This is a genomic window from Microbulbifer mixtoriginis (SeqCode), assembly GCF_052466865.1.
Genome location: NZ_CP174293.1, coordinates 7,501 through 122,843 on the forward strand (window position 1 = coordinate 7,501; position 115,343 = coordinate 122,843).

Here is a 115,343-nt window from a genome sequence, read left to right on the forward strand (position 1 = left end):
GGTAACGCTCGCCATAAACCCAACCATATCTCCTGGAGCAGATCCTCATGTTCTGCAGTAGTGCGCACATAGCTGCGCGCTATTCGGGAGATACCCTCGGCATACTCGCTTATCGCCTGCTGAAATAATTGATCCCGTAAATCCACCGGCTACTCCATTTTTTTGTAATGAGTACTGTACCGGCGACGCCAAGAACCTTACAAAAAATTTCGTCTACATCTTCAATCGGTGTCGATATCTTTGTTTGATCCGATAACTCAGATTTACCTCAGGCTTTACATACCGACACAAGCCAATACAACTACACTTGGTCTGCAGAATTTCTGAGGACACACTTATGAAGGCTCTCTATACGGCAGTCGCCACGGCGACAGGTGGACGTGATGGACAGGCGGCTTCGTCGGATGGCGCCCTAGACGTAAAGCTCAGTATTCCCAAAGAGCTGGGCGGGGATGGCGGAAGTGGTACCAACCCTGAGCAATTATTTGCGGCAGGCTATTCGGCCTGTTTTATCGGCGCAATGAAATTTGTTGCGGACAAGGAAAAGGTCGCTACACCGAACGATACCAGTGTGCGAGCTGAAGTTGGCATAGGACCCAGCGGGAAAGGCTTTGGGCTGGAAGTTGATCTCTATATAGAGCTACCGGGCATGGATCAGGTGGTAGCTGAACGCGTGGCCTTAAAAGCTCACGAGGAAGTTTGCCCCTACTCCAATGCAACCCGCAATAATATTACCGTGAGGCTGCATATTACGGTTTAGAAGCATAAGGCTGCCAACCCCTGGCAGCCTTACAGGCCACTTTACCCTCTTACTCTTGGCGAGTTGAGCGCGCGGCCCCATTGGTTATTTGGAAAACCAACCTTGCTGCAGTACGCGCACCATGATCCTCAATATCGAAATAGGGATTAAACTCGGCCATATCCGCCAAGCAAACCTTGTTTGAGTCCAGAACGGTATCCAATAGCTCTTCGAGTAATTCCAGCGGGACTCCGCGCGCAGAGGGGGCACTGACCGCAGGCATTACTGCTGCTGGTAATACGTCCAGGCATACTGTGAGGTACACAAAGTCCACCTTAACGGTAAAGTCCCGGATCTGCTGTTTTATTTTATCCAGATTCCAGCTGCTAATTTCTCGATCGCGAATGACTTCTGCACCCAGTTCATCGGCACGATTGTAAAGCGCCGGCGTATTGGCATTATCGGCAGCACCGACACACAGATAATTGAAAGGGCGACCATTGATCTGGCACTGTTCCGCAATTTGATAGAAAGGTGTACCCGAGGAACCCTTGGGTGAAGGGATGCGCAAATCCAGATGGGCATCAAAATTGATAATACCCAGGGTCTTTTCCCGATGTAGCTCGCGCATCCATCGCGCTATGCCCTGATAACTACCAAACGCGATTTCATGTCCACCCCCCAAAACCAGGGGAAAGTGTCCGTTAGCCAGCAACTCATTGATACGCGCACCGAGTAGTGCCTGTGCGGATTCCAAATCCTCACGATCGACGCGCACATTGCCGGCATCATAAAGAGGTAAATCAAAGGTGGCGGGCAGATTGGCAGTCGCCAAGCGCAGGATTCGCGGCCCTTTCGCAGCGCCAATACGCCCTTTATTGCGGCGCACACCTTCATCCGAGGCGAAACCGAGGATGGCAATTCCAGGGGGGTTATCCAGCTGCAGCGGCGAAACACGTTGGTGCCAACGCTCCCCGGCGCGACCATCCTCGCTGTCTGTGCGGCCACTCCACAAGCGCATATCAGCCAGCTGTAACATCTTTACCTCCCAGGAAAATCTGTGCGGGTTTCAGCGCGCCAAATTCATAGGCCAGCTGATCTGGGGTATCCATCGGCCATAACACCATATCTGCGCGCAATCCGGGCCGCAGTACTCCGCGGGAACAGCAGAGCCCCAAGGCGCGCGCGGCTGCGCGAGTCACCCCGGCCAACGCCTCCGCTGGGGTAAGGCCAAATAGGTTGCAGCCCATATTCATCATTAACCGCAGAGAACCGATAGGGCAGCTACCGGGATTCAGATCGGTGGATAGAGCCATGCAAACCCCCGCCTCCCGCAGTTTCTCTACCGGCGGCATCTGGGTCTCGCGCAATGTATAAAAAGCTCCAGGGAGCAAAACTGCCACGGTGCCGCTTTCAGCCATGGCCAGCACATCCGCATCGCTAATATATTCAATATGATCTACGGAGAGGGCGCTGGCTTTGGTTGCCATCTCAGTGGCGCCAGTGCGTGCTAGCTGCTCGGCGTGCACTTTAATGGGCATGTCCAACTGCTTGGCGGCATCAATCACCCGCTGGCACTGCTCTACCGTAAAGCCGATGGTTTCGCAGAACATATCCACCGCATCGGCCAGTTGCTCGCGCGCAACTGCCGGCAATATCTGCTCGCAGATCAAATCGATATATTCATCAGCACGACCATCGTATTCCGGCGGCAGGGCGTGAGCGGCCAAACAGGTGGTAACGATTTCCACCGAATTGTGCTGCGCTAAACGGCGAGCGGTGCGCAGTTGCTTCAACTCCGTATCCAGATCCAGGCCATAGCCGGATTTGATCTCGACAGTGGTGGCCCCCTCGGACATCAAGGCGCGAAGGCGGGGCTCCGACAAACGGTATAATTCCTCAGCACTGGCGGCACGAGTGGCCCTCACGGTAGAAATAATGCCACCACCAGAACGGGCTACTTCTTCATAGCTCTCCCCGCCCAGACGGCGGGCAAATTCTCCGGCGCGGTGACCACCGTATACCAGATGGGTATGGCAATCGATCAGGCCCGGTGTCAACCACTGCCCCTCACCGTCGATCACCTTATCTGGAGCACAGTCCGGTAACTCGCGACGCGGCCCCAGCCAAACAATCTTGCCGCCGGTTACCGCCACTGCGGCATCCTCTACAGCACCGTAGCCCCCGGCAATCGAAGGGTCCATGGTAGCGGCGTTCACATTCGTAATCAGTAGGTCACAGCGTTCTGTCATAAGCTTCTAGCGGCGCGCTTTTCCTTCTTTAACCATAGATGCCCAGTGCAATACCGAGCGGGATTTGGGCAGTCAGCATACAGACCATCGCCCCGGCTTGACAGTCATCTTTAAGACAACCATAGTAGCTTCTATTATTTCTTGTATATACAACCATATACAAGCCATAAAGGCACTAAATCCGAGTATGAATACTGCAAGCGAACCCCGCTACGCGGCGATCAAGCGCCATATCCGGCAAAACATCGAAAACGGCAGCTGGCCTGTGCATTTCCAGGTGCCCTCAGAAAATCAGCTGGCGCAGGAATTCGGTGTCAGCCGTATGACCGCCAGACGCGCTTTAAGTGAATTAACCGATGAGCGCGTTCTGATGCGCTCCCAGGGGCTGGGTACTTTTGTCGCCGAGCCGGTGCCCGCCAGCTCACTGTTGGAAGTGCGCAATATCGCCGACGAGATCTCGGCCCGGGGGCACAGTTACAGCAACCGCATTCTGTTAGCTCAGCCCTGTGTCGCCAGCGCCGATGTAGCCCTGGCATTGGAAGTGCCCGAACAGGCAAAAGTGTTTCACTCCATTATTGTGCACTGTGACAACGGCTTGCCGGTGCAGTGGGAAGAGCGGTTTACCAATCCAGCCTTGGCTCCAGATTACCTAGACCAGGACTTCGCCCACACCACCCCCAACGCCTATCTTTCCAAAGTCGCACCGCTGACCGAGGCCGATACAACCGTCGAGGCCATAGCTGCGGAAGCCGCTATCGCCCACGCTCTGGAAATCGCCCCCGGAGATGCGTGCCTCCAGGTTTGGCGGCGCACTAAATGCAGTGCCGGCACCGTGAGCTTCGCGCGCCTGGTTCACCCAGGCAATCGATACCGCCTCGGTGCACAACTGAGATTCTAGTTATTGATTTATCCCGCGCGCCCTGGGAAAAGAAACAATCAAATCCGGGACGTGTGAATTTTTTTACGAGAAAAATTGACGAGGAAGCTATGTCTACCGACAAACGCCACGATCCCAGCCGCAAAATCCGCGCGCCTCGCGGCAGTGAGCTCAATGCCAAAAGCTGGCTCACCGAAGCTCCCCTGCGCATGTTGATGAACAACCTGGACGCCGAGGTAGCTGAACGCCCGGAGGACCTGGTGGTGTACGGTGGTATCGGCCGCGCCGCGCGGGATTGGGAGTGCTACGACAAGATTGTCGAGGTGCTGAAGCGCCTGGAAGACGACGAAACCCTGCTGGTGCAGTCCGGCAAGCCTGTCGGAGTCTTTAAAACCCACGCCGATGCACCCCGGGTATTAATTGCCAACTCCAACCTGGTACCCCACTGGGCCAACTGGGAACACTTTAACGAGCTGGATAAAAAAGGCCTGGCCATGTACGGCCAGATGACTGCCGGCTCTTGGATTTATATCGGCTCCCAAGGCATCGTCCAGGGTACCTATGAAACCTTTGCCGCCGTCGCGCGCAAACACTTTAATGGCGAAGCGAAAGGCAAATGGATTCTTACCGGTGGCCTCGGCGGCATGGGTGGCGCTCAGCCACTGGCGGCGACCATGGCCGGTTTCTGCATGATCGCAGTAGAGTGCGACGAAACCCGTATCGATTTCCGTCTGCGCACTGGCTATGTAGACAAAAAAGCCACCAGCCTCGACGAAGCCCTGCAACTGATTGAAGCCGCGATGGAAAAAGGCGAAGCCATTTCCGTTGGCCTGCTGGGCAACGCAGCAGATATTTTCCCGGAAATTGTAAAACGCAATATTCTGCCAGATTCGGTTACCGACCAGACTTCCGCTCACGATCCTTTAAATGGCTACCTGCCCCAGGGCTGGACCATGGAATACGCAGCGGAGATGCGCAAGAAAGATGAAGCCGCAGTAGTAAAGGCAGCCAAACAGTCTATGGCGGTTCAGGTTGAAGCCATGCTGGAGCTGCAAAAGCGCGGAGCCGCAACCCTCGACTACGGCAACAATATTCGTCAGATGGCTCTCGAGGAAGGTGTGGAAAATGCCTTCGATTTCCCCGGTTTTGTACCCGCTTATATTCGCCCTCTGTTCTGCGAAGGTGTCGGTCCTTTCCGCTGGGCGGCCCTGTCCGGCAACCCGGAAGATATCTACAAGACCGATGCCAAGGTTAAGGAACTGATTCCCAACGATCCGCAGCTGCACAACTGGCTCGACATGGCCCGCGAGCGGATTCATTTCCAGGGACTGCCCGCACGTATCTGCTGGGTGGGCCTGAAAGATCGCGCGCGCCTGGCACTGGCATTTAACGAGATGGTAGCCAACGGTGAATTGGAAGCACCGGTAGTGATCGGCCGCGACCACCTCGACAGCGGCTCTGTAGCGAGCCCCAACCGCGAAACTGAAGCCATGATGGATGGTTCCGACGCTGTCTCCGACTGGCCGCTGATGAATGCCCTGCTGAACACTGCCTCCGGCGCTACCTGGGTATCCCTGCATCACGGTGGTGGCGTAGGCATGGGCTTCTCCCAGCACTCTGGTGTGGTCATTGTCTGTGACGGCACCGAAGCTGCGCGCAAACGTATTGAGCGGGTTCTCTGGAATGATCCCGCCACCGGCGTAATGCGCCACGCCGATGCCGGTTACGAAATCGCAAAAAAATGCGCAAAAGAGCAGGGCCTAGACCTGCCCATGCTGAACGACTGATTTTTTACCGCAATAAAAATACCGCCGGCGGAAATCTTTTACAGCCCGAATAATTTTTATCGGGCTGCGCCGCCGGCGCCTAACAGGGTGTCGAAAAAGCCAACAAGCGACTTTTTCAAGCCATCTTTGCGGCACATGTCCACAAAGATGGGCACTCAAATCAAGCAATTGCAGTGCTTGATTTTGCGGCAGGCGCTTTCGCACCGCCCGCGCAGGCTGTTTTTCAACAGCCTGCTAAGCAGTAAATATTTTTTGGTGAATGAATTTATGTATCAATTGGAAATCGATCCCGGTCAATTGAGCCTTGCGCAACTGCGCCGCGTAGCCCGCGAGTCGGTGCAACTGTCCCTGGCGAAATGCGCCTACCCCGCTATTGAAGCCTCTGCCCACACTGTTGCCCAGGTTATTACCGAGGGGCGCACGGTTTACGGAATTAATACCGGTTTTGGTTTATTGGCCAACACCCGCATTGAAAAGCACGACCTGGAAAACCTGCAGCGCGCTATTGTACTGAGCCATGCCGCCGGTACCGGCAACTTTATGAGTGAAGCCACCGTGCGTCTGCTGATGGTGTTGAAAATCAACTCGCTCGCGCGCGGCTTCTCCGGCGTGCGCCCGCAGGTTATCGAAGCTTTAATGCAACTGGTCAATGCCGGTGTATATCCCGCTATCCCTGAGAAAGGCTCTGTCGGCGCTTCTGGCGATTTGGCGCCCCTGGCTCATATGAGTGTGGTACTTCTCGGTGAAGGGGAAGTATTTATCAAGGGCGAGCGCAAGAGTGCTCACGAAGGCCTCAAAGCTGCGGGGCTAGAGCCCATTACCCTGGCCCCCAAAGAAGGCCTCGCCCTGCTAAACGGCACCCAGGCTTCTACCGCCTTTGCCCTGCTCGGCCTGTTCGCCAGTGAAGACTTGTTCGCCGGCGCCCTGGTAACCGGTGCCATTACCCTGGAAGCCGCCAAGGGCTCACGCCGCCCCTTCGATGATCGTATTCACAACGCCCGCGGCCAACAGGCTCAGCGCGACGTAGCGGCAATTTATCGGGACCTGCTCGGTGAAACCAGCCAGATCGGTGATTCCCACCAGTTCTGTGAAAAAGTGCAGGACCCCTACTCCCTGCGCTGTCAGCCCCAGGTAATGGGTGCCTGTCTGCAGCAGATGCGCTTCGCTGCCGAAGTATTGTTGGCCGAGGCAAATGGTGTTTCTGATAACCCACTGGTATTTACCGACGAGGAAAATCCGGATAACTCCGACATTATTTCCGGTGGTAACTTCCACGCGGAGCCTGTTGCTATGGTCGCCGACAACCTGGCGCTGGCATTGGCAGAAATCGGCTCTCTATCCGAGCGTCGCATGGCGCTGCTGATCGACAGTAACCTATCGGGCCTGCCTCCCTTCCTGGTGGAAAATGGCGGGGTGAACTCCGGCTTTATGATCGCCCAGGTCACCTCAGCGGCGCTTGCCAGTGAGAACAAATCCATGGCGCACCCAGCCTGCGTGGACTCACTGCCCACCTCCGCCAATCAGGAAGACCATGTATCCATGGCCACCTTTGCCGGCCGTCGCCTGCGGGATATGGCCGACAATACCTGTGGCATCCTGGCGGTGGAGCTACTCGCTGCCTGCCAGGGACTGGATTTCCGTGCGCCGTTAAAATCTACGGAAAAACTGGAGGCCGCCAAGGCAAAACTGCGCGCGCGAGTACCCTTCTATGACAAGGACCGCTACTTTGCCCCGGATATTGAAGAGGCTAAACAATTGCTAAGCAGCGGCGCCTACCTGGAATCCATTGATCCAGCCCTGCTCCCAAGTAGTCATTAATTTCCTTTAATTTCTATAAATTAATTTTTATAGAAGATTTCGTTACTAAATACCGGGGCCTAAACCCCGGTATTTTTTTCTCTGTCTTTGGTCCGCCAGCAACAGCGACTCTAAAGTAGCTGTTTGTCCGCGGTCGCGATTTAAAACAAGAAAATCAGTAAAGAGACAAGTTTTTCTTTATCAGGTACCGCTAGAACAAATTTTTTTCTTTGTGAGGAAATTTGCGCCAAAAGTGCTAGGCTGACAATTAGACGTTTTACCCGCCAAAAGGTGTGGAGGTCTAGATGAAACCGCTGTCGCTTCGGCTGCTCCGCCACTCGGGCTACGCGCTGGCTATTGCCACAGGGTTTGCCCTATCAGCCTGTAACGGAACAGGTTACCCCTGCGGAGGAGGCTATGACTGCTCAGCTAGCTATTACGGATATAGCCCTTATTACAGCAAGTCATATTACAACCTACGGGGCCGCTATGCCCACTGCCACCCCGATGGAACCTGCCACAACATGCAGCATTGCAACTTTTACTGGGATGGGAATTTTTATCGCCTGAGGCCGCCCGCGGTGGTGAACACAAGTTACCAGGTAATTGATCTGCCGGATCCGCCCTACCAGGCCAGGCCCTACTGAGAAAGAAATTCTGTGTGCGTCCATTTGGCACACATAAAGGGGCTTGGCCCCTGCCGGGCCTCTCCGGGGGGAACTTTCGCTTACCGGAGATTGCACTATGAATAGAGCTGTTAAGACGGCTTTTATTGCCGTCACGGTATGCACGGCCCTAACTTTAGGTGCCTGTGCAACCGATAGTTACTATAACGGTGGCTACTACGGCGGTTACTACAGAGGAGGGGGAGTGGCCTACACCTCTTCCTTTGTTTACCCTTACGCAACCCCGAACTACTATCCCTCCAGTAATATCTATGTCTCTTACCGCACACCGGTTTACCAGTATTACCGGGCAACCCCGCGCTATGGCTATTATTATCGCGGTGCCTATTCCTATTACCGCGCACCAGGTTATCGCGGCAACCCCCGCTACCGGGCCAGGTACTTTTATCGCGGGCTTCCCTACTACAACCGCTTTAACTCCCCCGGTGCTGCACAAATCCGCTATCGTGCCCAGCACCGTTACTATCGCGGCGGCCACCGAGGATATCGCAGCCACCGCAGTTATAGAGTGCGTGGACACCATCGCGTCCGCGGTGGATATCACCATAGAAGACGCTAGCGTTTAGCTGCTATTAATCCAGCCTTGAAATAGCTGAAATCCAGATATTTCATTTTGCCCGCAAAATGCCGGTACAGATCAATAACATTACTGGTATTTTGCGGACTCACCAATCCACAAAACAACATCAATACAAATTTTAAATTGGTCCACTAATAACTTTGAATTAATCATTTAGAAATATTCGATTACTTATTTGCGCGCAAAAAAAGAGGGATCAGAAAAATCTCTCTTCGATAATTCACATCCGCTCCAAAATAGTGACCGGCGAGTTTACTCGCTGGGTACCAACGCCTGTTTTATCTTTAGCCATTCAACAGCTCTGTCGCTACTTTTTGCAAATTGGCGTTCTTTTCCTCACTTTGACAGCTATTACCACTACCCTGAGTTAAGAAAGCGAATCCTGTAAACCTTGCGAGGTAAGTGCAGTGCAGAAACTCCTGCCGAAACTGCTTGCTGTGACACTGGTAATAAGCATTACCGGCTGTTCCACAACTAAATCACAGGGCACCCCAAAATCTTTATCACTCAACGGAAAAAAATTTCACTGCGTTGAACAGGAACTGGAAACAAAAACTCTAGTGCGCTGCGCACGTTCCGGCTAAAAACGAATTTATTAAATGCCAGAAAAATACAGATAAAAAAGTAGGGGTTTCGATTTAAAAATAAAAATTGAATTTTCGCCCAGAGCGGAAAAAATGCTTACTCAACTCTTACGACCCGTAGGGTATCAGTCTGGCCGCCGGCATCTTGTCGATAGCCACGGGAAACCAAGACAAAATCCCCCGATTTTAAAAGACTGCGCTGCTTCAAATGGTCGATTGCCTTGTGGTCACGGGAGGGACCATCCATACCCGCCACCGCCATTAAAACCGGATCGACGCCGCGATAAAGGGCAACCCGGTTACAAACTCTACGGTGCCGACAAAACGCGTAAATCGGAATGGCTGCGCGAACCCTGGACATCAAAAGGGCTGTGTTGCCCGTTTCTGTCTGGCAGATAATAGCCTTGATATCTCGACAGTGATTGGCAATGGTGATTGCAGCCATGGCGATACAGGCATCCCCGGCAGGGTAATTGCCACGCAAACTATCCGAAGGGCGCTGTGTTGCACGGTGTTTTTCCGCTCCAATAATTACCTCGTCCATATGCCGAACAGTCTCCACCGGGTAGTCCCCGCTGGCGGTTTCCGCCGACAACATTACCGCATCGGTGCCGTCCAACACCGCATTGGCGACATCACACACCTCCGCCCTCGTGGGCACAGGGCTGGAGATCATCGACTCCATCATCTGTGTTGCCGTAATTACCGTGCGATTCAGATAGCGAGCAAAACGAATTAAATGTTTTTGCACCCCCATCAATTCCGCATCGCCAATCTCTACTGCCAGATCGCCGCGTGCCACCATAATGACATCGCTCGCTAGAATTAGCTCCTGCAAGTGTTCATCAGAAGAGATCGCCTCGGCCCGTTCAATCTTGGCGACAATCTGGCTGCTACCCCCCGCCTGCTGTAGAAGCTCCCGCGCCCTATGAATATCCCGCGCATCGCGAGGAAAGGACACCGCCAAGTAGTCCAGCTGCAGATCGGCGACAACTTGAATATCGCACAAATCTTTGTCCGTTAATGCGGGCGCGGTGAGGCCACCGCCTCGCTTGTTAATTCCTTTTCGATTGGAGAGCCAGCCCCCATCTAGTACCTCAGTGATAACCGCACTGCCATCAATTTTCTTGATCTGCAGACTGAGTCGCCCGTCGTCCAGTAGCAGGGTATCTCCTGGGCGGCAGTCCTCGGCCAGCTCGGTGTAATCCACCGAAACCCCGGCGCTGTTGCCCTGCTCCCTTGGCCAAGTGGGGTCCAGAGTAAACTCGGCACCAGTGCTGAGATGCACACCGCCATCGGTGAACTTGCCCACACGAATTTTCGGCCCCTGAAGATCACCCAACATGGCGATATGACACCCTTGGCGAGCGGCCTCTGCCCGAACCTGCTCAGCGCGGCGGCGGTGCTCGTCGATTTCACCATGGGAAAAATTCAGGCGCACGATGTTCACCCCGGCGGCGACCAGTTGCCCCAGGGTGTCCCCCTTATCGGTTGAGGGACCCAGTGTTGCGACTATTTTTGTCCGCCGGATCATGCCGCATCTAGCCTCGTTTTACAGCCCGGATAGCACTCGCTTTCACAGGTGAAGCATAGCTTGTCACACCTGTCGTCTCTCAACAGAGGCCAGCGACTAAGCTTTGCATAGAGCGGGTTATAGGCTAAAGCGACAGGCCCGTTTGAGATTGTAGGTGCAAGGGTCAGGGAGTAACTCGCCGATGAGCAGGTTGGTGCAACTGTGGCTGCTGGGGGCCCTACTGGTCATTGGCGGATGCCTGTCGAACAGTGCGGAAGAAGCCCGAGTTGTGCAGAGTGCGGGAACAGCTAGTTCAGTCTGCAATAAGAAGTGGCAGCTGGTACGCCTGCGTATTAACGGCGCTGCAGTGCCGATCCAGAAGCCTGCAGATTTTACTTTCGTGTGTAATCTCGATGGCAATGTGATGGGGCGCAGCGGTATTAATACCTACCGTGGCGAGTTGCAGATAACTGAAAACGGCCTGATGCTGTGGGACAGTTCCAGCTTCGCCTCGACCAAGATGAGCGGCCCGGAGATCCTACTGCAGCAGGAAAATGCCTACCTGCGCGCCCTGGCCGGTACTCGCCAGGCATTTACCAAGTCCCGCGGTAAGCGTTTGATCCTTCGCGACGCCTCTGGCGATATTTATATTGAATATGTCAGGGCAGGATCTTGAACACCACCACAGACCACTGATAGCTTTTACGATTAAATGTCGCAAAAACAATGAGAACGACATCATGCCGCGATCTCACTTACGCTTGCAGCTTGTGGTCCCAGCCGTATTGAGCCTGCTTTTTTCCGGGTGTATGTCTTTCAGGGAGCCCACTCCCCAACCCCCCAAACAGCCGGCGTGGTCTGCCTGTGAGCACGACTGGATACTCTCAAACCTCCGAGATGGCGAGAACACCTACGAGTACACGCTACTGTGGAAAAAGTTCTGGCGCGAGCGCCCATTCTTTACCTGTGATCGCTTCGGCTACGTACGGGGTAACGGTGGCATCAATCCCTATCTGGGGCGCTTTTCTCTCGAGAGCAGCGGCGAACTTTCCTGGCCCAGGTCGCCGATTATCTCCAGAGTGGGAAACCGCCGCCCCAGTGATGAACTAGAGGCCGACTACCTGAAAGCCCTGCGCAAAACCCGTTTTCTCGAAGTGGTGGGTGACAAGCTGATCTTGAGCAGTAATGACAAATCCACACGGCTAGAATTTAACCGGGTCGATGACATTATGCGTTGAATTCCCGATACCAATGCCTGTAGCGCAGCCATAAAAAAGGCGACCCATAGGGTCGCCAATATTACAATCAAGAAGAATCAAAAAGATGAGTCAGATGCGCAATCGCATTGGAAAGCCTCGGCGCGCATCATAGTTCTCACAGATGACAGAAAAATGACATAACGGACCTCAAAAGCGCCGCTGATGCCTCTCCAGATTCTCCTGACGCTTGCGCTCGCTTTTGCGCAGCAAAAGGTAAGTAGCGCCCATACCACCGTGTTGTTTTTGCGCGCTGTGGAATGCTAGCACCTCATCCAGTTGCGGCAGCCAATGATAGATACAGCTTTTCAAAAGTGCGGGCTGCTTGCGGCCCTCGCCCTTGCCGTGGGTAATAAGCGCACAGCGCACATCCGCCTCCACACAATCACGCACAAACTCCACAACGGCACTGCGCGCCATTTCCACCGAGTGGCGGTGTAGGTCGAGGCGTGCATCCACCGTGTACTTGCCCAGGCGCAGATTGCGATACACACCGTTCTGCACCCCATCGCGCTTGAATTCAATAGGGTCCCAGGGCGCCACAAGCTCAATATACTCACCGGAAAGGGGGTTCATTTCGCGCTCGGTCAAACGCGTCGCAGCAGCGCGGCGCTCGCGCAAGATACGCTCGGATGGCTCGCTCTCCTTGCGCAGGGTGACGCGGCGCTCCTGCACCAGCGGTTTCACGTCTCCCAGCTCACCGAGAGCGTCTTTGAATAGCTTGCTGTCGCCGCTCATGAAATACCCCCCGCCAGCGTCAGTCCAAAAATAAATCCTTAGTCAGGTCCCCCGCATTATCGGGGTTGTGGGCATAGTCGGTAAAATCTTTTACCCCGCGTTCCACCAGAAGTTCCTCATCGATCAGCTGACACCCGCTCAAGGCGGCTTCCTTGGTGACCAGTACTTCGTAGGCAGCATCGGCCATAATCGCCGGCCTGCGGCTCTGTTCGAACATCTCGCGGCTACCCACGGCAAACTCAATGGCGGCGGTAGCCACCAGAGTGCGCGGCCACAGAGTATTAACGGCAACCCCCGCCTCGCGCAACTCCTCCGCCAATCCCAGGCTGAGGATAGTCATGCCAAACTTGGACAGTGCGTAGGGCGCAAAAGGCCCCAGCCACTTGGGCTGTAGGTTAAGCGGTGGACACAGGCTGAGGATATGGGCGCTATCCGATTTCTTCAGGTAGGGAATCGCTAGGTGCGCCGTCAGATACACTGCACGGCTGTTGATGTCTTGCATCAGATCGTAACGCTTGGGCGGGGTGGACTCGACATTGCTCAGGTTGATCGCGCCGGCGTTATTGATCACTGCATCGATACCACCAAACTTGTCGGCTGCCTGCGCCATCGCTTCCTGCACCCGCTGCTCATCGCGCACATCCACCTGCAGGGCCAAGGCCTTACCGCCAGCGCTCTCCACCTCCTGCGCTACAGAGAAGATGGTGCCGGGTAGCTTCGGGTGGGGCTCTGCGGACTTGGCGGCGATCACAATATTAGCGCCATCAGCCGCGCACTTGAGTGCTATAGCACGGCCAATACCGCGGCTAGCGCCAGTGATAAAGATGGTCTTGTCCTTAAGCGCCCCTGTGTTTTCTGTCAGGGTTACAAACTCTTCACTCATTTTTTTCAGCCTCCGGGGCAGTCACTGCCGGACTGTAAATTTCCTTGAAGATCGCCGGCATGCGCTTCGGTCTACCACTGGAAAGTTCGATGCATACCAACCGCCACTGGGCCCGCAATACCAATGCTCCATCGGCGGCGCGAAAGACTTGAAAGTGGCGGGTCATATTCAAGCGCCCATCCACCTCGGTGAGCCAGGTGCCGAATACCAGTTCATCCGCCTCTTTCGCCGCCAGTATATAGTCATACTGCCCATGACGAATGGCCATTCCCCGGTCGAGGTCCTGGTAATTTATGACATCCAGACCCAATGCGGCACTGTGAGCCCAGGCGGTAGCCTCGCACCAACGCACATACTCGGCATTATTGGCATGGTGTAATCCATCCACATGCTCAGCACTTACCCTGACTTTGTGGATAAAGGGATTGGGTAAATCCCATTGCATAGGCAGCCCCCGCTGGATCTCACAAATAACTGGTATTTATTTCTACTAATCCCGCTAAGTGGACAAATAGCAGATATAAAAAAAGGCCCCTGATGGGACCTTTTTTGCAAGCTGACCGGATTATGCGTCCGCGTTAGCCTGTGCGCCTTCCGCTTGTTGCTGCGCCTGATTCAGGGCTTGGGCAAACAGGGCGTCGAAGTTAACTGGCGGCAGCATCAGAGCCGGGAAAGAACCCTTAACAACCGCGTTGTCGATCACTTCGCGAGCGTATGGGAACAGGATCTGTGGGCAGGCAGTATTCAGGGCCTGAGCCAGCTGCTGACCTTCCAGTCCCTTGATACCGAACAGACCAGCCTGCTTCACTTCCACCAGGAAAGCGGTGTCTTCTTCCAGCTTCACGGTGATAGTGAGCGTCAGTGCCACTTCGTACAGGTCTTCTTCAACCTTGGCGGTCTTGGTGTTCAGCTCCTGATTTACCTGGGGCTTCCACTGTTTCTTGAAAACCTCAACGCCCATGGGAGTCTCGAAGGAGAGATCCTTCAGGTAGATGCGCTGCATCGCGAATTGTACTTGTGGAGCCTCTGCGTTTGCCGCGCCGTTTAATTCTTCAGCCATGTTACTGCCTGTTTTTATAAAAAGTTTATTGATGCCTTCCGTGAGAAAGACTCCCTGTATGAGCCTTCAGATTGGGGCCTGCAAATACCGTTTCAAGGCCCGGACCGGATTAATAGCAAATATAAAGAGTCGCGTGAGGCACGCGGCGTCAACCTTTATCAGCCAGCGGACTTAAGCAAGCCGTTAAGCTTACCATTGCGCTCAAGGGCCATCAGATCATCGCAACCGCCCACATGGAAGTCGCCGACCCAAATCTGCGGCACCGACCGGCGCCCAGCTTTGGCTGCCATCTGTGCGCGCAGCTCAGGTTTATTGTCCACCGCAATCTCGCGATAATTCACACCCTTGCTGTCGAGCAGCTGCTTGGCGCGAATACAGTAGGGACAAAAACGGGTGGTGTAGATGACTACATCCTGCATAATAAAACTCCGCCTAAAGCCATCTATAAAACTACTGAGCTAGCCCTTGCCTTTGACCAGGGGCAGATTCTGGTTGCTCCACTCGCTCATACCGCCCTGTAGGCGGCGTACCTGGAAGCCCTTCTGCTTAAGCAGGCGGCCCGCAGGGCCTGCGTGCTGACCCATTTTATCGGCGACGATCACCACTTTATCTTTAAAGGGTTCCAGCTCGGCGAACCGCTCGGCCACTTCCCCGTGGGGGATATGCAGTGCATCGACAATATGCCCGGCGGTAAACTCGCTGCGATCGCGCACATCCAACACCTTGGCCCCATCACTGTTGATCAGCCGGGTCACTTCGTGCAGGGAAACCGGCACGCCCGCCTTGTAACGCTCGCTCAGAACCAGTGCATAGAGCAGTGCCACGAGCAGACCGACCAGCAGCCATTGCTCACTTAAAAAAACGAAAAAATCCACTCCGCCCCCAAAATCCATCGTGGTTATCGTTACGGCGCAGCTGCGCCAAAGCTGGCGGGAGTATACACGATTGTGGCGAATTTCTAACCAGCAAAATCATACTCCAACGGCATGGATATAGACTCAAATGGACTCACCCAACACTATTCGACGTAGTTAAACGATGGCCGAACGGGTTAAAATCCGCGTCCGCAATCCAAACCACCCGATAGAGGAAATCCGTCGCTATGGCCGCTTCGCAAGCCCCGCACAAACGCCCCTTGGTCCTGCTGATTCTGGACGGCTTCGGCCACAGCGACAATGCCGAGTACAACGCCATTCGCGCCGCGAAGTCTCCAGTGTGGGACAACATCTGGGCGACGCGCCCCAAGACCCTGATCCAGACCTCCGGTATGGCGGTGGGACTGCCAGAAGGGCAGATGGGTAACTCCGAGGTGGGACACATGACCCTGGGAGCCGGCCGTGTGGTTTACCAAAATTTCACCCGTATCAATAAGGCCATTCAGGACGGCGATTTCTTCCGCAATACCGCCTACACCGCTGCGGTAGATAAGGCCATCGCCAACAACGGCGCGGTACATATTATGGGACTGCTGTCCGAGGGCGGCGTACACAGCCACGAGGACCATATCGTCGCGATGGTGACCCTGGCGGCCCAGCGCGGAGCCCGCGCCATTTACGTACACGCCTTCCTGGATGGCCGCGACACGCCGCCGCGCAGCGCCGAGCCTTCCATCGCGCGCCTGATGCAGGTGTGCGACACCGTCGGCAATGCCCATATGGCCACTTTGGCAGGCCGCTACTTTGCCATGGATCGCGACCAGCGCTGGGAGCGCACCGAATCTGTCTACGACATGCTCACCCTGGGTACCGCAGAGCACAAAGCCACTGACGCCCTGGCGGGATTAACTGCCGCCTATGAGCGCGGTGAAAATGATGAATTCGTTGCGCCGACAGTGATCGGTGAGCCCGATCCCATCAAAGATGGCGATGCTCTGATCTTTATGAACTTCCGCCCAGATCGCGCACGCCAACTGACCCGCGCCTTTACCGAAGCAGACTTCAGCGGCTTCGAGCGCAAGGCCCAGCCCAAGCTGGCAGACTTTGTCATGACCACTGAATACGCCGCAGACATCCACGCCAGCTGCGCCTTCCCACCGGAAAACCTGGTGAATTCCCTCGGTGAATATCTGTCTGCCCAGGGCAAAACCCAGCTACGCATTGCCGAAACCGAAAAATACGCCCACGTGACTTTCTTTTTCAGCGGCGGCCGCGAAGCGCCCTACAACGGCGAAACCCGCGAGCTGATCAAGTCTCCGGACGTAGCCACCTACGACCTGCAGCCGGAAATGAACGCGCCGGAAGTAACCGACAAGCTGGTCACGGCGATTGAGAGCGGCGAGTACGACACCATTATTTGCAACTATGCCAACGGTGATATGGTCGGCCACACCGGTGTTTTTGAAGCGGCAGTAAAAGCGGTAGAAGCCCTGGACCAATGTGTTGAGCGTGTCGTGGATGCAGCCCTGAGCGCCGGTGGCGAAGTGCTGATCACCGCCGACCACGGCAATGTGGAAGAGATGTTCGACACTAACTCCGGCCAGGTCAGTACCCAGCACTCCACCCTGCCGGTGCCTTTTGTATACATCGGCGAACGCAATGTGCAAATGTGTGACGGAGGCAGTCTGGCGGATGTGGCGCCAACCATGTTAGCGTTGATGGATCTGCCACAGCCGGCGGAAATGACCGGCCACAGTTTGGTAAAAATGGACTGATGAAAACTCTCGTACTCTTCCTGATTGCCCTGCTGTCACTGCCCGCCTGGAGCCAGGCGGAAGCGGACCAGCAGGCACGCCTCGCGGAAATCAAGCAGCGCATCGACTCCCTGCAACAGGAGCTCAACCAGGTGCGCGGCCAGCGCGACCAGTTGCTCAAGGATCTGGAAGAGAACGAGAAAGATATCTCCGGGCTGTACCAGCGCATAGACCAGATCAAGCGGGATATGCGCAGCCGCACGGACAAGCTGCGCGAACTGCAGCGAGAGCAGAAACAGCTGCAAGAAGCGCGACGAAGTATGCAGCGGCGGGTCGAGCAGGAGATCGCCGCCGCTTACCGACTGGGCCGACAAGAACAGATCAAGCTCCTTCTCAACCAACAAAATCCACAGAATATCGCCCGCCAACTTCGCTACCACGATTACTTCCTCCAAGAACGCAGCCGCGTTATCGACAACTACCTGCAAACCCTCGCCTCGCTGGAAACGGTTTCCGCCTCGATCGAGCGCGAGCGCAATAGCCTGCAGGCGGAACGGGCACAGCTGCAGGAGCGCCAGGACAAATTGCGCAGCGCGCAACAAACACGCAAGCGCACCCTGGAAAAACTCGCGGCGCGGCTCGCCAATGGCGGTGGTGAACTCAAGCAACTGCAAGGGGACCGAAAACGCCTGCAGACCCTGATCGATGAAGTCGGGCGCGCGATCGCCACCTTGGTAAATCCGGACCAGCACAAACCCTTCGCAAAGCAGCGGGGTAAATTACAGTGGCCGGTCAAGGGCCGCCGCGCCAATGCTTATGGACAGCGCCGCGCCAATGGAATCAGCTGGAAGGGAGTGATTATTCGCGCCGCCGAGGGGGAGCCCGTGCAGGCAATCCACCGCGGGCGCGTCGTCTTTTCCGATTACCTGCGCGGCCACGGCATGCTGGTGATTGTCGATCATGGCGATGGCTATATGAGCCTCTATGCACACAACCAATCCCTCAGCCGCAATGTCGGTGAGTGGGTGGAGAGCGGTGACACTATCGCTCGGGTAGGCAACAGTGGCGGCCTCACCCACAGTGGGCTTTATTTTGAAATACGCCATCGCGGCCAGGCCCGCGATCCTACCGGCTGGTGCCGTGGCTGACACTTTGCCGCTCTCTTCTGCGACGATACGCCCATTTTTTCCCCTGACGCCGGACTTGTGCACCAGCGCAAAAGGGAGTTGTAAGGCAGTTGGGCTTTTCACGACTAAGCCTGTGGCACAGTAGAATTTGGCGGCGCATTAGAATCCCTGCCAATCTCTGCGGTCTACACTTTCGCAAAGCAGCGAAGAAATAAGGCAGAGGTCACAACAATATGTTCATCTCCAAGGCGCTCACCACATTTCTCGGAGCCGCCGCCCTCACAGCCCTGCCGTTAATGGGTCTCAGCGAAGGTGGCCAACAACCCAATCTCGCCACCGAGAACAGCGGGCGCCTCCCCCTCGAAGACCTGCGCAGCTTCGCCAAGGTGTTCGAACAGATCCGTCAGGGCTACGTGGAAGAAGTGGATGATCGCACCCTATTGGAGTACGCCATCAAAGGTATGCTGCAAGGACTCGATCCCCACTCCTCCTACCTGGACCGCCGCTCTTTCGACGATCTACAGGCCAACACCACCGGCGAATTTGCCGGCCTGGGGATTGAGGTGGGTATCGAAGATGACCATATCACTGTGATCACCCCCATGGATGACACTCCCGCCTCGCGCGCGGGTCTCAGAGCCGGTGATGTGATACTGCGCCTGTCCGGCAAATCCATGAAGGGGGTCGGCCTCGATGAGGCGGTGGAATGGATGCGCGGCCCCAAAGGCAGTAGCGTCACCCTGACTATCGCCCGCAAGGGCCGCAAACAGCCCTTCGACGTCACCCTCAAGCGGGACACCGTGCGCGTGCGCAGTGTGCGCAGCAAGGTGCTCGATGAAGGCTACGGTTATCTGCGCATCAGCCAGTTTCAGTTGGATACCGGCGCCGATGTGGCGGAAGAGCTGATCAAACTTCAAAAGAAAGGGGCGCTCAAAGGCCTGATTATCGATCTGCGCAACAACCCCGGCGGCGTGCTGCAGTCTTCGGTAGAAGTGGCCGACGCCTTCCTTGAGGAAGGGCTGGTGGTCTACACCGAAGGCCGCAATGAGGCTGCCAACCTGAGTTACTCCGCCGAACCCGGCGACCTCACCGAAGGCGCCCCGCTGGTAGTGCTAATTAATGCCGGCTCCGCCTCGGCGGCGGAAATTGTCGCCGGAGCCCTGCAGGACCATCGCCGCGCCGTGGTGATGGGCACCGACAGCTTCGGCAAGGGCTCGGTACAGACCGTGATACCTATCAATAGCGAACGCGCCATCAAACTCACCACCGCGCTCTACTACACCCCTAATGGCCGCTCCATCCAGGCCCAGGGCATCACGCCAGATATTGTTGTGGAAAGGGCCAAGATCACCCGTTTGAAAGATATGCAGCGCCCCACCGAGGCGGACCTGGCCGGCCATTTGAACAATGGCAACGGCGGGGCTGATCGCACCTCGGAAGACCGCGCTCGGGAACGGGAAGAGGGAGAGCGCGACAACTGGATGGATCGCGACAACCAGATCTTCGAAGCACTCAATGTACTTAAAGGGCTGAATCTCTACGCTCACAGGGACCGGGGTCTGCGCGAACGCTTTGCCCGCGCAGATAAACAGTAGTAACTGGCGCGCGGCGGGCTCAAGCCCGCCGCCAGCGCATCCGCCCCAGCAGTAACATCAAGCCTCCGCGATCGTCAGCCCGCAGACTAAACTCGCATCTCTATTCCCGCTTCCTGCATAAACGCCTTGGCTTCGGCGATGCTGTATTCTCCAAAGTGGAAGATACTTGCCGCCAGCACCGCATCGGCGCCGCCCTGCAGAACACCTTCGGCCAGATGCTGAAGGTTGCCGACGCCACCGGAGGCAATGACCGGCACTGGCACCGCCTCGCTGACCGCGCGGGTCAGGGCCAAATCAAAACCGTTCTTGGTGCCATCTCGGTCCATACTGGTGAGCAGTATTTCCCCAGCACCCAGCTCCGCCATCTGCCGAGCCCAGGCCACAGCGTCTATGCCGGTGGGCTGGCGCCCGCCATGGGTGAATATTTCCCAGCGGTTCTCCCCCACCTGTTTGGCGTCAATCGCCACTACGATGCACTGGCTGCCAAAACGCTCTGCGGCCTCACGCACAAACTCGGGATTTTTCACCGCTGCGGAGTTGATCGCGGTCTTGTCTGCACCGGCATTTAACAGGTTGCGGATATCCTGCAGGGTACGTACACCGCCACCCACGGTAAGTGGAATAAATACCTCGTGGGCCATTTTTTCCACGGTGTGCAGTAGGGTGTCGCGCTGCTCGTGAGTAGCGGTGATATCGAGAAAGGTAACTTCATCCGCACCCGCCTCGTTGTAGCGGCGGGCAATCTCCACCGGGTCGCCGGCATCGCGGATATCGACAAAATTAACGCCCTTTACCACGCGCCCGGCATCGACATCGAGGCAGGGAATAATACGTTTCGCCAGTGCCATTACTTGCTCCGTTGATCGCAGAGCTGCTGCGCCGCGCGCAGATCCAGCTTGTCCTCATAAATCGCCCTGCCGGTAATCGCGCCGTAGATCTCACCGGTTTCCAACAGCTGCTCGATATCCTCAATGCTGCTGACACCACCGGAGGCGATTATCGGCACCTGTACCGCACGAGCCATTTCCAGAGTGGCCTCGATATTGACGCCCTGCATCATGCCGTCGCGAGCGATATCGGTGTACACAATGGAGCTGACACCACAATCCGCGAAGCGCTTGGCCAGCTCGGTGGCCTTTAGCTCTGAAACCTCGGCCCAGCCCTCAGTGGCCACCAGGCCATCTTTGGCGTCGAGCCCGACAATTACGTGGCCCTCGAATTCGCGGCAGGCCTCCTCGACCAGTTTCGGCTGTTTCACCGCGGCGGTGCCGATAATGGCCCAGGTCACACCGGCATCCAGATAGCGCTCGATAGTATGCAAGTCGCGGATGCCGCCGCCGATCTGTACCGGCAATGTGGGAAATTGCTTGGCAATGGCAGTTACAGCTTCACCGTTGACTGGATTGCCGGCAAAGGCACCATTCAAGTCGACCAAGTGCAAGCGCTTGGCCCCTTGGTCCACCCAGTGCTGGGCAGTGGCCAGGGGATCATCGGAAAATACGGTGGCGTCGTCCATCTCGCCCTGGCGCAGGCGCACACACTGGCCGTCTTTTAAGTCGATAGCGGGAATTACAATCATGCTCTGTCTTTCGTCGGCGGTAGTTATTGATGTCAGGGAAGGTCTACTGGGCTTAGGCCCGGCCATTCCAGCTGACAAAGTTCTTTAGTAATTGCAGGCCAGTCTCGGCGCTCTTTTCCGGGTGGAACTGGGTGGCGAAGATATTCTCACGCGCCACCGCAGCCGCCAGGGGGACACCATAATCGGTGCGCCCAGCCAGATCCCGATTATCATCAGCCGGCACAAAGTAACTGTGCACAAAGTAGAAGCGGCTGCCATCGGCGATACCGGCCCACAGTGGATGCTCGCGGGTTTGTTGCACCCGGTTCCACCCCATATGTGGAACCTTTAAACGTTCACCCGCGGCAACTCTCGGCAGGTCCTTGCCAAAAAACTTCACCGGTTGCGGGAAGATATCCAGGCAATCGATACCGTTATTCTCCTCACTGTGGCGCATCATGATTTGCATACCCACGCAGATACCCAATACCGGTGTACCCGCCGCGATAGCGTCTTTGAGCAACGGCGCAAAACCGGCTTCAACAAATCCCGCCATACAGTCGCGAATGGCGCCCACCCCCGGTACCAACAAGCGCTCCGCTCCTTGGGCCTGCTGCGGGGTTTGCGCCAGTACCACTTCGGCTTCCGGCGCCACCTTATCCAGAGCACTGGCAACCGAGTGCAGATTGCCCATGCCGTAATCGAGGACCGCGATCTTGCCCATCACAACACCCCCTTGGTAGAGGGCATGGTGCCAGCCATGCGCGGGTCCAGGGTGAGCGCCATGCGCAGGGCGCGGCCGAAGGCCTTGAATACCGTCTCTACCTGATGGTGGGCGTTGTGGCCGCGCAGGCAATCGATATGTACTGTTACCAATGCGTGGTTGACGAAGCCCTGGAAGAATTCATAGAACAACTCGGTATCAAAATTACCGATGCGTTTCTGGGTAAAAGGCACATCCATCACCAGACCGGGGCGGCCGGAAAAATCGATCACCACGCGGGAGAGAGCTTCATCCAGGGGGACATAACTGTGGCCGTAACGGGTCATCCCCTTCTTGTCCCCCAGCGCCTGAGTAATGGCCTTGCCGAGGGTAATACCGATATCTTCCACCGTATGGTGGTCGTCGATATGGGTATCCCCATCACAATGAATATCCATGTCGATCATGCCGTGACGGGCAATTTGATCGAGCATATGCTCGAGAAAAGGAACGCCGGTAGCAAACTGGCCGTGCCCCTGGCCGTCCAGATTGACGCTGACTTGAATCTTGGTTTCCAGTGTGTCGCGGGTGACGCTAGCCTTGCGCATCGAAAGCGTTCCTTTTATGAGCAATAAGACAGAGGGCGCAGATTATAAGATGAATGATGCCCTCTGTGGTTCGCTAGTGTCAGATGAAACTTGATTCGTAACCGTAAGCACCTATCATGCGCGGTATGGTTACCTTAAAGCGCCGAAAATCCCATTACTGGGCCAGCCTGTTCCTGCTACTTGCATTAGTAGCAGCTCAGCCGCTGTGGGCGGAGCACTTCCATCTTGGTAACAGCCAGGTGGAACTGTGTGACCTGTGCTGCATGCATTCACCCGCAGCACTCGGCAGCGAGCCACTGCTCGTTCAGGCTGAGCCCCAAAGTCACTACAACCGGCCCTCTGCGCTAGCAGCGCGCGATCGCCAGCCGGAGCGCCAGAGCGCGCGCGCCCCTCCCCTGTCCCTGTCTCTCAGCTAACCCTAAAAAAACCAACAATTTATTTTTGTGGATGCCCGCGCCTGAGCGCGTACGGCAGCATCCGCCTGTGACAGGACATAAAAAAACAAATGATCAAGATCAATACTCTGGCCCTGGCCATTGCCAGCCTGGCTGCGCCCACTATTTACGCCGCTGAATACAACTCGCCCTTGGAAGAGGTCAACGTTACCGTATCGCCGCTGGATAAACCCGCCGATGCTGTGGCGGCACCAGTTTCTATTCTCTCCGGCGACGCACTGCGCAAATCAGCAGCCGCAACCCTGGGCCAGACTTTGCAAGACCAGCCCGGCGTCGCCAATGCCTCCTTCGGCAGCGGCGTGGGCCTGCCGGTTATCCGCGGCCAAAGCGCCAACCGGGTAAAAATACTCAGTGACAACCTGGATGTGTCTGACGCCTCCAATACCAGCGCCGATCATGCCGCCAGCATCGAACCCCTACTGGCCGAGCGCATTGAGATACTGCGCGGCCCCGCCGCCCTGCGTTACGGCAGCGGCGCCGTGGGCGGTGTGGTGAATATTACCGACGGACGTATTCCCACCGCCGTGCCCGAAAAAGTGGAAGGCGCGGTAGAGCTGCGCCACAACAGCGCCGACAATCAGGATGCCTCGGTATTTCGCTTCACCGGTGGCGCCGGGCAGCTGGCCTGGTATGTGGACGGTGTCTACCGGGAAAATGACAATACCGAAATCCCGGGCCTCGCGATCGTTGAGCACGATGAACATGAAGAACACCATGATCATGAAGAGCACGCCGGCGAAGAAGGCGAACACGAAGAGGCCTTCAACACCGATGGCTTCGTGGGCAACACCAATGCCCGCGCCCACAGCTATAGCGGTGGCGTTTCCTGGATCACCGACAGCGGCTTTATCGGTTTCTCCGTAAACCGACTGGAAAACAATTACGGTATCCCCCTGGGCACCCATGAGCATCACCATGACGATGAGGACCATGCGGGTGAAGACCACGATGATCACGACCATGATGAACACGAGGAGCACGCCGAGGCCGGTGAGATCGATGCGGTACGTATCGACCTGGTGCAAACCCGCTATGACCTGAAAGGTGAGCACCGCTTCGACGGCGATTACTGGGACAAACTGAGCCTGCGCATCGGCTACAACGATTATGAGCATGTGGAGCTGGATGCCGGCAATCCGGGCACCCGCTTCACCAACGAGGCCTGGGAGAGCCGGGTTGAAATAACCCACGATGCCGGCAACGGCTGGCGCGGTGCCTACGGCCTGCAATTGACCGACAAAGACTTTGCCGCAGTGGGTGACGAAGCCTTTATCCAGCCCTCACGCACCCGCAGCGCTGGCTTTTTCACCATGAAAGAGCGCGAGTGGGGTAACTGGCACCTAGATCTGGGCGCCCGCCTGGAGCGAGTGGATATAGATCCGGAAACCGCCAGCGACCGCGATTACAACCTGATCGGCGCCAGCGCGACGCTGCAGTACTTCCTCGCCGAGCACCAGCATATCAGTTTCGGCGCTACCCACTCCGAACGCGCGCCCGTGGCCGAGGAGCTGTTTGCCGACGGAGCGCACCTGGCGGAATCCCGCTACCTCTTGGGCAACAACCAGCTGGATAAAGAGAACGGCGTTAACCTGGAACTGGGTTATCACCACCACAACGAAGCCGCCAACGGCTGGCACGCTGCGCGTATTGAGGCCAGTGTGTTCTACAACCAGATCGGTGACTATATCTACGCGCAAAACACCGGCGGTGAGGAAGAGGAATTACCGGTCTATGCCTATGCCAACCGCGATGCAACTTTCTACGGTGCCGAGGCCTCGGTGACCTTCCCCTTACAGGGAGGCCACTATGTCACCTTGTTTGGCGATATGGTGCGCGCCAGCTTCGATGATGCCATCGCCGGCGAAAGCTCCGATGTACCACGTATGCCGCCGCTGCGTATGGGCCTGGCCCTGGGGGCCGAGTACGATCAGTGGGGCTGGGAGTGGCGCACCGTACAGGCGGCGGACCAGGACCGCGCCGGGGCCTATGAGGAGCCCACCGATGGCTACACTCGCATGGATCTGAGCGCCGAGTACAACCTCAATATCGGCGGCAGCGACGCGGTGCTCTTCGCCAGCGCCCGCAACCTGCTCGACGAAGAAATCCGCAATTCCACCTCTCTGCTGCGCGACTATGCCCCGGCACCAGGCCGCAGTATCGAAGCCGGCGTGCGGTTTATTTTCTAAGCCACAACTGCTTCAATGGCCCCGCGGCGCACCCAGCTCCGCGGGGCTGCATCTCCTACACTTCCCGGATAGGCTCTCGGTGAACACCTGTGGGAACATCAACCCCCACCGCGGCGTCTGAAGTATTACTACACGCTCGACGTACCTTCTAAAAAAACACAGGGACAATCCACTCCATGGCCTGGATCAAGCGCACATTTATCGCTCTGTTGGTCGTTTTCCTGCTACTCGCCGGCGCTGTCGCCTGGCTGCTGGCCGGCCTCGACATCAATCAATACAAGCCGCAACTGGAAAAACTCGCCGCCAAACAGGGCATTTCCCTGCAACTCCAGGGCGATATCGGTTGGCAGCTGTGGCCCAAATTGGGGCTGCAATTAGATGATGTCACCATGGCGCCATTGCAGCTGCCGAAAGAGACCCTGGTGCGCGCCGACAAAATCGCCGTGGGTGTGGCCCTCAAGCCACTGCTGCAGCGCCGCGTGGAAGCCGAGGAAATCGTGCTGGTGGCACCGCAGATCGAACTCTCCGTGGACAAAGAGGGGCGCGGTAATTGGGAGCTGATCAGTGAGGCTCTGGAGGCAAAGAAAAAACAGCCACCCAAGCTGGAGATTCCCAAGGAAACACAAGAGCCCGCCGCGCAACAGGTTGAGCTCAGCCTGGATAAACTGCGTATTGAAAAAGGCCTGCTCTCTTACAGTGATGCCCGCAGCGGCAAGGCCTACAAGGTTGAAAACCTGAGCATAATCGCCGACAACTTGGTGCCCGGCGGCGAGCCTGGGCGACTCAACGCCGATGCCAGCGTGACAGGCAGCGACTTACGTTACCCGCTCAAACTCAAAATGGATAGCACCCTGGCCCTGGATGAAGGCCTCAACGGCCTGCGCCTGCAACCTCTGCAGCTGGTGCTCACCTCCGACAACAACGCCAAAGCCACGATGCACCTACGCGGCTATGTGCGCCGCGACAACGGCAACCAGCCCTGGCGCGTGCAGATGAATCTAAACGCCAGCGCCGATCCCCTGCGCCCCTGGCTGGAGCTGACCGGCAGTGAAGTAGTGACCCGCGATAGCGCCGCACTGCAAAAGCTGAGTATCGAAGCCAGCATCGAAGGCACCGAACAAAAGATCAACCTGACCCCTCTGCAACTGCAGCTCGACGGCACCACCTTTAACGGCAACGCCCAGCTACGCAATGCGGAGATGCCGGGGTTAGATCTAAGCCTGCGCGGTGGCGCTTTCAATCTGGACAACTATTTGCCACCCGCCGATGAAAAAGGTGGTAAGCAGGGCGAAAAAACCAGTGGAGAGTCAACTACCAAGGCGCCCTCTACTGAAGCCACCGCACAGAGTGTGGAGTCTACCCAGACCCCAACTTCCGCGGAGACCCTGAGCGCCCAACAGACGGAAAAGAAAGCCACCACCAAAGCCGGTACCCAACAGGTATCCGCCGAGCCCCTACCTCTGAGTGATCTGCGCGGCTTTAACGCCAATATCAATCTGGCCCTGGACCAATTACAGGCCGCCGGCCTACAACTGGACAGCCCCGAAATTCTGCTCACCGTGGATAACGGTCTCTACCAGCTGCAAAAACTCAGCGCCGACCTCTACGGCGGCCAGCTCAATAGCAACGGCCAGTTCAATGCCCGCGCCCAAACGGCAGAGGGACAGGTGCGCGGCGGCCTTGTCGGTGTGGACATCGGCAAGGTCCAGAAGGCGCTGTTCCCCAATGAAAAAGTACAGGTGGCCGGCGAAGCCAGTGTCAACTGGGACGGGCAGACCAAGGGCAAGACCTCCACAGATCTGCAGCAGAACCTGCGCGCCGCCGTCAATGTGTCCAGTAAAGAGCTGTCCATAGCGCCGTTCAACCTGGAGAAGAGCATGTGCCAGCTGTTCAGCTACGCCGAGAATACTCCACTGCCGGAGAGAAACTGGCCCGCCCAGACCGACCTGCAAGATGTGCGCGCCACAATCGCGGTGAAAGGGGATGAAGTGAAAGTGACCGAAATTCTCGCCGGCATCGAGAATATCGCCATGACCGGCGATGGCGAGGTGGACCTGAAGAAACAGGATTTCGACTTCGCCCTCGGCCTCGCTCTAGTGGGTGAGAGCACCTCCGCCGATGGCTGCACCGTAAAGAACAAACGCTGGCGCAACCGCCCGCTGCCACTGCGCTGCAAAGGCGACTTCGACGATGTGGGTCCAACAACCTGTAAACCCGACAGCCGCCGCCTCGACGACTTGGTGCGCGAAGAGCTGAAATACAAAGCTAAGAAAAAATATGGCGATAAGGTGGAAGAAAAAGTCGACGAACTAAAAGAAAAACTAAAAAATCTTTTCGGCCGTTAATGCAAGCCGCACCGGGTTTCGCCCGGTGCGCATCTCCGCCCCAAATATTGCACGCTATTCCATCTCCGAATCCTCTCCATAGCGCCAAAGCCACTAGAAAAATACCGCGCTAAATTGCAGCAACCAATGACCGCGAAGCGCATAGAGTGCGAATAAACCGTTAAAGAACGGGGTTAGTGCGATTTACTTAACTCGGCCCCTAGCCGGTGCCGGGAGCTGTCATCAGGTGCTTCTACATCACCCCGGCCATCTTTTACTTTTATTTATATTTTTTCCCATTGCGCGACAATTTCCTTATTACTTGCACTTTCTTTTCCCAAGATCAGTACAAGCTTGATCGGCCATATAAAGGGAATAACAAATGCCATTAATGCAACGAGCGCAAGACAATAAATCCAAACAGGTGATCACCAAGCTGGTGACTAGCGCTGCGAAAAACACACCTGCAGAGGAGGCCTGGGGTAACCACCACGTGAACTGCTATGCCTGGGCCGCAAACTGCGAGAAGCCCCACAAGGGCAAGCCAGACCCTGGCTCCAACTCCGGCTATGACGCGGGCTTGGATAATGACCGCCTGATTGAGGGCGCCAAACGCGATGGGATGGCCTATGTAGCCAACGCCCCAGCAAACAATCCCCCGCCTTTCACCAAGGGTTATTACTGTGTTGCCCTGTATAAGTCCACAACCGATCACCACTGGTACCGGCGGGACCCGGAAACCGGTTACTGGACGCACAAACCAGGCGCTCACGGAGTGAAAAACTACGGGCCCGGTTTTGTGATTCTGCCCAAGCAGCTGGAGACGGCAAACCATAACTATGGTATGGCTGCCACAAATTATCACTTTGTCGGCTATTTCTATGTGCCGGAAGAGGGTATTCAGGTCTAATCGCTAAGCGAAGATCGTCACGGTGCTGCTCAGCCTGAGCTAGACCTGAACTAGATAAGATGGGCAGCAAGGCCTGCCCTCACTGAATTTTCACCAGGGCGAGCACTATCCCCACGCTAGTGGAAGCTCCCCCAGGCTATTAACAGCCGGCGGGGGTGCTTCTAGCAGAGACAATTTCCGCTTCGGGCAGATAGTGATCTCCTCCGCTCAAGTTCCAACTGATCAATGCTGATCTGATAGCGCGATTACCCCTCCATTGGCCGCCCCTCTCTTTGTAACCCGCTGGCGCATCGACCCGCTACCACGGAACCGCAAGGCTGACGTTGAAAACATAGATACGGCAACACCCGACATAAGTCGCCTTGAAGACCCAGTGCAAAAAAGAGCTTCAATACAACACCAAGAAAAAATATGGCGATTGGGTAGAAGAAAAGGTCGACGAATTGAGAGAAACCATGAAAAATCTCTTCAGCCGCTAAGGCTCAAAGCAAAGTGCACCAAGGTTACCCCGCGCACAGCCCAAGGTTTCCATCACAAACATCAGCCCGCAGTATCTCCATGACCCCAAAGCAGTTCCAAAACGCCGTTCTCAAATGGTTCGACAAACACGGGCGCAAGGACCTGCCCTGGCAGCAGAATATCAATCCCTATCGCGTGTGGGTTTCCGAGATCATGCTGCAGCAGACCCAGGTCAGCGCGGTGATCCCCTACTTCGAGCGCTTTATGCAGAGCTTTCCCACCCTGGAGAGCCTCGCCACCGCGCCGCTGGATAAGGTACTGGCCCACTGGAGCGGGCTCGGTTATTACGCCCGCGCGCGCAATTTACATAAATGTGCACAGACGGTGTTGCAGGAACACGGTGGGGAATTTCCACAGGATGTAGAAGCGCTCACCGAACTGAGCGGCATTGGCCGCTCCACCGCAGGCGCTATCGCCAGTATCAGCATGGGACTCAGAGCGACGATTCTGGATGGCAATGTAAAACGGGTACTGGCGCGCTTCCACGCTGTGGAAGGCTGGCCGGGACAGAGTGCCGTGGCCAATCAATTGTGGGAGCTGGCCGAGACCTACACCCCGGACAAACGCGTTAACGATTACACCCAGGTGATGATGGATCTGGGTGCCACCCTGTGCACCCGCAGCAAACCCCGCTGTGAAGAGTGCCCGTTAAAGAAATCCTGTGTGGCCCACGCCCAAGGCAATCCGCAGGATTACCCCGGCAAAAAACCGCGCAAGGAAAAACCGGTGCGCAGCGCCACCCTGTTACTGCTGGAATACCAGGGCGAAATTTATCTAGAGCAGCGCCCCGCCAGCGGCATCTGGGGCGGCCTCTGGTGCCCTCCCCAAGCAGAAGATGCCAAGGCTTGGCTCAAACAACAGCGTTGGCGCGCCAGTGAAATACAAACGCTACCGCTGCTGCGCCACACCTTTACCCACTTCCACCTGGATATTACCCCGCTGTGGGTACAGCTCGACAAAGTCTCCACCCAGGTGGCGGAGAGCGGCGCCGGCTGGTATAAACTGCGACTACTAAACCGCGCCCGCGCGGCCCAGGAACTGGGGCTACCCGCCCCTATCGTCAAGCTGGCAAAACAACTACTGGCGCTGCAGGCTCCCCTGCTCACGCCGACCACTGCCGACTAAAACCAGGAGGAGTCCATGTCCAGAACCGTATTCTGCCGCAAGTACCAAGAGGAATTGGAAGGTCTGGATGCACCGCCCTTCCCCGGCCCCAAAGGCATGGATATCTTCGAGAACGTTTCCAAAAAAGCCTGGCTGGAGTGGATGTCCCACCAGACCATGCTGATTAACGAAAAGCACCTGAACATGATGGAACCCTCAAGCCGCGCCTACTTGAGCGAGCAGATGATGAAGTTCTTAAGCGGCGAGGAATACGACGCAGCCGACGGTTACGTTCCGCCGGAACAGCAGTAACACAAGGCCCCGAAGCTTCCCCGGCAAAGAAAAAAAACTTTTTTATAATCAAGGGGTTGACTCTGACCCGGGGAAGGGCTTTAATACGCGCCTCGCGACGCAGGGGAAGCCCAGCAAGATCGCAAAGCCCGGATAGCTCAGTCGGTAGAGCAGGGGATTGAAAATCCCCGTGTCGGTGGTTCGATTCCGCCTCCGGGCACCATATTAAAACCCGCGCAAGCACCCGCTTTCGCGGGTTTTTTAATTCTACCGCCCTTAAAGTTTTGGCGGTAAATTCCCCCCAAAGTGTCAACATGGTGTCAACGCAAAATCACGTTGACTCTTTGCTACTCCGCAAGCCTTCCGGCTGTGCAATATCCTTTCACTTCTCTTCGCAACTCTTCAAAGTGTGAAATCCAACTCTTAACCAAACCCCGCACCAGCTCAGGCCCTCACGGCCCAATCTCATTTCATCAACTAAAAGAACGCCAAAAATCGGCAGGCTTGGGGAGGAGTGACCGCCAACCACTTTCACTGTTCGAAATATAATCTGACAAATTTCTAATACTGAAAATTACGCTTTTTTAAAGGTGTTTTTCTCTCAGACCCCTTCATGATAGGTTTAAGCATCTGCCGCAAAGGTTGTGAACACGATTGAAATCATAAATATGGGATCAATTATGTGCCTAGAGCCAACCCTCCCCTTTTATTAGAAAACTATCGATAAAGATGCCCATGAAGGACAGGGCAAGAATAAATTTTTACTTGGTATAAAGGAGACCGTTTTGTTAAAAGTTCACGTTTGGCCACCCCATGGCAATATGGTTGGGCACGCCTCATTATCCTTTGAAGGAAACTATGTCAGCTTCTGGCCAGAAGAAGGAGCAAATAAAAAGGATTTAAAAATCAAAACCAGCCAGCCTGGGCAATTCATAAGCGCACTTCATGAAGATATTCGAGAGGAAGGAAATCGCCAACCAATAACAGTGACAATTCCAAATGCCAATACGAAAGCGCTGGAAGATTTCATTTTAGATCTTCAAAGAAATATTCCAAGATATCAATTAGCGCGATACAACTGTTCTAGCGTTGTCGCTGAGTGTCTAAAGGTTGCGTGCGGAAAGGAGCCTAGTTTTTATCCATCTGCTCAAGAGTATAGTAGGCTTGGAAGGTTTATAGGACGAGGTATTTGGACTCCAAATCAAATTTTGCAATTTGCCCGAGAATTAGCATCAGAAAGGGCTTCAACAGTATGAATGTGATTTATAGCCATAACTTTAATATACGACTAGGGCTAGCAAGCTATCTGCATCCGTTCGATGGAATGAAGTTTAAAAAGATATTTAATGCTTTAAAAAGCAATCCTGAAATAAATTTCATTGAACCTGCAAGACCAATCAGTATGAATTTAGTAGACTCTTTTCTTTCCAGTATGATGCGAAAGAAAGTGAGGGATCCCGTATTTATTTTTAGGGCACTAGAAGTTCCCAAGATTCCCTTCATTAGCTTTTCCCTGCTGAATAAGAGGGTACTTTCTCCTATGCGCTGGGGTGTAGCTGGAACCATGCTAGGTGCAAAAAATGCAATCTGTAACGGTGGCTTCTACTGGAATCTATCCGGAGGATATCATCATGCCATGCAACAAAATATGGAAGGATTTTGCATCTACAACGATATTGGTATTTGCTATCAGCAAATGATAAAAGATGGAACACTAAAGCCAGAAGATAAAATATTGATAATCGATACGGATGCCCACCACGGTAATGGGAACGCTTACACATTCATGGAGAATAAAAACGTAACAATTTTAGATATCTACAATTCCGGCATTTATCCTACATCGGGTTATACGCGTGATCGTGTAAATATTTCAGTTCCTCTGATGCCAGGCACAGAAGGTCTTGAGTATTTGAGTCGATATAGAGAAGCACTGGAGAAATTAGACGATGAATTCCGGATAGCTTTTGTAGTTGCAGGCACGGATACCTTAGCCAATGATAAGCTGGGAGGACTTTGTCTAACTATCGAAGATATAGCGGAGAGAGAAAGATTAACATTAAAAACTCTTAATAAACGCTCTATACCCGCCGTCATACTTGGAGGGGGCGGATACTCAAAAGCCAGCTCCAAAGCTACTGCTGAAGCGATTAAGAGCTGCACATATTTAAAACATGAAATCTCTACAGAAAGAACGACAAGCAATCTAAATCATGAGCACAGAAAACTTGGATCCTGAACGAAATAACCAAGCAAGAGACAAAAAAGAAGATTGGAACCTGGTCAAAGCCACAAGAAATTTTTTTGCGTTTATAGTTTGCTCAACAACAGCCATAATAGGAATATTGACTGTATATGATAGATTTGTAGTAGATAAAATAAGAACAGAAAATAACAGACTAAAAACAAAAATTGAAACAATAGAAAAAGACATAAAACTTTCAGATACATATATGAACCTAAAAGGTGAACTAGCAATTAGCAATGGGAAAGTTGAGATTTTTGGAGGCCAGCTCAATATATGCCTTACTGAAAAAAGAAAGATGGATGGGATAAGCTACAAAATAAAATCTATAGAAAACGAGCTAGAATCTTGTAAAACTTCTAAAAGAGCAACCATCCTAAATAAAGACAAAACTATTGATAGGCTGTCTAAAGATGCTGATCTCCTAGCAGAGATATCAGCCTTACAAAAGAAACAAGAAGAAGCTGAAATAGAGCTTAGGGATTTAGTAAAATCGTCCTACCGTGATAAGGAGTTAAGCATCAGAGGAAAAAGAGAAGAGGCCGGACTCAAAAGTAGGATACACATGATGCAGGAACAAATAACGGCTCTTTATGAGATATTAAAATCAAGAGGTTAAAAACTAATTATATTCCTCATACTCAAAAAGAATAAAGTTTGTAGCAAAGTGCCCACCAAGACAGGCACTTTACTGATTAAGATAGGCACTTTCTCTCTGCCAGCTCTCCGCCCCTCTCAATCAAGAATAAAACTCGGTTTTCTTAGATTTCGAAATTTCTTCTGCCAACTACATTACCGCCTCTTCTGCAGGTGCGGAACCTCTGAATTTCTTTAGTCCGCCATTCATAAGATGGATTCTTTCAGAAAAAATTGCGTATCTGTTTATATTCTTTTCAATAAACAACATCCTTTAACACAATAAAAAACTTAGGCCCTTATTGGCTTAAGTTGAGACTCCAAGCTATCCACACTGCTTTTATGGCAAATGATTCCCGCATCCCGCGGCTGGTTTTTTGCCATTACTGGGATGCATGTGTGTAGCAAGCGCACCGGAGAGGGACGCCACTATACCGATTAAATCTTCTAGAAGCTGTTTCATAACTTCTTTAGCGTAATTAACATGCAGGCAATATAGAAAAAAGCTCTGTATGAAGATAAGTAGCGATCCCACCTGACAACTAAACGACGGTAGTTCCCTAGCCATGCAAAAGTTCGTTCCACTTTCCAACGTCGCACATATCTCCTAAGCTTTCTGCCATCTTGTTTCGAAGGTTTTCTTCTATTCCTACGGTGAGGGCAAATCAGGTCAATTTCACGGCGGGCCAAACTATGGCGTAGTGGATCAGAATCTGCAGCCTTGTCGTACACTAGTCGTCGAATTTTTGTATTTTCATAGGTAACATCGAGTAGTGGATGTAATAAATTTACTTCTGCTGGTGAGGCCGAAGTAACGGTGCCTCCCAATGGAATACCTTCGCCATCGACCACCACCATCCACTTTGTACCCTTGCCTCGCTTAGTTTTTCCGACTTCTGCTCCCCTTTTTTTTCTGAAGCAAAGCTACCATCCGAAAAGACTTCTTCCCAATTAAGCAGGGATCTTTGATCGAGCTGTCCGAGAAATTTTCTCCAAGCCTCCAACCAAGCGCCTTGCTCTTCCCAAAACTGGAGCCTTCTCCAGAAAGTACTCGGCGAAGGGTAAGCTGGGGGGAGATTCTTCCATCGTGCTCCTGAGCGCAAAATCCACAAGATACCTTCAAAACATGCACGGTTATCAATGGGTTTGAGACCTCCTTTTCCACGTTTTAGCTGGGGAAGGCAAGGCTCAATCAATTTCCACTGAGCGTCGGTTAATTCTGACTTAAATCTACTCACACTTACTGGTCTTATCATTCCATGAGGTCGCAAGAATAACTGATTTCAAGTTATGAAACAGCTTCTAGTGATTGGGGTCACTTGAGCCTATCAGATTTAAATTTTCCGGCGCCGAAAAATTGAAACCGCCGCCTAACAACAGGTGTAAAGATCCAGAAACCTAAAAACAACCTTCACTAGAATATTTATAAAAGCAACTTAACCGCCAAAGCCCCAACCTAAAAATAAGAAACCTCTCTCTATAACTAGTAGTTATCTCTCTAAAATAATTAGATAACCGCCCAGCAAGATTCCACAGAAAATTCATGACTAATATTTCAATACAGAAACCACTCATTCTCATTTGGTTTTGTCGTTATTGATTTACAGATATTGTGTGATCTAATGTGAAAGGGAGTTCACAATGAGAATTGTTACAGCAAATTTTCTGGCACCCATAGTAGTTACCGGATTAGCCATTGGCTTTACTCCATCCGCGCTATCCCAAGCCACAGATAGTGCAACCAGTTTGATAACCCTCCAATTTGATACAACTATCACAATAGATAATGTTGATCCAATCACTATTTCAAACCCCACACCGGGAAATGACGCAATAGCCGACGACAGGTTTTGTGTTGCCGGAAATGGTTTTTCACTTTATGGCATAACCTTTGAAAATGATGGTGCTGACCCTACATATAGCTTAATTGGATCTGACGGGACTTCAATTAGTTACGATGTGGTCTACCAGAATGATGGTGCACTTCCTGAACCGGCCCCAGCTGGACAAGCCATCACCAACAATGTCCTTCAAGCGTCCAACTGCGCGGATGATAACGCCACTTTTGTTATTATTATCCCCGAAAATCAGTGGGAGCCCAATCAGGCATCGGCCCCCTTTTCTGGAACACTACGAATTACCGTTGAAGCCGAATAAAGCAGCAAAAATAATTTAGAAAATCAATCATGATGCACTGGATATTAACTCCTGTGCATCATGTAAGTGAGACCTCCCACTAAAATAATATTTAAAAACTCTCACCCGCCTCAAAGGCTACTACTTTCAAAGCAGCCATAAATTGTAAATCTGAAATTAAAAAACCATTCAGCCCTATAACAAAGATACAAAACTATAAAGATTACATGTCCACTACATACAAGAGCCATTTATAATTTATCACACGACCATTAAACGCCTGCAAAGAAGTCACTTTCTTTGACTTCACATTCTCTCCTGGGTATTCCATGGAATACTAACGAGCTTGGTCGTGTTCGTTATCACAGGGAGACTGTATTTCGGCGGCCTCAATAATACGGCGTAGTGATTTCTTGCGAACATTCCCATGGGTTTCCCGGCTCCAGTTTACGGAAGCGGCCCGGCAAGTAACTATTTTTTGCTGGCACCTACTACTAGTCAACCGCCGCAACGTAGGAGTAAGCAGGAGAGACAAAAGTAATATTGATGTTTTCTTGCAGTCTTGCATTAACTTAAGAATATAAAATATAAACCTACTCACAGCCTCGACGGCCCATTACAATTAACCGCTTTACTGTTTTGATTTAAGTGTAATGACAATGAGTGAAGCCCCCCGTAACCTTCTACACCAGGAAACCTTAGCTGTACGCTGGGGTGATATGGACGCCTTAGGACATATCAACAACGCTACCTACTTCACCTACTTTGAGCAGTGCCGCTGCAGCTGGTTAGCGGCTATTAAACGCTCCGGCGCGGTAAGCAGTAACCAAGGAGATGGCCCAGTACTACTCAATGCTTCGGCCAATTTTCATTTACCTTTGGTATTTCCAGCCAACATTACTGTTAGTATGTATGGCGGCACTCCCGGGCGTAGTAGCTTTAATAGCTATTACGAAATCAGAGATGCGGATAACACCGATAAACTCTACACCACCGGTGAAGCTAAGATTGTTTGGGTAGACCAACAGGCTGGGAAATCCATGCCGGTACCTGATGATATACGGGCTTTATTGCCCACCGATTAAATTGGATTTCTTCATTCAAAAAGACGGTTAACCCCGTCTTTCAAATAACTGACCCTGAAAAATTTTACCGTTAAACAGGGCGTAATAGACAAGGGTTTGATCACCACGAGTACACATGTCAAAAAAGCAACTGCTTAGAGGGTAAGTACTACCACTTTACTACTCCTGCCAGAACATAGCCGCTATAACCTCGCGCATGAATATTCATGCTACGCTTTTCTTTCTGTAAAACATCAATGACCTTTTACGGAAAAATGTTTATGAGTGATTATTTTGACCTGGAGCGGTTCTGCCAGGCACAAAACGACTCTTATGCACAGGCCCTGCAGGAGTTGCGGCAGGGGCGCAAACGCAGTCACTGGATTTGGTATATTTTTCCGCAGCTCAAGGGACTGGGACACAGCGCTACGTCACAACGATATGGGATGACAGGTCTAGAGGAGGCGCAGGCTTACCTGAAGCACCCGCAACTTGGACCGCGATTGCGGGAGTGTTGTCAGGAGTTATTACACCTGCAAGATCTCAGCGCCCTGGAAATATTCGGTAGTCTTGATGCGATCAAGGTCAGATCCAGTATGACCCTGTTCGCCCTTGCTGCGGCTGGCGCTGATAATCTATTTATGCAGGTTTTAGAGAAATATTATGAGGGCAAACAGGACCCCCGTACCCTGGAGATCCTGCAAAGCTTCCATTAACCTCTAGCCCCAAACCTCCCGAAAAAACACTTAAGCAGTTTGGGTTTCAGGTTCTTCCAGACTGTCGCTGCCCAGTAGTTTATCCATCACCAGACAGGCGGTGAGATCGCCCGTGACGTTAACGGCGGTCCTGCACATATCGAGTATGCGGTCCACACCGAGAATCAGTGCAATACCCTCTGGTGGGACACCTATCCCAGCCAGGATACTGGCGAGAATCACTATCCCCACACCCGGTGTACTTGGGGAACCGATTGAAGCGCCCACAGTAGTTACGGTAAGTCCCACCAGTTGTGCCGTGCTGAGGTCAATGCCATAAACCTGGGTGAGAAAAATCGCCGCAATTACCTGATAGAGGGCAGTGCCGTCCATATTCACCGTAGCGCCAAGAGGCACAATAAATTTGGCTATAGAAGGTTTCACTCCCAGGGAAGTCTCGGCAGTGCGCATTGAAAGCGGCATTACGGCCGCGGAGCTGGAGGTGGAAAAGGCCAGTAGCTGTACGCCACTGATGCGCTGCAGAAAGCTCAGAGGCCGCATTGGCGTGGCCAGTGCGACAATCAACAGATAAAACAGCAGTAGAATCAGTAGCCCCAGAATAACCGTGCCTACATAGACAGACATCCCCACGATTGCGGTTAAACCCACGCGAATGGCGATATCTGCCAATAATCCGAATACCGCCAGCGGCGCGAACAGCATGGCCCAACCGACTATTTTCAAGGCGATTTCCTGCACTATGCCGAAGGCATAGACTGCAGTTTCACGCTGCTTTTGCGGCAGCAACATCACTGCCACTCCGGTAAAAATCGCGTAAACCACCAGCTGCAGCATATTGCGCATGGCGATGCTCTGATTCAGGTTGGCCGGAATCAGTTCGGCAATTCGCTCCGGTAGCGGCTTGGATTCCAGCATCTGTGGTGGTGGGCTGCCGGGTAATTCAGTAGCTGCCGTGAGCAGGGCCTCATCGATATAGTTACCCGGTTGAATAAATTGGGCCAGGACTATGCCGATAATCACCGCTACTGTGGTGGTGGCAATAAAATAGGGCGCTATACGCAAGCCAACCCGCTTGAGCTGGGATACATTTCCACTGCCACAGAGCCCGAGGATAATGGAGGAGACCACCAGTGGAATCACCACCATTTGGATCATATTCAGGAATAGGGCACCGGGCAGCTTGAACCAGCTGGCCAATATTACGCTGAGATTCTCATCGACCAGCCCAGCCCCTTCCGGCGACAGCAGCAGGCCAATACCGAGCCCCAGCACCATAGCCAACAGGATTTGCATCCACAGGCGGGTGCGCATCAACAGGCCCAGGGATTCCACCATCCTGAACAGGTAAACATTGGAACCATAATTCATACGAGAATTACCAGATTCAAATTCATTAACTCGGCACCCAAAAGGAAAGCCACCAGTATCCTGCAACTCTTGAGCAAAACTCTTTAGTCAGATCAAGTGAGGGCGATCACGCAATCCCAGGCAATGATTGGTAAGAGTGGTTGCAGAAAGATGACACCGTGAGTCCCTAGTGGAAAAGGGCAAGGGGTAGATCGTTCACCACTCTAAAAATACTACGGCCTGATTACCCACATTCAACACCAATGCTTTATCTAATAGCGAGGCCGCTAAAGAATACTCTTGCACGTTTTTACTGATGATCCGTCGCTGGAGCAAATTGCTGCGCCAATAACTCCCTAATCCATTTATGCAGCGGGTCCTGCCCGCTGCGACTGTGCCAGGCGGCGATCACATCGAAACCGGGGGGCTGGTCGGCAATCGGCAGGGTACTCAGGCGTTCATCGGGCAACAGGCGCGACGGCAGAAAAGCCACGGTATTGGTGGAGGCAATACATTCGGCTGCAGCGGCAAAAGAGGGAACCGACAACACCACATTGCGCTGCAGGCCAAACTCCTCGAACCAGGTATCGGCCATGCCACGCAGTTCTCCGCGGGAGGGAGACACCACCAATTGCGGTAGCGCCGCCAACTGTGCCAATGCCAGGGTCTCCCCTGTTAACTGGCCGGGTATTTTTGCATGCCGGCAGCACACGCAAACATAGTGCTCTCGATACAGCAGCATTGTCGGGCAGTTGTCCGGCACAAAACCGGGTGTACTGAAGACCAAATCTACCTCACCGGTTTGCAGCTGCTGCGCCATGCGGTCGATTTCCAGCTTGAGCACAACCACTTTGAGACCCGGGGCCTGTTCACGCAGTTTTTTCAGCAGACCCGGCAATACCACTCGCTGTTCAAAGTCGGTGGCACTGATAGTAAAAATACCAGTGTACTCGGCCGGCAGAAATTCGTGCCCACGCAACAGTGAGGCGATTTCGTTTAACACTCTATCGATCCTCGGTGCCAGCCGTTCTGCCAGGGGAGTGGCTACCACTCCATTGCTGGTCCGAATAAATAAGCGATCGCCAAAGATCTCCCGCAATCGCTTGAGCTGTTCACTCACAGTCTGCTGAGTCACACCGAGCTGGTCGGCCACCCGGGATAAATTTAACTCCCGCAGAATTGCCTGCAGCAACCGCAGTTGCTTTAGTTCAAGCCGGTCCAGGCGATCGTCTCTGTTGCCCCTAGTCAAACCTGTATCACTCACAATCGTTACTTGATTTTCATTGTATCTGCTCCAGCCTAGCATTGCCGATACATAGACCTTCATGAGTGAGGAACCCACTATGCCAGGCGCGACTCTGCAATCATCGACACCGGGCTTAATGCGGGCAAGTATCAACTACGCAGACCCCAGCGCAGAGCTGGTCTACGACCAACGCCATACAGGCCCCGGCCCCGCTAGCCTGATCGATCAGGTAATCCCCCACCTGGTGACAGTTCATGACGGCAGGCAACTGCAGGCTGCGGGGGAGACCTTCCGTTTGGACGAACAGGGGTTTGAGCTGGTAGAGCCCAGCCTCGGTATCGACCTGCACCAGCTGGATGACACTTTAAAAGCGCTGGATAGCAACAAGCCTTCAGCCAATAGCACAGTGCTTTCGCCAGAATCCCGAGACACCTTGATCCGTACTCAGTGGTATCCGGCGATTGAGCGATGGCTGGCTGCTTATTTGGGGGCGGACCAGGTTGTGACCTTCGATCACACGCTGCGCGCTCAGACTAAAGCAGACGCCATCGCTGAGCAGAGCCGCAGTCGCCGCGCCCCGGTAAAAATCGCGCACAACGATTACACGCCCTGGTCTGCCCAGCGCCAGCTCAAGCAGACGCTACCGGAATACGGCTTAAATCCGGACGAATATCCCCGATTTAAGTTTGTGAACCTGTGGCTGCCGCTGCTGCATCGGGTTGAAGAGTCCCCCCTGGCTATGGCGGACCTGCGCAGCGTGGAAGCAGCGGATTTCCACAAAATGCGCCTGATTTACCCAGAACGGGAAGGGCAGATTTCTGTCATCAGCGCCAATCCTCAACACCGCTGGATTTGGTTTAGTGATATGCGCCCCGGCGAAGGGTTGCTACTGCGGGTTTTTGATAGCGAACACAGCGATGTGATTACCGGCAGCCCCCATAGCGCCTTCGACTTACCGGAAAGCGAAAATGTCCCCCGGCGTACCAGCCTGGAAATTCGCACTATCGCGTTGTTTAAACATTAAATAAATTGAAATATCGATCAAAACCCCATGAATAAAACCCTGAACTCAATAGATCCTTTAAATAACGAAGTTGTCGGCAGTGTCGCTATTTGTTATGAAGACGATTTAAAAAAATTGCTGCAACAGGCCAAGCAGGCACAGGTTGAGTGGGGCAAAAAATCCATTCAGCAGCGTGTACAGCTTGTACAACAAGCCTATAAAAAGCTTGAACCCATACAGGCGAAATTGGCAAAACTGATCAGCCGTGAGATGGGTAAAGATGCGCGGCGGGCCAGCTATGAGGCTAGCGGCGCCATCCACAGTGGCCCCTGGTTGGCCGGAGATTCCGGTGAGGCCCTGCGCAGCCAGCGCCAGGGTAATAGTGAAATTCAATATCGTCCGTTGGGCGTGGTCGCGGTTATTTCCCCCTGGAATTATCCCCTGGCAATGGCCAATAACCTGATCGTACCGGCACTGATTGCCGGCAACAGCGTGGTTTTAAAACCCTCCGAAGAAACCCCTCTGGTTGCGGACCTACTGGTAAAAACCCTGAACCAGTCGCTGCCCAGCGGGGTATTACAGATTGCCCATGGGGATGGGAAAACCGGAGAAGCCCTGGTCAAAGCGGACATCAATATGGTCGCTTTCACCGGCTCCCGTGCTACCGGCCAAGCCATCATGGCCAATGCTGCTCCCAAGTTAAAACGCCTGATCATGGAGTTGGGCGGCAATGATCCCATGTTGGTTTTGGCCAGCGCCGATATTCACCGCGCGGCACAATTCGCCGTGGCTTCCAGTTTTGAAAATGCCGGGCAAATGTGTACTTCAACCGAGCGTGTTTATGTGGACGAGCGCATTGCGGACCAGTTTGAGCGAGCGGTGGTTGCCATTGCAAAAAATTATCGCACCGGTGGTTGGCCAGAAGGGGATGTCGATATAGGTCCATTGGTCAATCCCCGTCAGCATCAAAAAGTGGTTCAGCATATTCATGACGCCATAGAGAAGGGCGCAACGCTTTTGCTGGGAGAAAAATCCCCCAAACCTCCTTTTGTTCCTCCAACGGTCATCAGTGGAATCAAACCGGGTATGCAACTTGAGGACGAGGAAACTTTTGGCCCGGTAGTCGCAATAGACCGATTCAGCACCATTGAAGAGGGGATTCACAGAGCAAACGACTCTGTATACGGCTTGGGGGCCGTGGTATTTGGCAAAGCGGATGCTCAGGAAGTCGCGAATCAACTACAGGCAGGCATGATTGGTATTAACCAGGGTGCCGGTGGAACACCATGGGTAGGTGCCAAACAGAGTGGCTTTGGCTACCACGGCGGGGCTGAGGGACACCGACAATTTGCCCAGCTCACCCTTATTAATCATTAATTAAAAAACTCGAGTGCAGATATTTTGGACGAAGTCATTATGCCAAGCTCTCCAGACATTGCGATGAATCCATCAACTGAGGCCAACAGCAGCCTTGAGCAGGATTTCTTTATTATCGCCAGGGAACCCGGTGCGGAGCATCCTGCTCTGCCCACCTGGGCCGCACGACTGGAAAACCCAGCCTCACTCAAAGATAGCGCCCCGTCTTTGGTTCAGCGCAGAGAGATTGCTGAGGTGCCCGGTGCTTTTCAATTACTCAATGTATTTTCCAGTGAGGAATGTCAGCGCCTCATCGATATCACTGAAAATATCGGTTATCTGCCAGATGCCGCCGTTTCTTTGCCCAGGGAGGTACGCCATAACGACAGCCTTACCTGGGTAGTAGATGAAACTACCGAACGGCTAATCTGGCAGCGGTGCAGCGCTTTTATGCAGGACCCCAATGGCTACTTTGAAGGGCGGGAGCCAGTGGGACTCAATCAGCGTTTTCGCTTTTATCGTTATGGCGAAGGTGATTACTTTCAATTTCACACCGATGGAGCCTGGCCGGGCAGCCGAATCATAGATGGCAAGTTGGTCGCTAATGGTTTTCCAGACCGTTTTAGCGAAATGACTTTTCTAGTTTTACTCAGTGAAGATTTTGACGGCGGAGCCACACGTTTTCGTGTCAATGCAGATAACCCCTACCAACAGCCCAGCCGGCACTCCATGATGGATATTGATGTAAGAACCCCCGCTGGATCCGTACTGTGTTTCCCCCATGGTATGCACGCCTTGCATAGGATCCACAGCTCAACGCCAATTACTCGTGGAATAAAATATATTATTCGTACAGATATATTATTTCTTCAGGATTGATTAACAGGGTTAACAATTTTATTTAAAAGAACCTTAATAAAGCATTCAGCCGCAAGGAAGCGTCTCGAACTTAAATAACAATAAATCGCTACTTAGAGCTTCCCTAAAGTCTCTGCATATAATCTATAGCCCGACTTATATACTACGCCCTCCATCGAAGTGTTGCCGTAAGTTTTATGTCAAGCTGCACTGCCAATCTGATCGCAACGGCACATTCGGGTGTGTACTTATGGAATTAATAGAATATTTACAGAGTCACTTTTATAGCAAAGAGGAGCTTCTATCGCTAAGCGGTTTAAGGCAAGAAGAGTTTGCAAACTACCAGAATGCCCTTGTTATGCCTAAAGCTTCCTACACGATGGTACTGGGCCTGCAATGCCATTCATTCTTCGGCACCCATAATGAATCCCATAACCAGGAGTTCTACGCCAAAGGTTATGTATCCTGGTTAAAAGACCTTCGGCTACAAAATAATCCAAAACAGATTTTTGATTTATTTAAAACAAGATACACGGATACAATCTATCAGTTAAAGTCTATTGGCCATAGCTGTTCTGACATAAAAATGAACAAGGGGCTTACCACACATATCGAAAGCGAATGGAAACACTTTATCGATGGTACTTATGGGCTATGCACCAAAAGCGGACTCCCCGAGGATATAGCACGTAAAGAGCTGGCCTCTCTAGTGATCAAGGAATTAACAAAAGAGAGTAATCTCAGCAGAATAGGCCTACAAAAATTACAGAGGGCTGTTGACCTGCTAGAGAGCGCCAGCAGCCTTTTCGCACCCCATGAGCGGCATAAGAGTTCGAGGCAAATACTGATTCATGATATTCGTCAACAATTTAATCTCAGATAAAGACACTGTAAAAGCCAACGTCAAAAACTGAGAAACATATTGTCGCCATAGGCTAAGAAAAGCAGGGTAGACAACACCTACACCAAATGACCATATGATTTGGCATGTACTAAACGTATATGCCCCTATAAAATCCCGCCCCTTTAATTGGCTCAAGCCTCTCCGCACTTTTATTAGAGATATTCCATGAAAAGCAGAGTTTACTGCCTTATATCCTTTCTATTGCTATCCGTCTTAACGGTATCAGCCTACGCCAGAGATTGGCGGGAATATAAAAGCACTAACTTTACCGTCTACTCCGATGTTTCATCGAAAAAAGCTGAGGCCTTATTGCGCGAGCTGGAAAAATTTCGAAGTGCCTCACTTATGGTAACAGGCATGGAAGATCGCCCTGAAAACTCTAGGCTTAGGGTCTATCACTTTAATAAGTCTAGAGAATTTGAAAAATTCTCCGGAAAAAGAAGTATCGCAGGCTTCTACATCAATACCATCGATGGCCCCTTAATTTTTTCCCAGGAAAACAAACGTGGCATATTGAACGGCCAAGCAATCATGTTTCATGAATATGTTCACCATCTTATGCGTGAGCGCGGTTCCATGCGTTACCCCAGGTGGTATTCAGAAGGCTTCGCAGAGTTGCTAGCCAGCGCGACTATTGATCAGGATTCCATCACCATCGGCAACTTCCCTGAGTGGAGAGCTTACGATTTGGAAGAGGGACCCTTGAAAGCCAGGGAAATTCTTCAACCGGATTACAGTAGAAAGGGTTGGAAACATAGCAGTCAGTATTACGCCAGTGCATGGTTATTATTACACTATTTATTTTTCAGCGAAGATGCCAGAGAAAATGCATACCATGAAAAAACCAAAAAATACCTGGCAGATATCAATAATGGTGGAGATCCACTAGATCTCTTTAGCCAGCATTATGATATCCGAGTGGAAGATTTAGATATCGCATTAACTCGTTACCTGAAGGAACGGCGTCTGTCGGGCTACAAGGTTAATCTGACCAAAAACGCCTTTAAAATCGAAAAGCGCAAACTGAACCATAATGAAAAATCCCTATTATTGGCGGAGCGAGCGGTTGACCTAGAAAGATACGATCAGGCGTTAAGCTATCTGAATAAAGTAAAAAAAGATGCTGCCAAGTTACCTGGAGTTATCGCTCTGAAAGCGAATCTATTAATGCACAATCAGCAGGAGGCTGCGGCACAGGCTTTACTTCAGGAATTATCAGAAATATCTGATTTGAATCATACAGCGGCAACGAATCTATCTGTTTACCATTTATATAGCTTACATGATACGCTTGAATCCCGGCAATGGGATGAGGGGAGCTATACCAAAACGGTGCATTATGCAGATATGGCTATAGCGCTAAATCTGGCTTCCCTATCGGCTTACCAATACAAATGGATGGCTCAGCAGTACAAAGGTGAAAGTGTTGCCGCACTGAAAACCATGATGGCAGCCTATCAGAAGAATCCAAATAGTATTGAAATAAATAGCGCTATTGGCTTTCACCTCGCAAAACTTAAAAAGCCAAAGCTTGCAAAACCATTTCTGGAGAGAACTCTGGCCTGGTCCCACAATCACAAGGTTCGATCACGCGCTAAAAAATTGCTCGATTGGGTAGCAAAGGAAACCTCCACTGACAGTGGAGTGAGTTCAGGGCAGATATCCTGAGTCCAAGCGCTAGATCAAGCGTATAACACGTAGAGAATTACTCTCTACGTGCTATGAAAGCGAAGAAATTAGCCTCTCCTCTAACTCTTCTTTTCCTCTTCCCGCAAAGTCAGCACTTCATATCCATCCGCCGTAACCAGCACTGTGTGCTCCCACTGCGCGGAGAGCCTGCCATCTTTGGTCACCACGGTCCAACCGTCTTTTTTGAGTTTGGTTTTGCGATTACCCTGATTGATCATGGGCTCAATCGTAAATGTCATTCCCTCGCGTAAAACAGCTCCGCTGCCCGCTCGGCCAAAGTGCATTACCTGGGGTTCTTCATGCATTTCACGGCCAATACCATGGCCACAGTATTCACGCACCACACTGAACCCTCGCTTTTCAACATACTGTTGAATCGTATGGCCCACATCACCAAAAGTAGCGCCGGGTTTTACGGTGTGAATACCGGCCCACATGGCATCGTAGCAACACTGCACCAATTTTTTGGCAATGGGAGTCACATTACCGATCATATACATCTTGCTGGAATCGGCGATATAACCGGACTTTTCCAGGGTTATATCCACGTTGACGATATCGCCATCGCGCAACACCTGCCCCTCACGTGGCATGCCGTGGCAAACCACCTCATTAATCGAAGTATTGAGAGAGTAGGGATAGTCGTATTGCCCCTTGCTGGCCGGGCGCGCCTGCAACTCCCGGGTAATAAACGTTTCCACTCGGTCGTTAATTTCCATGGTAGTAATACCCGGCTTCACAATACCATCGAGCATGGCAAACACCCGGCTCAATAATTCACCGGAGTTACGCATCAACGCCTGTTCCCTGGCGGTCTTGATTTTTATGTTATTCACGAGTGAGCTCTTCCAGAGTAAATGATTCGGTGCGCAGTAATTTCTTGCACAACTGACTGTAACTGAGCTCTGGATTCAGCTCGGCTAACATGCCGATCTTTATCCAATACTCGGCCTGGGCGTTAATAGAACGCGCCAATGTTGTACTCGCTTTACGGATTTCATCGTGTAATTCATCCGAGATCTTAACGATACCCATTTTATACACCGCATATATTGTTCATATACAAAGTGTATATTTCTTTTCATGAGAAGTACAAGCCGACCAGCAAGATCAAAAATATGCAACTTGTTGCATAGTCAATATTTGAACGATATGGTTGAGAGATAAAAACAATAGTGATGAGGCCACCATGTCCGAAACCACCGAGAAGAAACGCAGTGCCCCCAAGCCCAGCCGCCTGCGTATTGGCCAGCGTTACCGTGCCAGTCGCTTGAACGGCCCCTACGATGCCCTGGTAATCGGCTCTGGAATCGGCGGCCTGACTACCGCGGCTATGCTGAGTGCCACCGGTAAGAAGGTACTGGTCCTGGAACAGCACTACACCGCCGGCGGCTATACCCATGCCTACGACCGCAATGGCTACGAGTGGGATGTCGGCGTGCACTACATTGGCGATGTGGGCGAGCACCCGACCATGACAGGCCGGATTTTCGACTTTATCAGCGGGGGTAAGTTGCATTGGGCGCCGATGGACGACACCTACGATCGCATTTGTATCGGCGAAGAGCAGTTTGATCTGCGCGCCGGTCGCCAAACGTTTATCGATGAACTGGTTAAACATTTTCCCGACGAGCGGGAAAATATCGAGCGCTATCTGGGCCGCCTCAACGAGGTGGCCAAATCCATGCAACGCATTGCGATGGAGAAGCTGTTTCCCGGCTGGTGCGGCCCACTCCTGCGGCTTTGGCGTAAACTGCGCGACCCATCCTGGCTGAACAAAACCACCCGCGAAGTGTTGGCTGAAATCACCAACAACGAGAAACTGATCTCCGTACTCACTGGTCAGTGGGGCGACAACGGCATGGCCCCGGCACAGAGCAGTTTTATTATTCACGCCCTGATTGCCAAACATTATTTGTATGGGGGTTACTACCCCGTGGGCGGTGCCAGCAAGATTTCCGAGACCATTATTCCGCAAATTCAGGCCAGTGGCGGCGATGTATTTACCTATGCCAAGGTGGAAACCATTCTGTTAGATGGCAATAAAGTTCGCGGCCTGCGCATGAGCGATGGTACCGAAATTGAGGCGCCCGTGGTGATTTCCGGAGCGGGAGTATTCAATACTTTCGAAAAATTACTGCCCCAGAGTGCCAGTGAGCGCCTCGGTTACCTGCGCGACCTGAAAACCGTCACTCCATCTATGTCTCACCTGTGCCTATATATTGGCCTGGAAAAGACCGCCGAAGAACTACAACTACCGAAAACCAATTACTGGCTCTATACCAGTGAGAACTACGAGGAGGATATGCAGGCCTTCCTGCAGGATAGCGACAAAGATATTCCGCTAGCCTATATCTCTTTCCCCTCGGCCAAGGACCCCACCTTTACCCAGCGCTATCCTGGGCGCGCCACTATCGAAATCGTTGCACCAGCCAATTACGATTGGTTCGCTCAGTGGCATGACAAACCCTGGGGCAAGCGCGGTGATGACTATGAAGCCCTGAAAGAGGCCTTCAGCCAGCGCTTATTGGAGCACCTTTACAAGCATTTCCCCCATCTGCGCGGGCAAATCGATTACTACGAGTTATCCACACCGCTGTCGACAGATTATTTCTGCTTCTATCCACGCGGTGAAATTTATGGCCTAGACCACGATCCCAAACGTTTTGAACAGCGTTGGCTGAGACCCAAGACACGACTCAATGGACTCTATCTCACCGGCCAGGATGTGATGAGTTGCGGTGTCGCCGGGGCAATGATCTCGGGGGTATTAACCGCTCAAAGTATTCTCGGCTTGCGCCAGGGGGCGAAGTTGATGCGCCAGGTTATTAGTGGGCAGCCTTTTCAAACACCGGCAAATAACGGTGAGGCGCTAGGCAAAGCATCCACCTGATTTGTCGGCAATAACGCTCATTCGGCAACTGCAATAATAAAAACCCGGCGATCAATGCCGGGTTTTTATTAAATTTATGGGCTCGGAGATGTATTTAATCGCGGCAATCTGCTCGGCATTCGATCGAAGTTCAAGACGCGGATAACCAGGCGTCGATTTTCCCTTTGCCCAGCCTTGCTCTCATTATCAGCGATAGGATCTGTATCGCCATAGCCCTGTGCACGCATGCGGTCGCCATCAATACCGCGCTCTATCAAAAAATTGCGTACCCAGTCTGCGCGCCACTGAGAGAGGTGCAGGTTTTTCTTTGGGTCACCGTCATTATCCGTGTGCCCCTCAATCGTAATACGCATCTCGGGGAAATCGCGCATGATCACCAATAGCGCCTCCAGATCGGCGATGCTATCCATACGCGGGGCAAAGCCACCGGGGTCAAACTCCAGGCGCAATCTAAAAGTATCCCCATCTTTACGGGAATTTCCGCGTAAAAAGCGCACCAAATCATCGGCAAAGGGAGCCGCCTGCCGCGCCTCTTTCTCACTGTCTCCGGACTGCACCGCAGACTGAGGCTCAAGGGCATATTTTCTATTGGGATCGGGGGTGGGGCAGCCGGCAAGTAATAGCACCAGCAGGGCGAGATAGCAGACGAATAAAGGCTTGCCCGCCATAGACAAAACTTCCGGTTTGCAGACGTCAAATTCAGTGTAGAACAAGCTGCCGGCGGGAGGAGATATCTAGCCGTTAGAGGAAGTTCAACACCGACATCATATCGCTAACTACCCGGGCACCGCGCTGCTCCAGCTGTGGCGCTCTCTGCTTATGGGTACTGTAACCGACTACGCGCATGCCGGCGGCTACCGCGGCTTCCACACCGGCGTTGGAGTCCTCCACGACCAGACAGCGCTCCGGCTTCACCCCCATACTGGTGGCCGCATGCAGGAACAGCTCCGGCCAAGGTTTACCGCGGGAAACATCCTCAGCACTGTAGATCCTGCCGTCGAAGTAGTCGTAGAGACCGGTTTTATTTAGGGTGAGATGCATTTTCTGGTGAGAGCCCGATGAGGCCACGCAACTGCGCATGCCGATCTGCTGTAAGTGATCGAGCAAGCTCTCAATACCGACTACGGGTTCCAACTCGGCGTGGAATACTTCGCGAATACGGCGCTCGGTATTGCCAAAATAATTGTCTGGCAGGGGGCCGCCGAAACGCTTCTCGATTTCCAGTAGGCAGTCCCTGGCGGGCCGGCCGCTGAATTGCTCATCCAGCTCCTCCGCAGTGGTGGCCATACCCAACTTATTCATTTCTTCAGCGAGGATGCGGCAGACGATACTCTCGCTATCCACCAACACACCGTCGCAATCAAAAATGACCAAATCTATGGAAGACATGGGACCCCGTAAAATCAGCGCGCGGAAAGCAGCATAATACCGATAACCACACCGAGTATGCCGCTGATACGCAGGAAGTTTTCATTGCCCTGGGAGATCTTGATGGCCAGCGCCTTGCCGCGCTCAAAACCCATTTGCAGCATATAGGCGCCACTCAGCAGCACCAATACGCCCAGGGCGTTGAAGAGGATATACCAGTGGCGCGTGTCAGCAATCAACAACAGGAAGAGACCGATAAAGATGCGCAGCCAGGCGGAAAAGAAATAGCCCGTTTCGCTGAGTCGCTCACTGATGGTTTGCGCCAACTTGGGCTTGGCAATAACCGCCAGCGACAACAAGATAATCGCGATACCCAATAACCCTACAATCACTCGAATCATAGTTTCCCTTCCTGGTTTTCATCCTATCCAATTTTGGCTTACGTCGGCTCCTACAGGTCACCCCATTGGAACTGTAATACAGACAGTGCGGCGATAGGCGCGGTTTCGGTGCGCATAACCCTCGGTCCCAAGCGCAGTGGCATAAAGCCGTGGCCCAAGGCCAAATCAATCTCCGCCTGGGACAATCCACCCTCTGGCCCCACCATCAACAGGGCCGAATCCGGCTTGCCATTGTCCGTTTCCCAACGGCGCAGATCCAGCTCGGTGCGGTGGTGTAATACCAGCTTGGTTTGCGGTGCATCCTGTTGTGCTGAGGTCTGCAGATAGTGCGGTAGTTTTACCGGTTCGGCAATTTCCGGCAACAGATTGCGCTCACACTGCTCACAGGCGCTGATGGCAATCTGACGCCAGTGGCCAAGCTTTTTTTGCAGGCGCTCGCCGGATAGTTTGACCTCGCAGCGCTCGCTAAACAGCGGCTGGATAGCCGCCACCCCCAACTCGGTGGCCTTCTGTATCACCCAGTCGAATCGGTCACCGCGGGAGATGCCAATTGCCAGGGTTAACGCCAGTGGCGACTGGCGATTGTCTTCGCGAAACGCACCAACCCCCACTTGTGCACGCTTACCCGTTGCCAGCAATTCCGCGCTGTACTCGCCGCCCAAACCGTCGAAAAGAGTCATCGGGTGGCCGGCGCCGAGGCGCAGGACTTTTACCAGGTGCCGGGAAGCGCCCTCATCCAACTCGATTTGCGAAACACCGGCCAGGGCCTGCTGGGAGAAGATACGCGGAATGCGCATGGGTAAAGATCCTGTAAAGCACTATAAAAAAGCCGACAGAGATGTCGGCATTTTGCAGGCGGGTAGTTTAGGCACTAATGCACAGACCAGGCAATGGCGGAAAACCCCCACCATTACCCGGCGTGAAAATCGCGATCAGGCAGTTTCCAGAGACACCGGAGTGTCAGTTAGCTCCTGGCGCTTGCCTTTTGGACGCAGCACTTCGATCACCTTGTACAGGTTCGGCACCAGTACCAGGGTTACCGCGGTGGCAAACAGGACGCCAAAGGCGAGGCTGATCACCATGGGAATCAGGAACTGCGCCTGAATAGAGCGCTCGAACATGATCGGCACCAACCCGATAAAGGTAGTGATAGAGGTGAGGATAATCGGGCGGAAACGATCGCGACCCGCCTGTACCACCGCATCCATCACCGCCCAGCCCTGGGCGCGCAGCTGGTTGATGCGGTCCATCAATACCAGGTTATCGTTCACCACAACCCCCGCTGCGGCGAGGAAGCCGAGCATGGACATGATGCTGATATCGTGGCCCATCAACAGGTGGCCTACTACCGCACCGAAGAAGCCGAACGGTACTGCGGTGAGGATCAACAGCGGCTGCGAGTAAGAGCGGAAAGCGATGGCCAGCAGGGCGTAAATGGCGAACAGAGACAGCACAAAGAACGCCAGGATCGCACCGTTGAACTCTTCCTCCTCCTGCATTTCACCGGCAGTTCTCAGGGAGAAACCGGGGAACTGGCGCTCCAGCTCAGGCACCAGAGTCTCGCGCATATCCTTGAGAATTTCCTGCGCAGTGGAGGTGTTCGGCGTCAACTCGGCAAACACGCGCACGGTGCGCTCGCGGTTGTTGCGGCGGATGGTGGTGTAACCGGGCACATAGACCGCATCGGCCACCGCAGAGAAGGGCACTTCTCCCTCCGCCGTACGAATACGCACGCGGTCCATCTGCTCTTCGCTGGCGCGCTCTTCCTGCGGGTAGCGCACCATCACCCTAACGTCCTCGCGACCGCGGGGAATACGCTGTACCTCTTCGCCATAGAAACCCTGGCGCACCTGCCTGGCCACATCCGCCAGGTTGATACCCATGGTAGTGGCGTGGGGCTTCAGCTGAATTTCGATATCGCGACGCGCACTGGTGAGATTGTCACGCACATCGTAAACACCGGCATAGCTGTTCATCTTCTTCTTCACCGCATCGGCGGCAGCGCGCAATTCGTCCATATCCCCCGAAGCGGTGCTCAGGTTCAGACTCATACCGTTGCCGCCATCGTTGATAGTGGCATCAATATTCAGGTCTTCAACACTGGCCGGCATTTCACCGATCAGCTCGCGCCAGCGCAGCGACAGAGTTTTGGAAGTCACATCACGCATCTCTCCGTCGGTGAGCTGCAAGATCACAAAGATGTTGCCGCGCCAGTTGAACACCATGGAGTTCATTACGAAGGGCTCGCCGTCGTTGAGCTTCAGCATCTCCTCATCGGTAGCGAGCTTATCTGCGGCCTCCAGCACCTGATTCATCACGCGCTCGGCCTCATGGAAAGGCTCGCCATCGGCCATGCTGGCACGCAATTCCAACAGATCCGACGGTACCTGTGGCGAGAAGGAAGAACCTACATAACCACTGGTAAAGACACTGATGGAAAGTACCAGCGCCATGAAAAAGACCATCACCGTGGTGCGGCTGTTGCCAAGGGACTTCTTGAGCAGCGGCAAATAGTACTTGTCACCGGCGGTCTTCATGGCTCCGGCGAAGCGGCCACGCAGCTTCTGCAACTTGATACCCAGGGCGGATTTGGCGGGTTGCTCCGGCTTCATACCCACCAGGTGTGCCGGCAGAATCAGCAGAGACTCCACCAGGGAGAACACCAGACACAAGAGCACCACCACCGGCAGTGCCAACATCATCTGCGCGGTATAACCGGGCAGGAACAGCATGGGGATAAAGAACACCATGGTGGAGGTCACGGCGAAGATCACCGGCGCGGAGACCTGCTTCACGCCCTCTTCCGCGGCGGCCAGACCGGTAACACCGCGATCGTGGGCCGCATGCACGGCTTCCCCCACAATAATCGCATCGTCCACCACAATCCCGAGAATCAGCAGGAAGGCGAACAGCGACAGCATATTCAGGCTGACCCCGGTAATCGGCAGCAACCAGAAAGCACCGAGGAAGGCCACAATAATGCCCACCGTTACCCACATCGCTAGCGCCGGGCGCAGGAACAGCATCAGCATGATAAAGACCATGGCGAAGCCGCTTAAGGCGTTGGTGGTCAACAGGTTCATGCGGCCTTCAAAAGCTTTGGAGAAGTCGAACCAGACGTCGAACTCCATACCCGGCGGCAACTGGGTGCGCGCCTCCGCCATAAACGCCTTGATACGCTCGGCGGTGGCCACCACATCCAGCGGCTCGCCCTGAACCACACGCAGGTTCATAGCCGGATTGCCGTTAAAGAGAATGACGTTGTTGTACTCCTCGAAGCCATCGCGCACGGTGGCCACATCGCGCAGCAGCAGCACAGAGCCGTCGGCACGGCTGACTACCGGAATACGCTCGAAGTCTTCGGCGGTATAGGCCTGACCACGGGTCTGCACCTGGATATCACCGCGATCCGAACGCACCATACCCGCGGGCAGATCGAGGGAGGAGCGGCGCACCGCGTTGGCTACGTCATTGAAGCTCAGGTTGTAGCGGCGCAGGTCCAGCTCGGAAACCTCGATGGACAGCTCATCCGGACGCTCGCCCCAGATATCCACACGGCGCACACCGGGAATCAGTGTGAGTTTGTCGCGCAGGTCCAGCGCGGTCTCCTTGAGCTGACGCTCGGAAACCGGACCGCCAATGGCGATCATCATCAGCTGGGTATCCCACTCCTGCAGGCGAATCACCGGGCGCTCGATACCCTCGGGGAAGGTGTTAATACTATCCACCTGCACCTTGATATCGTTGAGCAGGCGCAGCTCATCGTAGCCATCCACTGCTTGAACTTCGATAGAGGAGTGGCTGCGGCGAGAGGCGGAGTTCACCTCCTTGATGCCCTTCACCTCAGAGATAGCCTCTTCCACACGCACGGTCACCTGCTGCTCGACCTCCGCCGGGCCGGCACCGGGGTAGGAGATTTCCACCTCGACAATACCGGGCTGAATCGCTGGAAAGACCTCGCGATCAATCCCACTGATTCCGAAGAAGCCGCCGATGATGATCATAATCATCAACAGGTTGGCGGCCTTACTGTTGCGCGCAAACCAGGAAATAATGCCGTTCATCAGTGGCCTCCGTGGGCAGCGCTATTCGTGGCTGCGGTCTCACCGGAGGTACTTGAATCGGCTTCGGCATCGCTCTTAACGCTATCGATCAGACCGGCAGGCTTCTCGTTGAGAGGATTAGCGGTAAGTGCCATGCCCTCGCGGGAGTAGCCCAGGCTGGACACCACGACGCGATCACCAACGGCGATATCACCACGCAACCACACCTGCTCGCCGATGCTCTGCAACAGTTCCACAGTTTTGAACACCAGCTTGCTCTCTTCATCCAACACCAGCAAGTGGTCGCCCTCGTGCAAAGCCTGGCGCGGCAAAACCACTATGCCATCCAGAGTGCGACCGGCAATATCGGCTTCCACAAACAGGCCATTCATCAGCGGAACATCGCCCTCATAAGGGTTCTGTACCTGAGCCACGGCATAAATAAAGCGGCTATTGGTATCGATGCTGGCTTCGGTGCGCACCAGCTGGGCACGCCACTCGCGCTCAAGCCCAGCTACCATCGCCCGCAGGCGCACTTCGGGGCCATGTTCGAAGGATTTACCCAGAGGCAGATCGAGCAGTGCCAGCTGTTGATCGGTCAGAGGCAGGCGCACTTCGGCGATGCCAGTGCTGTGGATTTTTGCCAGAGGCGTGCCGGGGGTGATGTACTGGCCCAGATCGACATAGGTCTCCACTACGCGCCCGGCAAACGGCGTTTTCACTGCGGTGCGCGCCAGATCGAGTTTGGCTTGGTCCCGATCCGCTCGCGCTGCGGCCACTGCGGCCTCGGCGGCTTCAAGGTGTGGCTTGCGCAGAAACAGGGCGTTGGCAGCTTCGCTGCCCAGATTGCGCCACTCGCGCTTGGCTTGTTTGGCGCGACCCTGCTCTTGAGCCAGGGCGGACTTGGCATCGGCCAGCTGTGATTCGGCACGTGTCACTTTATGGATGTAGTCGGCTTGCTCGAGCTGCAGCAATGATTCCCCCTCGGCAAAGAAGCCGCCGGGCACAAAGGCCTCGCCCACACCTTCAATCACACCGCCGACACGGGCCACCACCTCAATTTCATGGCGAGCATGCACGGTGCCCTGGCTCGGTACCAACAGGGTCTGGCGCCCCGGTTCCGCATACAGGACATCCGCCACCGGCGGTACCACCACCTCCGGTGGTTTTTCTTCCGGCTTGGGCTTCAATAGCACCACCGCAGTAATGGCGGCCGCCCCGATAGCCAAAACGGTAAATAAAAGCTTGTTCTTGCTCGACACTTTCACAGGCACCCTCTACCCCATTCTGTGACCGATACTGGTCAAATTTTAATTAGCGCGCATTCTACTGGAGTTCGACGCAGATAAGAGTCGATTCGGATGCAGGTCGCCGCAGGAGTTTGTGCTTTATCGCAAACCTTCCTCGCCGGCCCCTGGTAACGCATAATGCCCGCCCCAATTTACCGTTGCAGGAGAGACAACGGGCCGCGCAAAGCCAAGGAAACCGATAGGCTATTTCCCGGTCAAACGCCGCTCCTTAAGGTACGAACCCCCGGAAAACGGATATAGACATCAAATGCTGGATATCAACGCTCGCATCGCAGAAGAACTCAACGTACGCTCCCAACAGGTAACTGCCGCAGTATCCCTGCTGGACGAAGGCGCCACGGTGCCCTTTATTGCCCGCTACCGGAAAGAAGTAACGGGAGCTTTAGACGACACCCAACTGCGCACACTGGAAGAGCGCCTGCGCTACCTGCGCGAACTGGAAGAGCGCCGCGCAGCCATCCTCAAGAGTATTGATGAACAGGGCAAACTCACCGCAGAATTAGCGCAGCAAATCAACGGTGCCGACACCAAGAACCGCCTCGAAGATCTCTACCTGCCCTACAAACCCAAACGTCGTACCAAAGGGCAGATCGCCATCGAAGCGGGCCTCGAACCTCTCGCCGACGCCCTGATTAACGATCCATCCCTCGATCCCGCCGCAGAAGCACAGCAATACCTCAACACCGATCATGAAGACGCCTCCTTACAGGTAAAAGACATCAAGGCCGCCCTCGACGGGGCCAAATTTATCCTGATGGAACGCTTTGCCGAAGATGCCGAACTGCTGGGTAAACTGCGAGACTTCCTCAAGCGCGATGGCCAGGTTAAATCCAAGCTGCTCGACGGCAAAGAGGAAGAGGGAGCCAAATTCCGCGACTACTTCGAATACGCCGAGGACTGGTCCAAGGTGCCATCCCACCGCGCCCTGGCGATTTTCCGCGGCCGCAACGAGGGCATCCTAGCCATCAGTGTTGGATTACCAGAAGAGGAAGGTACTCCAGCCACCGCCAGCCATCCCTGTGAATCTATGATCGCTCGGCATTTCGATATCAGCGACGAAGGCCGCCCGGCGGACAAATGGCTTGGCGAAGTGGTGCGCTGGACCTGGCGTATCAAGCTGCTTACCGCGTTGGAAACTGACCTGTTGGGTGAGCTGCGCGAGAAAGCGGAAGAGGAAGCCATCAAGGTCTTCTCCCGCAATCTCAAAGATCTGCTGTTAGCCGCACCTGCCGGACACAAGGCCACTATCGGCCTGGATCCGGGGCTGCGTACCGGTGTGAAAGTTGCAGTGGTAGATGCCACCGGTAAGATACTGGACCACACTGCCATCTTCCCCAATCCGCCGCAAAACCGTCATCAGGAATCCGCCGCGGTTATTGCCGCCCTGTGCAATAAATACAATGTAGGCTTGATCGCCATCGGCAACGGCACAGCCAGTCGCGAGACCGATAAATTTGTCGGCGAGACCATTAAGCAATACAAATTAAATGCGCAAAAGGTGGTGGTAAACGAGGCAGGCGCCTCCGTGTACTCCGCTTCCGAATTCGCCGCGCGGGAATTTCCCCATCTGGATGTCACCATCCGTGGCGCCATCTCTATTGCCCGTCGCCTGCAAGACCCGCTGGCTGAGCTGGTAAAAATCGAGCCTAAATCCATTGGTGTCGGCCAGTATCAGCATGACGTTTCACAGACTCAGCTGGCGCGTTCCCTCGACGCTGTAGTAGAGGACTGTGTAAACGGTGTCGGTGCCGAATTGAACTCTGCCTCAGCGCCGCTGTTGGCCAAGGTTTCCGGCCTGACTGCCTCCATCGCCAGCAATATCGTCAGCTACCGCGATCAACACGGCGCCTTTAAAAACCGCAAACAGCTGATGGAAGTACCGCGCCTGGGGCCCAAAGCCTTTGAGCAGGCCGCCGGCTTCCTGCGAATTAATAACGGTGAAAACCCGCTGGATAAATCCGGCGTACACCCCGAATCCTATATCGTGGTGAAACGCATCGCCGAGAAAAACGACCGCGAGATCAACAGCCTGATCGGCGACTCCGCCTTCCTGCGCCGCCTCAACCCGGCAGATTACACCGATGAAAAATTCGGTGTGCCCACCGTTACCGATATCATCGCCGAGCTGGAAAAACCCGGCCGCGACCCACGCCCTGAATTCCGTACTGCGCGCTTCGAAGAGGGCGTTGAGGAAATCAAAGACCTGCGCCCGGCCATGGTGTTGGAAGGCACGGTTACCAACGTCACCAACTTCGGTGCGTTTGTGGATATCGGCGTGCACCAGGACGGACTGGTCCATATCTCCGCGCTTTCAGAAAAGTTCGTGAAAGATCCCCACGAGGTGGTTAAAGCCGGCGATATCGTCAAAGTGAAAGTGATGGAAGTGGATGTCGCACGCAAGCGCATCGGTCTTTCCATGCGCCTCTCCGACGAGCCCGGCGAGCAGGGCAGCGGCGGTATCAACAAAGGCGACCAGCGTGAAAACCGCCAAGCCCAGCGCTATAACAAGCAACAAGGCAATCGGCAACAGAAGGGCGGTCAAGGGAATAGCCGTGGCAGCATGGGCGATCTGTTAATGGCGGCAATGAAGAATAAAAAATAATACGGCGGACCAACAAAAAAAGGGCGATCACCAGATCGCCCTTTTTTATTTAATGAAAAATCAAAGCCGATTGTAAAACTAGCATTAACGATTATTCAGCTTAGAATACCTCTGGTAATTCACTGGTAACACTCAGGCGCTCTTGCGTCTCTGGATGCAAAAATTCCAGAGCACTCGCATGCAATAATAATCTCGGGGCCGCAGCTAAGGCTTCTGAGTGTGCATAGAATGGATCACCCAATATCGGGTGTCCCATCGCCTGCATATGCACCCGCAGCTGATGGGAACGGCCTGTAACCGGCAAGAGGCGCAGTAAGCTGCTGTCTGCTGTACTAGATATTTTTTCCCAACGCGTGAGAGAGGGCTTACCCACCTCATGATCTACTTTTTGTTTTGGCCTGTTTGGCCAGTCACAAATCAGAGGCAGATTCACCTCACCTGAGTCTGCAGTGGGCACCCCCCACACTCTAGCAAGATAGGTTTTATCGACCTTGCGATTTTGGAAGAGTGTGCTCAGTTTGCGGTGAACTTCCGGGCTCCGCGCCATTACCAACAGGCCCGAAGTATCCATATCCAGGCGGTGCACTATCAGTGCTTCCGGGTAGTTTTTTTGTACCCTGCTTGCCAGACTATCTTTATGGGCCGGATCTCTACCTGGCACACTGAGGAGACCGCTGGGTTTATTTAAAATTAGAAGGGAGGAATCCTGATAAATGACCGATAAAAAAGGCTCGGTTGGTGGGCAATATTTACGCATTATTTAACTCTTACAACCTGCTAAATACTAATGCCCACACCCGGTGGCACTATAAAATATCAAGGAGGACTAGCGAGCCTCAAGGCCCAGGTCCTTTAAAATACTCTCTGAGGCACCAATCTGATTCATCGTATAAAAATGCAATCCCGGTGCGCCCCCCTCCAATAAGGTTTCACACAGGTCGGTAACTACTTCGAGACCCAGCTTACGGATATCATCCGGGTCGCGATAACTTTCCATACGTTTTTTCAGCCAGCGCGGAATCTCTGCGCCGCAGTTACGCGAAAAACGCACTAAATTATCGAAGTTAATAATTGGCATAATCCCCGGATAGATCGGTGCATCGATACCGGCTTTCTCACACTGATCTATGAAATAAAAATATGAATCCGGGTTATAGAAGTATTGAGTCAGGGCGCTATTCGCTCCCGCCTCAAACTTTCCTTTTAAATAGCGTATATCATCATCATAACTGTTGGACTCCGGATGAATTTCCGGATAGGCGGCAACTTCCAGGTGGAAATGATCGCCAGTATGGCGCCGAATAAAAGCCACCAACTCATTCGCGTAGACCAGTTGCGCCACCGCACCCATTCCAGAGGGCATATCCCCACGCAGGGCCACAATACGATTTACACCGGCCTCTTTATATATATCTAATAATCCGAGAATGATCTCTTCATTGTCTCCACCAAATGACAGGTGCGGCGCGATGGAAATACCATCTTTGCGCATATTGGTAACAATATTGGCGGTAGTTTCACGCGTGGTACCACCGGCACCATAGGTGACTGAAAAGAATTCGGGATTAAACGCCTGTAAAGCCTCGCGGGTTTTATACAGCTTGACGCGGCCTTCGGGGGTTTTGGGTGGGAAAAATTCGAAACTGATGCGAATGGGATTTTTCATTATATTTTCCAGGCCCTCCGAAATTCAGATGCCGGCACAGCCGGCATCTTTTATGAGGGTATTAATATTTATAGCTTTCGGGCTTATATGGACCGTCGACAGAAACACCAATGTATTTGGCCTGCTCCTCGGTCATACGGGTAATTACTCCATCAAAACCTTCCACCATATAGCGCGCGACTTCCTCGTCGAGGTGCTTGGGCAGTACCTTGACGTAGAGTGCAGACACTTTTTGATCGGAGGCCAGGTCGGCAAACTTCTCTTCAAACAGGTGAATTTGCGCGAGAACCTGGTTGGCAAATGACCCGTCCATAATACGGCTGGGGTGACCAGTGGCGTTGCCCAGGTTTACCAAACGGCCTTCGGACAACAACAGCAGGTGGTCATTGGTTTCGCTATTGCGCACTATTTTATGCACCTGGGGCTTCACTTCTTGCCACTCCCAGTTCTCGCGCATAAAGGCGGTATCGATTTCATTATCGAAGTGGCCAATATTGGAAACTACAGCGCCGCTCTTCAACGCCGCCAGCATATGCTTATCGCAGACATTGGCATTGCCGGTGGTGGTAACAATCAGGTCAGTATTGGCCAGCAGCTCTTTATTAATGCCTTCGGCGGTGCCGGTGTTAATACCGTTAATGTAGGGAGAAACCAGCTCGAAACCATCCATACAGGCCTGCATGGCACAGATGGGATCCACTTCTGAAACCTTTACGATCATGCCTTCCTGGCGCAGCGAAGCGGCGGAGCCTTTACCCACATCACCGTAACCGATAACCAGCGCTTTCTTACCCGCCAGAAGGTGATCAGTGGCGCGCTTGATTGCATCGTTCAGGCTGTGACGACAACCGTATTTGTTGTCATTCTTGCTCTTGGTTACGGCATCGTTGACGTTGATCGCCGGAACTCTAAGCGTGCCTTCACGCAACATGTCCTGCAGGCGATGTACCCCGGTGGTGGTTTCTTCACTGATACCGTGGCAATTGTTCAAGACGGCGGGGTACTTACGGTGCAGCAGTTCGGTGAGGTCACCACCGTCATCGAGAATCATATTCGGCTGCCAGCCGGCAACATCGGCGCCCACGGTACGCTCTAAACACCACTCGTACTCCTCTTCCGTTTCACCCTTCCAGGCAAACACAGGAATTCCGCGTGCGGCGATAGCGGCAGCAGCGTGGTCCTGAGTGGAGAAAATATTACAGGAAGACCAACGTACTTCAGCACCCAGGGCAACCAGGGTTTCAATCAGTACCGCAGTCTGAATGGTCATATGGATACAGCCCATAATACGCGCACCGGCGAGAGGCTGTTCCGCGCGGTATTTCTCCCGCAGAGTCATCAGCGCCGGCATTTCACCTTCGGCAATTTCGATTTCACGGCGGCCCCACTCGGCCAGTGAGATATCCGCGATCTTAAAGTCTTTAAATTCAGTGCTCATTTGATTCATTCTTTTGAGTTCCAGTAATGTTCTTTTCACTCACAGAGGCGCCGCGGCGCCCCCTGATAGCAACTCACGATATGGAGCCGCGTTTATCCAGTAGGTTACAGGCCCGCCTGCGCACGCAGCGCATCGACCTTGTCAGTCTTCTCCCAGGGGAAGGCGGTGAAAGTTTCGCTGCGCGCTTGGCCGTTGCCATCCACCCAGTTATAGGTGTGGGTAAAGGGATCGCGACCAAAGTGGCCGTAGGCTGCAGTCAGCTGATACATGGGATGCAGCAGATCGAGGGATTTTGAAATGGCATAGGGGCGCAGATCGAAATTCTCGCGCACCAGCTCCACCAGTTTCTCTTCGGAAACCACGCCTGTGCCAAAGGTATTGATGGCAACCGAGGTAGGCTCGGCAACGCCGATGGCATAGGACACCTGAATCTCACAGCGCTTGGCCAAGCCTGCGGCGACAATATTCTTAGCCACATAGCGACCGGCATAGGCCGCAGAGCGGTCCACTTTGGACGGGTCCTTACCGGAGAAGGCACCGCCACCATGACGCGCGGAACCGCCGTAGGTATCTACGATAATTTTGCGCCCGGTCAGGCCACAGTCACCGACGGGACCGCCAATCACAAAGTTACCGGTGGGGTTAATATGGAATTTGGTGTCCTTGTGTAGCCACTCTGTCGGCAGGGTGTGATGCACGATCAGCTCCATCACCGCATCGCGCAGGTCGGCTTGGCTCACATCGGGATTGTGCTGAGTGGAGAGCACCACCGCATCGATAGCGCAGGGACGGCCCTGGTCGTCGTAGCGGAAAGTAAGCTGGCTCTTGGCGTCCGGGCGCAACCAGGGCAGCAGGCCGGACTTACGCGCCTCAGCCTGACGCTCTACCAAGCGGTGGGAATAATAGATAGGCGCCGGCATAAAAGTCGGTGTTTCATTGGTGGCGTAGCCAAACATCAGGCCCTGGTCGCCAGCACCCTGATCTTCCGGCTTGGCGCGGTCGACACCCTGGGCAATATCCAGAGATTGCTTGCCGATAACGTTGATCACACCACAGGTTTCCCCGTCGTAACCCACATCGGAGGAGGTGTAGCCGATATCGGTAATCACCTTGCGCACCAATTCCTCCAGGTCAACCCAGGCGGAGGTGGAGATTTCCCCGGCAATAACCGCGATACCGGTCTTTACCAGAGTTTCACAGGCAACGCGCGCCTGCTTGTCACGAGCCAACAGAGCATCCAATACCGCGTCGGAAATCTGGTCGGCGATTTTATCCGGGTGCCCTTCAGACACGGATTCCGAGGTAAACAGTTTGTATTCACTCATGTGAGAGTCTCCATGTGTTCCGCCGCGGGCGGTTAGCAAAATTCTGGGCCTGAAAACCGACTGCAGTTGTCAGGGTTTTACAAATTCTCTGATCTGAATCTGAAAGCCATTGCGCAGCGCACTGTAGACACTGCGGCCGTCCCTTAAACCGGCAGTTTGTGCCCACTGGCTCAGCTGTTCGGGGGCAAATCCCAGCCATAGATCACCGCAGGCTTCCCGCGCCCAGTCCTGACCGTGCTCCTGTAGCTCTGCCACCAGTAACTGGCCACCACTTTTCAGCGCGCCTTGTAAGTCCTGGAAAATCTGTGCGGGGTCGGGGGTGTGGTGCAATACCATATTCACCACAATGCTGTCCGCACTGGCTGGACGTGCCGCTGCAGCACGGGTGTCACCACAGACAAATTCGATATTTGCCAGGCCCTGCTCATCGGCGAATGCCTGGGCGCGCTCCAACATAGCCGAGGACAGATCCAGCGCAGTGACTGTGGCAAAACGCAGGGATAACTCCTGTAGGAACTCCCCCTCACCGGGCCCCACCTCTAGGGCATGGCGGCCAGAGTTGAGCAGCTGTGCCACCTGCGGGCCATACACGCTGTAACTGGCGATCAACTCCTGCTGCTCCCGAAAGCGATTGCCGTAGTCCGCAAAGAAGCGACGCGAGGCTTCGGCGCGCTCCTCCGAGATACGCGCCACCGATTGAGCCCGCGCGTCTGATAGCGGCAACTGGTCCAGGTTGGCGAACAGCTGAGCGAGCAGCGGTGTGCTGCCTGTGCGCCGGTAAAAGAGGTTATTGCCCTCGCGGCGCTTGCTCACCAACCCCGCTTGAGCAAGCACCTTGAGGTGGTGACTCAGGGCCGGTTGGCGCAAATCAAAAATTCGGCAGAGTTCCAGCACGCTGTAGGAGTCCTGGCTAAGCAGGCGCAAAATCTCCAGGCGCAGGGGATCCCCCGCAGCTTTTAGGGTCGCCGCCAGTTGGGGAATTTCCGCGCCGGTGCCGGATTGAGAAATGGGCTGGATTTCAGACATGCGGACGAGTCTATCAGGCACACCACTCTATATCAAAGAAATTTGATATAGCTTTATAAAATTATTTTGATGTAGGTGCTTATGGCCACCACCTGCACATAAACCTGGGCAATTGTTGCTTCACTTAATAGCAATTTTCCTCCGCAAGCCTTTGCGTGAGACACACCTTTACGGGAAAATACGCCCCCATTTTGTCGCTGCGGGAAGCGCCTGTAGAGCACCCCGCGGCCATCCGAAAATCAGAGAGTTCTTCCTATGTCTTCTATTCCCTCTCGCACAGACAAGGCCAATGCTATTCGCGCCCTGTCTATGGACGCCGTCCAGAAAGCCAACAGCGGCCACCCCGGTGCGCCTATGGGTATGGCGGATATCGCCGAAGTGCTGTGGAATGACTACCTGAAGCACAACCCCGCCAACCCCGAGTGGGCCGACCGCGACCGCTTTGTGCTCTCCAACGGCCACGGCTCCATGCTGCTGTACTCGCTGCTGCACCTGTCCGGTTACGACCTGCCGATCGAAGAGCTGAAAAATTTCCGCCAAATGCATTCCAAAACCCCGGGCCACCCGGAGTACGGTTATGCGCCGGGCGTAGAAACCACTACCGGCCCTCTCGGCCAGGGTATTACCAATGCCGTTGGTATGGCATTGGCAGAAAAAGTATTGGCGGCACAGTTCAACCGCCCGGGTTACGAGCTGGTCGACCACCACACCTATGTATTTATGGGTGACGGCTGTTTGATGGAAGGTGTTTCCCACGAAGCCTGCTCCCTGGCCGGCACCCTGGGCCTGGACAAACTGATCGCCTTCTATGACGACAACGGCATTTCCATCGACGGAGAAGTAGAAGGCTGGTTTACCGACGACACGCCCAAGCGCTTTGAATCCTATGGCTGGCACGTAATCCCCAATGTGGATGGCCACGACGCCACCGCCATTAAAGCCGCCATCGAAGAGGCCCGCGCGAACAGCGATAAGCCAACCATTATTTGTTGTAAAACCGTGATCGGCTTCGGCTCCCCCAACAAGCAGGGCCGCGAGGAATGCCATGGCGCACCTCTGGGTGACGATGAAATCTCCCTTGTACGCGAAACCCTCGGCTGGGCCCACGCCCCCTTCGAAATCCCCGCGGAGATCTATGCCGACTGGGACGCCAAACCCAAAGGTGAAGCCCAGGAAGACGAGTGGAAAGACATTTTCGCCGACTACCGCGAAGAGTTCCCCGAGCTGGCTGCCGAATTCGAGCGCCGTATGCGCGGCGAACTGCCCGCAGACTTTTTTGCAAAGGCCGATGACTATATTCAGCAGTGCCAGGACGATGCGCAGAAAATCGCCTCGCGCAAGGCGAGCCAGAATGCACTGAACGCCTACGGTCCGCTGCTGCCTGAATTCCTCGGTGGTTCCGCCGACCTGGCCGGCTCCAACCTCACCATCTGGTCCGGCTCCAAGGGCGTCAGCGCAGAAGATGCCTCCGGCAACTACGTCTACTACGGCGTGCGTGAGTTCGGCATGAGCGCCATGATGAACGGCATCGCCCTGCACGGCGGTTTCGTCCCCTATGGCGCCACTTTCCTGATGTTTATGGAATACGCCCGCAACGCCGTGCGCATGGCCGCACTGATGAAGCAGCGCGTGATCTTTGTCTACACCCACGACTCCATCGGCCTTGGTGAAGATGGACCCACTCACCAGCCGGTTGAGCAGCTAAGTGCTTTGCGCTCTACCCCCAATCTGCACACCTGGCGCCCCTGCGATGCCACCGAATCCGCAGTGAGCTGGAAAATGGCTATCGCCCGTAAAAATGGCCCCAGCACCCTGGTATTCAGCCGTCAGGGCCTGGCGCCGCAACCGCGCAACGCCGCACAGCTGGCCCAGGTAGAGAAGGGCGGCTATGTACTGTCCGACTGCGACGGCACCCCGGAAGCGATCATTATCGCCACCGGCTCTGAGGTGGAACTGGCCATGGCCGCCCAAGAGAAGCTCGGGGGCAAGAAGGTGCGTGTGGTTTCCATGCCCTGCGCCGAAGCCTTTATGGAGCAGGACGAGTCCTACCGCGAATCGGTACTGCCCTCCGCCGTGCGCGCACGCGTGGCGGTAGAGGCCAGCCACCAGGATTACTGGTATAAGTTCGTAGGCTTTGACGGCGCCATTATCGGCATGAGCAGCTTCGGTGAGTCCGCCCCCGGCGGCGAGCTGATGCACCACTTTGGTTTCACCGTGGAAAATGTGGTGGAGACCGTCGAGAAAGTGCTGAACTAATTTCAGCACTCTAGCCGGGTGCCCCTTGCACACAATATCGCGAGGGGCGTGTCGGCTACGCCTTCAATTCCTATCCGGCATGTACCGCTATGACCACCCGACTCGCCATTAATGGCTATGGCCGTATCGGCCGCTCCGTTCTGCGCGCTCTGTACGAATCCGGCGCTCGCGATACTCTACAGATTGTCGCCATCAACGAGCTGGCAGACTGCGCTACCATCGGCCACCTTACCAAGTACGATTCGGTACACGGTCGCTTCGCCGGTGATGTCTCAGTGAAAAATGACACACTAACAGTTAATGGCGATTCCATCGCAGTTACGCATTTCGAGCGTTTGGAAGACCTGAATTGGCGCGAAGAAAATGTCGATATCGTGCTTGAATGCACCGGTAGTTTTAAAGAGCGGCGCTGTGCCGAACTGCACCTGGCCGCAGGAGCAAAAAAAGTTTTATTCTCCCAGCCCGCCAGCCGCGATGTGGATGCCACCATTGTTTATGGGGTTAACGATCACACCCTGAACGGCAATGAAACTATTATTTCTGCCGCCTCCTGCACCACCAATTGCAGCGTGCCGGTAATCGCAGCGCTCGACAAGGCGTTTGGTATAGAAGCGGGCGTGCTGACCACCATCCACTCCGCCATGAACGATCAGCCGGTAAGCGATGCCTATCACCACACCGATTTAAGAAAAACACGCTCCGCCGTTACCTCAATTATTCCCGTCGACACCGCACTCGCCCGCGGCATCGAGCGCATATTGCCGCACTTATTTGGAAAGTTCGAAGCCCAGGCTATGCGCGTACCCACGGTCAATGTCTCCGCTATTGATCTATCGGTTCATTTACAAAAAAACGTAAGTCAAAGTGAGATCAACGCTTTACTAAAATCCACAGCTGCGACCGAGTTTAAAGGCGTACTCGGCTTCACCGAAGAACCCCTCGCCTCCTGCGACTTTAATCATGACCCGCGCTCGGGAATTATTGATGCAAGTCAGACACGGGTTGCCGGCGGAAAATTAGTAAAGATATTGATTTGGTTTGATAATGAGTGGGGGTTTGCGAATCGGATGTTGGATGTGGCCAGAGAATTAACCCAAAAGAATACCTCCCATTAGGGCTAAAAAAGCCATTTACTTCTAGCACTAAAATACCGATTTTGCGTTAATAGGAAAATCGACACCTAATAAATATCAGTTCCAAGTATAGAGCTCATCAACTTAGCATGCTCTGGATAAGGACAATAAAGGCGGTAAATCCTTACCGCCCTATAAGCCAATTGCAAAAATACAGTTCTTCTATTTGATTATGGAACTCTAATTTATTGGTCGACAGGCAATGGTACGGGCCTTTCACTAACTTTATACATGAATGAATTATATATATGCCCACCAACGAATATATTATTCGTTAAATCAGATAAACCAGGAATTTCATCACGTCTTTCATTTGAGAAAAATTTCAACTCCTTTCTAATCCAGAACAACTGCTCCTCTTCTGATACCTGAGAAAGGTTCCACTCTCGCTCACTACCAAGTGAGCAATCTGCATTGGATTGGGGATCCCAGTCACTAGGCATACAGCTGTCGCCATTCATTCTCCGGTAAAATCTAATAATCAAATTTCCATCATCAGATAGCTTCCAAAGCCCCGAATAAATATCAAGTTCATCACTAACTAACTCTCCATCAGAATCCCAATCAAAAATAGTTATTCTTTTTACTGTGCCGTCAGAATTCACCTCAAACCAAGAGTAATCTAATGGTTGAGCAAAGTACGAGCTAAATTGATAAATACCCTCTACTGTATTTTCTTTCCATGAATCCAGATCTTTAGCTAGTACAGTATCAAAATCTATTAGTCGTCCTTTCTCTGACTCTTCTAGAACAAACGTTAAATTTTTTCCCTTATACATATAGTCTAGAAAAACATATGTGAATTTACTTCCTGCAGAGGTATCTATAATGATTTTTTTATCGTCTTCCAAGCGCCAAACCCCTGACATATTAGTGCTTGTCTTTCTTCCATCTCCCTCCACACCAGGAATAGATATATTGACCGTCCCACCAGTTTCAAACTCTCCCCTAAAGCTCATACCAAGAACTCTAACTGAAAGCCTGGGAGAAACCCCATCTACGGGATTTATGACTTCTCCAAGCATAGCTGGTGTCGGCATACTATATTCTTGTTCCAACTTAACTGACTCAGAAACTTTTATTATGCTTGAGGAGCGAATCGCAGTTTCTGCGTAAATATTGCTCTTTATCTCTGGGTCAAGAATAATAGGATCAGGACTGACATCATATTCTTCAACTTGCAGAATAACTGATGAAATAGCATCACTGTCCATCATCCAAACAAGATCGTTGATTACGATATGGCTTTCTACGGAGTAGGTTCCAAAAAAACTAACGTGCCTTATCAAATCTGCATCTTTAAACGTAATTCCATTATCATTTTTTGACCATGTAAAACTAGTATTATCAACTTCTCCATTAATTTCACCGGTTCCATCTGGTCGTAGAGTAAGCCTCACCTTCAAATATGGTAGATAATAGGTATCTGCTATTTGCAAATTACTATTAGATAAATAGCCAAATAATTTTATATTCTCAATTAGACTTGACTGTGCCTTATCGAACAAATCAGCAAGCCTTTCTTTTGCGTTATATACAGAAATAGATACTGCGGATTTATTGGCTGCTAACTCATATATATCACGATAAGCATTAGGGATAGAAAGACCGGATTCTTCCATTAAACTTTCATTACTACTATATAAACTAATGAAAGCAGCTATATCAAAAACTACGGAAGCATCAAGACTCCTTAAGGATAAAGTTAACTCTGAGTCTGACTTTATCTCCCCTACATTTATGCTTTTTAGATGCGCGGAAAAAGCTGTAGAAATACTGGTAATATTTACCTCATTCTTTTCCTCCTGCACTAAGACTCCATCTTCACCAGATTTCTCTAGCAAAGTTCTTACAGAGCCAAGTAGACTCACAAGTCTTATACTACTTTCGGCAGGAAAAATGGCTTCAGCTCTTACAAAGCTATCAATCTGAGATTCAGGGATATCTATATCGATAGAGTAATTCCCTAACGCATCTACCTCTCCATAAAATTCAGTATCAGCTACCTGTAACCTCACCTCAGCATGGGTAAAGCTCGTAGTTTCCACATGTCCTTCAATCGTCAAGCTAACCGTTTTCTCGGGGAGCTCATTATTCTTGTCTTTATCATCGCTGCTACAAGCTGATAGAAGTAATAAGCAACCAATTATTAGAGAATTGGATAAGAATTTAGGGTACATCATTCTACTCATTCATACTAGATGGAATTCTGAGGGACGGGACTATAAAGAAACAAGCAGAGCCAGGCCAGAAAAATTAAGAGATGAAGTTTTGAAATTACACTAACTAGCTGTCACAAAATGCAAATAAATATCTGAACATGGCTTGTTGATAGTGATAGGATCGGGTTTGATCCTTCTTATGGTTAGAAAAATTCCCAATAAAAACCCTTTACCAAGAAAGGGTCGTCTAAGAAATTTTTATATTAATCATGTAAAATGCAACTCATTTCATCTAGCCCTCCTTGCTTTATCTCTGAGTTTGACCGGCGATATTCATCCCCCAACTGGCGTAAACGTTCTTCGCGATTAACTTTACCTAAATCTCCCAACCTTTGCGCAGCATTATAAAAAGCCTCCCAACTACCACTATCCAAATAAAGCTGCTTAAAGGCAGGCACCTGGGATTCATATTCGGCGGCTAGAGCCAGGGTGGCATTATTCGTTTTTTCTATGTAGCTCTGGTAGCGAGTTGGATTGGGCCAGTTTGCAGATAGCTTTCTATAGCATTGACGTAATCGGGATAAAACCCGGGCTTTTTGTTCGCGCTTTAAATCATCTGGCTGTGAAGATTGATAGACTGTTTGTAATTGGCTGCGTGCGGCTGCCATCAATTGACGGACAGACAAGGTTTCTGCGCGGGCTTGAGCTGCGGAGCTGACCAGGCCCTGACTGCTGAGCCAGCCGGGTAGGGCAATTTCTGAGACGGCGGTGGCAAAGCTCTCGTTGAACTGGGTATCACCGGAGATATAAACCCTTCTATGGGCCAGCTCATGAAATAAAAGACCGGCTAGGCGTTCCTGGGGCCAATTAACAAAACTGGATAATATTGGGTCGTTAAACCAACCGAGGGTGCTGTAAGCGGGCACCGCGCCCAGATATACATCATAGCCCTGTCCGCGCAGTTGATTCGCTTTTGCCTCTGCCGCAGACTTGCGAAAATAACCTCGGTAGCTGGCGCAGCCGGCGATAGGGTAACACCAGCGCTTAGGCTCAAGGGAAAACTCCGGCGCTGCCAGGACATTCCAAATCGGGTAGGTGTCATCTAACTGTACATAAGCGTTATAGGCATCACCTACCGGCAGTTGCAAAACTTCAGCTGCATAGGCACGAATCTGCAATACCAGTTGTAGCTGCTGTTGTAATTGCTCACTGGTACCCGGTTCATTAATGACTTTTTCTATCGGCTGACGCCCAGACAAAATACGCCACTGGCCGGCAGCTGCTTGGGCGTAATAACCGACGGTTTCACAGCCCGCCAAATACAGTGGGATGATAAGCAGCCATAAGCGCAAATTAAGCCATTTTTTTGGCAGGCCCGTGATAAGCAATCTGCTATACACTTCCTTTCCTATTGTCATTTTAATGTGATCTGGCCAGGGCCTTTTCTTTCCCTTCAATAGCCTCTAAGGGTTATAGCATGATGCCAGTTAGCGCGGTTCTGACAGTATTTGCCCTGGCTTTTGCCGCCATTGCATGGCTGCGATTAGTGAAAGTGTGCTTTGACGACAGCACTATAGCCGGATTCCTAGCTCTTTTTATACCTCCCTTGGCACTTATGCTGCTTCTCCCTCGCTGGCGCCAGGAGCAGGAGTTATATCTTTTATGGGGCGCAGCACTTGCCTGCCTGCTATTAAGTTTTGTGCTGCACTGATGAAAAAATTCCCTATGCTCTAAAGCGCATATATGAACCTAGCTAACTCTATCAAGTAAAATACTGGTCAGTCTCAGTACTACACCTTCTCCTTTAGGAAAAGTAGCCCCCTAAGAACACCTGCACTTGGTATCCGCTTATATACGCCCAGCCAGAGACCTCCGATCCTTCTCTTCTCCAGTAACTCAAGCCCAGTTGATTTAGGTCAAGAGGTTTGTAGCACTACTCCATACACTGCATAACTGAAGCATTGGCGTACTGGAGAGAAAGATGGATGCCTTAATTGATCTATTTACCAGCTTTTCCGGCTTGCTCAGTCTGGCCGTAATCGGGTTTATATTCCTGATGGCATACTATTTTTATCGACTGGTTAGCAACAATGTGGAAAAAGCAGTAGCGGAGCAGGAAAAGAAAGAGCGCGCTGCAGCCACCCGTGTCAATAAAGCGGCGGCTGCATCTCGCTAATACCTGGGGTCTCAGGGTAGTACCATTGCCGCAAGTTTTTTGCGGTGCAGGCGGTTATTTTAAGAAACAGGAGTTTCTGATCTTAATCGCTAATTTCCTCAGCTGACCGTTTGGTTTTTGTTGCGATGGGGGCTTGCCAGTAGTGGCGCAAAAACCAATATCGTTCGGCTTTTTATTGCATGGAACGCAGACTGTCTATCCACAACCAGCTCTGTTTGAGAGCACGGCGTTGGATTTTGGTTAGGGCAGGTAAAACAACAGGGCGACTGCCCCGGCTGCGAAAGCAGTCGGGGCATTTTATTGCGCAAGCAAAATGTTGATTTGAAAAACTACTTCGAGCCGTTTAAGTGATGGCGGAAATGTAATTTTTTATAAATCCGCAAATCAAGACTGCTCGGCTTGCTCTTTCGACCGGCGCGATGTAATCCAGCGACCAAACAAGATTCCCACCTCAAATAGCAACCACATGGGTACGGCCAGTAGGGACTGGGAGATAACATCCGGTGGGGTGAGCAGCATACCGATCAGGAAGCAGCCCACAATCACATAGGGACGTTTACTCCCCAGGGTTTTGGCATCCACTGCGCCACTCCAAATCAATAACACCGTGGCGATAGGGATCTCGAAAGCGAAGCCGAAGGCAAAAAACAACTTCAATACTAAATCCAGATAGCTGCGCATATCCGGCATAACTTTGATATCTGCGTGAGCCGAGCCAACAAAGAAATCAAATAAAATAGGAAATACTACAAAATAGGCAAAGGCCACACCGGCGTAAAACAAAAATACGCTGGTGACCAAGATTGGAATCGCAATACGCTTTTCATTTTTATAAAGACCGGGAGCTATAAAAGCCCAGGCCTGATAGAGCACAAAGGGAATGGCGATGAAAAACGATACAATAAAGGTGGTCTTAAATGGCGTAAGAAAGGTGGAGGTCACCTCTGTCGCAATCATGCCTGCATCGCCGACCAAACGTTCCTGTAGCGGATTGGCAATAAAGTTGTAGATATCCGAGGCAAAGGGTACCAAGCAGGCGAACAAAACCACTACAACCAGTAAAGTGCGCAGCAGCCGATCCCGCAGCTCGATCAGGTGATCGATAAAGGGCTGATGGCTGTCTTGTGATTGATCGCTCATGGTTGCTTGTCTTTTTCCTGTTGCGATTCTTTTTCTACGTCTTTAGGCGTATTTTCCGGGTGCTCCGGATTCAGTTCGGGATCACCTAAATCGTGCCAGTGCTCCGGGTATTCCGGGTCCTGTAACTCTTCAACGGTTTCATCCTGCTCCGGTAAATAGTCTTCTTTTTCCGCGCGCGGGTGATCGGGCTCCTGGGGCACTTTGGCTGGAGCTTTTTCCTTAGGTTTGGCCGACTCGCTGGGCTGGGGCTCCTCCTGCTGCTGCAGGGATTCACTCACCTCGCGGTTAGCCTCACTAAAGGTACGCTCCATCTCCCGGCGACTCTCCTCGATCTCCTTGAGGATGCGCTCATTGTGCAGTTCTCGGCGGATATCGTCGGCACCGACTTCCCGTTCCAGTTCCTCACGCGCACCTTGCAAGGTTCGCTTCAGGCCAGACCACCAGCGCGCTGTCGTGCGGATGGCATCGGGCAGGCGCTCCGGGCCCACCACAAGCAGCGCCACTACCGCGACCAGTAGTAGTTCAAAAAAGCCAATATCAAACACGGGGCATTACTCGCGTTAACAGTGCCGAATTATTTGTCCTGGGACTGCTTGTCTTTTTTTTTCGAGGTGCTGCCCTGTTGCGGCTTTTCTTCCTCATCATGCTGAAGACGCTCAGGGTCTTTGTCTTTATCTTTATCTTTGTCCTCATCCTTATCATCGTCCTTCACCGCTTTGCGGAAGCCTTTCAGTGCACCGCCCAGATCACCACCGAGGTTTTTCAAGCGCTTGGTTCCGAAAAGCAGCAGGACAATGACCAAGATAATCAACAGCTGCCAGATGCTAATTCCACCGAATCCCATAATTGTCTCCATGTCATTTAATACGGCAGCCGATTTGCATTGCCATTGGCCACCATGGGTAAAACCACAACTTATCAGAGGACTGTTACGCCAGTCCTTCCAACTGAATTCTTATCCCTCTTTACTGCGGGATGCCTTTTCCTCTAGGCCAGAGAGCCCAAAGCGCCGACCCAGTTCACGCACTACATCCTGGGAGTCCGCTCCTAGGTGCGAAAGCATCACTAATGAGTGAAACCAGAGATCCGCCGTCTCGGCGATCATATCCCGGTTGTCGCCACTGGCCTGCGCATCTTTGGCGGCGAGAATTGTTTCGGTGGCTTCCTCGCCCACCTTTTCCAGTATTTTGTTGAGCCCCTTCCTATGCAGGCTAGCCACATAGGATTTATCGGCATCCTCTGCGCACTTGCGGCTCTCTAGTACCGCATCGAGTTGTTGCAGCAGATCACTCATTTCCGGGCTCACTTGTAGATGGCTTTGGGGTCTTGCAATACCGGTTGGCTAACGCGCCATTCACCGTCCTGCAAGAGGTTGTAAAAACAGCTACTACGGCCCGTATGGCAAGCAATTCCGCCCTCTTGCTCAACCATTAACAGCACGGTGTCACCGTCACAGTCGAGGCGAATCTCGCGTATTTTCTGTAGGAAGCCGGATGACTCCCCTTTGCGCCACAGGCCCTTGCGGGAACGCGACCAGTAGACCGCATAGCCCTCGCTAGCGGTCAGTGCCAGAGACTCGCGATTCATCCACGCCATCATCAGCACGCGACCGCTTTTAAAATCCTGGGCAATGGCGGGTACCAGGCCATCGCTGTTCCAGCTGACCTGATCAATAAAGCCGCTTGTTGGCACAGCTTGAGTCAATGTCTCTTCCATCAGAATTCCAAGTGTAGGCCGGCGCGACGCCGGCAAAATACTGCCGCCAGTGTCATTAGGGCCAGAGCAGTAAAATCAGGGCTGCGATGCCCAATACCCAACCAGAAGGTGGCAACTGCTCCAGCCACTGCGGCCGGCTTAAGGCCAGGGCACCTGCAGCGAGCAGTACACCGCCGAGCCGACGCAAATACTGCCAGCGCCCACGGCGCTGACTGCTCGCCAGTTTTTCACCGATATTTTCCAGTTGTGGCGCCAATTCCCGCGACTGCTCAAGGGCTGAATAGACCAATTGCGGCATCTGTGGAAACTTCTCCAGCCACTCGGGACCGTAGCGCTTGATCTCGCCCACCAGTGTTTTGGGGTGGATGCGTTCACGCATCCAACGCTCCAAAAATGGATGAGCAGTCTTCCACAGATCCAATTCCGGATAAAGCTGGCGTCCCAAACCCTCTATATTCAACAGGGTCTTCTGCAATAACACCAATTGTGGCTGCACCGCCATATCGAAGCGTCGCGCAGTCTGGAACAGGCTGATCAATACCCGCGCAAAGGAAATCTCCCCCAGCGGTTTCTCAAAAATCGGCTCGCACACGGCGCGAATTGCCGCCTCGAAGGCGTTTACAGGGGTATCCGCACGAACCCAGCCACTCTGTACGTGCAGTTCCGCCACCATGCGGTAATCGCGCCGGAACATGGCGAGCAAGTTGCGCGCCAGGTAGTACTGATCTTCTCGCGACAAGCTGCCGACAATGGCGGTGTCGATAGCGATATACTGCGGACGCTGCGGGTGTTCCCGGGAGACAAAAATATTGCCCGGGTGCATATCCGCGTGGAAAAAGTTGTATTCAAAAACCTGCTTGAAGAAGATCTCCACACCGCGCTCGGCCAACAGCGGCATATTGGTATCCTGCTCGCGCAGCTGCGCTAAATCAGTGACAGGAATACCAATGATACGCTCCAGCACCAGCACGTTTTCGCGGGTGTAATCCCAGTAAACTTGGGGGATATATAGCAGTGGGGAATCAGTGAAATTACGCCGCAACTGGGTGCCGTTGGCCGCCTCGCGGGTTAAATCCAACTCGCCCTCGATGGTATGACGGTAGTCTTCCACCACTTCCACCGGGCGCAGACGCCGGCCCTCTGGCACGAAGCGTTCGATAGCCCGGGCAATCACCCGCAACAGGCGCAAATCTTCCTGAATCACTTCGCCGATGCCCGGGCGCAGCACCTTGACCACGACTGACTCGCCGCTGTTAAGCACGGCGGCGTGAACCTGTGCCACCGAAGCTGCCGCTAGGGGCTCGTGCTCAAAGCTGGCAAAGACTTCATCGACACTAGCGCCAAGGGCTTCCTCAATCAATGCGCGACACTGATCACTGGGGAAGGGCGGTACTTTGTCCTGTAGGTAGTCGAGCTGCTCAACCACATCTGGCGGCAACAAATCCGGGCGAGTGGAGAGCAGCTGACCGAATTTAACGAAGATCGGTCCCAGCTCTTCCAGCGCGCGGCGCAGTCGCTCACCGCGCTCCATCTTTGGTTGCGGCAACAGTTTGAGTGGAGCCAGTAATCCGCGCAGCCACAGGGGGCGGCGTTCGGCTGGTAATAACAGATCTAAGCGATGGCGCAGGAAAACCCGCGCGATGGTAACAGTACGGGATATAGGCAAGACTACTCGGCCTCCCCGCGGGAAAACTGTTCCTGCAGTAGGCGCACCCGCGCCTCCAGGCGCTCGGTAGCCAGGGACAACTCGGCGAGGTCATCCGCGAAAGCTTCAAATTGTGCCTGTGGTGGCGTCAACTGCCATTCCTCACTGATCGTCTCTGCGGCCGCAACCGGCGCGCGACTAAGGCTGGCACTTAACCAGCTACTAGCACTGCGCAGCACATTGCCGATGGAGTGGGCGGGAATATCGCCAAACACTTGCGCAAGTGGTGCCTCCCAATCGATATCCAGATCGCTCATGATCCACTGCAACTCGGCCAGTAGGGCACTGGAGCCGCTGATAGAGACACCCAGTGCCGCAGGCGTAGCATCGGGGTCCTTTAGTAGTCGGACCAGGGAAATAGCCGAGCCGCTGATGGTGGTCGTTACATCTCCCTCCCAGTGCTGGCGCACGCGCACCTGATCTCCCTCGATACAAAGGCAGCATTGCAACTTTGGAGCCGTCAGGTCGAGCGCCATGATTTTGCCATCCAATTCCTGCAGGCGTGCTCGGGTCGCGGGATCGTATTGCAAGGCAGTATTAATAGCGGTTTCCAGCGCGGCGTCAAAACCTGCGCGATAGGTGGGATCGCTCATGGTGGTTATTGGCCTCGTGCCATCACTTGGGGGTCAATCACGACGGGCACCTCTCAGGGCTTGATACCACGGTGCAACGCCACAATGCCACCGGTCATATTGTGAAATTCACAATCGACAAATCCGGCATCCACCATCATCTGCTTGAGCGTTTCCTGATCCGGATGCATGCGGATGCTCTCCGCCAAGTAGCGGTAACTCTCCGCGTCGTTGGCCACCAATTTCCCCATAAATGGCAGCAGGCGGAACGAGTAGTGATCGTAGACTTTTTCCAGCAGTTTCGATTCCGGCTTGGAGAACTCCAGTACCAGTAAGCGCCCACCGGGTTTCAGTACCCGCAACATGGAGCGCAGCGCCAAGTCTTTATCGGTGACATTGCGCAGACCAAAAGCGATGGTAATACAGTCGAAGGTGTTGTCCGGAAAGGGAAGGTACTGGGCGTCCGCCTGTACCGGCACTACGTTGCCGGCAATGCCACGATCGAGCAGGCGGTCGCGGCCGACCCTAAGCATCGATTCATTAATATCTGCCAACACCACCTGACCGCTGGCGCCCACAATACGCGAGAAACGCGCGGTGAGATCACCGGTGCCCCCGGCGATATCCAGAATTTTCTGTCCCGGCCGCGCACCGGACAATTCGATGGTGAAACGCTTCCAGAGGCGGTGAATACCCCCGGACATCAAGTCGTTCATTACGTCGTAACGCGCCGCCACTGAGTGGAACACTTCCGCCACACGACCGGCCTTTTCCTCCACCGGGACCTCTTGGTAGCCGAAGTGGGTGGTCTTGCGATCCTTCATGCTGTGCTGCCTGCTGAGCCAAATTCAGTGCGCCATTGTACATCGACCAAGCCGGCGGAACAGTGCCCATGATTCACCCAGTGGCAACTCACTAAAATTAAATCACACTAGAGAAAATACTGAGTCCAGGGCCAATTCATGGATTACCGACTCGACAGCGACATGCCCGCTGCACTGAGTCTGCGCACTGCGGCTCGCGCAGAAATACGCGCCGCCTGTGATAATGCCCGGCTTCTGCCAGGTGAACATGCCGTTCATGAGCTACGTAAACACTGCAAGAAACTGCGTGCTCTACTGCGACTGATTTTTCCGAAAGAAAATTCACTCTTCCAACTCGAGAACGATCGCTACCGGAAATTAGCGCGATCCCTATCGGCGGGCCGCGATCTGGTCTCCATTCGCACCGCGCTACTTACCCTAGCTCCCCCCAACCACTTTGAAAAAATGCATAGAGTGCTGCACCAATTACAGCGGTCGCTGCGAGATGAGGAGAGCCTTATTCGGGTCGAAGGGTTACTGCATGAGGCACAAAAGAGTATTGAGTGTTGGCCCCTGCAAAATATTGATTGGAGAGATATCGACGTAGGATATTTACGCGGCTACCAGCGCGCGCACAAAACCTGGCTAGAAACACGCGAAGGAGATAACGCCCATAAACTGCATCAATTGCGTAAAAGGGTAAAAGATCACTGGTACCACTGTCGCCTACTCAGAGAGAAACACCCCCAATCTGTAGCGCTGCGCTGTGAACCGCTCAAACAACTCGCGCAATTACTAGGGGACTGGCGTGATCTATACCTACTTTGTCGCTTTGCCATCACGGTGGGAGAGCCATTAGGGAAAGAGTTGATTAAGCTGCTGGAAATGTGCGACTGGCATAAGATGCAATTGCGCAGAAAAATAGAAGACGGTTGCGCCATTTTCTTTGCCCACAAAACACTTGTGATCTAAGTGATGCTGGCACAGAGGGCGCTGAAACTATTCACCAAAAAACTAAAAAGGCGCAGGAGGGTTTCCCGCGCCTTAAACTCGCCAACTTATTTGGCGCCCTGCTCCAGCAGGCCGCCGGCGCGAGCCATCACATGGAACAGGTAGTTCTGCTCATTGGTGCCGCTCACCAAGTGGGCACCGGGACCGCGGGCCCAGACCCCCACGTCTTCGCCGCCGTGGGTTTCTCCAGAAAGAGGAACAAGGACTTCCTGGTGGAAGCCGGGAGCGGTGGTGTCCACATCGGTAAGATCCTGACGCCCTTGAACAATATCGTCATAGTAGCGGTCATCAGCATCGGTATTGTCGCCGTAATGTGCAAAACCGCGACCATTGGCATAGTTCAGGGTAGTGTAAGGCAAGCCGGTTTTATCCAGCTTGGGCATCTCTTCAGCCACACCGGTCTTGTCATTTTTAACTACCTTACCGAGGATTGGGTTGCCACGGGTAGTCCCACCGGCAATGGTCATCACGTGACTGTGATCCGCGGTAACAACGATTAGAGTATCCTCGGCACTGGTGTTATCCAGGGCTACCTGCACCGCCTTGGCAAACTCTTCCGCATCGCTGAGAGCATTGAAGGCATTATTGGCGTGATGACCGTGGTCGATACGACCGGACTCCACCATCAGGAAGTAACCCTTATCGTTTTGCTGCAGCATCTCGATGCCCTTGGCAGTCATCTCACTCAGGGAAGGCTCGCCGCCAACGTCGTTGCCACGATCGGCCTCATAGCGCATATGAGAGGAGTTAAATAACGCCAATAGCTTATCGGTGTTATTCACATCCAGCTGGTCAAACCCGGCTTTGTCCTCCATGTACTGCGCGGTGGTTACGCCATCGTTGTAACGAGTTTTCCACGCTTCAATCAGATTGCGCCCATCGGTGCGCTTACCAGTCTTGCCTTCCGCATCGGTGAAGTCCGCTGGCAGGAAGTTGCGGCGGCCGCCGCCCATTACCACGTCGATACCATCGCCGGCTTCCAGTTCAACCAGGTGGGTGGCGATATCGCGACAGCCGTCCGGAGCAGTGTATTCCCACTCACGCTCGGGCACCTTGGCATAGGTGGCTGCGGGTGTGGCGTGGGTGATACGCGCGGTGCTGATAATACCGGTGCTCTTACCCAGTTCCTCGGCCAGTTCCAGGGAAGTGGTCAGGGGGCGTTCGAGGCTGGCGGCGCAGTCACCGCGGGCGACATCTTCGGCCACACTCAGAATACCGGCCTTGGTTTTCACACCGGTAACCAGAGCGGTCATGGTGCCAGCGGAATCCGGAGTCTGCTGGTTGGTGTTGTAAGTTTTTACCAATCCGGCAAAGGGCATTTTTTCGAAGCTCAGCTGGTATTCCTCACCGTCGAGGCCCAGTTTTTGGCCGGCGAAGATACGCGCGGCGGTGACGGTGGAGATACCCATGCCATCGCCCACAAACAGAATAATGTTTTTCGCGGCACCCGGCGTATTGTTGGTTTTCTCTGCGCTCGCCGCAGCTACCGCTTTCTGGCCATCTTCGAACCAGCTGCTTTCACTTTGGGTTGAGGAAAGGCCCAAGTAATTCTGCTGCTGCGGTGTTTCATTAGCATCCGGCACTTCGGCAACATTGTTGGAGCTGGAGTTATCGTCGCTACAGGCACTGGCCAGTACGGCAACGGAAAAGGCCAGCAGGGTCTTTTTAAACTGTTTCATGGTCAATACCCCCAATTATTCTTCTGACAGCGACAGATCGGTCGCGGCAGTCATTATGTGGAAAACCGCATTCTGTTCCAGATGTCCCTGCACTTTTTCGGCACCGGCGCCGATCGCGTGCAGACTAATATCCTCACCGCCGTGGCTTTCGCCCCCCAGGGCAACCAGGGATTCCTGGTGGAAGCCAGGCATCTCGGTATCCACATGCGTCAAATCATGGCGACCGGCGGCGATATCGTAGTCATCGCGCTTGTCTGCATCAGTTTCAGTACCCAAATCGGCAAAGCCACGGCCATTGGTGTAGGTCAAGGTGGTGTAAGGCTTATTGTCCTCGGCCAGGGAGACGGCCTGATTTGGCGCACCGCTGTCATCGTTGCCGATCACCTTGCCCAGAATAGGGTTACCTCTGGTGGGATAGCCCGCCATATTCATTACGTGGCTGTGGTCAGCAGTCACCAGGATCAGGGTTTCTTCCAGATTCACTTTTTGTAGTGCTGCCTTGACCGCGTCAGATAACTCGATCGCTTCATTCAGCGCGTTGTAGGCGTTACCGGAATGGTGAGCGTGATCGACTCGGCCGGATTCCACCATCAGAAAGAAGCCGTCTTCATCTTTTTGCAGCATATCGATAGCGGTGGTGGTCATCTCGACGATACTGGGCTCTTCACTGTTCTTGGCGATGCGGTCAGCATCGTAGCTCATGTGATCTTCGGTAAAGAGACCCAGCAGCTTATCTGTTTTAGCGATATCCACTGCCGACAATTCGAAACCATTTTCGACGTAGACCGCATTCTGCGCACCGTCATAGCGCAGCAGCCATTCACCCGTTAGGTTGCGCTCGTCCTCACGCAGGCCACCCTCGGCCACCGGTGTAAAGTAGTTGCGGCCACCACCGAGCATAACTTCCATGCCATCGCCGATGTTCATTTCCACCATTTGTGTGGCGATATCTGTACAACCCTCATCGGCCGCGTGTTCCCACTTGCGGCTGGCGCTGTGGGCATAAGTGGCTGCCGGAGTAGCGTGGGTGAGGCGTGCGGTAGAGACAATGCCGGTAGCCTTACCGCGGCTTTCCATCATCTCAAGGAAGCTGTTCAAACCCAGCTCCTTACTCGCAGCACAGTCAGCCACCAGGCCCTTGCCATCCACATTGATCATGCCAGCGCGAGTTTTCACCCCGGTCATCATCGCGGTCATGGTGCCGGCGGAGTCGGGGGTCTGCTGGTTAGTGTTGTAGGTTTTGATCAGGGCACTGTGAGGGAAATCCTCAAAAGAAAGACTGTTCTCTTCACCGGGTTCACCGCGACGCTGGCCCTCGAAGATACGGGCTGCGGTCAGGGTGGAAATCCCCATGCCATCACCAACAAATAGGATGACGTTTTTGGCAGTTTTGGCTTCACGGGTAAGAGAAACGCGTTCTTCCAGGCGATCGGACGCCTCGGTAAACCATTCACTCTTAGTTTGGTAATCGGGCAGGCTCGCGGCGGAAACCGCGGAAGCGAGAGGAATCAAACAAAAGGCGCTGAGTGCGCGGACAAGTTTTTTTGCCACGGTGGGCCTCCGGAACTCGTGAATTTGGCGAGCATTAGAGTCCGGAAATATGACAAAAGAATTACGCGCCGATTAATATCTCGTTTTCTTTGTCATAAAGATTTGTACGCTTATTACAACTGCAAAAAGACAGCCACTGAAGGGCGCACTTGGCAGCTAACCGATAAATTTCACCACACTTTCATCCGGGTCGCGCCCCTTGCCCGCCGCGCGCAAGCGCTCCAGGTAGGCCTCCCAATTGACGGTGTATTTTTCGGCCAGCTCACGCAGATATTCCCAGGTGTAAATGCCGGTGTCATGGCCGTCATCAAAATCGATTTTCAGACCGTAACGACCGGCGGCTTCGACCCTGTCGATACCCACATGGATTTTTCCATCCACCAGCAGTGCGGGGCTATTGCCATGGCCGCGCACCTCGGCGCTGGGGGAGTAGACACGCAGATACTCTGCCGGCAGGCTGAACTCGCCATCGGCAAACAGCAACTGCAGAGTTTTCTCTGCGCGATTTAATCGTATTTTTTGCGGTTTCATTTACAGGATAAAACGCGAAAGGTCCTCGTTTTGGCTCAGCTCACCCAGGTGGCTGTCCACATAAGTCGCATCCACTTTGAGAGACTTGTCGCCGTCGCCGGCATCGAAGGAAACCTCCTCCAGCAGGCGCTCCAGCACCGTGTGCAAACGGCGTGCGCCGATATTCTCTGTGCGTTCATTCACTTCGTAAGCCACTTCAGCGATACGGCGAATGCCGTCTTCGGTGAATTGCAGTTCCAGACCCTCTGTAGCCAACAAAGCCTTCTGCTGTTCGGTCAGAGACGCGGAGGGTTCGGTGAGAATACGCTCAAAGTCGGCGGAAGTCAGCGAGCTCAGCTCCACGCGAATCGGCATACGCCCCTGCAGCTCGGGAATCAGGTCCGAGGGCTTGGACAGGTGGAAGGCACCGGAGGCGATAAACAGAATATGGTCTGTCTTGATCATGCCGTACTTGGTGTTGACGGTGCTGCCTTCGATCAGTGGCAACAGGTCGCGCTGCACCCCTTCACGGGAGACATCGGCACCGCCGCTCTCCTGGCGCTTGGCCACCTTGTCGATCTCATCGATAAAAACGATACCGTTTTGTTCTGCAGCGCGAATCGCACGGGTTTTGATATCTTCATCGTTCACCAGCTTGGCGGCTTCTTCATCGGTAAGCTGTTTCATCGCCTGCTTGACCGGCAGCTTGCGCTTGCGGGTCTTGCCCTGGGACATATTCGAGAACATGCCCTGCAGCTGGTTGGTCATTTCCTCCATCCCCGGAGGAGCCATAATCTCCACACCCATAGGCGCGGCGGCCATATCAATTTCCACTTCCTTACTATCCAAGTCGCCCTCGCGCAGCTTCTTGCGGAACAGCTGGCGGGTGCTGGAATCCTTGTCGTTAGGCTCAGCCGAACGCGCAGGTGGCAGCAGGGCGTCGAGAATGCGTTCCTCGGCCGCATCCATAGCGCGCTGTTGCACGCCAGCCATGGCCAGTTCGCGCTCCTGCTTCACTGCCATCTCGACAAGATCACGCACGATAGATTCTACATCGCGGCCAACATAGCCCACTTCGGTGAACTTAGTCGCTTCAACCTTAATAAAAGGCGCATTGGCGAGCTTTGCCAAACGGCGTGCGATTTCGGTTTTACCCACACCGGTGGGGCCGATCATCAGGATATTCTTCGGGGTGATTTCGGCACGGAGATCCTCGCTCACCTGCATACGACGCCAGCGGTTGCGCAGCGCAATCGCTACCGCGCGTTTGGCATCCTGCTGGCCAACGATATGGCGATCGAGTTCATGGACGATTTCACGGGGGGTCATCTGGGACATACAAATTCCTGCAAAACGGTTGTGCGGGCCAGGTTGCAGCCCGCTGGACTCAGGTGCTTCTTCTGAGAGCGCCCGGTCAGTAAGTCAATTCTTCGATAGTGTTGTTGTGGTTGGTATAGACGCAGATATCACCGGCAATTTTCAAGCCCTGCTCAACGATCGAGCGCGCATCCATATCGGTATTGTCGAGCAGCGCGCGCGCCGCCGACTGGGCAAAGGGGCCACCGGAACCGATAGCAATCAGGTCATCTTCCGGCTGAATCACATCACCGTTGCCGGTCACAATCAAACTAGCGCTGTCATCTGCCACCGCTAATAGAGCTTCCAGGCGACGCAGTGCGCGGTCTGTGCGCCAGTCTTTGGCCAGCTCCACCGCAGCACGGGTCAGCTGGCCACCGTGGGCTTCCAGCTTGGCTTCAAAACGCTCAAACAGGGTGAAGGCATCGGCGGTGCCACCGGCAAAACCGGCGATAACCTTATCTTTATAAAGTCGGCGCACCTTGCGGGCATTGCCTTTCATAATGGTGTTGCCCAGAGACACCTGGCCGTCGCCGCCAATCACAACTTTGCCGTTGCGGCGACAGGATAAAATGGTGGTTCCGCGATACTGTTCCAATGGAGACCTCTCGGATTACGCGTGTACTGTGGCTGTGCAAGGCCTGTTGCCTTACACGCCGGGAAAATTAGTCAGATTAGATAAGTGAGGACGGGACGCACCGATTTCAATAAGAGAAGGGCCAATTGCTATACTGAGAACCCGTCATCCATTGCGGATTCGCCTCTTGGCTCTGCTTCCCTCCCGCTACTTCAAGCCGCTTTTCACCCTGGTTATGACCTGCGTGATGTCGGGAGTAATCTCTGGGGCGATTACCTACTCCCACCAGGGATTCAGCGAAGGATTTCTGCCGATATGGGGCCGGGCCTGGTTACTGGCCTGGATAATTTCACTGGGGTTGCCGCCACTGATCAGACCAATAATAAAAAGTCTGCTGGGCAAACTGGCGGCGCCAGACGAGGAATCCAGCGGTTGATTTAATTTGCAGGTCGCTTCAATACCAGCGGCATCAGGCGATGTTCTGCCAGAACCTGGCGAGCTTTGGCCATGCGCGAGCGGTTGTCAAAGGGGCCAACCAAGACCCGATGCCAAGTGCCGCGGCTATCACTGGCAGACTCCACTTTGACATCCAGATTGGCCAGGGTGAGCTGGGCGCGCAGGCGCTCGGCTTCCGCCGCCTCGCGGAAAGAGGCGGCCTGCAAGATATAGACCTGCGCTTTGACCTTATCAGCAGCCCCTTGTTTATTGGAGGAAGACTCCCCACGAATGGCTGGCTTGGCCACCTTGGGTGGCGGTACCGAAACTTCGTTTTCCTTGAGCATGGTATAGAAATCAAAGCGCGGTTCTGACGGCGCCTGCGCCGTCGGTTTGGTTGCCGGAGCTCTGTCACCAGCGGCACCTTTGCCATTGCCGGCCACACCGAACTGCAGCAGCAAGAACACCGCAAAGCCACCCACGGCATTGCCCAGTACAAACCACACCCATGCGGGTTTGCCCGAGGCGCTTTTGCTGCGGCGTTTCGTGTTGCGACGGCTCATGGTGGAATTCTTCCCTGGATAGTCTACTCAGCGGGCAAATTGTACCGCCAATTTACACAAGGGCATTGCTCTCTCGCAAAATTCACGACAATTCCTGCGCATCCATGTCCACCGCCCAGCGCAAGCGGCGATTCTTATTGCTCTCGGCCCAGTCACATACCCGGGCCAACAGGGGTTGTAACTGGGCGCGATTTTGTGCGGTCACCTGAACATAAAAACGGTAGCGACCAGATTTGCGCTCAAGCAGCGCCGGCACCGGACCCAGATATTGCAACTGGGGTGAGGGCGGCACTAGGGATTGCATAAATAGGCGTGCATTATGCAGAAATTCCTCGGCCCAGGCGGGCTCCTCACACTCGGCTCGCACCAGTGCCATGGCGTGGGTCGGGGGCAGCTGTGCCACCGCACGATCGCGCAACAGCTGGCGCGCAAAAGTCCCATAGCCTTTTTCCAATAACATTTGCAGCAGCGGGTGCTCCGGGAAGCGGCTCTGCACCAATACGCGGCCACTCAAGCTGCCGCGCCCGGCGCGCCCCGCCACCTGCTCCAGCAACTGACCTGTGCGTTCAGGCGCGCGAAAATCGGCACTGAACAAGCCGCCATCGGCATCCTGAATCACCACCAGAGTCACCCTCGGTAGATGGTGCCCCTTGGCCAGCATCTGAGTGCCCAGTAACAGACAGGGCTCGCCATCGCGGGCCGGCGCCAGCAAGCGATCGAGAGCCTGCTTACTGGTGGTGGTATCCCGGTCAACGCGAATTACCGGGTAATCGGCAAAGCGCCGCGCCAGCAACTCTTCGCTGCGCTCGGTGCCGCCTCCCAGGGCAGAGATTGAGCGGCTGTGGCACTGCGGACAAGTATCCACCAGGGGGCGGCGATAATCGCAGTGGTGACAACGCAGCTGGCGCTGGCGTCGGTGCATGGTGAGTTTACTGGAACAGTGCGGACAGTCGGCAATCCAGCCGCAATCATCACAGTTGAGTGCCGGTGCAAAGCCACGCCGGTTAATAAACACCAGCACTTGCTCTCCGCAAGCCAGTGTCTCGCCGATATGACGTAAAACCTGAGGCGAAAAACCCTCTTCCAGGGGCTCGCGTAGGGTCGGCACCACGTGGATCTGCGGCGGGCGCGCATCGCCGGCGCGCTGGCGCATGCGCAAATGTTGATAGCGACCATTAAGGGCGTTGTGCAAGGTTTCCAGGGAAGGCGTTGCAGAACCCAGTAGCACCGGCACATCACTGTTGCGCGCCAAAACCACCGCCAGGTCACGGGCGGAATAGCGCACACCATCCTGTTGCTTAAATGAAGCGTCGTGTTCCTCATCTACTAACACCACACCGAGTCTCGGCATTGGCGTCATAATTGCCGAGCGGGTGCCAATAACGATATCCGCTTGGCCCTCAGAGGCGGCGAGCCACGATTGGGCACGCTCGCCCTCGGCCAGCCCCGAGTGTAGGGCGGCGATACTGTGCTCGGGAAAGCGCGCGGCGATGCGCCGCAAGGTCTGCGGAGTGAGACCGATTTCCGGCACCAACAACAAGGCCTGGCGCCCTTCGGCCAGAACCCGCTCCATTAACCGCAGGTAGACCTCGGTCTTGCCACTGCCAGTGGTGCCTTCTAACAAAGTGGCGGAAAAGCAACTGCAATCTACCGCAGCGAGTACCTGCTGCTGCTCACTATTCAGCTGCGGTGGCGGAGTGGCCTCCGCAGCCGGCATCGGCGGCGGCACCGTAGGACCCGAGACCCACTCCACCAGTTGGCGCTCCTGCAAGGCGCGAATCACCGCCGGAGTATGCCCCTGGGTTTTCAGGTAGGTGCGGCTCTGCTGGCCGGCGCGCAGTAATTGTTGCAACAGGGCCTGCTGCTTGGGCGCCCGCGCCAGTGCAGATTCCGGTAGCCCCTTGCCCTCGGTAGTGAGTTGCAACCACTGCTCAGCCCAATGATCAGCCGGCTTGCCCTTGCGCAACCCGGCGGGCAGGGCGGCGGCGTAAACCTCTCCAACCGGGGCCTGGTAATAGTCGGCGATCCAGTTGAGAAGTTTGCGAGCGCCACTGTCGAACAGGGCTTTGCTATCAATCAGTTCCTGCGCCGGTTTCAGCTGTGCCTGCGGCGACTCCAGCACTACCTTCACCAACACGGCTACCAATTTGCGCCCAGCAAAAGGTACCCACAAGCGCTGGCCGGGTTTCAATTCAGCGGGATTGAGGCCCTCCGGGGGCAGATAATCGAAGAGACGCCGCAGTGGCACTGGCACCGCCAACCGCAGGATAACTCCCTGTTGCACTGTCTTTGGTACCGTCTGCTGCACCCCGCCCCCAATAACCTCGGTAAAAGGCGCTAGTGTACTGGCTGTTACGACAAGGTACAGAGACTGCAAATTTTACTTGCCAACTCTAAAATTCAGAGTACTCTATAAATCAACTCTAATATTTAGAGTTCACTAAGTTAGCAAGGAAGACAGCCATGACCGATATGGAAAAACTCAAAGACAGCCTGGATTTTGTCAGCGATGCCGTGCGCAGCAACCAAGTGGAGAACGGCATCCCATCACTCTATTTCTTGTGGGGACTACTAATTTTTATCGGATTCGCTTTGGCGGACCTGGCCCCGCAACTCACCGTGTATTACTTCCTGGTGGCTAGTACCGCCGGCGGACTGTTCAGCTGGTGGCTGGGCGAGCGCACGGCACGCCGCACTGGCATCAATAACAGTACCTTTGGTCGCAAGTATGGTTGGCACTGGCTGGTAACTGGGATCGGTTTCCTGTTGATATTGGCCACAATGATCGCCAAGCCCAACGCTGCTGGCCCGGAGCAATTTCTGCTTTTAGCCGGACTCTCCTATAGCCTCGCCGGTATCCACCTGATCCGCCCACTGCTCTATAGCGGTATATTGATGCTGGCCAGTTACCTGCTGATCATTTTGCTGACACCGCCCTACGCCTGGGTACTGAGCGGCCTGGCGATCGGCTGTGGACTTGTTTGGACCGGCCTGGTACAGCGGGCCAGGCAAACTAATGGAGCGGCGCAATGAAAGCCCTTGCGGACTTGGACCCGGTCCTCGAACACCGGGTACGCCTCGCGATTTGTGTGATGCTAGCGAAATACGAGGAAATCAGTTTCTCTCTCTTCAAGGAGCAGTTGCAGGTAACCGATGGCAACCTCGGCGCGCAGCTGCGCCGCTTGGAAGAGCAGGGCTATATTACTCTGCGCAAAGACTTTGTAGAGCGTAAACCCGTCACCTGGTATCGCCTCACTGAGAGCGGGCGAGAGGCGCTGAACAAGCACCTGCAGGCTCTGCAGCAACTTATCGCCGCCGCGGAATAACACCATTGCCCGGCCTTGTATTTGGGCTTGAACCCCGGCGCTAATCTGATAGTATGCGCCGACTTTTTAATCAGCCTGGAACCAATCCGGTTCCTGCTCCAACGACGATGCCGTGCCCGGCAACAGATCGAGTGGCGGTTTCGGAAAGAGGCAATCATGAAAGCAGATATCCATCCTAACTACACCGACATCACCGCTACTTGCTCCTGCGGCAATGTTGTTAAGACCCGCTCCACCCTGGGCAAAGACCTGCAGATCGACGTCTGCTCCCAGTGCCACCCCTTCTACACCGGCAAGCAGAAGCAGGCTACTACCGGTGGACGCGTGGACCGCTTCAAGAAGCGTTTCGGCAGCCGCATCGGCAAGTAATCCGAATAAAGAGGTACTTTGGTACTTCAGAAAGGGCGCCCTGGAATTTTCCACGGCGCCCTTTTTTGTGCTGCAAATTCAGCGCTCTGCACAGATCCAGAGCGCTGGGGCGAAATCGATTTGTATCGCTTAATATATTCGTTATTAGCAGTAAATTTATCCTTCAAATTGAATATTAGACGGCTGATCATCCTGAATTTGGCCAAATGTTAAGGGCAAAATAGTAATAAGTAGCTGTTTCATTACCTCTGTGAGCTTGTGACCGCAAGCACCCCTCGGTTATTCTCTGAAACCCGCAGTAACCGGGATGACGCCCCAAGTGTCGCCCCCCGTTTTCGAGAGAACAGCCCCCAAATGACGGATTCATTGCGCCAGGCAGCGCTCGATTACCACGCACTCCCCAGCCCCGGCAAACTTTCAGTCGAGCTGACCACCCCCGCTGAAACTCAGGAGGACCTGTCGCTGGCCTATAGTCCCGGTGTGGCGGAACCTGTGCGTGAAATTGCCAAGGACCCAGAGGCCGCCTATCGCTATACCGGCAAAGGCAACCTAGTGGCGGTCATTTCCAACGGCAGCGCCATCCTCGGCCTCGGTAACCTGGGCCCACTGGCCTCCAAGCCGGTGATGGAGGGCAAGTCACTACTGTTCAAGCGCTTCGCCGATATCAACTCGGTGGATATCGAAGTGGACGTCAACAGCCCGGAGCAGTTTATTCAGACAGTTGCCGCCATCGCCAATACCTTCGGCGGCATCAATCTCGAAGATATTAAAGCGCCTGAGTGCTTCCATATTGAAGAGGCACTGATTGAGCGCTGCCCAGTACCCGTATTCCACGACGACCAGCACGGCACTGCAATTGTGACCGTTGCCGGCATGCTAAATGCCCTGGAGATCCAGGGTAAGAAAATCAGCGACGTGCGCATGGTGTGCCTTGGAGCCGGTGCCGCCGCCACCGCTTGCTGCAAACTGCTGCTGGCCGCCGGCGCGCGCAAAGATCAAATCACCATGCTCGACAGCCGTGGGGTAATTCACTCCGGCCGCACCGATATCAATGCTTATAAAGGTGAGTGGGCGCGGGATACCGATATGCGCACCCTCGATGACGCTATCACCGGTGCCGATGTATTCCTCGGAGTATCGGGCCCAGATCTGCTCTCCGCCGAACAGCTGCAGCGCATGGCGCCGAAGCCAGTGGTATTCGCCTGCTCAAATCCAAATCCGGAGATCAAACCAGAGCTGGCCCACAGCGTACGCGACGACCTGATCATGGCTACCGGGCGCTCGGATTACCCCAACCAGGTCAACAATGTACTCTGCTTTCCCTTTATATTTCGTGGCGCGCTGGATGTGCGTGCGGCGCGTATCAATGAAGAGATGAAGCTGGCCGCAATTGAAGCCATCCGTAAGATCGCCCATTTACCGGTGCCGGACTCGGTACGCGAGGGCTACGGTGGGGTAGAACTGAGCTTTGGCCCAAGTTATATCTTGCCCAAACCCACGGATCCACGCCTGCTTCCGGAAGTTGCCGCCGCAGTAGCGCGCGCAGCGGTAGACAGCGGCTGTGCCCGCCTGCCTTACCCCGAAAACTACCCGCTGCAAACACTCTAGGGCCGGTTAATTCATCCCTAGAAGCCCGCCTTATCCTCTCGGGGCGGGCGTTTGCCGCTTTCACCCCCACAGACTTCTTGAGCCATAAAGCACCCGTCGCTAAACTGCCTTTCTGTCACAGCATCAAAGTTGCCCAACACAATGAGTCACGTGTATGTGCTGACAAACCAGCACCAGCAGTTCCTGAGCAAAAGCGGCGAATGGCTTGATGGCCGCGAGCCCAACAAACTGTTTCGCAGCGAGCATAAAGATGTCGCCATCAACCAGATGTTCGAGGCCAATACCCGTGATGTCGGCTTGCGTATCGAATTGCTGCAGTGTGCGCTGAACCCCAAGGCCCAGCCACTGATACCGGAAGAAGCTCTCGCTGAGCAATCTTCGGCGCCCGAGGATCCGGAGATCGAGCCCGGTGTACCAGAGGAGATCCCGGCTGCAGAGCCCACCGAGCTGGAACCACAGCCAGAGCCGGAAGTGGCCCCGGAACAGGCTCCTGAGGTCGCGCCAGCACAAACCCCGGATGAGACGCCCGCACAACCCGGCGAGCACAAATCGGAATCGGAGTCTGCCGCCTGAGCGGAGATTCTTTTAGCACCGGCACAAGTAGCCCCAACGGCGACAACAAGAAAGAGTTCCGGTAGTACCAAGGAGATTCGAGTGCCTATTCCCCACCTGGCTGCCCTATCCCAGGCCAAACCCGTGCAACTGCTCAAGGGCATACGTCGCGGCCTGGAAAAAGAGAGTCTGCGGGTCGCCCACGACGGCACCCTGGCGCAAACGCCACACGCGCAGACACTGGGCTCCGCGCTGACCCACGAGAGCATCACCACCGATTTTTCTGAGGCGCTGCTGGAATTTATTACCCCTCCGGTGGCTACCCCGGAGGAAGCCCTTCGGATTCTCGACCGCATTCATCGCTTTACCTACAGCCAGATCGGAGACGAACGCCTGTGGGTCAACAGCATGCCCTGTGTTATCGGCGCCGATAGCGATATCCCGGTGGCCCGCTACGGAGATTCCCATAGCGGCACTATGAAGACCATTTATCGGCTGGGACTCGGCCTGCGCTACGGCCGCGCCATGCAGACCATCGCCGGTATCCACTACAATTTTTCTCTGCCGGATGAATTCTGGCTGTGGCTGCACGAGTTCGAAGGCAGCAGTGAAGCCCTGTGCGAATTCAAGACCCGCCGCTACTTCGACCTGATCCGTAATTTCCGCCGCAACTACTGGCTGCTGATCTACCTGTTTGGAGCCGCACCTGCGGTGTGTTCCTCTTTTGTCGAAGGACGCCAGCATAAGCTCGAAGCTTTTAACGGCGACGGTCACACCCTACACGCTCCCTTCGCCACCTCCCTGCGCATGGGCGACCTGGGCTACAACAGCGAAGTGCAGCAGTCTCTGGTGGTTTGCTACAACAACTTGCGCAGCTACCTGTCCACGCTCTGTTCAGCGATTAGCCGGCCCTATGGCCCCTACAACGAGCTCGGAGTCAAGGATAGCGATGGACAGTATCAGCAGCTTTCCGCCGGCGTGCTGCAAATCGAAAATGAATTCTATTCACCGATCAGGCCAAAAAATCCCGCCAAACGCGGTGAGACCGCCCTGGCGGCACTGGATAATCGCGGGGTCGAATATATCGAGGTGCGCTGCCTAGACCTAAACCCGTTTATGCCGCTGGGCATCGATGCGCAACAAATGCGCTTTATCGACAGCTTCCTGCTGCACTGCCTGCTGACAGAGAGCCCGGAGACCGATGAGGTCGATTACCGTTCGACCCAGGAAAACCAACAGCGTATCGTCTATCGCGGCCACGAGCCCGGCCTCAAGCTGCGCAGCAACGGAAGCGAACGGGAGCTCAGTGAGTGGGCTTCCCAGCTACTCGGGGAGGTGGATACTGTAGCCGAGTTACTCGACAGCGCTTGGGGCGGCGACCAGTACCGCAGTGCCGTAGGAGTTCAGCGCGCCAAGGTCAAAGGGGAAATACCCACCCCAGCCCAGCAGATCCTGGCGGAAATGCAGGAGCAAAACCTGAACTTCTACCATTGGGCTATGCACAAAGCCGAGCAACATCGCCGCTACTTTCTCGAGCGTCCTCTCGACAGCGAGTCGGTGCGGGATTTCTCTCGTGAAGCCGAGGAGTCCCTGCTCAGACAAAAGCGCGTGGAAGCGGAAGACAAGGGCTCCTTCGAGGAATTCCTCAGCCACTACTACGCGCAATATATGTGTTGCCAGGGCTAGCCCTGGCAATACAGAGCACCGGCGCAGGGTCCGGATATCCGCCCATAGGGATTGAGCGCATGAACTATCTCGCCCACCTGCTGCTTTCTGGTCCCGACACCCGCTGGCGCCTGGGTGGGCTACTCGGAGATTTTGTGAAGGGTCCACTCAAAGGCGAGCGACCGGAGGCCATTGAGGCCGGTATCAAACTGCACCGCCGCATTGATGCCAGCACCGACAGCAATGCCTCTTATCGTGAGGCCCTGGCGCAGTTGGACCCCAGCTGGCGCCGCTATGCCGGTATCGCACTGGATATCTGGTTCGACCATCTGTTGGCACAGCATTGGCAGGAGTGGCATCCACAGAGCCTGGAAGAATTTTGCGACCAGTGCTGGAGAGACTTTCGCAGCCACAGCCGGTATATTCCGCCGCAGGCACGGGCATTTATGGCCCGTGCCGAGCAAATTAAATTACTGCAGAGTTACCGCGAGGAACGCATCATCGGCCTTACCCTGGAGCGGGTAGGTCAGCGCCTGCGCCAACCGGTTGCGCTGCAGGAAATACTGCCTGAGCTCAGTAGCGGGCGGGCAAAACTGGAAAACAATTTCAATAAACTACTAACCGACTTGAATCTCGAAGCCCAGCGCTTTCGGCAGCACTATTCAGGATCCGATAAACCATGACCTTACCCAACCCGCGCATTACCTTTCTGTTGGTATTTCTAATTGTCGTCTTTTTGCTCGGCTCCGCCTTTTATCTGGAGTACGCTCGGGGCCTGGAGCCCTGCAAGCTGTGTATTACCCAGCGGGTGATGTTACTTGGCATTGGACTGGTCTCTCTCATAGCCTTCCTGCACAATCCTGCAACGATCGGCCGGCGCGTTTATGGGTTGCTGGTTTCCATTTGGGCTCTGGGCGGCCTCTATTTTGCCGGGCGCCAGCTGTGGCTGCAGAGCCTGCCGGAGGGCCAGGTGCCCGCCTGCGGACCCAGTGTCAGCTACATGATGGAGGTCTTTCCTATGGCCGATGTCCTTAAAGCACTGCTCACCGGCGACGGCAACTGCGCCGAAGTCCAATGGACCATGATGGGCCTCAGTATCCCCGGCTGGTCCGCTATCGGTTTTGCCGGACTGATCTTATTTGGCGGCTGGCAGGCATTTCGCAAAGCCTGAATCAACCGGACACTAAACCGCGGCTCAGCGGAGCCGCCCTTTGCCAATGACAGCACCATCCCCACGCGAGCTAGCCCATTGGGTGCTCGGTATCGCAATCCTGTTTGGCTGCGAACGGCTCGGTAGCCTGATCGGAAAGGCGCTCGCCCTACCGGTGCCCGGTGCTGTAGTGGGTATGTTGCTGCTACTGGTGGGCCTAATGGTCTACGGCAGCGTGCCCCGCGGCCTGGCAAAAGTCAGTGCACAGCTGCTCTTTTTACTGCCGCTGCTATTTTTACCCGCCGCCACTGGGGTCTTCTTTCTGCGCGATCTCTCCTTATCCGATTGGCTGGGCCTGCTCGCCGCAATTCTTTTTGGCACCCTGATCAGCCTTACGCTGTGCACTCTGTTGCTGCGCCGCCTACTCAGAAAAACCGATATAGTGCACAACAATGAGCAGTGAGTTACTACACAGCCCGCTGTTTGCCCTGCCATTGAGCTGCGGTGCCTTCTGGTTTGGGGTACTGCTGTACCGACGCACGGGTACGGTACTGTTACACCCGATAATCACCGCAAGCCTGCTAGTTTTCGCAGCTCTCTATAGCCTGGATATTCCCTACCGCGACTACCAGGATGCCAGCGGTCTACTCTACGTCTTACTGGGTCCGGCCGTAGTCGCGCTGGCCGTACCGCTGAAACAAAACCTGACAGTAATTCGCCGCGCTGGCTGGCCCCTGCTGGTAACCATTACCGTCGGAGCCCTGTTGGCCCCAGCAATTGCTGTGGGGATCGCACTATTACTCGGAGTGGGGAAGTCTGTACTACTCGCCCTTAGCGGAAAATCCATTACCACACCCATCGCACTTGCAATTGCCGAAAAAGTTCACGCGAGCTTAAGCCTGACCGCAGCAATCGTGGTGCTCACCGGCGTGGTAGGAGCCCTGGCCGGACCACCGCTGGTGCGCCGCCTAGGTATTCGCGACGAGCGGATTCTCGGCGTGGTGCTCGGTATCAATGCCCACGCCGTGGGCACGGCGCGCGCACTGGAAATCAGTGCGCTATGTGGCGCCTGTGCCGCCCTCGCTATGGGACTCTGTGGCGCCTTAAGCGCGCTATTGTTACCGCTAATTATCGCCCCCTGAGTCACCTGACGACGCGAGCAGTGAAATTTACACAGCCGTCACAGCATTCTGACGTACTTTGCGCCTGACTCCTTGCTGCCGGCGGGGGAATCTCCTATCTTCCTAAGGGCCTTCGAGATCAGCAAAAAGCTAATAAGCTGCCACTGCAGCAACAGCAACAGCAACAGTAACAAAAGGACATCTTGGCGATGCTGGAAAATTGCAAGTCGGCGCGGGAGCGCTGGGGTGGTGTCAGCGAAATTATTGACCGCTGGCTTCAGTCACGACAAAACCTATTAGTGAGTTTCTACCACCTCTCCGAAAAAAAGGAATTCAGCGAGGATGACCCCGAAACCGAAGACCGTGTCCGTCAGCTGTGCCAGCTGCTGGTGGACTATGTCTCGGCCGGTCATTTTGAGGTCTATGAACAACTGATGCGTGAGGGGCAGGCCTTCGATGATAAACAAGGTCTGCAAAAAGCTTGTGAACTCTACGATGATATCGATAGGACTACAGATATCGCCGTTGATTTCAACGATAAATATCTGGAGACGGACGACCTTTCCAGCCTGGCACCGGATCTGTCCGAACTGGGAGAGGCGCTAGAAACCCGCTTTAGCTCCGAAGATAGAATGATCGCCCTGTTACACACCGCTCACAAAAATCGGATCGCCTAGCACAGCCGCCTCTTGTTGCATGCAATTTTTCGTTGCCCAGGGACTCCTATTTTTTGCTCGCCTTCACTCGCCGGCTGACGACCAGTTAGCCGGAATATATCTGCGAATGCATTTAATCTTTAAATAAAACCAGGTAGCCAAGCGAAATAAATTCAAGCACAAAAAAAGGGCGCCTATTGGCGCCCTTTTTCAGTAAAGTTCGAAAAGTCAGATTATTCAGATGGAGCTTCTTCTTTCTTTTCTTCTTTTTTCTCGGAACCCTCATCACCAGCAACATTTGCTTTGTGCAGTTCCACTTCAAAAATCAGAGTGGCATTGGGGCCAATTTTACCGCCTGCACCACCGGGACCGTAAGCAAGCTCAGAGGGGATATAAAGTTCCCACTTGGAGCCTTCTTTCATCAGTTGCAGAGCTTCTGTCCAGCCCTTGATTACCCCGTTTACCGGAAACTGAACCGGCTCACCGCGCGCGTAAGAGCTGTCGAACTCCTCACCGTTAATCAGGGTGCCCTTGTAATCAACTTCAACGGTGCTGGTAGCGCTTGGCTTGCTGCCGCTACCTTCTTTAATCACTTTATACTGCAGGCCAGAATCAGTGGTGACTACACCATCTTTCTTCGCGTTCTCTTCGAGGAAAGTCTTGCCTTCCTGCATATTTTTGTCGGCGCTCTCTTTAAATTCTTTCTCCTGCTGAGCCAGCATTTCCTGCTGTTTCTTCTGCATCTGCTCCTGGAAAGCGGCAATAGTCTGCTGCTTTTCTTCATCGGACAAGCGATCCTCGCGGCCACTGGCAACGTCGTTCAGTGCCATCGCAACCACTTTGGGATCCAGCTGCACATCTTGAGCCTTTAGGCGCTTAGCCATGTCTTCGGCAATGATGTAGCTGACCTTCTTCTCCTGAGTGTCCAGGGCAACTTCTTTTTCCTGCTTCTGTCCCTGTTCGTTACAGCCGGTCAGCGCCAGGCCAAGGGCAATTGCTGCAGCCAAAGGGTATTTATTCATGGGTGTTGTCTCTTTGTCCGTATTGCGTTTATAGATTCGCGCTTGACCTTGGTCCAACGCCAACAGCGGTATTTCAAGCAACTCTGTTCAGGCCCTAAGCCACCAGGCGCACAGTTTCCGCCAGTGCGCCCAAGTCTAACCCAAGGCGACTCCCAGTGCATACTGATGACGCGCACACTGTGCAGGACACCACATTCCCCTTGCTGGTTCCAGCCGCTTCACAAAAAATCTGCAGACAACGCTTTTTTCGCAGTACACGGCATACATTTTTTTTAAAAACAGCGCTATTATCGGCCAGTAACCGGTTATTGTTCTGGACTGTTTGAAGTGCTTTTCAGTTTGGGGCAGTGCGCGGTGCGCATATCTCTTGCTAGAGCGGTATCCATCGTATTTAAAGGAAGAAGAGCGCACTATCCGGAAGTGCCAATCGATAATAAACGTCAGGACATTTACTCATGGCTGCCAAACCAAAAGCTGTCAATCCGGTTGCAGAGCTGGAAGCACAAATTTCCAAACTCGCCGCAAAACTGGACAAAGCCCGCAATAAGAAAATCACCGATGCCGGCAAAGCGGTACTTAAGGCCGGAAAAAACCTGACCTCAGCAAAAGACAAGCTGAGTAAGGCAAAGGACAAACTGGGTGAAGCCCGCGCTAAGGCGAAAACCACCAAGACGCCCGCAGCTCTAAAGCGTGTGGAAACCGCTAAAAGCAATGTAGAGAAATTTAACGAGGTATTTCAACAGGCTAAGCAAGCTGCTGCCGACGCCAAGTATCTGCAAGCCAGAGCCAAGGCAGAGCTCAAAGCGGCGGAAACCGTACGCAAAGTCGCAGCCAAAACGGAAAAAGAGCTGCTTAAGACTCAGCCTAAGGCGAAAAAACCCACCGCCACTAAGCAAGCCACCAGTAAAACCTCTGCTAAGTCTGTAAAAGCTGGCACGGCAAAATCTACGAGAAAGACGGTAGCAGCAAAGGCCAGCGAAAAGAAAGCTGCTGCGAAAAAGACGAGTACTGCTAAACCGTCTAAGAAGGCAGCAGTTAGTAGCACAAAGAAAACCGCTACCAAGCCAGCAAAAACTACCACCGCGAGCAAGCAAAAAGTAGCAAAACCCGCCAGCAAGAAAGCTACCCAAACTAAAGCCGCAACAGCGACAAAAACTTCTGAAGTTGCTAAACCTGAGCAGGTAAAGGCCAAAGAAGGAAAGCCGCAACAGGAAAAACCCAAGCAAGCCGCACCCAGTGAAAGCAAAATTCAGGAAAAACCCACTGAAGAAGCAAAGAACCTGGCATCTGATGAGCAGCAAAAACCACTGGAGCAAACTCCACCAGCACCATCGATTACGCCAACTACACCGGCCAATAGCCTGTTTTCCACAGAGGGTCACCGTGGCGAATAGGCGCTCCTAATACTTTGTAAACAGATTGGCACCCGGCCGGTTCTATTAGGGTGGGTGCCAAGTAGCCAGTCCATTACGGTATAATTTATTGGAAGTATGGGATTGGTAGTAGGTAGAAACCTTCCAATTTTATTGGCAGCACACTGTGTTTGCTAAAGCCGCTGCCTGAAAAATTCAGACGGCATCCAGATTTTCGACCGAAGCCATAAAACTCTCAATCAGACCTGCCCAGTGAACCTGATCTTTTTGTAAAAGCCCATATTGCTGCCCCGCAAGCTGTAGCGCAGGCTTATCTCCCGGCCATGCCTCCAGACAAATTTTCCAAAGTGCCGCCAGCTGCAAGCGTTCCAATTTCAATTCATAACGCTTACACATTTCGTACACACGCACTGTATGAGGGCGAAAGCGCCCCAGTAAGCGACGCAGGTGGCGTACACTGATAATCATTCTACGACGCGGTGCCAAACCGCGATCAGCCACACGCCACCCCTCCTCACTCAACTGGTGTCCACAAACCGCTGCATAGCTAGCCCAAAGCATTAAACACACGTCGGCCCCCTTCGTGTCCTGGCAGTCGAGCAAGAAGTCTTCAACCCCTTGATGACGATAGAAGTCCAGACTGAACTGCCACAGTGGGTTTTCCTTGGAAGAGGATGGAGGTGTGCTATCTGTCACGTTAAAATCCAGGCCCTTTGCGGTTCGGCGCGCTCAAGCGGCGGCGAATACGTACAAATACGTCGAATAGCCTAGCATTCATCGGCCTGTTCATAAGAGGTTTTTTCCAGTGATTAATTTGCAAGGTGTCTCCCTGCATCGAGGCGAGCGCGACCTGCTAAACGGTGCAGACTGCCGTATATTCCCCGGCCACAAGGTGGGAATTATCGGCGCGAATGGCTGTGGTAAGTCAACGCTGTTTAAGTTGCTACTGGGTCAACTGGAAAGCGACGCTGGACAGGTGGATATCCCCGGCGGCTGGCGAATTGCCCATATGGCCCAGGAGGTGGAGGCTAGCGATCAGTCGGCCCTCGACTATGTACTCGACGGCGATCGGGAACTGCGCAACCTGCAAGACCAGCTCACAAAGGCTGAGACCAGCGGGGAATCCGATGGCCACAAACTGGCCGAGCTGCACGAGCGTATGGCCAGCATCGACGGCTATAGCGGGCCCGCGCGTGCCGCACAGTTACTCGACGGCCTGGGTTTTGCGCACGCAGAACAACAGCGCCCGGTACGCAGCTTTTCCGGTGGCTGGCGCATTCGCCTCAATTTGGCTAGAGCATTGATGTGCCCCGCGGATTTGATGCTGCTGGACGAACCCACCAATCACCTGGATCTAGACGCGACCCTCTGGCTGGAACAGTGGCTACAGCGTTTCCCCGGCACCCTGTTAATTATTTCCCATGATCGCGATTTCCTCGATGCAGTGGTTGATGGCATTGTCAGTTTTGAACAGCAAAAGCTCGTGCTTTATAGCGGCAACTACAGCGCCTTCGAACGCACACGCGCCGAGCGCTTAGCCCAGCAACAAATACAATACGAAAAACAGCAATCCGAACGCGCCCACATGGAAGACTTTGTGCGGCGCTTTCGCGCCAAAGCCAGCAAGGCCAAACAGGCGCAGAGTCGTTTAAAGGCATTGGACCGCATGGCACAAATCGCCCCAGCCCATGTGGACTCACCCTTTCACTTCACCCTGCCATCTGCGGATAAAACTTCCAATCCGCTGATCGACCTGCGCGAAACTGATATCGGCTACGCCGACAAAGTGGTCGTGAGGAAAGTACAACTGGGTATTCAGCCCGGCCGCCGTATCGGCCTGCTCGGTCCCAATGGCGCGGGTAAGTCATCGCTAATTAAAACCCTTGCCGGCGAGCTTGCCCCCAAGAGCGGTGAGCGCCAGTGTGGCGAACACCTGGCTATTGGCTATTTTGCCCAACACCAGCTCGAAGCTCTGGATGGCAAGGCCTCTCCTTTATTACACCTGCAACGACTGAGTCCCGAGGCCAGTGAGCAGTCTCTGCGCGACTTCCTCGGCGGATACGGCTTTATTGGCGACCGGGTCTTTGAAACCGTAGCCGGCTTTTCTGGTGGAGAGAAGGCCCGCCTGGCATTGGCGATCCTCGCCTGGCAAAAACCCAACCTACTACTGCTCGATGAGCCCACCAACCACCTAGACCTGGAAATGCGCCATGCTCTTACCATGGCCCTGGCTGAGTTCCCCGGTGCGGTTATTTTGGTATCCCATGATCGCCATCTACTCGCCAATACCGCCGATGAATTTATTCTGGTCGCAAATGGTCGTGCGGAACCCTATAGCGGTGACCTCGAGGACTACAAACAGTGGCTACTGGGTTTTAACCGGGAAAAGCGGCGTGAGGAAAAATCAGTAGAAAGCGGTGATAATCAGGAAAAACCTGCAGAAGATAAAAAGGCCCAACGCCGTGCCGCTGCCGCCCTGCGAGAACAACTAAAACCCTTGACCAATAAATTAAAAAATATTGAGCGGCAAATGGCCGCAACAGAGGAAAAACTTCAAAAAGTTCAAGGCAAGTTGGCCGATGAGCAACTCTACATGGGAGGTCAGCAAGATGAAATTGCACGTCTCAATAAAGAGCAAACCGAATATCGCGAAGCTCTCGACCTTCTGGAAATGGAATGGCTGGAAATTTCCGAGCAACTTGAACAATTGCGCGGGGAGTAACTAGACCGTTTGCCTATCAAAGTAGCTCCTGGAGGGCATCATCACCGCCCTCCAGGAGCTACCCCGGAAGTCTTTAAAAAGGCATTAGCTATCTGCGAATACAGCCATATTCATCCACGGCGGTACCGACCGGTGTATTCGGGCACTGATCGATATAGGCCGGCACGCCATCAAAGTCGATATCCATGGGGCAGCCATCGGGGCCAACATCCACACCTACCGGGGTCTGTGGGCACTGATCGGTTGCATCGATAATCCCGTCCGCATCCTCGTCGTACCAAAAGTCCGGGTACTCGATCCACTGGTAGCCAATCGCAACGCTGGCAAAACCATCCAACCCACCGTGATCCACCCCCTGAAAAAGTCGCACATCCGCACGGGCCTGCCAGCGGGGACCGAGGCTATATTTTATCCCCAGACCGAGATTGACCATGGTTTGGCGATCATGCCAGTTGCACAGATATCTCCGGTAGGGGTGCCAGTCAGGATATTTATAACCGTGTTTATACCGATATTTACAGTCGTAACGTTCTATCCCATCCTCGTCCGTGTAATATCTCCTGTAACGTTTTTTCGGCGCCTTATCATAATTAATGCGCATCTCGCCAACGCCAAAAGCCACATATGGCTGCCAACAAAAATCACCACAGAATTGCCCACCAAATTGGTAGAGGAGGTCCAGGTGGTAATTGTAAATCTCGAGCTTTTCGGGAAAATCATCCACTCCAACAATAAAGTAATCGACCACCCCCTCCATCGCCCAGTAGTTGGTCATATTAAATCCCAGGCCACCACCACCACCGGTGGTATCCTGCAAAGTCAATCCGTGAAAAGGGGTTCCGTTTAAACGGTCACTGTTAAACCAGTATTTACCGCCATTGGCATAGAGATTGAGGGTACCGACAAAATCGGCCGAAACATTGCTGACAGAAAAAAGCAACACAGCACCGCAGAGGATTGAAATGGAAGTATGGCATTTACCCATTACTGACACCGAAATCTTTTTAAAACTATCCCCCTTTCAATTTTTATTAATTTGATTAACTACTTTAAATTCAAATTAATTCGATTATCTTTGTGTTATTTGTTCTGCATTTTTAATAAAACTACTATTTAATGCCGCGCCCAATATGAAAATCATAGACGGGAAATAAAAAATATACTTATAAACAGCGGAGAGTTAACCGATGCTGGCGCCAAACATAGATAACTACGTAAGAAACCTGGTTCGCCCAGAGTTGATTCAAACTTCGTGCCGCCCACCAAAAACTATTCGAGAATACGCCACCGATTTTCAACAGAATTCTCGCTGCAGTTGGAAGTACAGCCGCAGTAAAGATGGACTAACCCGAATTGATCAGTTAGTGACTCAGGCTGCACTGATCCAGACTCTGGATTACACCCGCATATCCAACACATCCCAAAGCCTTATAGAGGCAATGTATACCTGGTTGACCGGCTTCAATCCCTCTAACCCGGTACAACAGCTCACTTCGGATGGAATACAGCGACGTCAAAACGCCATTACTACATTGCTGGGCGGCGCCTATTGCTGGTATCGCCAGGCCAGTGAAGCCGCATTGTCAGAACCTTTGGCTCTGGGCAATATTCAGAACCACAATGACATCCCTTTCAATCTGTATCGTTATCGTTTTAGCCGCTCGGGTTTTAACCTGCATATGACACCGGGGCGCCTGTACCGGGGGGATACCCGGCCGCCGCAAATGCTGTGGCAGTCAGGGGGATTTTTTCCAAAAATGGATAACAACAACCGCCACGACCCCCATCTCGGTAGCGGCGCTTCCTGCCAGGTGATATCCAGCACTGACGATCCCAACGTGGTAGCGCGCTTTGCCTGGCACAACAAAACTTACTGTCCGGTGCGTTACTACTACCTGCACCAAACCGACAGGGTGGATAAAGCCATCGCCGGATTTGTCTATGAGTTCGACAAAACTGGACATGAATGCGTTGAGGTCGCCAACGTCACCCCCGGTCGTGAGGTAGCCTTCCTGGCAATACCCAACCAATATATTCGCCGCTTCCGCATGCGCTACTATGCCGGCAGCCAAAACAATATCGTGTTATCGGATTGGATGTACTACAACGAAAATTCGGTAAGAAATATCCGTATCACCGCAGACAAACAGCGCTGGGAATCTTTCAAGAAGAACTGGCAGCTGTACGTTTAAAGAAAGGGTGGGGTACTGCCGTAGGTGGGGGAGAACGCCGACTTACAGTCGGCGCTTATTGCTAAAACTCTCCAAGTGGAAAATTGGATATTATTCGACCTCCGGTGCCGGCTTGGAAGGCTTTTCAACAGTCTCTTCGCTCGGCGCCAGAGCGGGAGCTTCTCCGGGCAGGCGGCGGTACACCAGATCCCAGACACCGTGCCCAAGGCGCTGGCCGCGGCGCTCAAACTTGGTTTCCGAGCGCCACTCTGGACGCTCGACATAGTCATCATTGGAGGAGGTATTCTCCAGCAGTGACTCCGCTTGCAACACTTCCAGCATATGCTCGGCATAATTCTGCCAGTCCGTAGCCATATGCATGACACCGCCGGTTTTCAGCTTGCTGCAAATCAGGCGCACAAACTGCGGCTGCACGATGCGGCGCTTATGGTGCTTCTTCTTATGCCAGGGATCGGGAAAATACAATTGGAACCTGTCCAAAATGCCATCCCCAATGCAGTCATTCAAAACATCCACCGCATCGGCCATATAAATTTTGAGATTCTCAACCCCGGCTTTACCGGCATTGTTAATCAGCCGACCCACACCGGGAGGATGCACCTCAATACCAATAAAATTCTTATCCGGTTCGGCCTGGGCCATGGCAAGCAGTGAGTCGCCCATACCAAAACCGATCTCCAACACAAGCGGAGCCTCACGGCCAAATGCCTCAACTGGATTCAGAGGGCCATCGAAGAGCGACAGACCATATTTTCCCCAGTAAGTATCAAAGGCGCGGCGCTGCCCCTCAGTCATCCGCCCCGCACGAATCACGTAGCTGCGGATAGATTTTTTCTTGTACTCGGTGCGGTAGGGAAACTCTTCCGCGGATTCGTCTTGCATTGTTCGCGACCTCTTATGCGAAACGGTTTTCTCTTATTCGGGTTTTGATAGGCGACAGCCCGGCTATTTGGGGGTATTCACGGCGGCAATAAACAGTGTCACCCAGCCGGCGATCATCAATAACCCACCAATCGGTGCAATCGGCCCCAGCCAACGCGGCCCACCCAGGGTAAGGGCGTAGAGACTACCGGAAAAAAACACCAAGCCAAATACAAAGAAAGCGCCGCTCAGAGTGAGTGACAGACGTTCTCCCCAATTCTGTATCAGCAGCGCCACAGCCAATAGCGCCAGGGCGTGGATCATCTGGTACTGCACACCGGTCTTGTAGGCTTCCAATAGCGGCTCGGCGACCTTGCCACGCAGGCCGTGTGCGCCAAAGGCACCGAGAGCAACGCCACTGGCGCCAAATAATGCGGCGAGTAGAAGGTAAACTTTAACCATGGCTTATCCCATTTTTTTGCGCCCGACGAAGCGGGTCCATGCATCGCAGAAATAAAAAAACCGCGCTGCTGCGCGGTTTTTTCCGAACTGCCAAAGTGCGCTATCAGGCCTCCATAGCCGCACGCACTTTTTTCATGGCGTTCTTCTCCAGCTGACGGATACGTTCGGCGGAGACTCCGTATTTATCTGCCAACTCGTGCAGAGTGGATTTCTCCTCGCTCAGCCAGCGTGCCTGGATAATATCGCGGCTGCGCTCGTCGAGCTGCTCCATAGCATTGGCCAGACTGTTGAAGCTGGTTTCCTGCCAGTTATCCCGCTCCAACTGAGCTGCCGGATCATAACTGCGGTCTTCCAGGTAGTGTGCCGGCGCTTGCCAGGCGGTGTCGTCATCGTCGTCCACCCCCGCATCAAATGCGGCATCATGAGCGGCAAGGCGGCCCTCCATCTCATGGACCTGGGCGACATCCACATTCAAATCTTTAGCCACCGCCTTGGCTTCATCGTTGCTCAGCCAGGCCAGTTTCTTCTTCTGACCACGCAGGTTGAAGAACAACTTGCGCTGTGCCTTGGTGGTAGCGATCTTCACGATGCGCCAGTTGCGCAGGATAAATTCGTGAATTTCCGCTTTGATCCAGTGCACCGCAAAGGAGACCAAACGTACCCCTTTCTCGGGGTTAAAGCGTTTAACCGCCTTCATCAGACCAACATTGCCTTCCTGCACCAGGTCCGACTGGTTGAGTCCATAGCCAGAATAAGACTTGGCAATATGTACGACAAAGCGCAGGTGGGACATGACCAGTTGGCGGGCCGCGTTAATATCTTCGCGATAATAGAGGTCTTCTGCCAGGCGCTTTTCTTCCTCCGCGGACAGCACATCGAAGCTGCTGACGGTCTGGATGTAAGCTCCCAGGTTGGCGCCCGGAGACAGCGTATGCACTGGCTGTAGGCTGGTTCCCATTCAGGTTTCTCCTCTCATTATTAGTCGGCCGATTCCAGCGGCCGCTGTCGTCGGACACTTTATCCGGCAACAGGCTGGACTCAGTGTAGCACTTGCACGAGCGGTTAAGAAAGTCCGCCGCCAACTGCCGTATTCCCTTGTATTGCAGCCGTTTAGAGGGACCAAATCCCACCTAGGTTCCCCAATTCGCTACAGCTTTACGCTTCTTGGCTAAACCAAGAAGCGTAAACACTCTTCTCAGCAGGGTTCGATCTCGCGCAAGTGACGGCCCGCCGCCAGCCAGGCCCCCAGCAGCCCAAGCAAAGCAGCGCCACCGATAAGGCCAACAAAATAGCTGAAACCGGGCCCAACTAGGCTGTAGTTACTGCCGTAGCTAGAGGAGAGGCCTGAGATCGGCCCGGACAATAGCAACACCGCCCCCAGTAACAGAGCCCATGCCAGCAGTCCGCCAAAAGCCCCATAACAGAGACCACTGTAGAGGAAAGGTCTGCGCACAAAAGCGTTTGTGCCACCCACAAGCTTTACCACCAGGATTTCCTCCCGGCGGCTCTCAATGTGCAGGCGAATCGTATTGACCACCACCAGGATAACCCCCAGCGCTAACAGCAGCGCGAGCCCTGCGGACATCCGTTGCCCCAGCTCCGTCAGCTGGGTTAGGCGCTGCACCCAGGCCAGATCGAGCACCACCGAGTCACTCAGGGCGTGCTCCTGTAGGTTATCCACAATGCGCTGCAATTTTTCGCTGTCATGGGCATCTCGCGGGCGCAGCAGCAATACTGCCGGCAGAGGGTTGGCATCGAGTCCCATCAGGAGATCGCCGAGACCGGATGACTGCTCGAATTCCGCCAGCGCCGCTTCCGGAGAAATATAAGTCACCTCTGCGATGGCCGGGTCGCTGCGCAGTTTGGCGGCGAAGGAGTCTACTGCCGCTTTCTGTGCTCTCTTATTTAGAAATACTGAAATCTGCGGCTGACCATCCCAGCCGGCCACAGCGCGCTGAAAATTTGCCAACCCAAGTTGCAATGCGGCGGGCAGGGCCAGGGCTATAGCGATTACCAGGGCGGTCATAGCACTAGCCATGGGCGTAGCGAAAAAACGGCGCAGGGATTCCCGTGCTACCTGGCGATGGTGGTCGAGCCAGGACTGCCAGCGATCCGAAATACCGGTGCGAGCAGCCACCGCGCCACTGCTACGCGGGCGCTTTTCAATGCCACTGCTCGCCGGGCGCTGGACTCTAGACTGGGTGTGCTTCACGGCTTGGGACTCCGTCGTAGATCAACTGACCGGCTTGCAGGGTCAATACCCGCCGGCGCATGCGCGCTATCAATTCCAGGTCGTGGCTTGCCACCAGTACAGTGACGCCCACGGCATTAAAGTCGGAAAACAGTTGCATGATCTCCTGTGACAGCTGAGGGTCCAGATTACCTGTAGGCTCATCCGCTACCAGGATCGCCGGCTTGTTCACTACTGCGCGGGCGATACCCACCCGCTGCTGCTCCCCTCCAGACAGGGTAATGGGATTGTGTTTCTCCTTGTCCAGGAGGCCTACCTTGTCTAGAGCGGCGCGCACCCGGCGGCCCACTTCGCGTTTGCTGCAGCCGGCCACTGCCAGTGGCAGAGCGATATTGTCGAACACACTGCGATCAAACAGCAGCTGGTGGTTTTGAAAAACGATACCCAGGTTGCGGCGGTAATAGGGGATCTGGCTATTGCGCAGGCGGTTGAGATTCTGCCCTGCGACCAAAATCGAGCCTTTAGTGGGGCGCTCGATGGCGGTCAACAGCCGCAAAAGTGTGCTCTTACCCGCACCTGAATGACCGGTGAGAAACACCATATCCCCGCGGGGGACTTCCAAGTTGATACGCACCAGGGCGTCCTGCCCCGATGCATAGCGCTTATTCACATTGTCAAAGGTGATCACGATTTTGTTCTTGTTATTCCCTAAGAGGGTTTAGTGGCGATCAAGCGGTATCGCGGCCAAACAGCGCCGAGACAAATTCGCGCGCGCGGAACGGCTGCAGATCCTCAGCCTGTTCACCCACACCGATAAAGCGCACAGGAATACCGAAACGCCGCGCCAGGGCAAAGATCACGCCACCCTTGGCGGTGCCGTCAAGCTTAGTGAGCACCAGACCGGTGACACCGGCCGCCTCGCGGAATTGCGCAGCCTGGTTAATTGCATTCTGGCCGGTGCCGGCATCCAGCACCAATAGCACCTCGTGGGGCGCGCTGGGATCCAGCTTGCCCATTACGCGGCGCACCTTGGTCAACTCTTCCATCAGGTTGGACTTGGTGTGCAGGCGGCCGGCTGTATCGGCGATCACCAAATCAATACCACGGGCCTGGGCCGACTGGACCGCATCAAAAATTACCGAGGCGCTGTCCGCACCGGTATGCTGAGCCACCACCGGCACATCGTGGCGCTGCCCCCAAACCTGTAACTGCTCTACCGCTGCGGCGCGGAAAGTGTCGCCGGCGGCGAGCATCACCGATTTGCCTTCGCCGAGGAAACGGTGCGCCAGCTTGCCGATAGTGGTGGTCTTACCAACGCCGTTAACGCCGACTACCAAAATCACATAGGGCTTTTTACTGGTATCCAACACTAAAGGCGCGTCGACACTGTCGAGCAGCTCTGCCAACTCCTGCTGCAGCGCTTTATAGAGCGCATCGCCATCGGCCAGCTCGCGGCGCGAGACGCGCTCAGTGAGGCGCTCAACAATCTCACTGGTGGCCTCGACACCCACATCTGCCATCAGCAGCTGGGTTTCCAGTTCTTCCAACAGATCTTCATCGATTTCTTTGGCTCCGAGGAACAGGTTGCCCATGCCCTCGACAAACTGATTGCTGGTGCGGCTGAGCCCGCGGCGAATACGTGCAAAGAAACCCTCTTTCTTTTTCGCTACGGGTTTTTCCTGCACGGGGGTGGGCTTGGGCGCTGGCTCCTGAACCCGAGGAGCCGGTTCTGACGCTGCTGCTGCAGTATCGGCTGGCAACTCAGATTCAGGGCTAGACTGAATTTCGGGCTGCGCATTGGCTGTACTAGCGGGCGACGGCTCAACAGCTTCTGTGGATGGTTCCTGCACATCAGCAGTCGCTTGTTCCATCTCTGGAGCGGGCGCCTCTGCTGACTCGGCAGCGGCCTCCTGGGGTGCAGCGGGCTCTTTATCGGTGACAGATGGCTCCTGCCACTCTTCCGCCGGGGCCTCCTCTGGTGAGCCAACCGCTTCGGCCTGCTCCCCTTGGGGCTCGCTTTGTTCGGGCTTGCGCTTTTTCTTTTTGCGCAGGAAATCAAAGATCATTCGTTTATCCGGGTGTACCGCTTGCAGAAAGACGCTAATCTTAGCATCGCTAAGCCCCCAGTAGAGAGTTACCTTGGCCAGAAGTTCATCGCGCAAGCAAAGCACACAGCCCCTTTCCCAATTGCGCATCATCGGAGGGCAGTGGCGCGGGCGCAAATTGCAATTTGCCCCGGTTGAGGGGTTGAGACCTACCGGCGATCGCCTGCGCGAAACCCTGTTCAACTGGTTGCAGTTTCACCTACCTGGCGCACAATGCCTCGACCTCTTCGCCGGCTCCGGCGCCCTGGGTCTGGAATCTCTATCCCGTGGCGCGGCCTCAGTGGATTTCGTCGAACTGAATCCCCAGGCTGCACGCACCCTAAACCAGCAACTCCAGCTACTCGAAGCCACAGATGGCGAGGTGCATAACTGCCGGGCAGCAGATTTTTTGGTCGGTGGCGGCAAGCCTTACGATATTGTCTTTATCGATCCGCCCTTTGCAGACGATTTGTGGCAGGAGAGTCTCGGCGCTCTCACTGGCAGGCTCTCAGAAGGTGCTCTGATTTATATCGAGACACCCCGAGACATTGTTATTTCTGCTGCGAACGACTGGTCGTTAATCAAGGAAAAGCGCGCTGGTCAGGTCTGTATGCGACTGTTTCGTAATAACTCCGATGCAACCACTGAACACTGACCGGTCAGCGGGTCAGGTTAACGCATTCGGTTTTGAGCCTTAGCCGTAAATTGTTTACCATTCGCATCCCTTTCAGCCCGCATTTATCCTTGGCGTATGAAAAAAGTTGTCTACCCCGGAACTTTCGACCCAATCACCAATGGTCATCTCGATTTGGTGGAGCGGGCCTGTCGCCTATTTGACCACGTCATCGTGGCCGTAGCCGCCAGTAATCGAAAGAATCCTCTGTTTACCCTGGATGAGCGGGTGGAGCTCTCCCAGCGCGTACTCGGCCATCTGCCCAATGTGGAAGTCATCGGCTTCGATATCCTGCTGGCTGACCTGGTGCGCCAGGTGGATGCCTACGGGGTTCTACGCGGCCTGCGCGCAGTATCCGACTTCGAATACGAGTTTCAGCTGGCTAATATGAACCGCCAACTGGCGCCGAATATGGAAAGCCTGTTCCTGACCCCAGCAGAACACTTGTCCTATATTTCTTCCTCTTTAGTTAGAGAAATTGCCTCTCTCGGTGGAGATGTCACAAAATTTGTTCCAAGTGCTGTACAAGCGGCACTGGAAGAGAAATTCCGCTAACTCCCGAATTGGTTATTTCTGATACACTCGAGCGGATTTTTCCACAATCCGCGGAGTGTTTCGTGCGTCACATTCTCCTCGCTCTCGCCCTTGTTCTATCTCCGGCCATGGCCGATGAGCCGCAACCGGAAGTCGATACCGGCCGCAGTGCCATCAAGTCTGCCACGGCCAAATCCTATATGGCGGTGACCGCCAACCCCCACGCGAGTCGCGCCGCCGAACAAATCCTCGCGCAGGGCGGTAGTGCCGTGGATGCAGCCATCACCGCTCAGTTGGTGCTCGGGTTGGTGGAGCCCCAGTCATCAGGTATTGGTGGTGGCGCCTTTATGCTGAGCTACGACGCCAAAGATAAACAGCTGCGCTATTACGATGGCCGGGAAACCGCTCCGGCAGAGGTGGATGAAAACTACTTTATGCACGACGGTAGACCGCGTTCATTTATGCAGGCGGTTATTGGCGGCTACTCAGTGGGCGTCCCTGGCGTCATCCGCATGTTGGAAATGGCGCACCAGCGCGATGGCAAACTGCCATGGGAAGTTTTATTCCAGCCAGCCATCCAGCTAGCCGAAAGCGGCTTTGAAGTCTCTCCGCGTCTGCACAAATTGTTGAGCAGGCTACCCCATGTAGATGCAAGACCGGCGATCGCCAGTTATTTCTTTGACAGCGACGGCAGGCCCCTGCCGGTGGGCCACCGGCTGAGGAATCCGGAATATGCCCGCACCCTGCGCATGATTGCCAGCGATGGTGCGGACGCTTTTTATAAAGGAGAGATCGCCGAAGCGGTCGTCAAGGCCGTTCGCGGCGACACTGAAAACCCCGGTCTGCTCAACCTTGAGGATATGGCCAATTATCGGGCCAAACTGCGCCAGCCTCTCTGTTCCGCTTTTCTCGAATACCAGATCTGTGGTGCGGATGCGCCCTCATCGGGCGGCACCACCGTGGGCGGCATTTTGGGCATGCTGCAAGCTTTTCCCATCGCTGAAATGGAAGCCGGGGACGACCTGCTCACCCATTTGTTTATCGAAGCCTCAGAACTGGCCTTTGCCGATCGCAACACCTATTCGGCCGACTCAGATTTTATCAAAGTGCCCAGTAAGGCTTTGGTATCCCCCGCTTACTTGAGCGAACGTGCGACCCTAATTGACCCTGACAGCGCCAACATAGCCAAGCCCGGCAATCCGAACACTGGGGCGACCAAGCGCCTCACGGCCCAATCACCTGAGATGCCCAACACCAGCCATTTGGTCGTTGTGGATCGCTACGGCAATGGCGTCAGCATGACCAGCAGCATCGAAACGGGCTTTGGCTCTCGCCTGCTGGTAAAGGGTTTTCTGCTGAATAACCAGTTGACCGATTTTTCCTTTACCCCAAAAACAGCCAAAGGGCAGTTGGTGGCGAATCGTATCCAGGCCGGCAAACGACCTCGCTCTTCCATGTCGCCAACGGTGGTATTTAATAAAGATGGCAGCCTGCGCCTACTGGTGGGCTCACCCGGGGGGTCACGTATTATCGACTACACCGCCCGCACCATTCTCTACCACCTGGGGCTGAACATGCCCATTGCCGATGCCATCGCAGCCGGCAACATTGGCGCTATCGGGCGGCGTGTCGAACTTGAACCCGGTTTCTTTAGCCAAGACACCATCAATAAACTCAGGGCACGCGGGCACGAGGTCGTCGAGCGCGATCTCAACAGTGGCATTCATGCAATCGCGGTAAAAAACAATGCACTCCACGGCGGTGCCGACCCCCGTCGGGAAGGCAGTGCGCTGGGGCACTGATTTTCTGGAGGAGGCATATTGCATGCCTCCTCAAAACCATCCCCCCTAGAAAGCTGCCATTCATAAACCAGCTTTCCGGATAGCGTGCCCCTTCTTTAGAGTGGTCCATACTTCCCCCTAGCTAGCGTAAGCAACTGGAGGGCCCCTCTTGGACCACCGCAAAGTAGATGCCACTGGCATCGAACTCCTGCACGACCCCAGCACCAATAAGGGCACTGCTTTTACAGAAGCGGAACGCAACAAGTTTGGCCTTAACGGCCTGATTCCCTACGCTCTGGAAACCATCGAAACCCAGGTAGAGCGGGTGATGATGCAGCTGAGCCACAAACATTCGGATATCGATCGATTTGTCTACCTGACCGGTCTACTGGATACCAACGAGACGCTCTTTTACCGAGTGGTGATGTCTGATCCGGTGCGCTTCCTTCCGATCATTTACGACCCCACTATCGGTGAAGCCTGTACCAAGTTCAGCCATATCATGCGCAGGGTCAGGGGTGTCTATCTGTCTATTGCACAGAAGGGCAGTATCGCCGGCTCCCTGTCTCACTGGCCGGACCGGGACATTCGATTTATTTGTGTCACCAATGGCGGACGAATTCTGGGGCTCGGGGATATCGGCGCGAATGGCATGGGTATCCCCATTGGTAAACTGCAGCTTTACACCGCCGCCGGGGGCGTACCGCCAGAACATTTACTGCCACTCTTTTTAGATGCCGGCACCGATAATGAACAAGTACTCGCAGACCCACTCTATGTAGGCCTGCGTCGTAAACGCCCGGATACCGAGACGCTTTACCGTTTTGTGGATGAATTTGTGGACACTATCCAGCAGCGCTATCCACATTGCTGCCTGCACTTTGAGGACTGGACCGGTAGTGACGCCGTCCACCTGCTGCAACGATATCGAGACAGGGCCTGCTGCTATAACGATGATATCCAAGGCACTGCGGGTATTGCCCTGGCCGGCATGATCAACGCCCTGAAAATCAAACAGGGCTCGTTAAAGGATGAAAAAATCTTCTTCGCCGGTGCCGGCTCTGCCGGCATAGGGCTTGCAGATTTATTTGTGAGTGAACTGGTCAATGAAGGGCTCTGTAAGGAAGAGGCCCAAGCCCGCATTATTATGTTCGATGAAAAGGGACTGCTGGTAAAAAGTCGTGAAGACCTTTTCGACTTCCAGCGCCCCTACGCACACGACCAATCCCCAACTTCACAATTATTGGAGGCCATAAAAACTCACAAGCCAACCACCTTGATTGGCGTCAGTACTGTTGGTCAATTATTTACCCAGGAAGTCGTGGAAACTATGGCCGCACACAACCCGCGACCCATTATTTTTTCTCTGTCCAACCCAACCGAACATGCCGAATGCAGTGCGGAGCAGGCCTACAGTTGGAGCCAAGGCCGAGCCATCTATGCCGCCGGCGTACAATTCCCCAAGGTCACACTGCATGGAAAAACCTATTTGCCAGGCCAAGCGAATAATTTATATATCTTCCCCGCGGTAGCAATGGCAATTTATGCAACAAGTGCTAAACGTGTGCCCGATTCACTATTTATTGAGGCCGCCCGTGGAGTTGCTGAGCAAGTTGGTCAAGATCTACTGCAGCAGGGCTGTCTGTTTCCGCCACAATCAAAAATTTTAGAAATATCCCAAAATACAGCCGCAAAAGTCAGCAAGAAAATCTTTGAACTTGGGCTCAGCACACTGGAGCCGCCAAAAGATTTTTTAGAATTTATAGAAAAACATACTTATAAAGCTGAATATCTTTCTTATATTTGAATTTAACCCAATGCAACAAAGGTCAGAAGGTGTCTAGTTGTATTGATCTTGGTTCATTGTCTGAATTTCTTAAAGATTTCCGGTCAAACACCAAGCGTCCCTTATAAAAAGTCTTTATCACTTTGGCTTCATCAACCTGATTTTTAGAAACATTAAATATATTTCTATCTAAAACAATAAAATCAGCCCACTTACCCTTTTCGATACTGCCCGTTTCCTTTTCCAAGCCTCCAGAATAGGCAGCATTAATTGTAAAAGCCTCAACCAGGTCATCAATAGAAATTCCTAGATTTAATCCCCGATAAATAACCGCCATTGGATCCACCATGCCACGAATCTGAGAGGGGTCAGAAGATAATAAAGAGACACTCATGGGAATATATTTTTCTCCGCCCTTTAAACTTCTGCCCTCCGTTGAACCTTCTCGGCCGCTATACAAGAGGAAAATATTTTTTGGTTGCATAAATACGGCACTATGCATCTGGGAAAGCTGATCCAGAGTGGACTCTTTATCTAAAGAAGCATTAACAATTGCATTGCGTATTTTGGTGCCCCCCCCCTCCAACTTTCCCAGTATATTTAAAGCTTTATCAGTTTCCTCTTCTCCAGAGACTAAAATCTGTATGGGAAATTGGTGAGCATTAGCCCTTTGCGCCAAGCTAATAACCTCTTTAATCGAACCAGAAGTTCTTGAGATTGGTTCAGTAGTGATCCATACCTCTAAATTTTCCGGCAACCATCCAATATAACTTATCGAAATCAGTCTAAAGTCATCAATTGTTATTTGACTAACCTTTTGCTGCAACGAACTAAAATCTTTGTCGGAAAAATCTGTACTAACCGCCATTGAGACCAGCACGCGAAAACCCATGGGTTCAATTTCGGATATTTGATCAAAATAACGCTTTTGGCCTTCCTCATCTTTTAATACAACAACGGAATCATAGAGGCTTGTCACACCATTACTAACCGCTAAATATTGCATTCTGAGCAAGTCTTTTCGGTAATCTCCGCTTATATCCTGCGGGATCAATTTCTCTATTAATGTGACAGCGCCAGGACCCCGCAACCAACCAGTAGCAATGCCGTGTTCATTTTTTTCTATAAATCCATTAGGAGGATTCACACTATCGTTATTAATTCCTGCGGCAGCCAGACCTTCTGAATTTGTCCAGATATTGTTTCGATCTGAAGAAAATAAAATAATCGGGATCAGGTCATTGATTTGATCGAGAATTCCTTTGTGCGGAGGCTCAGCAGAAAATGCCTGCAAATTCCAACCATCACCCACAATCACTTGCTGTTGCGGATTCTCTCGAATATAACGCGCTACCGCCAAACGGTAATCTTCAATGGAGCCTCCAGAAAATAAGTTGATTCTGGATGCCGCCCCCCGAATTTTTGCCCTTTGGAAAAAGCCAGGTAAAACCAGCTTACCATTCAGATCTACAATTTCAGTATCCCCGCCAATATAAGCTTCAACACCTGCTTCAGTGCCGACAAAGACAATGCGCCCACCCCTGATTGCCATCGCCGCAGCAATAGATCGGGCTTTATCCGCGGTATAAATAGTGGCGTTACGGACAATTAACTGAGCGGGCTTGCTTGGGGTGGGATTGGCGGTGGGAATGAAGCCCACGCTCTTTTCTAGAGGATCACAGGAGAGGAGCAAAAGAATCGATAGCAAACTGAATAAACGCATATAGCTTCCCACGGATTTGCCCTATCCCCTCAATTTTCCACTGTGGAAAAATTCAGCGAGACTAGCAATTCAACGATTTTTTCAAGGCCACAGCCAGTGATAGCCGAAAGAGCC

Annotated in this window: 113 protein-coding genes and 1 tRNA gene (2 of these 114 only partly in view); 55 read left to right on the forward strand and 59 right to left on the reverse strand. The window is 53.7% G+C overall.

Annotated elements, in window-relative coordinates; translation table 11 throughout:
* Positions 1–146, reverse strand: partial view of an RNA polymerase sigma factor gene (locus tag ACJJJA_RS00040; protein ID WP_252083746.1) — the 5' end (the start) only. 355 nt of this gene lie to the left of the window's left edge; 146 of the gene's 501 nt are visible here — the first part of the coding sequence; its start codon is at positions 144–146; the stop codon falls past the left edge of the window.
* Between the two features lie 191 nt (positions 147–337).
* Between ACJJJA_RS00040 and ACJJJA_RS00045 the strand changes: the two genes are divergently transcribed.
* A complete protein-coding gene (locus ACJJJA_RS00045; RefSeq protein WP_444887504.1) occupies positions 338–760 on the forward strand; it encodes an organic hydroperoxide resistance protein in 423 nt (140 codons plus the stop codon).
* A gap of 49 nt (positions 761–809) precedes the next feature.
* Here ACJJJA_RS00045 and hutG read toward each other — a convergent pair whose 3' ends face one another.
* Together hutG and hutI are read right to left on the reverse strand one after the other, a co-directional pair.
* The gene (hutG, locus tag ACJJJA_RS00050; RefSeq protein WP_444903408.1) at positions 810–1,778 is read right to left on the reverse strand and encodes a formimidoylglutamase; all 969 of its coding nucleotides are present in this window, start codon (positions 1,776–1,778) and stop codon (positions 810–812) included.
* A complete protein-coding gene (gene hutI, locus ACJJJA_RS00055) occupies positions 1,762–2,991 on the reverse strand; it encodes an imidazolonepropionase (RefSeq protein WP_252083749.1) in 1,230 nt (409 codons plus the stop codon). The genes hutG and hutI overlap by 17 nt, the downstream gene beginning before the upstream one ends.
* A 187-nt stretch (positions 2,992–3,178) precedes the next feature.
* Here hutI and hutC point away from each other — a divergent pair, with 187 nt between their 5' ends.
* The 5 genes from hutC (at position 3,179) to ACJJJA_RS00080 (ending at position 8,697) form a co-directional block, all read left to right on the forward strand.
* Complete coding sequence (gene hutC, locus ACJJJA_RS00060; RefSeq protein ID WP_444903409.1) at positions 3,179–3,889, forward strand: histidine utilization transcriptional repressor HutC; 711 nt, start codon at positions 3,179–3,181, stop codon at positions 3,887–3,889.
* An 89-nt stretch (positions 3,890–3,978) separates the two neighbouring features.
* A complete protein-coding gene (gene hutU / locus ACJJJA_RS00065) occupies positions 3,979–5,655 on the forward strand; it encodes a urocanate hydratase (protein ID WP_444903410.1) in 1,677 nt (558 codons plus the stop codon).
* Positions 5,656–5,922: 267 nt separating this feature from the next.
* Positions 5,923–7,473, forward strand: coding sequence for a histidine ammonia-lyase (hutH, locus tag ACJJJA_RS00070; RefSeq protein ID WP_444903411.1), 1,551 nt, complete (start codon positions 5,923–5,925; stop codon positions 7,471–7,473).
* Between the two features lie 284 nt (positions 7,474–7,757).
* Positions 7,758–8,099 (forward strand): hypothetical protein, encoded by a 342-nt coding sequence (locus tag ACJJJA_RS00075; protein WP_252083753.1) that lies wholly within the window; start codon positions 7,758–7,760, stop codon positions 8,097–8,099.
* 97 nt (positions 8,100–8,196) lie between these two features.
* Positions 8,197–8,697: a hypothetical protein gene (locus ACJJJA_RS00080; RefSeq protein WP_252083754.1), complete on the forward strand. Its 501-nt coding sequence runs from the start codon at positions 8,197–8,199 to the stop codon at positions 8,695–8,697.
* 702 nt (positions 8,698–9,399) lie between these two features.
* On the opposite strand, the gene pyk is transcribed toward ACJJJA_RS00080, so the two are convergent.
* Positions 9,400–10,836 (reverse strand): pyruvate kinase, encoded by a 1,437-nt coding sequence (pyk, locus tag ACJJJA_RS00085; RefSeq protein ID WP_444903412.1) that lies wholly within the window; start codon positions 10,834–10,836, stop codon positions 9,400–9,402.
* A 181-nt stretch (positions 10,837–11,017) separates the two neighbouring features.
* On the opposite strand from pyk, the gene ACJJJA_RS00090 reads away from it, so the two are divergent.
* Together ACJJJA_RS00090 and ACJJJA_RS00095 are read left to right on the forward strand one after the other, a co-directional pair.
* Positions 11,018–11,491 carry an META domain-containing protein gene (locus tag ACJJJA_RS00090; protein ID WP_252083757.1) on the forward strand — a complete coding sequence of 158 codons (474 nt, stop codon included), beginning with the start codon at positions 11,018–11,020 and terminating at the stop codon, positions 11,489–11,491.
* A gap of 64 nt (positions 11,492–11,555) precedes the next feature.
* Positions 11,556–12,053 (forward strand): META domain-containing protein, encoded by a 498-nt coding sequence (locus tag ACJJJA_RS00095; RefSeq protein ID WP_444883120.1) that lies wholly within the window; start codon positions 11,556–11,558, stop codon positions 12,051–12,053.
* A gap of 168 nt (positions 12,054–12,221) precedes the next feature.
* Here the strand turns inward: ACJJJA_RS00095 and smrA are convergent, their stop codons facing one another.
* From smrA to ACJJJA_RS00125, 6 genes are all read right to left on the reverse strand, one after another.
* Positions 12,222–12,809, reverse strand: coding sequence for a DNA endonuclease SmrA (gene smrA, locus ACJJJA_RS00100; RefSeq protein ID WP_444883121.1), 588 nt, complete (start codon positions 12,807–12,809; stop codon positions 12,222–12,224).
* A 19-nt stretch (positions 12,810–12,828) separates the two neighbouring features.
* The gene (locus ACJJJA_RS00105) at positions 12,829–13,692 is read right to left on the reverse strand and encodes an SDR family oxidoreductase (RefSeq protein ID WP_444903413.1); all 864 of its coding nucleotides are present in this window, start codon (positions 13,690–13,692) and stop codon (positions 12,829–12,831) included.
* A complete protein-coding gene (locus ACJJJA_RS00110) occupies positions 13,685–14,137 on the reverse strand; it encodes an acyl-CoA thioesterase (RefSeq protein WP_444903414.1) in 453 nt (150 codons plus the stop codon). The genes ACJJJA_RS00105 and ACJJJA_RS00110 overlap by 8 nt, the downstream gene beginning before the upstream one ends.
* A 120-nt stretch (positions 14,138–14,257) precedes the next feature.
* Positions 14,258–14,752 carry a protein-export chaperone SecB gene (secB, locus tag ACJJJA_RS00115; protein ID WP_444883123.1) on the reverse strand — a complete coding sequence of 165 codons (495 nt, stop codon included), beginning with the start codon at positions 14,750–14,752 and terminating at the stop codon, positions 14,258–14,260.
* A gap of 158 nt (positions 14,753–14,910) precedes the next feature.
* Entirely contained in the window at positions 14,911–15,171 is a 261-nt protein-coding gene (gene grxC / locus ACJJJA_RS00120; RefSeq protein ID WP_444903415.1) for a glutaredoxin 3, read from the reverse strand.
* A gap of 39 nt (positions 15,172–15,210) precedes the next feature.
* Positions 15,211–15,627: a rhodanese-like domain-containing protein gene (locus ACJJJA_RS00125; protein ID WP_444883125.1), complete on the reverse strand. Its 417-nt coding sequence runs from the start codon at positions 15,625–15,627 to the stop codon at positions 15,211–15,213.
* A 227-nt stretch (positions 15,628–15,854) separates the two neighbouring features.
* On the opposite strand from ACJJJA_RS00125, the gene gpmI reads away from it, so the two are divergent.
* From gpmI to ACJJJA_RS00140, 3 genes are all read left to right on the forward strand, one after another.
* Positions 15,855–17,402, forward strand: a complete 1,548-nt coding sequence (gene gpmI / locus ACJJJA_RS00130; RefSeq protein ID WP_444903416.1) for a 2,3-bisphosphoglycerate-independent phosphoglycerate mutase — start codon at positions 15,855–15,857, stop codon at positions 17,400–17,402.
* On the forward strand, positions 17,402–18,529 hold the full coding sequence (locus ACJJJA_RS00135) for a murein hydrolase activator EnvC family protein (protein WP_444883127.1): 1,128 nt from the start codon (positions 17,402–17,404) through the stop codon (positions 18,527–18,529). Before gpmI ends, ACJJJA_RS00135 begins: the two co-directional genes overlap by 1 nt.
* Before the next feature lie 212 nt (positions 18,530–18,741).
* Positions 18,742–20,103 (forward strand): S41 family peptidase, encoded by a 1,362-nt coding sequence (locus tag ACJJJA_RS00140; protein ID WP_444883128.1) that lies wholly within the window; start codon positions 18,742–18,744, stop codon positions 20,101–20,103.
* Between the two features lie 86 nt (positions 20,104–20,189).
* On the opposite strand, the gene hisF is transcribed toward ACJJJA_RS00140, so the two are convergent.
* Genes hisF through hisB form a run of 4 tightly spaced genes read right to left on the reverse strand, consistent with a single transcriptional unit; the run spans position 20,190 to position 22,972 of the window.
* On the reverse strand, positions 20,190–20,951 hold the full coding sequence (hisF, locus tag ACJJJA_RS00145; RefSeq protein ID WP_444883129.1) for an imidazole glycerol phosphate synthase subunit HisF: 762 nt from the start codon (positions 20,949–20,951) through the stop codon (positions 20,190–20,192).
* On the reverse strand, positions 20,951–21,682 hold the full coding sequence (gene hisA / locus ACJJJA_RS00150; protein WP_444883130.1) for a 1-(5-phosphoribosyl)-5-[(5-phosphoribosylamino)methylideneamino]imidazole-4-carboxamide isomerase: 732 nt from the start codon (positions 21,680–21,682) through the stop codon (positions 20,951–20,953). Before hisA ends, hisF begins: the two co-directional genes overlap by 1 nt.
* 52 nt (positions 21,683–21,734) lie before the next feature.
* Positions 21,735–22,385, reverse strand: a complete 651-nt coding sequence (gene hisH, locus ACJJJA_RS00155; RefSeq protein WP_444903417.1) for an imidazole glycerol phosphate synthase subunit HisH — start codon at positions 22,383–22,385, stop codon at positions 21,735–21,737.
* Positions 22,385–22,972, reverse strand: a complete 588-nt coding sequence (gene hisB, locus ACJJJA_RS00160) for an imidazoleglycerol-phosphate dehydratase HisB (protein WP_444889094.1) — start codon at positions 22,970–22,972, stop codon at positions 22,385–22,387. The genes hisH and hisB overlap by 1 nt, the downstream gene beginning before the upstream one ends.
* Positions 22,973–23,088: 116 nt before the next feature.
* Between hisB and ACJJJA_RS00165 the strand changes: the two genes are divergently transcribed.
* From ACJJJA_RS00165 to ACJJJA_RS00210, 10 genes are all read left to right on the forward strand, one after another.
* On the forward strand, positions 23,089–23,388 hold the full coding sequence (locus ACJJJA_RS00165; RefSeq protein ID WP_444887518.1) for a hypothetical protein: 300 nt from the start codon (positions 23,089–23,091) through the stop codon (positions 23,386–23,388).
* 89 nt (positions 23,389–23,477) lie between these two features.
* Complete coding sequence (locus ACJJJA_RS00170; protein WP_444903418.1) at positions 23,478–25,613, forward strand: TonB-dependent receptor; 2,136 nt, start codon at positions 23,478–23,480, stop codon at positions 25,611–25,613.
* Positions 25,614–25,789: 176 nt separating this feature from the next.
* Positions 25,790–27,958, forward strand: coding sequence for an AsmA family protein (locus ACJJJA_RS00175; protein WP_444903419.1), 2,169 nt, complete (start codon positions 25,790–25,792; stop codon positions 27,956–27,958).
* Between the two features lie 361 nt (positions 27,959–28,319).
* On the forward strand, positions 28,320–28,847 hold the full coding sequence (locus ACJJJA_RS00180; protein WP_444903420.1) for a hypothetical protein: 528 nt from the start codon (positions 28,320–28,322) through the stop codon (positions 28,845–28,847).
* A gap of 558 nt (positions 28,848–29,405) precedes the next feature.
* Entirely contained in the window at positions 29,406–30,491 is a 1,086-nt protein-coding gene (gene mutY, locus ACJJJA_RS00185) for an A/G-specific adenine glycosylase (protein WP_444903421.1), read from the forward strand.
* A 15-nt stretch (positions 30,492–30,506) separates the two neighbouring features.
* Complete coding sequence (locus ACJJJA_RS00190; protein WP_282930759.1) at positions 30,507–30,782, forward strand: oxidative damage protection protein; 276 nt, start codon at positions 30,507–30,509, stop codon at positions 30,780–30,782.
* 126 nt (positions 30,783–30,908) lie between these two features.
* A tRNA-Phe gene (locus ACJJJA_RS00195) sits at positions 30,909–30,984 on the forward strand.
* A gap of 562 nt (positions 30,985–31,546) precedes the next feature.
* Positions 31,547–32,017, forward strand: a complete 471-nt coding sequence (locus ACJJJA_RS00200; RefSeq protein ID WP_444903422.1) for a hypothetical protein — start codon at positions 31,547–31,549, stop codon at positions 32,015–32,017.
* Positions 32,014–33,000, forward strand: coding sequence for a histone deacetylase family protein (locus ACJJJA_RS00205; RefSeq protein ID WP_444903423.1), 987 nt, complete (start codon positions 32,014–32,016; stop codon positions 32,998–33,000). The genes ACJJJA_RS00200 and ACJJJA_RS00205 overlap by 4 nt, the downstream gene beginning before the upstream one ends.
* Positions 32,975–33,625 (forward strand): hypothetical protein, encoded by a 651-nt coding sequence (locus tag ACJJJA_RS00210; protein ID WP_444903424.1) that lies wholly within the window; start codon positions 32,975–32,977, stop codon positions 33,623–33,625. The genes ACJJJA_RS00205 and ACJJJA_RS00210 overlap by 26 nt, the downstream gene beginning before the upstream one ends.
* A gap of 476 nt (positions 33,626–34,101) precedes the next feature.
* Here ACJJJA_RS00210 and ACJJJA_RS00215 read toward each other — a convergent pair whose 3' ends face one another.
* Positions 34,102–34,500: a transposase gene (locus ACJJJA_RS00215; protein ID WP_252083229.1), complete on the reverse strand. Its 399-nt coding sequence runs from the start codon at positions 34,498–34,500 to the stop codon at positions 34,102–34,104.
* Positions 34,431–34,880: a transposase gene (locus ACJJJA_RS00220; protein WP_444903425.1), complete on the reverse strand. Its 450-nt coding sequence runs from the start codon at positions 34,878–34,880 to the stop codon at positions 34,431–34,433. Before ACJJJA_RS00220 ends, ACJJJA_RS00215 begins: the two co-directional genes overlap by 70 nt.
* A gap of 403 nt (positions 34,881–35,283) precedes the next feature.
* Between ACJJJA_RS00220 and ACJJJA_RS00225 the strand changes: the two genes are divergently transcribed.
* The 3 genes from ACJJJA_RS00225 to ACJJJA_RS00235 all read left to right on the forward strand — a co-directional run bounded on the left by ACJJJA_RS00225 (position 35,284) and on the right by ACJJJA_RS00235 (position 37,558).
* Positions 35,284–35,799 (forward strand): hypothetical protein, encoded by a 516-nt coding sequence (locus ACJJJA_RS00225; RefSeq protein WP_444899523.1) that lies wholly within the window; start codon positions 35,284–35,286, stop codon positions 35,797–35,799.
* 638 nt (positions 35,800–36,437) lie between these two features.
* Positions 36,438–36,863, forward strand: a complete 426-nt coding sequence (locus tag ACJJJA_RS00230) for an acyl-CoA thioesterase (RefSeq protein ID WP_444903426.1) — start codon at positions 36,438–36,440, stop codon at positions 36,861–36,863.
* A gap of 260 nt (positions 36,864–37,123) precedes the next feature.
* Positions 37,124–37,558 (forward strand): DUF1810 domain-containing protein, encoded by a 435-nt coding sequence (locus ACJJJA_RS00235; protein ID WP_444903427.1) that lies wholly within the window; start codon positions 37,124–37,126, stop codon positions 37,556–37,558.
* A gap of 30 nt (positions 37,559–37,588) precedes the next feature.
* Here ACJJJA_RS00235 and ACJJJA_RS00240 read toward each other — a convergent pair whose 3' ends face one another.
* Positions 37,589–38,926 carry a dicarboxylate/amino acid:cation symporter gene (locus ACJJJA_RS00240; RefSeq protein WP_444887529.1) on the reverse strand — a complete coding sequence of 446 codons (1,338 nt, stop codon included), beginning with the start codon at positions 38,924–38,926 and terminating at the stop codon, positions 37,589–37,591.
* 289 nt (positions 38,927–39,215) lie between these two features.
* Positions 39,216–40,232, reverse strand: coding sequence for a LysR family transcriptional regulator (locus ACJJJA_RS00245; RefSeq protein WP_444887530.1), 1,017 nt, complete (start codon positions 40,230–40,232; stop codon positions 39,216–39,218).
* Positions 40,233–40,248: 16 nt separating this feature from the next.
* On the opposite strand from ACJJJA_RS00245, the gene ACJJJA_RS00250 reads away from it, so the two are divergent.
* From ACJJJA_RS00250 to ACJJJA_RS00270, 5 genes are all read left to right on the forward strand, one after another.
* On the forward strand, positions 40,249–41,175 hold the full coding sequence (locus ACJJJA_RS00250) for a CmcJ/NvfI family oxidoreductase (RefSeq protein ID WP_444887531.1): 927 nt from the start codon (positions 40,249–40,251) through the stop codon (positions 41,173–41,175).
* A 27-nt stretch (positions 41,176–41,202) separates the two neighbouring features.
* Positions 41,203–42,531 (forward strand): aldehyde dehydrogenase family protein, encoded by a 1,329-nt coding sequence (locus ACJJJA_RS00255; RefSeq protein WP_444887532.1) that lies wholly within the window; start codon positions 41,203–41,205, stop codon positions 42,529–42,531.
* 39 nt (positions 42,532–42,570) lie between these two features.
* The gene (locus tag ACJJJA_RS00260) at positions 42,571–43,389 is read left to right on the forward strand and encodes a prolyl hydroxylase family protein (RefSeq protein WP_444887533.1); all 819 of its coding nucleotides are present in this window, start codon (positions 42,571–42,573) and stop codon (positions 43,387–43,389) included.
* Positions 43,390–43,618: 229 nt separating this feature from the next.
* Positions 43,619–44,251 carry a DUF6058 family natural product biosynthesis protein gene (locus ACJJJA_RS00265; RefSeq protein ID WP_444903428.1) on the forward strand — a complete coding sequence of 211 codons (633 nt, stop codon included), beginning with the start codon at positions 43,619–43,621 and terminating at the stop codon, positions 44,249–44,251.
* A 186-nt stretch (positions 44,252–44,437) separates the two neighbouring features.
* On the forward strand, positions 44,438–45,940 hold the full coding sequence (locus ACJJJA_RS00270) for a tetratricopeptide repeat protein (protein WP_444903429.1): 1,503 nt from the start codon (positions 44,438–44,440) through the stop codon (positions 45,938–45,940).
* An 80-nt stretch (positions 45,941–46,020) separates the two neighbouring features.
* Here ACJJJA_RS00270 and map read toward each other — a convergent pair whose 3' ends face one another.
* On the reverse strand, positions 46,021–46,797 hold the full coding sequence (gene map / locus ACJJJA_RS00275) for a type I methionyl aminopeptidase (protein WP_444887536.1): 777 nt from the start codon (positions 46,795–46,797) through the stop codon (positions 46,021–46,023).
* Positions 46,790–46,996 carry a ParD-like family protein gene (locus ACJJJA_RS00280; protein ID WP_152455728.1) on the reverse strand — a complete coding sequence of 69 codons (207 nt, stop codon included), beginning with the start codon at positions 46,994–46,996 and terminating at the stop codon, positions 46,790–46,792. The genes map and ACJJJA_RS00280 overlap by 8 nt, the downstream gene beginning before the upstream one ends.
* Before the next feature lie 154 nt (positions 46,997–47,150).
* On the opposite strand from ACJJJA_RS00280, the gene ACJJJA_RS00285 reads away from it, so the two are divergent.
* On the forward strand, positions 47,151–48,854 hold the full coding sequence (locus ACJJJA_RS00285; RefSeq protein ID WP_444903430.1) for a phytoene desaturase family protein: 1,704 nt from the start codon (positions 47,151–47,153) through the stop codon (positions 48,852–48,854).
* A 74-nt stretch (positions 48,855–48,928) separates the two neighbouring features.
* On the opposite strand, the gene ACJJJA_RS00290 is transcribed toward ACJJJA_RS00285, so the two are convergent.
* The 6 genes from ACJJJA_RS00290 to ACJJJA_RS00315 all read right to left on the reverse strand — a co-directional run bounded on the left by ACJJJA_RS00290 (position 48,929) and on the right by ACJJJA_RS00315 (position 55,934).
* On the reverse strand, positions 48,929–49,522 hold the full coding sequence (locus ACJJJA_RS00290; RefSeq protein ID WP_444883153.1) for an OmpA family protein: 594 nt from the start codon (positions 49,520–49,522) through the stop codon (positions 48,929–48,931).
* A 73-nt stretch (positions 49,523–49,595) separates the two neighbouring features.
* Complete coding sequence (locus ACJJJA_RS00295; protein ID WP_444903431.1) at positions 49,596–50,243, reverse strand: HAD family hydrolase; 648 nt, start codon at positions 50,241–50,243, stop codon at positions 49,596–49,598.
* A 14-nt stretch (positions 50,244–50,257) separates the two neighbouring features.
* Entirely contained in the window at positions 50,258–50,623 is a 366-nt protein-coding gene (locus ACJJJA_RS00300; RefSeq protein WP_444903432.1) for a hypothetical protein, read from the reverse strand.
* A gap of 50 nt (positions 50,624–50,673) precedes the next feature.
* Positions 50,674–51,420, reverse strand: coding sequence for a 16S rRNA (uracil(1498)-N(3))-methyltransferase (locus ACJJJA_RS00305; protein ID WP_444903433.1), 747 nt, complete (start codon positions 51,418–51,420; stop codon positions 50,674–50,676).
* A 135-nt stretch (positions 51,421–51,555) separates the two neighbouring features.
* Positions 51,556–54,687 (reverse strand): efflux RND transporter permease subunit, encoded by a 3,132-nt coding sequence (locus tag ACJJJA_RS00310; protein ID WP_444903434.1) that lies wholly within the window; start codon positions 54,685–54,687, stop codon positions 51,556–51,558.
* A complete protein-coding gene (locus ACJJJA_RS00315; protein ID WP_444925253.1) occupies positions 54,687–55,934 on the reverse strand; it encodes an efflux RND transporter periplasmic adaptor subunit in 1,248 nt (415 codons plus the stop codon). The genes ACJJJA_RS00310 and ACJJJA_RS00315 overlap by 1 nt, the downstream gene beginning before the upstream one ends.
* 289 nt (positions 55,935–56,223) lie before the next feature.
* On the opposite strand from ACJJJA_RS00315, the gene ACJJJA_RS00320 reads away from it, so the two are divergent.
* On the forward strand, positions 56,224–58,578 hold the full coding sequence (locus tag ACJJJA_RS00320) for a Tex family protein (protein WP_444903436.1): 2,355 nt from the start codon (positions 56,224–56,226) through the stop codon (positions 58,576–58,578).
* A gap of 100 nt (positions 58,579–58,678) precedes the next feature.
* On the opposite strand, the gene ACJJJA_RS00325 is transcribed toward ACJJJA_RS00320, so the two are convergent.
* From ACJJJA_RS00325 to ACJJJA_RS00345, 5 genes are all read right to left on the reverse strand, one after another.
* Entirely contained in the window at positions 58,679–59,335 is a 657-nt protein-coding gene (locus ACJJJA_RS00325) for an RluA family pseudouridine synthase (RefSeq protein ID WP_444903437.1), read from the reverse strand.
* 69 nt (positions 59,336–59,404) lie between these two features.
* A complete protein-coding gene (gene metF, locus ACJJJA_RS00330; protein WP_444887542.1) occupies positions 59,405–60,244 on the reverse strand; it encodes a methylenetetrahydrofolate reductase [NAD(P)H] in 840 nt (279 codons plus the stop codon).
* A 61-nt stretch (positions 60,245–60,305) separates the two neighbouring features.
* Complete coding sequence (ahcY, locus tag ACJJJA_RS00335; protein WP_252083815.1) at positions 60,306–61,691, reverse strand: adenosylhomocysteinase; 1,386 nt, start codon at positions 61,689–61,691, stop codon at positions 60,306–60,308.
* A gap of 95 nt (positions 61,692–61,786) precedes the next feature.
* A complete protein-coding gene (gene metK / locus ACJJJA_RS00340) occupies positions 61,787–63,007 on the reverse strand; it encodes a methionine adenosyltransferase (protein ID WP_252083816.1) in 1,221 nt (406 codons plus the stop codon).
* 69 nt (positions 63,008–63,076) lie between these two features.
* Entirely contained in the window at positions 63,077–64,033 is a 957-nt protein-coding gene (locus ACJJJA_RS00345) for a metalloregulator ArsR/SmtB family transcription factor (RefSeq protein ID WP_444889066.1), read from the reverse strand.
* A 264-nt stretch (positions 64,034–64,297) separates the two neighbouring features.
* On the opposite strand from ACJJJA_RS00345, the gene tkt reads away from it, so the two are divergent.
* Both tkt and gap read left to right on the forward strand, forming a co-directional pair.
* Positions 64,298–66,289: a transketolase gene (tkt, locus tag ACJJJA_RS00350; protein WP_444905271.1), complete on the forward strand. Its 1,992-nt coding sequence runs from the start codon at positions 64,298–64,300 to the stop codon at positions 66,287–66,289.
* 89 nt (positions 66,290–66,378) lie between these two features.
* Positions 66,379–67,404: a type I glyceraldehyde-3-phosphate dehydrogenase gene (gap, locus tag ACJJJA_RS00355; protein WP_444903438.1), complete on the forward strand. Its 1,026-nt coding sequence runs from the start codon at positions 66,379–66,381 to the stop codon at positions 67,402–67,404.
* Between the two features lie 203 nt (positions 67,405–67,607).
* Here the strand turns inward: gap and ACJJJA_RS00360 are convergent, their stop codons facing one another.
* Positions 67,608–69,605, reverse strand: a complete 1,998-nt coding sequence (locus ACJJJA_RS00360; RefSeq protein WP_444903439.1) for a hypothetical protein — start codon at positions 69,603–69,605, stop codon at positions 67,608–67,610.
* A 242-nt stretch (positions 69,606–69,847) separates the two neighbouring features.
* Complete coding sequence (locus ACJJJA_RS00365) at positions 69,848–70,984, reverse strand: aminopeptidase (RefSeq protein WP_444903440.1); 1,137 nt, start codon at positions 70,982–70,984, stop codon at positions 69,848–69,850.
* Between the two features lie 77 nt (positions 70,985–71,061).
* Between ACJJJA_RS00365 and ACJJJA_RS00370 the strand changes: the two genes are divergently transcribed.
* Positions 71,062–71,295 (forward strand): hypothetical protein, encoded by a 234-nt coding sequence (locus tag ACJJJA_RS00370; RefSeq protein ID WP_152455765.1) that lies wholly within the window; start codon positions 71,062–71,064, stop codon positions 71,293–71,295.
* Positions 71,296–71,565: 270 nt separating this feature from the next.
* Positions 71,566–71,760: a DUF3149 domain-containing protein gene (locus ACJJJA_RS00375; protein ID WP_444889062.1), complete on the forward strand. Its 195-nt coding sequence runs from the start codon at positions 71,566–71,568 to the stop codon at positions 71,758–71,760.
* A gap of 384 nt (positions 71,761–72,144) precedes the next feature.
* Here the strand turns inward: ACJJJA_RS00375 and tatC are convergent, their stop codons facing one another.
* The 8 genes from tatC to ubiE all read right to left on the reverse strand — a co-directional run bounded on the left by tatC (position 72,145) and on the right by ubiE (position 77,717).
* A complete protein-coding gene (tatC, locus tag ACJJJA_RS00380; protein WP_252083825.1) occupies positions 72,145–72,900 on the reverse strand; it encodes a twin-arginine translocase subunit TatC in 756 nt (251 codons plus the stop codon).
* On the reverse strand, positions 72,897–73,445 hold the full coding sequence (gene tatB, locus ACJJJA_RS00385; protein ID WP_444903441.1) for a Sec-independent protein translocase protein TatB: 549 nt from the start codon (positions 73,443–73,445) through the stop codon (positions 72,897–72,899). The genes tatC and tatB overlap by 4 nt, the downstream gene beginning before the upstream one ends.
* 29 nt (positions 73,446–73,474) lie before the next feature.
* Positions 73,475–73,744: a twin-arginine translocase TatA/TatE family subunit gene (gene tatA, locus ACJJJA_RS00390; protein ID WP_444903442.1), complete on the reverse strand. Its 270-nt coding sequence runs from the start codon at positions 73,742–73,744 to the stop codon at positions 73,475–73,477.
* 111 nt (positions 73,745–73,855) lie between these two features.
* Positions 73,856–74,194, reverse strand: coding sequence for a phosphoribosyl-ATP diphosphatase (locus ACJJJA_RS00395; RefSeq protein ID WP_252083830.1), 339 nt, complete (start codon positions 74,192–74,194; stop codon positions 73,856–73,858).
* A gap of 8 nt (positions 74,195–74,202) precedes the next feature.
* Positions 74,203–74,616, reverse strand: coding sequence for a phosphoribosyl-AMP cyclohydrolase (gene hisI, locus ACJJJA_RS00400; protein ID WP_252083831.1), 414 nt, complete (start codon positions 74,614–74,616; stop codon positions 74,203–74,205).
* 55 nt (positions 74,617–74,671) lie between these two features.
* Positions 74,672–76,282 (reverse strand): ubiquinone biosynthesis regulatory protein kinase UbiB, encoded by a 1,611-nt coding sequence (gene ubiB / locus ACJJJA_RS00405; RefSeq protein WP_444903443.1) that lies wholly within the window; start codon positions 76,280–76,282, stop codon positions 74,672–74,674.
* A gap of 2 nt (positions 76,283–76,284) precedes the next feature.
* Positions 76,285–76,914 carry a ubiquinone biosynthesis accessory factor UbiJ gene (locus ACJJJA_RS00410; protein WP_444887550.1) on the reverse strand — a complete coding sequence of 210 codons (630 nt, stop codon included), beginning with the start codon at positions 76,912–76,914 and terminating at the stop codon, positions 76,285–76,287.
* A 53-nt stretch (positions 76,915–76,967) separates the two neighbouring features.
* Positions 76,968–77,717 (reverse strand): bifunctional demethylmenaquinone methyltransferase/2-methoxy-6-polyprenyl-1,4-benzoquinol methylase UbiE, encoded by a 750-nt coding sequence (ubiE, locus tag ACJJJA_RS00415; RefSeq protein WP_252083834.1) that lies wholly within the window; start codon positions 77,715–77,717, stop codon positions 76,968–76,970.
* A gap of 138 nt (positions 77,718–77,855) precedes the next feature.
* Between ubiE and ACJJJA_RS00420 the strand changes: the two genes are divergently transcribed.
* Positions 77,856–78,668: a CHAD domain-containing protein gene (locus tag ACJJJA_RS00420; RefSeq protein WP_444903444.1), complete on the forward strand. Its 813-nt coding sequence runs from the start codon at positions 77,856–77,858 to the stop codon at positions 78,666–78,668.
* 86 nt (positions 78,669–78,754) lie between these two features.
* On the opposite strand, the gene ACJJJA_RS00425 is transcribed toward ACJJJA_RS00420, so the two are convergent.
* The 5 genes from ACJJJA_RS00425 to hslV form a co-directional block, all read right to left on the reverse strand.
* Positions 78,755–80,386, reverse strand: coding sequence for an alkaline phosphatase (locus ACJJJA_RS00425; protein WP_444903445.1), 1,632 nt, complete (start codon positions 80,384–80,386; stop codon positions 78,755–78,757).
* A gap of 15 nt (positions 80,387–80,401) precedes the next feature.
* Positions 80,402–81,937, reverse strand: coding sequence for an alkaline phosphatase (locus tag ACJJJA_RS00430; RefSeq protein ID WP_444903446.1), 1,536 nt, complete (start codon positions 81,935–81,937; stop codon positions 80,402–80,404).
* A gap of 156 nt (positions 81,938–82,093) precedes the next feature.
* A complete protein-coding gene (locus tag ACJJJA_RS00435; protein WP_444883173.1) occupies positions 82,094–82,468 on the reverse strand; it encodes a gamma-butyrobetaine hydroxylase family protein in 375 nt (124 codons plus the stop codon).
* Positions 82,469–83,785: an ATP-dependent protease ATPase subunit HslU gene (gene hslU, locus ACJJJA_RS00440; protein WP_444887554.1), complete on the reverse strand. Its 1,317-nt coding sequence runs from the start codon at positions 83,783–83,785 to the stop codon at positions 82,469–82,471.
* 76 nt (positions 83,786–83,861) lie between these two features.
* Positions 83,862–84,401 carry an ATP-dependent protease subunit HslV gene (gene hslV / locus ACJJJA_RS00445; protein ID WP_252083840.1) on the reverse strand — a complete coding sequence of 180 codons (540 nt, stop codon included), beginning with the start codon at positions 84,399–84,401 and terminating at the stop codon, positions 83,862–83,864.
* Positions 84,402–84,567: 166 nt separating this feature from the next.
* On the opposite strand from hslV, the gene ACJJJA_RS00450 reads away from it, so the two are divergent.
* Positions 84,568–84,816: a DUF2798 domain-containing protein gene (locus tag ACJJJA_RS00450; protein ID WP_444903447.1), complete on the forward strand. Its 249-nt coding sequence runs from the start codon at positions 84,568–84,570 to the stop codon at positions 84,814–84,816.
* A gap of 1 nt (position 84,817) precedes the next feature.
* On the opposite strand, the gene ACJJJA_RS00455 is transcribed toward ACJJJA_RS00450, so the two are convergent.
* Positions 84,818–85,378 carry an SPOR domain-containing protein gene (locus tag ACJJJA_RS00455; protein ID WP_252083843.1) on the reverse strand — a complete coding sequence of 187 codons (561 nt, stop codon included), beginning with the start codon at positions 85,376–85,378 and terminating at the stop codon, positions 84,818–84,820.
* Between the two features lie 82 nt (positions 85,379–85,460).
* Positions 85,461–87,686, reverse strand: coding sequence for a primosomal protein N' (locus tag ACJJJA_RS00460; protein ID WP_444903448.1), 2,226 nt, complete (start codon positions 87,684–87,686; stop codon positions 85,461–85,463).
* A gap of 155 nt (positions 87,687–87,841) precedes the next feature.
* Between ACJJJA_RS00460 and ACJJJA_RS00465 the strand changes: the two genes are divergently transcribed.
* The 11 genes from ACJJJA_RS00465 to rsd all read left to right on the forward strand — a co-directional run bounded on the left by ACJJJA_RS00465 (position 87,842) and on the right by rsd (position 95,846).
* Positions 87,842–88,411: a hypothetical protein gene (locus tag ACJJJA_RS00465; RefSeq protein ID WP_444903449.1), complete on the forward strand. Its 570-nt coding sequence runs from the start codon at positions 87,842–87,844 to the stop codon at positions 88,409–88,411.
* On the forward strand, positions 88,408–88,704 hold the full coding sequence (locus tag ACJJJA_RS00470; protein ID WP_444887559.1) for a winged helix-turn-helix domain-containing protein: 297 nt from the start codon (positions 88,408–88,410) through the stop codon (positions 88,702–88,704). The genes ACJJJA_RS00465 and ACJJJA_RS00470 overlap by 4 nt, the downstream gene beginning before the upstream one ends.
* A 156-nt stretch (positions 88,705–88,860) precedes the next feature.
* Positions 88,861–89,073 (forward strand): 50S ribosomal protein L31, encoded by a 213-nt coding sequence (gene rpmE, locus ACJJJA_RS00475; protein ID WP_083922744.1) that lies wholly within the window; start codon positions 88,861–88,863, stop codon positions 89,071–89,073.
* A 354-nt stretch (positions 89,074–89,427) separates the two neighbouring features.
* The gene (locus ACJJJA_RS00480) at positions 89,428–90,681 is read left to right on the forward strand and encodes a malic enzyme-like NAD(P)-binding protein (protein ID WP_444887560.1); all 1,254 of its coding nucleotides are present in this window, start codon (positions 89,428–89,430) and stop codon (positions 90,679–90,681) included.
* A gap of 141 nt (positions 90,682–90,822) precedes the next feature.
* Positions 90,823–91,254 carry a hypothetical protein gene (locus ACJJJA_RS00485; protein WP_252083851.1) on the forward strand — a complete coding sequence of 144 codons (432 nt, stop codon included), beginning with the start codon at positions 90,823–90,825 and terminating at the stop codon, positions 91,252–91,254.
* 81 nt (positions 91,255–91,335) lie between these two features.
* Positions 91,336–92,919 carry a glutamate--cysteine ligase gene (gene gshA, locus ACJJJA_RS00490; protein ID WP_444887562.1) on the forward strand — a complete coding sequence of 528 codons (1,584 nt, stop codon included), beginning with the start codon at positions 91,336–91,338 and terminating at the stop codon, positions 92,917–92,919.
* 59 nt (positions 92,920–92,978) lie between these two features.
* On the forward strand, positions 92,979–93,581 hold the full coding sequence (locus tag ACJJJA_RS00495; RefSeq protein WP_252083853.1) for an acyl carrier protein phosphodiesterase: 603 nt from the start codon (positions 92,979–92,981) through the stop codon (positions 93,579–93,581).
* Complete coding sequence (locus tag ACJJJA_RS00500; RefSeq protein ID WP_252083854.1) at positions 93,578–94,069, forward strand: disulfide bond formation protein B; 492 nt, start codon at positions 93,578–93,580, stop codon at positions 94,067–94,069. Before ACJJJA_RS00495 ends, ACJJJA_RS00500 begins: the two co-directional genes overlap by 4 nt.
* A gap of 46 nt (positions 94,070–94,115) precedes the next feature.
* Complete coding sequence (locus tag ACJJJA_RS00505) at positions 94,116–94,511, forward strand: CidA/LrgA family protein (protein WP_444889052.1); 396 nt, start codon at positions 94,116–94,118, stop codon at positions 94,509–94,511.
* The gene (locus ACJJJA_RS00510; RefSeq protein ID WP_444903450.1) at positions 94,501–95,190 is read left to right on the forward strand and encodes an LrgB family protein; all 690 of its coding nucleotides are present in this window, start codon (positions 94,501–94,503) and stop codon (positions 95,188–95,190) included. The genes ACJJJA_RS00505 and ACJJJA_RS00510 overlap by 11 nt, the downstream gene beginning before the upstream one ends.
* Before the next feature lie 188 nt (positions 95,191–95,378).
* Entirely contained in the window at positions 95,379–95,846 is a 468-nt protein-coding gene (rsd, locus tag ACJJJA_RS00515; RefSeq protein WP_252083857.1) for a sigma D regulator, read from the forward strand.
* Between the two features lie 212 nt (positions 95,847–96,058).
* On the opposite strand, the gene bamJ is transcribed toward rsd, so the two are convergent.
* Entirely contained in the window at positions 96,059–96,847 is a 789-nt protein-coding gene (bamJ, locus tag ACJJJA_RS00520; protein ID WP_252083858.1) for an FKBP-type peptidyl-prolyl cis-trans isomerase, read from the reverse strand.
* A 455-nt stretch (positions 96,848–97,302) separates the two neighbouring features.
* On the opposite strand from bamJ, the gene ACJJJA_RS00525 reads away from it, so the two are divergent.
* Positions 97,303–98,241: a hypothetical protein gene (locus ACJJJA_RS00525; protein ID WP_444889050.1), complete on the forward strand. Its 939-nt coding sequence runs from the start codon at positions 97,303–97,305 to the stop codon at positions 98,239–98,241.
* A 174-nt stretch (positions 98,242–98,415) separates the two neighbouring features.
* Here ACJJJA_RS00525 and ACJJJA_RS00530 read toward each other — a convergent pair whose 3' ends face one another.
* Positions 98,416–98,916, reverse strand: coding sequence for a TIGR02444 family protein (locus tag ACJJJA_RS00530; protein ID WP_444903451.1), 501 nt, complete (start codon positions 98,914–98,916; stop codon positions 98,416–98,418).
* A 109-nt stretch (positions 98,917–99,025) separates the two neighbouring features.
* Between ACJJJA_RS00530 and ACJJJA_RS00535 the strand changes: the two genes are divergently transcribed.
* Entirely contained in the window at positions 99,026–100,942 is a 1,917-nt protein-coding gene (locus ACJJJA_RS00535) for an ATP-binding cassette domain-containing protein (RefSeq protein WP_444903452.1), read from the forward strand.
* Positions 100,943–101,030: 88 nt separating this feature from the next.
* Here ACJJJA_RS00535 and ACJJJA_RS00540 read toward each other — a convergent pair whose 3' ends face one another.
* Entirely contained in the window at positions 101,031–101,927 is an 897-nt protein-coding gene (locus tag ACJJJA_RS00540; protein WP_252083862.1) for an outer membrane beta-barrel protein, read from the reverse strand.
* A gap of 202 nt (positions 101,928–102,129) precedes the next feature.
* Here ACJJJA_RS00540 and ACJJJA_RS00545 point away from each other — a divergent pair, with 202 nt between their 5' ends.
* The gene (locus tag ACJJJA_RS00545) at positions 102,130–103,134 is read left to right on the forward strand and encodes a hypothetical protein (RefSeq protein WP_252083863.1); all 1,005 of its coding nucleotides are present in this window, start codon (positions 102,130–102,132) and stop codon (positions 103,132–103,134) included.
* A gap of 90 nt (positions 103,135–103,224) precedes the next feature.
* Here the strand turns inward: ACJJJA_RS00545 and trmB are convergent, their stop codons facing one another.
* The 6 genes from trmB to ftsY form a co-directional block, all read right to left on the reverse strand.
* Entirely contained in the window at positions 103,225–104,016 is a 792-nt protein-coding gene (gene trmB / locus ACJJJA_RS00550; protein WP_444903453.1) for a tRNA (guanosine(46)-N7)-methyltransferase TrmB, read from the reverse strand.
* 63 nt (positions 104,017–104,079) lie between these two features.
* Positions 104,080–104,457: a DUF423 domain-containing protein gene (locus tag ACJJJA_RS00555; RefSeq protein WP_444903454.1), complete on the reverse strand. Its 378-nt coding sequence runs from the start codon at positions 104,455–104,457 to the stop codon at positions 104,080–104,082.
* Between the two features lie 103 nt (positions 104,458–104,560).
* The gene (gene rpoH, locus ACJJJA_RS00560) at positions 104,561–105,415 is read right to left on the reverse strand and encodes an RNA polymerase sigma factor RpoH (RefSeq protein WP_252083866.1); all 855 of its coding nucleotides are present in this window, start codon (positions 105,413–105,415) and stop codon (positions 104,561–104,563) included.
* A gap of 237 nt (positions 105,416–105,652) precedes the next feature.
* The gene (gene ftsX, locus ACJJJA_RS00565; protein WP_444903455.1) at positions 105,653–106,669 is read right to left on the reverse strand and encodes a permease-like cell division protein FtsX; all 1,017 of its coding nucleotides are present in this window, start codon (positions 106,667–106,669) and stop codon (positions 105,653–105,655) included.
* A complete protein-coding gene (gene ftsE / locus ACJJJA_RS00570) occupies positions 106,650–107,336 on the reverse strand; it encodes a cell division ATP-binding protein FtsE (protein WP_444903456.1) in 687 nt (228 codons plus the stop codon). Before ftsE ends, ftsX begins: the two co-directional genes overlap by 20 nt.
* Before the next feature lie 40 nt (positions 107,337–107,376).
* Entirely contained in the window at positions 107,377–108,519 is a 1,143-nt protein-coding gene (gene ftsY, locus ACJJJA_RS00575; RefSeq protein WP_444905272.1) for a signal recognition particle-docking protein FtsY, read from the reverse strand.
* Between the two features lie 268 nt (positions 108,520–108,787).
* Here ftsY and rsmD point away from each other — a divergent pair, with 268 nt between their 5' ends.
* The 4 genes from rsmD to ACJJJA_RS00595 all read left to right on the forward strand — a co-directional run bounded on the left by rsmD (position 108,788) and on the right by ACJJJA_RS00595 (position 113,527).
* Positions 108,788–109,387 (forward strand): 16S rRNA (guanine(966)-N(2))-methyltransferase RsmD, encoded by a 600-nt coding sequence (rsmD, locus tag ACJJJA_RS00580; protein WP_444899485.1) that lies wholly within the window; start codon positions 108,788–108,790, stop codon positions 109,385–109,387.
* A gap of 96 nt (positions 109,388–109,483) precedes the next feature.
* The gene (coaD, locus tag ACJJJA_RS00585) at positions 109,484–109,960 is read left to right on the forward strand and encodes a pantetheine-phosphate adenylyltransferase (protein ID WP_252083870.1); all 477 of its coding nucleotides are present in this window, start codon (positions 109,484–109,486) and stop codon (positions 109,958–109,960) included.
* A gap of 62 nt (positions 109,961–110,022) precedes the next feature.
* Positions 110,023–111,741, forward strand: coding sequence for a gamma-glutamyltransferase (gene ggt / locus ACJJJA_RS00590; RefSeq protein ID WP_444903457.1), 1,719 nt, complete (start codon positions 110,023–110,025; stop codon positions 111,739–111,741).
* Positions 111,742–111,889: 148 nt separating this feature from the next.
* Entirely contained in the window at positions 111,890–113,527 is a 1,638-nt protein-coding gene (locus ACJJJA_RS00595; protein WP_444903458.1) for an NAD-dependent malic enzyme, read from the forward strand.
* Positions 113,528–113,549: 22 nt separating this feature from the next.
* Here ACJJJA_RS00595 and ACJJJA_RS00600 read toward each other — a convergent pair whose 3' ends face one another.
* On the reverse strand, positions 113,550–115,229 hold the full coding sequence (locus tag ACJJJA_RS00600; protein ID WP_444903459.1) for an amidohydrolase: 1,680 nt from the start codon (positions 115,227–115,229) through the stop codon (positions 113,550–113,552).
* 81 nt (positions 115,230–115,310) lie between these two features.
* Positions 115,311–115,343, reverse strand: partial view of a disulfide bond formation protein B gene (locus ACJJJA_RS00605; protein WP_444903460.1) — the end only. It continues 507 nt past the right edge of the window; only the last 33 of its 540 coding nucleotides appear in the window; its start codon lies beyond the right edge, outside the window — the gene reads right to left on this strand; the stop codon is at positions 115,311–115,313.

Bases quoted from the DNA above. Each gene is read 5' to 3' on its own strand.
- ACJJJA_RS00045 (WP_444887504.1), top strand. From the start codon at position 338: ATGAAGGCTCTCTATACGGCAGTCGCCACGGCGACAGGTGGACGTGAT.
- hutG (WP_444903408.1), bottom strand. From the start codon at position 1,778: ATGTTACAGCTGGCTGATATGCGCTTGTGGAGTGGCCGCACAGACAGC.
- hutI (WP_252083749.1), bottom strand. From the start codon at position 2,991: ATGACAGAACGCTGTGACCTACTGATTACGAATGTGAACGCCGCTACC.
- hutC (WP_444903409.1), top strand. From the start codon at position 3,179: ATGAATACTGCAAGCGAACCCCGCTACGCGGCGATCAAGCGCCATATC.
- hutU (WP_444903410.1), top strand. From the start codon at position 3,979: ATGTCTACCGACAAACGCCACGATCCCAGCCGCAAAATCCGCGCGCCT.
- hutH (WP_444903411.1), top strand. From the start codon at position 5,923: ATGTATCAATTGGAAATCGATCCCGGTCAATTGAGCCTTGCGCAACTG.
- ACJJJA_RS00075 (WP_252083753.1), top strand. From the start codon at position 7,758: ATGAAACCGCTGTCGCTTCGGCTGCTCCGCCACTCGGGCTACGCGCTG.
- ACJJJA_RS00080 (WP_252083754.1), top strand. From the start codon at position 8,197: ATGAATAGAGCTGTTAAGACGGCTTTTATTGCCGTCACGGTATGCACG.
- pyk (WP_444903412.1), bottom strand. From the start codon at position 10,836: ATGATCCGGCGGACAAAAATAGTCGCAACACTGGGTCCCTCAACCGAT.
- ACJJJA_RS00090 (WP_252083757.1), top strand. From the start codon at position 11,018: ATGAGCAGGTTGGTGCAACTGTGGCTGCTGGGGGCCCTACTGGTCATT.
- ACJJJA_RS00095 (WP_444883120.1), top strand. From the start codon at position 11,556: ATGCCGCGATCTCACTTACGCTTGCAGCTTGTGGTCCCAGCCGTATTG.
- smrA (WP_444883121.1), bottom strand. From the start codon at position 12,809: ATGAGCGGCGACAGCAAGCTATTCAAAGACGCTCTCGGTGAGCTGGGA.
- ACJJJA_RS00105 (WP_444903413.1), bottom strand. From the start codon at position 13,692: ATGAGTGAAGAGTTTGTAACCCTGACAGAAAACACAGGGGCGCTTAAG.
- ACJJJA_RS00110 (WP_444903414.1), bottom strand. From the start codon at position 14,137: ATGCAATGGGATTTACCCAATCCCTTTATCCACAAAGTCAGGGTAAGT.
- secB (WP_444883123.1), bottom strand. From the start codon at position 14,752: ATGGCTGAAGAATTAAACGGCGCGGCAAACGCAGAGGCTCCACAAGTA.
- grxC (WP_444903415.1), bottom strand. From the start codon at position 15,171: ATGCAGGATGTAGTCATCTACACCACCCGTTTTTGTCCCTACTGTATT.
- gpmI (WP_444903416.1), top strand. From the start codon at position 15,855: ATGGCCGCTTCGCAAGCCCCGCACAAACGCCCCTTGGTCCTGCTGATT.
- ACJJJA_RS00135 (WP_444883127.1), top strand. From the start codon at position 17,402: ATGAAAACTCTCGTACTCTTCCTGATTGCCCTGCTGTCACTGCCCGCC.
- ACJJJA_RS00140 (WP_444883128.1), top strand. From the start codon at position 18,742: ATGTTCATCTCCAAGGCGCTCACCACATTTCTCGGAGCCGCCGCCCTC.
- hisF (WP_444883129.1), bottom strand. From the start codon at position 20,951: ATGGCACTGGCGAAACGTATTATTCCCTGCCTCGATGTCGATGCCGGG.
- hisA (WP_444883130.1), bottom strand. From the start codon at position 21,682: ATGATTGTAATTCCCGCTATCGACTTAAAAGACGGCCAGTGTGTGCGC.
- hisH (WP_444903417.1), bottom strand. From the start codon at position 22,385: ATGGGCAAGATCGCGGTCCTCGATTACGGCATGGGCAATCTGCACTCG.
- hisB (WP_444889094.1), bottom strand. From the start codon at position 22,972: ATGCGCAAGGCTAGCGTCACCCGCGACACACTGGAAACCAAGATTCAA.
- ACJJJA_RS00165 (WP_444887518.1), top strand. From the start codon at position 23,089: ATGCGCGGTATGGTTACCTTAAAGCGCCGAAAATCCCATTACTGGGCC.
- ACJJJA_RS00170 (WP_444903418.1), top strand. From the start codon at position 23,478: ATGATCAAGATCAATACTCTGGCCCTGGCCATTGCCAGCCTGGCTGCG.
- ACJJJA_RS00175 (WP_444903419.1), top strand. From the start codon at position 25,790: ATGGCCTGGATCAAGCGCACATTTATCGCTCTGTTGGTCGTTTTCCTG.
- ACJJJA_RS00180 (WP_444903420.1), top strand. From the start codon at position 28,320: ATGCCATTAATGCAACGAGCGCAAGACAATAAATCCAAACAGGTGATC.
- mutY (WP_444903421.1), top strand. From the start codon at position 29,406: ATGACCCCAAAGCAGTTCCAAAACGCCGTTCTCAAATGGTTCGACAAA.
- ACJJJA_RS00190 (WP_282930759.1), top strand. From the start codon at position 30,507: ATGTCCAGAACCGTATTCTGCCGCAAGTACCAAGAGGAATTGGAAGGT.
- ACJJJA_RS00205 (WP_444903423.1), top strand. From the start codon at position 32,014: ATGAATGTGATTTATAGCCATAACTTTAATATACGACTAGGGCTAGCA.
- ACJJJA_RS00210 (WP_444903424.1), top strand. From the start codon at position 32,975: ATGAGCACAGAAAACTTGGATCCTGAACGAAATAACCAAGCAAGAGAC.
- ACJJJA_RS00215 (WP_252083229.1), bottom strand. From the start codon at position 34,500: ATGGTGGTGGTCGATGGCGAAGGTATTCCATTGGGAGGCACCGTTACT.
- ACJJJA_RS00225 (WP_444899523.1), top strand. From the start codon at position 35,284: ATGAGAATTGTTACAGCAAATTTTCTGGCACCCATAGTAGTTACCGGA.
- ACJJJA_RS00230 (WP_444903426.1), top strand. From the start codon at position 36,438: ATGAGTGAAGCCCCCCGTAACCTTCTACACCAGGAAACCTTAGCTGTA.
- ACJJJA_RS00235 (WP_444903427.1), top strand. From the start codon at position 37,124: ATGAGTGATTATTTTGACCTGGAGCGGTTCTGCCAGGCACAAAACGAC.
- ACJJJA_RS00240 (WP_444887529.1), bottom strand. From the start codon at position 38,926: ATGAATTATGGTTCCAATGTTTACCTGTTCAGGATGGTGGAATCCCTG.
- ACJJJA_RS00245 (WP_444887530.1), bottom strand. From the start codon at position 40,232: ATGAAGGTCTATGTATCGGCAATGCTAGGCTGGAGCAGATACAATGAA.
- ACJJJA_RS00250 (WP_444887531.1), top strand. From the start codon at position 40,249: ATGCCAGGCGCGACTCTGCAATCATCGACACCGGGCTTAATGCGGGCA.
- ACJJJA_RS00255 (WP_444887532.1), top strand. From the start codon at position 41,203: ATGAATAAAACCCTGAACTCAATAGATCCTTTAAATAACGAAGTTGTC.
- ACJJJA_RS00260 (WP_444887533.1), top strand. From the start codon at position 42,571: ATGCCAAGCTCTCCAGACATTGCGATGAATCCATCAACTGAGGCCAAC.
- ACJJJA_RS00265 (WP_444903428.1), top strand. From the start codon at position 43,619: ATGGAATTAATAGAATATTTACAGAGTCACTTTTATAGCAAAGAGGAG.
- ACJJJA_RS00270 (WP_444903429.1), top strand. From the start codon at position 44,438: ATGAAAAGCAGAGTTTACTGCCTTATATCCTTTCTATTGCTATCCGTC.
- ACJJJA_RS00280 (WP_152455728.1), bottom strand. From the start codon at position 46,996: ATGGGTATCGTTAAGATCTCGGATGAATTACACGATGAAATCCGTAAA.
- ACJJJA_RS00285 (WP_444903430.1), top strand. From the start codon at position 47,151: ATGTCCGAAACCACCGAGAAGAAACGCAGTGCCCCCAAGCCCAGCCGC.
- ACJJJA_RS00290 (WP_444883153.1), bottom strand. From the start codon at position 49,522: ATGGCGGGCAAGCCTTTATTCGTCTGCTATCTCGCCCTGCTGGTGCTA.
- ACJJJA_RS00295 (WP_444903431.1), bottom strand. From the start codon at position 50,243: ATGTCTTCCATAGATTTGGTCATTTTTGATTGCGACGGTGTGTTGGTG.
- ACJJJA_RS00300 (WP_444903432.1), bottom strand. From the start codon at position 50,623: ATGATTCGAGTGATTGTAGGGTTATTGGGTATCGCGATTATCTTGTTG.
- ACJJJA_RS00305 (WP_444903433.1), bottom strand. From the start codon at position 51,420: ATGCGCATTCCGCGTATCTTCTCCCAGCAGGCCCTGGCCGGTGTTTCG.
- ACJJJA_RS00310 (WP_444903434.1), bottom strand. From the start codon at position 54,687: ATGAACGGCATTATTTCCTGGTTTGCGCGCAACAGTAAGGCCGCCAAC.
- ACJJJA_RS00320 (WP_444903436.1), top strand. From the start codon at position 56,224: ATGCTGGATATCAACGCTCGCATCGCAGAAGAACTCAACGTACGCTCC.
- ACJJJA_RS00325 (WP_444903437.1), bottom strand. From the start codon at position 59,335: ATGCGTAAATATTGCCCACCAACCGAGCCTTTTTTATCGGTCATTTAT.
- metF (WP_444887542.1), bottom strand. From the start codon at position 60,244: ATGAAAAATCCCATTCGCATCAGTTTCGAATTTTTCCCACCCAAAACC.
- ahcY (WP_252083815.1), bottom strand. From the start codon at position 61,691: ATGAATCAAATGAGCACTGAATTTAAAGACTTTAAGATCGCGGATATC.
- metK (WP_252083816.1), bottom strand. From the start codon at position 63,007: ATGAGTGAATACAAACTGTTTACCTCGGAATCCGTGTCTGAAGGGCAC.
- ACJJJA_RS00345 (WP_444889066.1), bottom strand. From the start codon at position 64,033: ATGTCTGAAATCCAGCCCATTTCTCAATCCGGCACCGGCGCGGAAATT.
- gap (WP_444903438.1), top strand. From the start codon at position 66,379: ATGACCACCCGACTCGCCATTAATGGCTATGGCCGTATCGGCCGCTCC.
- ACJJJA_RS00360 (WP_444903439.1), bottom strand. From the start codon at position 69,605: ATGATGTACCCTAAATTCTTATCCAATTCTCTAATAATTGGTTGCTTA.
- ACJJJA_RS00370 (WP_152455765.1), top strand. From the start codon at position 71,062: ATGATGCCAGTTAGCGCGGTTCTGACAGTATTTGCCCTGGCTTTTGCC.
- ACJJJA_RS00375 (WP_444889062.1), top strand. From the start codon at position 71,566: ATGGATGCCTTAATTGATCTATTTACCAGCTTTTCCGGCTTGCTCAGT.
- tatC (WP_252083825.1), bottom strand. From the start codon at position 72,900: ATGAGCGATCAATCACAAGACAGCCATCAGCCCTTTATCGATCACCTG.
- tatA (WP_444903442.1), bottom strand. From the start codon at position 73,744: ATGGGATTCGGTGGAATTAGCATCTGGCAGCTGTTGATTATCTTGGTC.
- ACJJJA_RS00395 (WP_252083830.1), bottom strand. From the start codon at position 74,194: ATGAGTGATCTGCTGCAACAACTCGATGCGGTACTAGAGAGCCGCAAG.
- hisI (WP_252083831.1), bottom strand. From the start codon at position 74,616: ATGGAAGAGACATTGACTCAAGCTGTGCCAACAAGCGGCTTTATTGAT.
- ACJJJA_RS00410 (WP_444887550.1), bottom strand. From the start codon at position 76,914: ATGAGCGATCCCACCTATCGCGCAGGTTTTGACGCCGCGCTGGAAACC.
- ubiE (WP_252083834.1), bottom strand. From the start codon at position 77,717: ATGAAGGATCGCAAGACCACCCACTTCGGCTACCAAGAGGTCCCGGTG.
- ACJJJA_RS00420 (WP_444903444.1), top strand. From the start codon at position 77,856: ATGGATTACCGACTCGACAGCGACATGCCCGCTGCACTGAGTCTGCGC.
- ACJJJA_RS00425 (WP_444903445.1), bottom strand. From the start codon at position 80,386: ATGAAACAGTTTAAAAAGACCCTGCTGGCCTTTTCCGTTGCCGTACTG.
- ACJJJA_RS00435 (WP_444883173.1), bottom strand. From the start codon at position 82,468: ATGAAACCGCAAAAAATACGATTAAATCGCGCAGAGAAAACTCTGCAG.
- hslU (WP_444887554.1), bottom strand. From the start codon at position 83,785: ATGTCCCAGATGACCCCCCGTGAAATCGTCCATGAACTCGATCGCCAT.
- ACJJJA_RS00455 (WP_252083843.1), bottom strand. From the start codon at position 85,378: ATGAGCCGTCGCAACACGAAACGCCGCAGCAAAAGCGCCTCGGGCAAA.
- ACJJJA_RS00465 (WP_444903449.1), top strand. From the start codon at position 87,842: ATGACCGATATGGAAAAACTCAAAGACAGCCTGGATTTTGTCAGCGAT.
- ACJJJA_RS00470 (WP_444887559.1), top strand. From the start codon at position 88,408: ATGAAAGCCCTTGCGGACTTGGACCCGGTCCTCGAACACCGGGTACGC.
- rpmE (WP_083922744.1), top strand. From the start codon at position 88,861: ATGAAAGCAGATATCCATCCTAACTACACCGACATCACCGCTACTTGC.
- ACJJJA_RS00480 (WP_444887560.1), top strand. From the start codon at position 89,428: ATGACGGATTCATTGCGCCAGGCAGCGCTCGATTACCACGCACTCCCC.
- ACJJJA_RS00485 (WP_252083851.1), top strand. From the start codon at position 90,823: ATGAGTCACGTGTATGTGCTGACAAACCAGCACCAGCAGTTCCTGAGC.
- ACJJJA_RS00495 (WP_252083853.1), top strand. From the start codon at position 92,979: ATGAACTATCTCGCCCACCTGCTGCTTTCTGGTCCCGACACCCGCTGG.
- ACJJJA_RS00500 (WP_252083854.1), top strand. From the start codon at position 93,578: ATGACCTTACCCAACCCGCGCATTACCTTTCTGTTGGTATTTCTAATT.
- ACJJJA_RS00505 (WP_444889052.1), top strand. From the start codon at position 94,116: ATGACAGCACCATCCCCACGCGAGCTAGCCCATTGGGTGCTCGGTATC.
- ACJJJA_RS00510 (WP_444903450.1), top strand. From the start codon at position 94,501: ATGAGCAGTGAGTTACTACACAGCCCGCTGTTTGCCCTGCCATTGAGC.
- rsd (WP_252083857.1), top strand. From the start codon at position 95,379: ATGCTGGAAAATTGCAAGTCGGCGCGGGAGCGCTGGGGTGGTGTCAGC.
- bamJ (WP_252083858.1), bottom strand. From the start codon at position 96,847: ATGAATAAATACCCTTTGGCTGCAGCAATTGCCCTTGGCCTGGCGCTG.
- ACJJJA_RS00525 (WP_444889050.1), top strand. From the start codon at position 97,303: ATGGCTGCCAAACCAAAAGCTGTCAATCCGGTTGCAGAGCTGGAAGCA.
- ACJJJA_RS00540 (WP_252083862.1), bottom strand. From the start codon at position 101,927: ATGGGTAAATGCCATACTTCCATTTCAATCCTCTGCGGTGCTGTGTTG.
- ACJJJA_RS00545 (WP_252083863.1), top strand. From the start codon at position 102,130: ATGCTGGCGCCAAACATAGATAACTACGTAAGAAACCTGGTTCGCCCA.
- trmB (WP_444903453.1), bottom strand. From the start codon at position 104,016: ATGCAAGACGAATCCGCGGAAGAGTTTCCCTACCGCACCGAGTACAAG.
- ACJJJA_RS00555 (WP_444903454.1), bottom strand. From the start codon at position 104,457: ATGGTTAAAGTTTACCTTCTACTCGCCGCATTATTTGGCGCCAGTGGC.
- rpoH (WP_252083866.1), bottom strand. From the start codon at position 105,415: ATGGGAACCAGCCTACAGCCAGTGCATACGCTGTCTCCGGGCGCCAAC.
- ftsY (WP_444905272.1), bottom strand. From the start codon at position 108,519: ATGGAACAAGCGACTGCTGATGTGCAGGAACCATCCACAGAAGCTGTT.
- coaD (WP_252083870.1), top strand. From the start codon at position 109,484: ATGAAAAAAGTTGTCTACCCCGGAACTTTCGACCCAATCACCAATGGT.
- ACJJJA_RS00600 (WP_444903459.1), bottom strand. From the start codon at position 115,229: ATGCGTTTATTCAGTTTGCTATCGATTCTTTTGCTCCTCTCCTGTGAT.